This is a genomic window from Marinospirillum celere (assembly GCF_900112235.1).
Lineage (GTDB): Bacteria > Pseudomonadota > Gammaproteobacteria > Pseudomonadales > Halomonadaceae > Marinospirillum > Marinospirillum celere.
Genome location: NZ_FOLH01000001.1, coordinates 742,395 through 856,958, shown reverse-complemented (window position 1 = coordinate 856,958; position 114,564 = coordinate 742,395). Strand labels below are relative to the sequence as shown.

Sequence of the window (114,564 nt, the reverse complement as noted above, 5' to 3'; positions counted from 1 at the left end):
ATGGCGCGTTTCTGCAACATCTGGAAAAGCTACCTGGAACAACCGGCCAGAATGCTGGTCGATTTAAGGTAGAAGGCTTTAGCCAGCATCTCAAGCCAGCCTGTAAGGGCTGGCTTTTATTTGTACTACTGGTGTTTGGAGGGGTTCTATGCACGCTGTAAAAATTGACATTGTCTCGGATATTGCCTGCCCCTGGTGCGCTATAGGTTATGCGCGGCTGGAGGAAGCCATGCAAGAGTTGAAGGAGGCTATGACCTTTGATGTGCAGTGGCATGCTTTTGAATTAAACCCTGATCCAAATGCAGATGGTGAACCGATTCTACAAGCGCTCAGCCGCAAATATGGCCGCTCTGTCGAAGAGATGGAGCAAATTCAAGGTCAAATGCAAGAGATTGCTGAAGGTCTGGGTCTGAATTTTTCAGCACTTCAGCACAGGCATACCCGCAACACCTTTGATTGCCACCGTCTGGTTAAATGGGCGGGCGAACAAGGCAAGCAAACAGCTATGAAGCAAACCCTATTTGAGGCCTATTTTGGAGAAGATGCCGATATCACCAACCCAGATGTACTGGCCGCCCGGGTGGAAGCAATAGGCTTGGATGGTCAGAAGGCCAAAGACCTCTTGGCTTCGGATGACTATGTGCAAGCGGTTCGCGATGAAGAAGCCCGCTGGCAGCAAGCCGGTATCAGCTCTGTACCTGCTTTTGTAATTAATGAACGCTATTTGATTTCCGGTGCCCAGGAATCGCAAGCTCTGGTCAAGGCCTTGCAGGACATTGCCAATGAAGGACCAGAGAGACAGCAACCCAAACCATGACACAACAACCGGACCTGGAAACCGTAAAAGCTGACTACCTGGCCTTTATTCAGGCTGGCCGGGCTTGCATGCTTGCCACCACCAGCCCTGAAGGCTTGCCGGAAGCCAGTTATGCGCCCTGCTTTTACCACCAGGGCAGCTTTTACATCTTTGTCTCTGAACTGGCCAGCCATACCCGCAACCTACTGCAAAACCCCCACGCTAGCCTGCTCTTAACCGAAAGTCAGCCCCGCAACCTTTTTGCCTGCAAACGTGCCACGTTACAAGTGCTAACCCAGCCTCTGGATCGCAATAGCACTCTAACTGAAGACATCCTAAATCAAATGCAGGAACACCTAGGCGACACCTTGGCTCTGCTCAAACAACTCCAAGACTTTCACTTGATCCAACTACAACCCCAAAAAGCCAGCTATGTTACCGGCTTTGGAAAAGCCTTTGAGCTTCAGGGTCAGGATCTTAAAGAAATTGCGCATATCAGACCAGGATGAGTTTGAGCTGACCTCTGCCCTTGCAGCTAAATAAAGAAAATCGGTAAAAAGTCAGTGAAAATGATTGTAAAGGCACAAAATAGCTTGAAAGTGATCAAAAGCAGCTAGTTATTGAAATCCTTTTCCGGCCAGAGTAGTGCGCGTATTTCTTTTAGAAAATAGTTTTGTGCCAAAGCGATAAACGGATCGCTTACTAAGGGGTTACTGAGTATTAGGTGCTCGACGTTAGGGTCACTTAATAGTGAGAGGGCATATGCAGCCTGTGGGTCTGAGCGGATTGTTGCCTGAGTTTGCCCACTTTGATGGCTTTTAATGAGCGTTTCTTCCAGTAGGCGATGAAGGTCGGGGCGGCAGGGTGATACATATAAAAAGGAGGCGAGTGGGTAAAGCATGACCGTCCGTTCGATTAAAACAAATTGATCACCCAGTTGTGCAATTTCCAGCTGTGCCTCTTGCAGGCCACGTTGAAACACCTGAATTCTTTCCGTTTCCAGCATCTTCCAGAGGTTTTCATAAGGAGCCTGAGATACCTGGTAGCCTTCACTAAGCATGATAGCGGTATCAGGCCAGCCCAGCCCTGAACCAATGATCCATTCTTGTGGATGTGTTGCTTGCAGTGTTTGCTGTTGTGTTTTTGTGGTGACGAAGCCCCTTGCGCCGAGCAGGCCCAGGGTTAGTGGAACTTCAACTTGTAGAAGGCGCTCTTCTCGATTGGCGTCGTACCCACTGAAATAGATGTCAAAGGGTGCATCACAGCTTTCTAGCCTCGTTAGAGCGCGTGCCTGGACGAGGTCGCTGGAATCGACCCAGTAGAGGTGTGCATTTTCTGTATGCTGGGCCAAGGCTTTTTCAAGGACTTGTATGAGTAAGTTAAAAGGCGATAAGTCCGTATGTTCCTGGGCGATCTTCAGTTTTTGTGCGTGTGTGGAAAAACTAAGGCATAAGAAAAAACAGACTACGAAGAGCTGGCGGCTTAAGAGTGAGATCATAAGGAATCCTTTTTCCTATTAAAGCTTAGCTTAGTTTTTAATCGATGAGTGATCTTTATGCAAAGTGATGAGAACGGCGTAAAGGCCATTGATGATGTTGTGATTTTTTAGACTGACCAGTCAAAATTTTATGTTAAGCTTTTGGCTTTCTTCTTTCCTTGAGCAGGATGCCGTTCATGTTGCGCTGGTTTGAATCCCGTCTGAATCCTTTTCCCTCTGAAGAGCCTCAGGAGCCACCTTCGTCGCTGCTAGCTTTTTGTTTGTATTTCACGCGAGGCTCTTGGCCTTGGATTGCTATGACCGCTGTGCTGATGGCGAGTGTGGCGTTAATTGAAGTCTGGCTGTTCAGTTTTCTCGGTGATGTGGTGAATTGGCTGTCCGTGCAGGATCGGGAGTCTTTTCTGGCAACAGAAGGCTGGAAACTCTTCGGCATGGCTTTGGTGATTTTGGGTCTGCCGTTGATGGTACTTATGCATTCCCTATTGAGCTTTCAGGTGTTGATGGGTAATTACCCCATGCGTATTCGCTGGATGGTTCACCGCTATCTGTTGAAGCAGTCGCTGGCTTTTTATCAGGACGAGTTTGCCGGGCGTATTGCCACCAAGCTAATGCAGACTTCACTTGCAGTGCGTGAATGTGTCATCAAATTGATTGATGTGCTCAATTATGTCTCGATCTACTTTATTGGTACTTTAATCATTGTTGCGCTGGCTGATCTGCGTTTGATGGCACCCTTGTTGATCTGGTTGGCTGGCTACCTTTTATTGATGCGTTATTTTGTTCCGGTGATGGGGCGTGTGGCTCAGCAGCAGGCCGATGCGCGCTCCATCATGACGGGGCGGGTGGTAGATGCCTATACCAATATCCAGACGGTCAAACTCTTTTCCCATGCCCAGCGTGAATCAACCTATGCACGTGAAGGGATGGATGACTTTTTGGTGACTGTGCACCGGCAGATGCGACTGGTCACCGGATTTAATGCCAGCCTTTATCTGCTCAACTCGCTGCTTTTGCTGGCTGTTGCTGGCCTTTCAATCTGGCTGTGGGTAGGGGAGCTGATCAGTGTGGGTTCTGTGGCTGTCGCCCTCGGCCTAGTGCTGCGTTTGTCAGGCATGTCTCAATGGATTATGTGGGAAGTGGCTTCGCTGTTTGAAAACATTGGCACCGTCAAAGATGGCATCGCTACCATTTCCAAGCCGCAGGTGGTTGACGATGCACCCCAGGCTCAGCCTTTGCAGGTTGAAAAAGGCCAGATTCTTTTTGATCAGATTCGCTTTCATTACGGTAAAGAAGCGGGTGTTATTGAAAACCTGTCCCTGGATATTCAACCGGGTGAAAAGGTTGGCCTGGTGGGCCGCTCAGGTGCGGGTAAGTCTACCCTGGTCAATTTGCTTCTGCGTTTTTATGATCTGGAAGGAGGGCGTATTCTGATAGATGGTCAGAATATTGCTGAGGTGCAGCAGGACAGTCTGCGTGCAGCGATCGGTATGGTCAGTCAGGATACTTCCTTGTTGCACCGTTCTGTCAGAGACAATATCCGCTATGGCAAACCCGGTGCAACGGATGAAGAGGTTTGGCAGGCGGCTCGTCAGGCGCAGGCCGACATCTTTATTCCCGAGCTGGAAGATATCAAGGGGCGCAAAGGTTTGGATGCTCATGTTGGTGAGCGGGGGGTAAAGCTTTCGGGTGGCCAGCGACAGCGGGTTGCCATTGCTCGGGTGATGTTAAAGGATGCCCCCATCCTGATTCTGGATGAGGCGACGTCAGCCCTGGATTCGGAAGTGGAAGCTGCTATTCAGGATAATTTGAATCGTCTGATGCAGGGTAAGACGGTTATTGCCATTGCACATCGTCTTTCTACCATTGCCCAGATGGATCGCCTGGTGGTGATGGATCAAGGTCAGGTGGTGGAAACCGGCACCCACGAACAGCTGTTGGCCAGTGGTGGCCTCTATGCACAGCTTTGGGCGCGTCAATCGGGTGGCTTTCTGGCAGAAGATTAAGATTTATGGAATAAACATCTAGGCACGTTTCTTGCTTCACTTCGTTATTCTGATCTGGAGGGTAGCCTGTAGGCTGTGATGGAGTTACAGCCTGGGGCGAAACCTGACAAGTGGCGACTACTGGTGAAGCTAACTTATATAGTGCTGGTATCATTTTTGATGAGTCTGGAGGAGGTGCGTGAGACATTTTCGGCTCCCCGCTGAATTTCAGTCATGATGCCAGCAACCTGCTCAATTTTGCTGCGGCCTTCTTCCGCTGTGTTTCGGGCCTGAAGAATGATGTCGGTGACCCCCTGTAGCATCTGGCGGTTTTTGCTCACCACGTCTTCGATTTCACTGGTGGAGCTGCTGGTTCGAGCCGCCAGTTGACGCACCTCATCGGCCACCACAGCAAAGCCGCGACCCTGTTCACCAGCGCGCGCTGCCTCGATGGCTGCGTTGAGTGCCAGCAAGTTGGTCTGCTCGGCAATGGCGCGAATGGTGGCGACGATATGCTCTATGTCTGAAGACTGGGTGTTGAGATTTTCGATCAGGTCGGTGGCATGGCTGACCTGATCGGAAATATCGGAAGAGGTTTGTATGGCTTGTTCCAGTGAGTTCATGCCTTCGATGGCAATTTGAGCTGTTTCCTCTGAGGTGGCACTGGCGATTTCTGCCGCTTCGGCAGTAGCCTGACTTTGCTGGATGCGGGCGGTGATATCACTGGCAAATTTTACAATCCGCGTAACCTGGCCGTTTTTGTCTTTAATGGGATTGTAGCTGGCTTCCAGCCACAAGGGTTCACCACGGGCATTGCGGCGCTCAAACAAGCCGGTTTTGAACTGCCCCTGTGCCAGTTGCTGCCAGAAGTCGGGGTTGTCCTGATAAAAGGCTTCAGTGCAGAAGATGCGATGGTGCTGGCCCTGGATGGCCTCGAGCGTGTAGCCAACGGTGTTGAGGAAGTTGGCGTTGGCGTGGAGGATGGTGCCGTCTGGCTCGAACTCAATCACCGCCTGGGAGGCATCCAGCGCATCCAGAATGGCCTGCTGCCGTTGGGTCTTGTGGTGCTGTTCGGTGATGTCAGTAGCGATTTTGAAGATGCGAATCACCCGGCCCTGGTCATCCTTCACCGGAAAGTAGTTGGCTTCCAGCCAGAGGGTTTCACCGTCTGCACGCACCCGTTCGAAGATGCCTGACTGCGCCTGGCCGGCTGCCAGTTGCTCCCAGAACTGCAGATACTCAGGACTTTGTGCCTGGCGCTGGGTGCAGAAGATACGGTGATGCTGGTCCTTAAGGTCACCTTCCGAATAACCCATGGTTTCCAGAAACAGCGAGTTGGCTCTGATAATGCGGCCATCCGGATGAAAGGAGATGGTGGCGTTGTGGTCTTGCAGGGCTCGGATCAGGTGTTGACGATCGGCCAGTTGCTTGCGGGTCTGATCCAGTTTTTTGAGGTTTTTTTTATTTAAAAACAAGAGCTTAATCCTTTTGTCATTCTATCAGTATCACACGCTTGATCAGGTTGTAAGTATATAGGCTTTTGCATGTAAATCGAAAGCAGTATGGTCAATACATGATTTAATTTTTTTGATGCTTCAAACGTGTCTTGCTTTTCTTGATCTGGTAACGCCAGAGCCTCTGTCAGTACTTGCAGCTGCCTCTACTGCTGTTTAGTCAGGCAAGTCGCAAGAGGTGTGCCGAAAGCGCTGCTGAAACACCCAGCCCAGAGTCAGGCCGCGCAGGGCATTGAAGATTAAAAAGGTGGCCCAGAGGCCATGGTTGCCATAATCCTGCAACAGCCACCAGGCGAGCAGATAGCCTCCAAGGGAAATTAACAGGCTATTGCGCATCGCGGCTGTCCAGGTGGCACCGATGAAAACCCCGTCATAAAGATAACACCAGAGGGAAACCGGTAGGATCAGCCACAACCAGGGCAAGTAGGTGGCGGCCAGCAGGCGAATCTCTTCCAGGTCGGTCAGGCGGTGTATCAACCAGTTGCCACCCAGCCAGGTGGCCAGGGTCAGCACCAGAGCAGTAACCACTGAGAGAAACAACCCGGCCTGGTAAACGGCGCGGGCTTCCTGGTGGCTACGGGCAAAGGCATTGCCAAAACGCCCTTCAACCGCCTGGGCAAAGCCATCCAAAAGATAGCTAGAGAGCATCACCAGTTGCATCAGCACCGCATTGGCAGCAAGGACATCATTGCCCTGAGCTGCGCCCTGGCGGGTAAAAAACGCCAGCGCCAGTAACAGTGCCAGGGTGCGGATAAAAAGATCCGAGTTGACCTGAATGAGCTTTTTCAGGGCTGCCGGATCGGGTGCGGGGCGGGTTAAAGGGACTTTTAATGCCTTGCAGGTGATTAGCAGCCAGATGAGTCCGGCAGTGGCTGAGATGACTTCGGCCAGCAGCGTGGCGAGGGCAACGCCCTGACTGGTCATGCCCAGGCCGAGTACAAACCAAAGATCCAGCAGGATATTTATACCGTTACCTAGTATCAGCAGCCAAAGAACAACCCGAGTACGGCCCAAGCCAATAGCAACACCCAGGACAACATACTGCATCAGCACGGCGGGTGCGCTCCACAGCCGAATCGCAACATATTCAGTCGCCAGCTGCTGGGCTTCAGGGCTACCATCCAGCAGGCTGAGCACGCCGGGCAGAAAAGGGCGCAGCAGTTGCAGTGCCAGCCCCAGCAGCAGGGCCAGAGTCAGGCTTTGCACCAGCAGACGCCCCAGCGCCAGGCGGTCTTCACGCCCCCAGGCCTGAGCAACCAGGCCGGTGGTGCCCATGCGCAGAAAACCAAAACCCCAGTAGAGAAAACTAAAAAGCACAGCACCCAGAGCGACTGCCGCCAGATAACGACCATCGGGCAGGTGCCCAAGCACAGCGGTATCCACCAAACCCAAGAGGGGAATAGTGCAGTTGGATAGCAGGATCGGCCAGGCCAGGCGGAACAAAGGCCGGGTTTGTTGGGGAAACTGGGTTTTCAGGTCAAGGATCTCTTCATTGCCAAGTCAGGGGCGGGATTCTATCCAGAAGTAGCCGAATCAGCTACCTTGAGGGGGAAGTCTTCAAAATTTCATCGCAAAGGGGAAGTGAAATGTCCAGTTACAAGATTGCAGTGATTCCCGGTGATGGTATCGGCAAGGAGGTGATTCCCGAGGGTATCCGGGTTTTGGAAGCAGCGGCAGCTTCAGCTGGGGTGAAGTTGAGTTTTACTCATTTTGACTGGTCCTGTGAGACCTATCATCAGACAGGGCGCATGATGCCGGTGGATGGTCTGGAGCAGCTCAGGGGGTTTGACGCGATTTTTCTGGGCGCTGTGGGCTTTCCGGGAGTTCCCGATCATCTTTCGCTCTGGGGCTTGTTACTGCCCATTCGTCGGGCGTTCAATCAGTATGTCAATCTACGCCCGGTGCGGCTGTTTGAAGGTTTGCAATCGCCTTTGGCTAACAAGAAGCCAGGCGATATTGATTTTTATGTGGTGCGCGAAAATGTTGAGGGTGAATACTCTGCCATAGGTGGCATCCAGTACGAAGGCACGGATGAAGAAGTGGTTTTGCAGCAGAGTGTTTTTACCCGCAAGGGAACGGATCGGATTCTTAGATATGCCTTTGAACTGGCCCAGAGCCGGGATAAAAAACATTTGAGTTCAGCCACCAAATCCAATGGTTTGTTTCATTCCATGCCTTATTGGGACAAGCGTTTTGCAGATATGGCTGAAGATTACCCCGAAGTGAAAACAGATCAGTTTCATATTGATATTTTTACTGCCAATCTGGTGCGGATGCCGGAGTATTATGATGTGATTGTTGGCTCCAATCTGTTTGGTGATATCCTTTCTGATCTGGGTCCGGCCTGTACCGGAACCATTGCCATAGCGCCTTCAGCGAATATCAATCCTGAAAAGGAATTTCCTTCGATGTTTGAACCTGTACATGGCTCGGCCCCGGATATTGCCGGTCAGAATATTGCCAACCCTCTGGGAACCGTTTGGGCAGCAGCCATGATGATGCAACACCTGGGTAATCAAACCATGCATGATCAGATTATGGCAGCCATGGAAGCAGTGATTCGTGAAGGCAAGGCCTTGACCCGTGATATGGGTGGTACAGCTTCAACTCAGGAGCTGGGTCAGGCGTTGGTGGATCAGATAGCTTCAGGCTAATTCTGAAGCATTTTTAGCAGATATCTTCAGTTTAAAAGTTAACTATTTTGGGAGAAATTAATGAGTGCATCCTATATACCACCCAGAGTTTGGCGGTGGCAGCCAGGAAATGGCGGTAAATTTGCTAATATCAATCGTCCTGTGGCGGGGGCTACTCATGATAAGGCGTTGCCGCTCGGAGAGCATCCACTTCAACTTTACTCTTTGGCAACTCCCAATGGTGTCAAGGTTACCTTGATGCTGGAAGAACTGCTGGAGCTGGGTGTCAAGGAGGCTGAATATGACGCTTGGTTGATTGATATAAGCGAAGGGGAACAGTTTAGTTCTGGCTTTGTGGAAATTAATCCCAACTCCAAAATACCGGCTTTGGTGGATTACAGTGTGGATCCGCCACAACGCGTATTTGAATCGGGTTCCATTCTCTTTTATCTAGCTGAAAAATATGGTTACTTTCTTCCACAGAAACCTCATGAGCGTACAGAGTGCATGAATTGGGCTTTTTGGCAGATGGGCTCGGCTCCAATGCTAGGCGGTGGTTTTGGGCATTTCTACGCCTACGCACCCGATAAACAGGAATATCCGATTAACCGCTTCACCATGGAAGTAAAACGCCAGCTGGATGTTCTTGATCGTCATCTGGCTAACAATACTTATATGGTTGGCGAGAACTATACCCTGGCCGATATGCTTATTTGGCCTTGGTATGGTGCTCTGGTTATGGGACGTTTGTATGATGCAGCTGAGTTTCTTGAAGCAGACAATTACACCCATGTTCTGCGTTGGGCTCAGGCTATTGATGCTCGGCCTGCTGCTCAACGAGGACGGAAGGTAAACCGCGTTTGGGGTGAGGAAAGCGAACAACTGAAAGAACGCCATAGCTCCGCAGACTTTGAAAACTTGAAGAAGTAATCCGGAGTTGGGCATGTCTGGGTGGCTGCTGTTTTTGCTTCTACTGGTTTTTACAGTACTGGTATCAGTGGTGATGACTACCTGGCGAACCGGTATGTCACCACACCCTAGTCATACGATTGCACGTACCGCTATTTTCAGCGAAGTGAAACGGCTATTGGATGCAAGGCAGCCCCAGTGCCTGATTGACCTGGGTTCAGGCTGGGGCCACCTGGTTATTCCCTTGGCGCGGCAGTTTCCTCAGCATCAAGTGGTGGGGTATGAACTTTCTTTCTTTCCTTGGCTGGTCAGTGTGTTCTTAAAAAAACTGCTGCGCCTTGAAAACCTTGACCTGCATCGCAAGAATTTTCTGAAAGCTGATCTAACCGATGCCAATCTACTCATTTGTTATTTGGTATCTCCAACAATGGAGCAACTATCCAGCAAATTACAGCAATTGGAAAACAAACCTCGCTGGCTGATCAGTCATTTTTTTGCATTGCCAGAGTTTCAGCCAGTTAATCAATTTGAGCTTCCAGATTTGTATCGCTCACCTATTTATGTGTATTGTCTGGAAAAACAATCAAAAGAGTGCAACAACCCATGTTTGAAACCCTGACTCAAATCGGCTTACCCTTGGCTTTGATTTTTATTATGTGGGGGGTCGGTCTAACTCTTTCACCTGTGGACTTTAAGCGGGTCATTCAGCAGCCCCGCGGTTTTTTCCTGGGTGCCTTTGCCCAGCTGGCGCTTTTGCCATTGATTGCGTTGCTGATTATCTACCTCTTTGGTTTAAGAGGCGAAATTGCCATCGGTCTCTTCATTCTCTCTCTGTGCCCAGGTGGCGTGACTTCCAACCTCTATTCGTTTCTGAGCAAGGGTGATGTTGGGCTTTCTGTTTCTCTGACAGCAATGGTTGGCTTCATTACTCCCTTCACGATTCCTTTGTTGGGAGCCTGGTCGATTAACTTTTTCAGTGATGTGGACCCGGAATTTCAGCTGCCTATTTTTAAAACCTGGTTGCAGCTGATGATTATTACCGTCATCCCCGTGTTGATTGGCATGGCGACACGTGCGCGCTGGTCTTATTTTGCCGAGCGTTTTGAGCCTAAAATCAGCTTTTTCTCGGTTTTGGTGCTGGCACTGCTAATTTTTACCATTGCGGTCGACCTGGGTGCTGATCTTTGGCAGTACATTCTAATTTCTGGCCCCGCTGTAGTGGCTTTGAATCTGAGTACCATGTTGCTGGGCTATCTGCTTGGTAAATGGCTGCTGCATCGTGAAGATCAGTCGCGGACGATCAGTATTGAGGTGGGTCTGCAAAATGGCACCCTGGCCTTGCTGGTGACGACCGGTATTCTGCAGAGTTCGGCGATGTCGGTTGCCCCGAGTGTCTATAGCCTACTGATGTTTGCAACGGCAACTTTCTTTACTCTGGCTGTGTTGCATAAAGATAAGCGTCAACAAGCAACGTCTCAGGAAAGCTGATCGATTTGCGCTGTTCTTCAGGAGGGCTTAGTATCCTCACCCTCCTGAAGATCCGAGTAATTCACGATGAGCAGCCTTTTCAGCAAGCCCCGTAAACAGTCCGCAAAATCCAAGAAGGAGCCGCCGCAGCCAAGATATCAGCCAGAGGCTGCGACTAACCCCTTTGCTGAAGACTTTCCCCATGCCTTACAGGTCCTCCGCCTCAGCCATGAAGGGCGGGGTGTTGCCCGCACAAATGAAGGCAAAACTGTGTTTATTGAAGGCGCTTTGCCGGGAGAATGGGTAACTTACAAGGTTCGTAAGACGCTGAGCCGCTACGATGAAGCCGTAATAGACCAACTCCTGCAAGCCTCACCTCAGCGCCAGGAAGCCTTCTGCCCTCACTATGTCAGTTGTGGTGGCTGTCAGCTTCAACATCTGCAGCAGGATGCTCAATTGGCTTTTAAGCAGCAACTGGTTGCGGAATTGCTGGAATACCCGGAAGCAGACATGGCAGCCCCTCTGACAGCCAGCCCCTTTGGGTATCGTCGTAAAGCCCGCTTGGGTATTAAATGGCGAAAGGATGGCCGTTTGCTCTTGGGATTTCGGGAAAAGAATTCCGCATTTGTAACGGCTACACCTGAGTGCAAGGTACTGATGCCAGAGCTGCAGGCACTTTTACCTTTACTCTATGAGTTCTTACCAAAACTGGAAGGCCGCAAACACCTGGGGCACCTTGAATTGATTCAGGGCGATCAGCAGCTGGGTTTGGTTGTTCGTCTGCTAAGGCCTTGGGCACGCATGAGTCCGGTTGATCGGCGTCTTTGGAAAAATTGGGCTGAAAAACAGCAACTGCAATTGGTTTTTCAGGAAGACCAGGGTTGGGTTGTTTTGGATGAAGAAGCGGGTCAACCTGCTTTTAGCTACACCCTTAAAGACTTGGACTTGGAGTTTAGCGTTGGTGATTTTGTTCAGGTTAATCCTGAGATTAATCGTCAGATGGTGGATCAGGCCATGCAATGGCTGGATCTAAAAGGTGATGAACGGGTCTTGGATCTGTTTTGTGGCTTCGGCAATTTCAGCTTGCCTCTGGCTCAAAAAGCAGCCCAAGTCTTGGCAGTGGAAGGCCAACAAGAGCAGGTGGCTAGAGGGGAGCACAATGCTGAAAGAAATCATTTGGCGGCTAAGTTGAATTTCTTGGCAGCAGACTTGAATCAACCGCTTAAACAACAGCCTTTTATTGATCAGCCCTGGGATCTGGTTTTGCTTGATCCACCGCGTGCTGGCGCAGATCACCTTTGCAAAGAAATCCAGCTTTTGGGTGCGAATAAGCTGCTTTATGTTTCCTGTGACCCTAATACCCTGGCCAGAGACACGAAAACCTTGCAAAGTCAGGGCTATCGTTTGAAACACTTGGGAATTATGGATATGTTTCCGCAGACCTCACATGTAGAGACCATGGCGCTATTTATTGCACCAGTGGATGCTTAGCTTTAACATCTGCGCTACTTACTATTCAAAAAATGATCCAACCATGACTGAAAGCCAAGTATTAGAGCTGTTTGAATTATGGAACCAGGCCCTCCAGTCAGGTGATCCCCGTAAAGTTGCTGCCCTCTACGCTCGCGAGCCAGTGTTGTTACCCACCTTGTCGAATAAGGTTTGCCAAAACCGGAAAGATGTTACTGCCTATTTCGAACGCTTTCTAAAAATGCAGCCAGAAGCTCGCCTGGATGTTTCGCATATTCGTATTTTGGATGAAGTAGCCATACATTCAGGGCTCTATAGTTTTTTACTGCATGCAACCGATGAGCAGGTCCAGGTTCGTTTTACCTTTGTATATCAGAAGCTGGAGGGTGAGTGGCAGATTCTTGAGCACCACTCATCACGCATGCCGGAGTAGTCACATTAGCTTTTAAGAAAGACACTTCATGTCCAGGGGAGAATAAAAATAATGCCAGGTGAGATCCATACGCAGCCTATCCAAGAACGGCTTGATTGGTTGATGAACTTGAGTCGCAACCATTCTGACCAGTTTTGTGACCCTGAAAACTATCTGGCCCGTCAGCGTTATATGGCGGAGCACCCGACCCATATTATTGCCCTCAAGTGTATGGATGGACGCTTGCATTTGCCCCATGCTACGCGGACCCCCTTGGGTATTATTCGACCTTTTCGTAATCTGGGCGGCATTTTTGATCTTGGCTGGCCCTATATGGGCGATCTTTTGGAAAGCAGTGTTATGGAAGCGATTAATGCCGGTCGCCGCGTGCTTATCATCATCACTTATCACTACTCCAAGGGTGATAAATCACGGGGGTGTGCTGGCTTTAACTGCAATAAAGAAGCAGCGATGGAGCATGCCCAGGATATACGTAACCAGGTAGAAGCCATTTTTGGTCGGGATCATCAGACGGTTTATCCCCTGGTGTGTGGTTTTGAAACCGATGAAGATGCCCTGATTCTGCACAGTACCCAAGGTGATTTGTTGGATTTGTCTAGTTTAGAGGAGTCTGATTTACCCGGTATTCCTCAAAAACTGCAACAGCTATTGCCAGATATGCCATCCCAGGTACGTCATGATCTTTTACCTCTGGTTGAAGGTAATATTCAACACAGCCAGGAAATGCGTGCGCTACAACGTCACCTGGACATAGAGCATCGGGAATGGATGATTTGTGTTGGGCGGGGTTTTGATTTTTTACATGCTCCCAATGTGGCTTTGATTATCGGGCCTTATAGCCCGGATCTTTCAGACCCGATACTCAAGGCTGCAGGCATTATTCGCAGCAATATGGAACAGGGGCGCATCCCGGATGATGGTTTCTTGCTGCTGTCATCGGCTCCTTACATGGAGCCTGGGCCTGATGCCGCCCGTGCTGAGTTAAAAGCCAGGTTTATGGCTGATTTTGCTGCTCAGGTTATTCAGGAGCAACAGCCGGAATTAGCCAAGAAAATGATTCAACGTACAGCAAGGCTGCATTGGCCCACTCGGCGCTTGGATCTAGTCAGCTAAGTGAGCTGCAGCTTCAGTGGGGGCTAGAGGCGAGGGTTCTGGAATAGCCCAGGGATCACGCATACTGAGTTGCCCGATGCCGGGTAGTTTGACCCCCAAATGCCAGGGGTCGATGCCCAGGTTTAAGCCCAAGAGGTTGACCTCCAGCCCTTCATGAATGCCTGCGGTGACACCCAGATAGCCAAATAAGGAAGCCTGAAAGCCAGTTGCGCGCGGAGAACGATTAAAACCTGCCGTAGCCGGGTAATCCTTACCGATGGCTGTATTGGGCAGCACGACACGCAGTTGCGGTGTTTCTCTGATCAACCAGGCAACAAAGGTATTGCTGTTGGGGCCTGGCCAGGCTTCATAGCGATCTGGATAAGGATAGGTTTGCACCGCATCGAGAATATGGGGAATGGCTGCAGCGGCTTGATCACCGCGCAATTCAGCCAACAATTCAGGCTGGGCGCCATACCAAAAACGATCGGGAAGGTCGGGTAAGGAACGTACCGGCGTGGAATGCCAGCCCATGACTTCATGCACATACCAGGTGTCGGCGCCTTCTTCTTTGGTGGCTATCCAGGTGTGTACTGCAAAATTACCTCGCCAGCCAAAAACACGGGCGGCATACACCTGGACCAGGGCTTCCTCTACCTCTTCCGGCTTGGGAGCTACTCCTGAGCTATCGCGGCTTGCCTGAGACCAATGCGACGTATTCTGTGAGCCTGCACAGGCGACCATGAGCAGGGGACCTAGCAAAAAGACAGTGACAACCAGCAGACTACGTAAAAACCATTTTATACTTGCAAATAAAGGCACAGTGCTTTCCGGGTGGTTTTAGGGTTAGTATTCATCAATAAGAACGAAACCTCTGTTCAAGGTTCAATTTATGAGTGGTCTATGACAGCACCAACGTCTTTGCTGCAGCAGTTCTATATTAATGAAGAGCAGTCCATTTATTTGATGAGTCATGAAGATGCTCGCAAAATTAAGGACTGGATACAACTCTGTGAGGATCAGTTGGCACAACTGGGCTTTACAGGTATCGAATTGGTGGGCAAGGGTGCTTTTGGTTTTGTATTTGGTGGTCGCTCTGAAACCGGCTTGGATTATGTTTTTAAATTCTCTCGCATTAATCTGCCTCGAAAGGTCCAGGACCGTTTGGAAGAAGAAGCCTGGATGCAGGGTCGTGTAATCCATCCCTATATTCCCCGTTTGTATGAATATGCACGTCTGGCCCGTCAATCCGTTTTAGTGATGGAAAGGGCGAAGGGCAAGGATCTGGAAGCCTTGTCACTTCAGTGTGGTCGCCTTGCACCCCGTTTGGTTCTTAAAATTGCTTGGCAGTTGGTGGAAGTGCTGAAAACTCTGAGAAGTTATCAGGAAAATCAGCAGCTGGCACCTATCGTTCATGGTGATATCAAACCTTCCAATTTGGTCTTTGATCCAGAAACCGAAACCATCAAACTGGTGGATTGGGGGTCCAGTGTTTTTGCCCAACTCGATGCCAAAGGCCAGCCAGTCGGAACGAGTGCTCTAGGTTTGGCCAGTCAGGGTGAGGAAACCAATGCGCGTCTGGGTGATGTCTTTTTCATTGGCGAAGAACAGCTCAATGGCCAGTTAAGTTCACCGCGTTTTGATGAACAGGGCATGGCCGCTACCCTTTATGCTTTGGCTTCAGCACAATCCTGTCGCTATGGCTACCAGGCGATCCCTGCAACGGCCTTGGGTTTGCCCCAGGTTTTTGCTGAAACCCTTCAAGCACTTCTGGAAGGCGATCGTGAGGTACGTTATCAGGCAGGTGATCGCCTCTTGTCTCAGGCTCATCACCTAAAGCGCTGGGTTTTGAATGATCTGGAAGAGCCCGAAATGAAGCCAGACCTGCCGGTTTGGGTCAGTGAGGATTTTGAAGATCTGGAAACCGTGGTTTATAGCTCCCGTAAGAGTTTTCTGCGCCAAGAACAGGTGGATTTGACTGCCCTAGTGGGGGTGGATGATGTGGAACTGGATAAATACTATCGCAACTTTATGCACGGCATGGGGGATACGGAAAAAGCCTTTCTGGCAGCAGTTAGTCGTCTAGGGCGCTATCCCTTGCTGGGTGGCTTGGCGATTCACTGGAAGGAGAAAGGGATTCTGGTTGATTCCAGTTTAAAGCTCCATGATCCAGCCCTTAAAAAATCCTTTATTGATTCGGTTAATAATTTGGTCACCTTGGCTCAGGCGATAGATAGACCCAATGCGGTCTTTAAATGCTGTATGTTCGATGCACGCTCCACCCGTCACCTGGAAAGGAAAGACCCTTCCGAGCCCTTTGTTCCCGGTGCTGATTGGCAGCTTCCTTACGAAATTCATCCGGCTCCTGCAGTAGAAGACCCCAGTCGTAGTCACTCCTATTTTGAAGACGGTGATGATCCTGATGAGCTTTTACAGTTGCCAGCAGCCATTTTGGATGAGATTGCCCGTTTGAATACTATCAGGCACACAGGCTTGATTATCTTTGAGGTGCTGCCCAGGCATTTGAAAGTACACAGTTATTATGTGCTTTTGGACGCTGAGCGGGAGGCAGAATTTGTGGGTTGCCTGGAAAGAATCAAGGCGGCTATTCCACAGATTACAGGCCTGGGTGTGTCCGGGTTTATGAAGATGCCCTATAAGAACACGCGCCAGTTGGAGCCCAGGTCACGCCTGCCGGATCATTTTTACCCACTAAAGAAAATGACCAGGCCTCTTAGTGTAATCCCGAAAATACCCAATGACAGGAAGACAAAAATACAGGCCAGCAGCCAATAAAACCCTCTGGCCAGCTTGTTTTTAATTCGTGCCAGTAAACCCAGACTGCTCTGGGCTGGAGGCAGGTTACGAAAGAGGGTCAGAAAACTGTAGGCCAAAAGTGACCAGAGCAGCAACAGCGTGCCGGGTATCAGCAGGTGCTGGTAGCTGGAGACTAGTAGGCTAAAAGTAACGACGGCCAAACCTATAAGTGCTAAGACCAGGCTGGCTGGCCGTAACCAAGCCAGCCGCTGAGTTAAGCGTTCAAGATAGGATAGCAAAGCATCTCCTAGTATTTCTCGGTTCCCACCCAAAGATCAGGCGTAAAACGAACGACCTGATTACGCCCACCATCCTTGGCAGCATACAGGGAAACATCAGCAAATTTAAGTACCTGCCAAAATGCCTGACCATCATTGGGAAAGTCGGCCAGTCCTGCGGAGATGGTTTTGTTGAGAAGTACACTACCAGCATTAAATTGATGGCTTTCCACCGCCTTGCGAATTTTTTCGGCAACCTGAAAGCCAGCCTCGGCATCGGTGTCGAGAAGAATGATCAGGAATTCTTCGCCGCCATAGCGAATGATCAGATCCGATTCTCTAACGTTGGCTTTAAAAATGTTGGCCAGATCGATCAGGATGGTATCACCGACATCATGACCATAGGTGTCATTGACGGTTTTGAAGTAATCCAGGTCTAGCATGATCAGTGTCATCGCGCTTTCGCGCCGCTTGCACTGATTGACCAGCGTATCCGAATATTCTTCAAGGAAACGCCGGTTGCGTAAACCTGTCATAGCATCATTCAAAGTCGATTCACGCAGACTGGCCATCAAGCGTTTGGCTTGAAGTACGGGAGCTGCTTCGCGCAGATAGGATTCAAGTAAGGGACGAGCCGCTTCTGCCTGCTCGACTTCTGCAGGGGTATTTAAAACCAGCTGAACGACACTGCCGACACCCCCTGACTGAATCACAGGCAGGCAAAGGTAGGTCCTGTTGCTTTGGCGTGCTTCTATAGAGAAAGAGCGGCAAATCAGGCTGTTTTCTCTGCCATCAATGGCATGGCCGGTACGCACTGCCCGACAGGCGGTACACTTTTCATTGATATCTGGATTACACCAGTAAGTGGGTGCCTGGGCGATACCATCGACATCCATGGTGTTGATAACTTTCCTATTGTGATCCACTTCATAGATGGAGTAGTTGGGGAAATGAAACACATCCCGGACAACTTCAGAAATCCTTTGAAAAACCTCTTCACTGGTTTCGTCTTCTTCAATGGCTTGCTTAAACTGGGCAACCTTGACCAGTCCTGAAACTGTTTCAGCCGTGTCTGCCAGGAGATCGCCCTTTTGGCGGGGACTGGATTGAACCAGGTGAGCAACATTACGGCGTATTTCTGTCAGTTTACAGACGATGCCGTCAGCAAGACTATTGAAGTGCTGAGCTATAGCACCGATTTCATCATTACTGCGTTGGGTCACACGAACACTGAAATCCCCCTCTTTGGCTTTTTTGACAGCACCTTCAATTTCGTGGGCTGTGGTTACCAAGGGCTGAAGCATCCGGCGTAAGAAGGCTAATGAAATAAGTGCAAAAATGATAACCGCAAGGATGAGCGCCGAGACCGTCATGATTGCTGCTGTGCGCATATGGTCGATGGAGGCGGTTAAGGTCACGGCTCCTAATACTGAACCTTCCGGAACTGCATGGCAGTTCAGGCAATTGACATCACCCTTGCTGGTTGCAACATAAGGAATAGTGGCACGAAACTCAGGTGATAAGCGTCCACCGATCAAGGTATAAACAGGTTCTCCTGTTTGTAGAACCTGGAAGTCAATAGAGTCAGGGTTGGTTTCTATCGCCAGACCGTTGCCAAACTGTTCTTCGACCAAGTTGCCACGAATGACCCTGACTTCATCAAGGCCGTCGACCTGGGCAATGCGCTGCAAAAGAGAGTCTCGTTTGTGCATGGTGCCGTTGAGCATGGATTCAGTCAGCGCCACGCGGATCATTTCTGCAGCTGTTCGTGTATGCTCGGTTGCTGCCCTGATTGAAAAGTCCCGGAAGGAAGCGAGACTGGCCAGAGTGATGACCAGCGTTAGTGTCAACATGACCGATGCTAATGCCAGCAGCGTTTTGGTTTGTAATCGAAGCACGTGAAACTCTTCCTTGTTTTTTATTTGAGATTCAGATGTGAACAAACTTTTACATTATTTGAACATTAAATTAAAGCCTGAGGCCGATATTTTGTAGATAAAGCTTGAGCTGGCTCAGGTTTGTTAACAAAAACATACATATAGGCCTGAGCAGGTTTTTGGCTTATCATCGGTTGATGCAGGCTGATTGCTAGGGGAGAGGAACGGTGCTTGAAAGTGAACGTTGGAAGAAAAGATACGAAGGGCCTGAAAGGCGCAAGGGCAAGGACCCAGTGTTGCATAGTATTTCAGTTTTGGGGGCGGTTTCCTGGATTCTGATGATACCGGTTTTTTTCTTGATTGATCGAGCCCGGCCGGAAGTGGAAACCTTTATTGAACGCTGGCAGGGAATTGTCATCGATCCCAACTGGGATGCCGAAACCTTTCGCTACGCTGTTTTTTTGCTGGTAATCATCATGGTCTTATCGGCAATAGGCTTGTTTTTGAGTAGTCTTCGCAGCAAGCGAAAAACGGATTCCATTCGCTTAAATCTGGTAGTGGTTTTTGGTCTTGCTTTTGTAGGGACGGCCTATTATCTCGGACGTTTTGTGTTCAGCTGATCAGCAGCCACCCTTGAGATGACTGCTGCCCCAGCTTGATTAGACGTTACCGAGCTGCTGTTGGATGAAGGCAAGAATTTCCTCGGCAGGAACCATGCTCGCTTCGCTATCACGGCGACCCTTGTATTCCAGTTCACCATTTTTCAGGCTACGCTCACCAATCACAATCCGGTGGGGGATGCCAATCAATTCCAGATCAGCGAACTTGGAGCCAGGGCGCTCATCACGATCATCCAGCAGCACATCAATGCCTGCTGCCGTCAGTTCCTGATAAAGCTTCTCTGAAGTGTCGCGGACTAGTTCGGACTTGTGCGCATTCATGGGCACCAGCGCGACTTCAAAAGGCGCGATGGCATTCGGCCAGATAATGCCTGCATCGTCATGGTTTTGTTCGATAGCAGAAGCAACGATGCGGGTCACGCCGATGCCGTAGCAGCCCATGATCATGGGTACGGACTTGCCATTTTCATCCAGCACTGTCGCGTTCATGGCTTCGGAATACTTGGTACCCAGCTGGAAAATATGCCCCACTTCGATACCACGCTTAATCAGCAGCTTGCCCTGGCCGTCGGGGCTGGGGTCACCTTCAACAACGTTACGCAGGTCGGCGACTTCGGGCAGGGGTAGGTCTCTTTCCCAGTTGATTCCAAAGTAGTGTTGGCCATCAATGTTGGCACCGGCACCAAAATCACTCATTTTTTCGACCGAGCGATCAATAATACAGGGGATAGGTAGTTTGATCGGTCCCAGTGATCCAGGGCCCGCACCTATGGCCGCCTTGATTTCTTCGTCAGTCGCCATTTCCAGCGGGCTGGCGACCTGTGGCAGATTGCTGGCCTTGATTTCATTGAGTTCATGGTCGCCACGGATAATCAGCGCGATCAGGCCGCCTTCGGCAGCTTTCACCACCAGAGTTTTAACAGTTTTCTCAATCGGCAGGCCAAATTGTTCTACCAACTGGGCAATGGTTTTGGCATCGGGTGTATCCACCAGTCGTAGTTCTTCTTTAGCCTGGCTACGCTCAGTTTCACGCGGTAGAGCTTCAGCTTTTTCGATGTTGGCGGCGTAATCTGAGGTATCGGAAAAAACAATATCGTCTTCGCCGGAATCTGCTAGAACATGGAATTCATGGGAGCCGGTGCCGCCAATAGAGCCGTTGTCCGCAATCACCGGGCGAAAATCCAGGCCCAGGCGGGTAAAGATATTACTGTAGGTGCGATGCATCACCTCATAGGTTTCTACCAGAGACTCCTGGTTGAGGTGGAAGGAGTAAGCGTCTTTCATGATGAATTCACGGGCACGCATGATGCCAAAGCGGGGACGAATTTCATCACGGAACTTGGTCTGGATTTGGTAAAAATTGGCAGGCAGCTGCTTATAAGAGCGCAGTTCTTTGCGAACCAGGTCGGTAATTACCTCTTCGTGGGTGGGGCCAACACAAAAATCCCGGCTGTGGCGGTCCTGTAGGCGCAGCAATTCCTTGCCATATTCATCCCAGCGACCGGACTCCTGCCAGAGTTCAGCCGGTTGTACGCCGGGCATTAGGACTTCCTGAGCACCTGATTTATCCATTTCTTCACGAACAATCCGCTCTACCTTGCGTAGGGTGCGCAATCCCAGAGGTAACCAGGTGTAAAGGCCAGAACCGAGGCTGCGTACCAGGCCCGCTCTCAGCATCAGCTGATGGCTGATAACCTGAGCATCATTGGGAGTTTCTTTTAGGGTGGCAATAAGCAATTGTGAAGCGCGCATGAATGTTCTGTACCTTTGATTTAAGTGTTTTTTACTCTTGAGTAATCTGTGTTAATTGTTTTGTCGGGGAAGCAATAAAGCCAGTTCCTCCAGCATTAATTGGTTGTCCAGGCCTGCAAATAGCTTTTCACTATGCTTTTTGAAGTCTTCCAAGTCTTCATTATCCAGGCGTTCTACACTAGGCAGTTCAACCCGCATGGCATCGACTGGGCGGCCATTGATGTGGAGTTCATAATGCAAATGGGGTCCAGTGCTGCGTCCTGTATTACCGGTTTGGGCAATACGTTGACCTCGCTTTACGCTATCCCCACGATTGACCAGAAAGCGGTGTAAATGCAGGTAGCGGGTGGTATAACCTTGGCCATGGTCGATGACCAGGTAGTTGCCACCAAAAGGGTGCCAGCCGCGTCTAACCACACGGCCATCGGCGGGTGAAACAACAGTGGTTCCTGTTGGGGTGGCAAAGTCAGTACCGTGGTGAGGAGTGACTCGACCAGTAATTGGGTGGCGACGACTCAGGTTAAAGTGAGAGCTGATTCTATACCGCTGCACCAAGGGGATACGGTTGAAGGGTGGAATCAGGCTTTCACCTTCAGGTGTGTAGAAGCGGCCATCACCTTGATGGCGGGCAGCTCGAATTTGCATACGTTGGCCGCTGTAGTCAAAAGCCAATAGACGGGTGGAGTAGGGTGAAGGGTCACCGGTTAACCATTCTTGTTCGATCAGCAGACTGAAGGTATCACCATCCCGGGCGTCACGGCGTAGTGGTAGATGGCGGTCAAGAGCAGCAGCTATAGCGCCTTCCTGTCCTGCAATTTCAGGCATTTCGCGCAAGCTGTTAGATAATACGCCATTTAGGGTGCCTTCCAAACGCAGGAGGCGCACTTCACGTTGAGTTGACAGCTCATTGAAGCTGAAACCCTGTGCTTCACGTTGCCATTCCACGCCTTCAGCACGGTTGCGCCATACCCGCAGGACTAACAACTGGCCATCCCTGCTGGCCAACCATTCAATATGCTGGCCCGGATGAATTCGGTTAAGGTGGCTGGCGCCTTCCTGGTCAAGCAGCTGATAAAGGGTGCCCAGAGGTAGATGCCACTTTTGCTGCCAGAGGTGCGACAAACGGTCGCCCTGCTGTAGAGTATATTGGTCCCAGTCAGGCGGTGGTGACAAGGGTGGAATCAGGGCATTGTGGAAATCGGTTGCTTCCAGTGCCGCCATGACTTCTTGATCAGAGGGGGGTATTTGTTCTTCCTCAGCAGGTGTTCCCAGCCAGTAAAGCAGCAGCAAAGATACCGCCAAGACACTGCCCAGAGTGAGCAAAGGTGCCTTAAGGCTGGGGTAGGTTAAGAGGCGTTTGAGCATTGGCAACCTAAATCATGATCCTGGCGAGGGTGGAAACCTGCAGATAATAAGCAACTCAGCGAGCGGTATACTATAACAAGTCGCTCTTTAGAAGAACAAATTCTTGTTACCAGCGCACTTATTTGGTGCTGAATCGGTTAAAATATTTCTTTTTTTTTGAGATAACCTTGTGAACCTAGAAGTTAAATGGCTAGAAGACTTTGTCGCTTTGGCTGCCACGCGCAGTTTTTCGCAAGCGGCCAAGCGACGTTTTGTCACCCAGCCAGCATTCAGTCGCCGTATCCAGTCCCTGGAAAGGTCAGTTGGCTGTACCCTGGTAGATAGAGGCAAATCCCCCCTCGAATTGACCGCAGATGGCCAGCTGTTTTTGATCACCGCACGTAATGTCGTTGAGCAATTGGGTGAGGCCTTGCGTCATTTGCGAGGCTTGGATCCTGCGGCTATCCAATTGCTGGAATTTACGGTTGCCCACTCCTTGGCGTTTAACTTTTTCCCCCAATGGCTGGATAAATTGCAAAAAGTGGTGGGCGAAATTAATTCCCGTATGACCGCCATGAATGTCGGTGAAGCAACCCATGCTCTTCGGGAAGGCCGTTGCGATTTAATGCTGGCCTACCATGACCCCTTGGGGACCCTGCAGCTGGATCACGCCCACTTTCCTTCTTTGCGTATGGGTGGCACCGAAATGTTGCCTGTATGTGCGCCTGCCGCTACAGGTCGCTCACTCTACTCACTTGATAGCAATCAAGAGCAGGAAGTTCCTCTCTTGGCTTATACTCAGGGTGCCTTTCTGGAAAGATCTTTGCGCCTCCTCTTGCGTCAGAAACCTGTAGGTCTGCAATTCAAGACGGTTTATGAAACGGCCATGGCCGAAGGGCTGAAAGGAATGGCTTTGCAGGGGCGAGGCGTTGCCTGGATACCGCGTCTTAGCGTGGAAAGAGAGTTAGCTGAAGGCAAGCTGGTGATTTGCGGCAGTGAGCAATGGATTATCCCTTTGGAAATACGCCTTTACCGCTGTACGCTGGTGCACAAACCCTTGGTGGAACGCCTTTGGGAGCGCTTGGATAGTGACCAGGCTCAGGCAGAAGTGGCTGTGGGTGCAGAGACCTTGGCGTAAGGGGGCGTCTCTAGGCTATAATGCTGCCCCTTGAAATGGGCTGCTTGCTGCCCTATTTAATATTCTGCTTATTTTAAGCTTTACCTTGAGTTTAACCCTTTGCAGTTGAGGCAAAAAGCCATGCCCATTTACGAATATCAGTGCCAGGCCTGTGGTCACCATTTGGAAATCATGCACAAGATGAGTGAAGAACCCTCGAAAGAGTGTCCTCAGTGCAAGCAACCTGAGTTAAGCCGTCAGATTTCGGCGGCGGGTTTTCGTCTGGCCGGTGGCGGTTGGTATGAAACCGACTTTAAGAGCGGTAGCAAAAAGAATCTGGCCGATTCAGGCGGCTCCTCCTCGAAAAGTGACTCAGGCACTTCGGCTGCCCCGGCAGCCTGAACAGGTCTTAACCTTTTTGCAGGGCCTTGGCCCTGCTTTTTGTTTTTTGAATTTTATCTTCGAACCTCTCGTTAACAGGAATTTTTTCTATGCGCAGCCATTACTGTGGCGACTTGAACACAAGTCATCTGGATCAGGAAGTTGAACTCTGCGGCTGGGTCCACCGCCGCCGTGATCATGGTGGGGTTATTTTCCTGGATCTCAGGGACCGTAATGGTTTGGCTCAGGTAGTGGTTGATCCGGATACTGAAGAAGCCTTTGCTCTGGCCGACCGTGCTCGCAACGAATATGTGCTCAAGATCAAAGGGCGCGTACGTCATCGCCCCGAAGGTACTGTCAACACCAATATGCCAACCGGGGAAATTGAGGTCTTGGCTAAGGAAGTTGAAGTACTGAATAGCGCAGAAACGCCACCTTTCCAGCTTGATGAGCATGGCAAGGTCGGTGAAGAAGTGCGCTTGAAATATCGCTATGTTGACCTGCGTCGTCCAGAAATGGCGGAAAAGCTGCGTTTTCGTTCACGCGTGACCCACCAGATACGCAACTATCTGGAAGACCAGGGTTTTCTGGATATCGAAACCCCGATCCTGACCCGTGCCACCCCCGAAGGGGCCAGGGACTATCTGGTGCCCAGTCGTACCCATCAAAACCACTTTTTTGCCTTGCCTCAATCACCCCAGCTGTTTAAACAGCTGTTAATGGTGTCCGGTTTTGATCGCTACTACCAGATTGCCAAATGCTTCCGTGACGAAGATCTGCGTGCTGACCGTCAGCCTGAATTTACCCAAATCGACCTCGAAGCCTCTTTTGTTAACGAAGATGACATCATGGGCGTGGCTGAAGGTTTGATTCGTAAGATCTTTAAAGAGTCCAAGGATGTTGATCTGGGTGATTTCCCGCGCATGCCTTATTCCGAGGCCATGAACCGCTATGGTTCTGACAAACCCGACCTGCGCATTCCATTGGAGCTGGTGGATGTGGATGATTTGATGCAAGGCGTTGATTTCAAGGTCTTCTCTGGCCCTGCAACGGACCCCAGGGGGCGGGTTGCTGCCCTGAAGGTTAAAGGTGGTGCCGAGCTGTCACGCAAACAAATTGATGACTACACCAAATTTGTTGGTATTTATGGTGCGCGTGGCCTGGCCTGGATTAAGGTTAATGAGAAAGCCAAAGGGCTGGAGGGCTTGCAATCACCCATTGTTAAATTTATGGAAGGCGTGGTTGATGAACTGCTGGCGCGTGTCGGTGCAGAAGATGGCGATATTATCTTCTTTGGTGCTGACAAGACCAAGATTGTTAATGAAGCCCTGGGCGCGCTGCGCTGCAAGCTGGGTGAAGACCTAAACCTCTACACTGCAGACTGGGCACCTCTTTGGGTTGTCGACTTCCCCATGTTTGAAGAAGAGGATGACGGTAGCCTGAGTGCACTGCATCACCCCTTTACGGCACCTCTCTGTAGTCCTGAAGAGTTGAAAGCCAGCCCAGGCGGGCAGCTGTCGCGTGCCTATGACATGGTGCTCAATGGCACTGAGCTGGGTGGTGGTTCCATTCGTATCCATGATCAGAAAATGCAGGAAGCCGTATTTGATGTGCTGGGTATTGATGAAGCGGAACAGCAAGAGAAGTTCGGCTTCCTGCTGGATGCCCTAAAATTTGGTGCGCCCCCGCATGGTGGCCTGGCCTTTGGCCTGGATCGCCTGATGATGCTGATGACCGGTGCCAAATCCATTCGTGAAGTCATTGCCTTCCCGAAAACCCAGTCAGCAGCTTGTGTTATGACCGATGCACCGGGTGAAGTCAGCCAAGCGCAGTTGAAAGAACTCAACCTGCGCTTGCGCGCCAAGCCTCAGGCTGAAGAATAAAAAGTCAGCTCCTTCTAGTGGCTCGCTTCACGGCAAGATTGCCTGCGACCAGCTTTACAGGGATGTAAAGCGCGAGTGTTTATACTCAGGGAGGTATAGTCACTCGAAAAGCAGGCTGTCTTGCAAAAGTGAAGCCCCAGATCGCGGTGGGGCAACCTTGTCGCGAAGCCGACAGACTTCTGGTAAATCAATAGTTAGGTTGGAGAACGTCAATGGCAGGTCATAGTAAATGGGCCAATATCAAGCATCGTAAGGCGGCGCAGGATGCCAAGCGGGGCAAGATTTTTACCAAGTTGATCCGGGAGCTGACCGTGGCTGCCCGGGCCGGTGGTCCTGAGCCAGCTGACAACCCCCGCTTGCGTGCTGCCGTGGACAAGGCTCTGTCCAATAATATGACCAAAGACACCATTGAAAGGGCAATTGCCCGGGGTGCCGGCACTAATGATGCTGATAACATGGAAGAAGTGGTTTATGAGGGTTATGGCCCCGGCGGCGTTGCTGTCTTGGTCGACTGTGTTACGGATAACAAAAACCGTACTGTTTCTGATGTGCGCCATGCGTTTACCAAAACGGGCGGTAATCTGGGCACTTCTGGTTCCGTCGCTTACTTGTTTAACAAGCGTGGCCGCATTAGCTTCAATGCCGATATTGGTGAAGAAGATGTTATGGAGGCGGCGCTGGAAGGCGGGGCTGAAGACTTAGTGACTAACGTCGATGGTGGCCTGGATATCTTTACAGACCCTGCCAACTTCGGTGCCGTCAAGGATGCGTTGGCGGAAGCAGGTTTTGAGCCGGCTTCAGCGGAGGTTTCCATGTTGCCAGATACCTACTCGGAAATCACTGATGTTGAGTTGGCCCAAAAGGTGCTCAAACTGGTTGATATGTTGGAAGACCTGGATGATGTCCAGGAAGTCTACTCCAACGCCGATTTCAGTGATGCTGTAATGGAGCAGCTGAATTGAAAGAGTTAATGAACGAAACGAGCGCCGAGGATACAAGGCAAAATTTCTCGAAGAAGCGGAGTTTACATCGAGTAAATGAGCAATCTGAGAGAAATTTTAACGCAGTAGCATCTAGCGTAGTAGTGAATGATGCTTATTCTGGGTATTGACCCTGGCTCGCGCATCACCGGTTACGGTCTGATCCATGCCGAGGGCAGCCAGATGCACTATCACGCCAGTGGCTGTATTCGCATCCAGGCCGATACTCTGGCTCAGAAACTGGCACAAATCTATGCCGGTATAGCCGAGCTGGTGGTGCAGTATCAGCCTGATCAGGTAGCGATTGAGCAGGTTTTTATGGCCAAAAATGCCGATTCAGCCCTGAAGCTGGGGCAGGCACGGGGTACGGCGATTGTTTGTGTTGCCAATCACGGCCTTGAGCTCAGTGAATACTCCGCCAAGGAGGTCAAGCTGGCCGTGACTGGGCGGGGCGGGGCGGATAAAAGCCAAGTCCAGCATATGGTTAAGTCACTCCTTAAGCTCTCGGCGACTCCCCAGGCCGATGCGGCTGATGCCCTGGCCATAGCCCTTTGCCATGCCTATACCGCCAGTGGTCTGGTTGCCCTTTCTGGTCAGCTAGGTGCCAGTAAAAAAGGCAGTAGCTGGCGGCACTTTGATCCGGCCAGTCTGGCTAAACGAACCAAGCGATCTTCCTGATGAACTTTGATCTTCCCCTGTTTATTTTTTCTTTGGACCTTTTTGGTACCGTGGTCTTTGCGATTGCCGGGGTCTTGGCTGCTGCTAAGCGTCGCCTAGACCTTTTTGGTGTGGTGGTGGTTGGCACAGTCACTGCTATCGGTGGTGGCACCCTGCGGGATTTGATTCTGGGGCGTTTACCGGTGTTCTGGGTGCAGGATACTCTCTATATCACCCTGACTTTTATTACCTCGGTGATTGTCTTTGCCTTGGCCCGCAAGATCCGCTTTCCCCATCGGGCGATTCAGGTAGCCGATGCCATCGGCCTGGCGGTATTCACGGTGATCGGTGCCAATGTTGCCCTTTCGCTGGGACATCCTCCTATGATTGCAGTTGTCACTGGGGTGATGACGGCCGTTTTCGGTGGTATTGTGCGGGATGTACTGACAGCCGTTAAACCGATGATTTTTGAAAAAGAAATCTATGCCACAGCGGTTATGGCTGGGGCCTTTGTTTATGTCAATCTGACATGGTTTCTACCGGATTCCTGGGAAACCTTTAATACTCTGTTGGCGATGGGCGTAGTCTTGGGTTTGCGCCTGGCGGCGATTCACTGGCACCTGCATCTACCGGTGTTTTTAAGTATTGAAGACAAAGACAAGCTTGAAGCTAAGGAAACAAAATGATTGGACGTTTGCAGGGCGTATTGGCCGAAAAGCAGCCTTCCTGGGTGATCCTGGATGTTCAGGGTGTGGGTTATGAGGTGGACTTGCCCTTGTCGGTCTTTGCTGGCCTGCCTGCACTGAATGAACCTCTGACCTTGTGGATTCACCAAGTCATTCGTGAAGATGCCAATCTGCTGTATGGCTTTGCCCGCCTGGAAGATCGGCAATTGTTTCGTGAGCTCATTAAAGTCAGCGGTATTGGTCCCAAGGTGGCTCTAGCTATTCTTTCATCCCTGGAATCCAGACAGCTGTTAACAGTGATTCAGGAAGGTGACTTGCAGTCGCTGACCCGTGTTCCTGGTATCGGCAAGAAAACTGCCGAGCGCCTGCTGGTTGATCTTAAGGATCGCTTGAAAAGCTGGCAGCCTCAGCAGATGGCCAAACTGGAACTGCCCATGGATGCCCAGCAACCCAAAACAGATCACCGTGCTGAAGCTGAAGCAGCGCTTATTGCTTTGGGTTACAAGCCCACCGAGGCCAGTCGCGCCCTTTCAGGTATAGACCCGGAAGGTAAGGATACCCAAGCCCTGATCAAAGCTGCACTGCAAAGTGTTAGCCGCTAATGCAACTGGTTTATGAAGCTAGTGATATTCTGGAAGCCCATATCGTGGCGGGTATGCTGCGTTCGCGCCACCTTGAAGTCTATGTCGATGGTCATTACCTGCACGGTGCTATCGGTGAAATGGCACCAACAGGCTTTGCCCGGGTTTATGTCAGTGAAGAGGATTTTGCTCTGGCCTGGCAACTGGTTGAAGATTACAAAAAAGCTGAATAGCCTGTTTCTCTGTTAGAATGCTCTCCTGAATTTGCCAGCTTACAGGAAGCCCCCTGCCGTGATTGAAAGCGACCGCCTTGTAGTAGCAGAAAGCCTGCCGCAGGAATCCAACCAGGACCATGCCATCCGCCCCAAGCGCCTTGCTGAGTATACCGGTCAGCCCCAGGTGCGCGAGCAGATGGAGATCTTCATCAGTGCTGCGCGGGGTCGTAAAGAAGCCCTGGACCACACCCTGATCTTTGGGCCGCCCGGCCTTGGTAAAACCACTTTGGCGAATATTATTGCCGAAGAAATGGGCGTGCATATTAAAAGCACCTCAGGCCCGGTGATGGAAAAAGCGGGTGACCTGGCGGCCATGCTAACCAACCTGGAAGAAGGGGATGTACTTTTCATTGATGAAATCCATCGCCTGAACCCTGCTGTTGAAGAAGTGCTCTATCCAGCGATGGAAGACTACCAATTGGATATCATGATTGGTGAAGGCCCGGCAGCTCGTTCCATTAAGCTTGATTTACCCCCTTTTACCCTTGTCGGTGCGACAACCCGAGCCGGTTTGTTGACGGCTCCTTTGCGCGATCGTTTTGGCATCGTCCAGCGTCTGGAGTTTTATTCCGTGGCAGATCTGACGGGCATAGTGACTCGTTCAGCCAAGCTTCTAGGCCTGCAAGCCGATCAGGGTGGGGCAGAAGAAATTGCCCGACGCTCCCGGGGAACGCCGCGCATTGCCAACCGTTTGCTGCGCCGGGTCAGGGATTTTGCTGAGGTAAAATCTGATGGCTCGATTACCAAGGAATTGGCTGACTTGGCGTTGAATCTACTGAATGTCGATACTCATGGTCTGGATCATATGGATAGGCGTTTGTTGCTGGCGATGATGGAAAAATTTGCCGGGGGGCCAGTGGGCGTGGAAAGCCTGGCTGCAGCCATTTCCGAATCCCGGGACACCATTGAAGAAGTGCTGGAGCCTTATCTCATTCAGCAGGGCTTTATGATGCGCACAGCGCGCGGGCGGCAGGTCACTCAATTGGCCTGGCTGCACTTTGGTTTAACAGCGCCTGATTAAGTGGAGAATGAAATGTCGTCATTCGGTGACAAGCGCTTTTGCTTGCCTATTCGTGTCTACTATGAAGATACCGACGCAGGTGGTATTGTTTACTACGTTAACTACCTGAAATTCATGGAAAGAGCCAGAACAGAATGGTTGCGCACCTTGGGTTGGGATCAGTCGACTCTGGATGTGCTTTTTGTCGTGCGACGGGTTGAAACTGACTATTTACAACCCGCACGTCTGGATGACTTTTTGGACGTTGATGTGCAACTGGAAAGTGCAAAAGGTGCCAAACTGACTTTTTTACAGCAGGTAAGCCGTGGCGCGGAACTTCTTTGTCAAGCCAGGGTCGACGTAGCCTGTGTTGATCGAAGTCGTTTGAAGCCTTGTCGTTTACCCAAAGACATGATTGCTGCCCTGACCAGAGTAGCCAGTTAAGAATTTTATTGATTGAAGTTTCAAGGAGTCCAAGTTGCAAGAGCTAACTTTCTGGAAAATGGTCTTTCAGGCCAGCTTCTTTATTCAGTTTTTGATGATAGCCCTGCTGGCGGGCTCTATTATTTCCTGGATCTCAATTTTCCAACGTTGGCAGGTATTTCGTGTTGCCAAGGAAGCGCACGATGAGTTCAGAGAGAGGTTCTGGTCCGGCATAGAATTAAACGAACTTTTTAGAGATACCGACCCTTATGAAGTCCAGGGTGCTGAAAGAGTGATCTATTCAGGCTTTAAAACCTTCAATCGCATCCGTCAGAAAACCACGGATCCTGAGCCCATTCTTGAGGGTGTTGAACGCTCCATGCGCATTGCCCTGGCGGAAGAGCAGGATCGCCTGCATTCTGGCCTGCCGCTGTTAGCAACCATCGGCTCGGTGAGCCCGCATATTGGCCTCTTTGGGACTGTCTGGGGCATTATGGAAGCCTTCAAAAGTCTGGCGGGTGTTCAGCAGGCGACCTTTGCAGTGGTAGCTCCAGGTATGGCAGAAGCACTGATGACAACGGCTATGGGCCTATTTGTAGCCATACCTTCGGTGATTGCTTATAACCGCTACATTGCTTCCAGTGAAAGCCTGCTAAATCATTATGAAAACTTTGCCGATGAGTTTTCAGGTATTTTGCACCGCAGCCTGATTACCAAGAAAGCGGATTAGGAAAGCTGAAAATGCGCAAGCAAAGGTTACGTCGCAGCCCTCCAAAGCCGCCAATTTCTGAAGTCAATGTTCTGCCCTACATTGACGTAATGCTGGTGCTTCTGGTTATTTTTATGGTCACCGCACCTATTTTGACTCAAGGGGTCGATGTAGAGCTGCCCGAAGTGACTTCTGAACCCATCCAAACTGATGAACAAAATGAACCCCTGGTCGTGGCTCTGGATGCTGAGGGTAATTATTACCTGGAAAGAGGGGCTGACTCAGATGATGCCCTGACCTTGGAAGAATTGATTGATCAAGTGGCTCGCTTCAAGCGTCAAAATCCCGACTTGCCGGTCTTGGTTCGAGGGGATCGGCGGGTTGCCTATGGTGAGGTGGTGATTTTGATGAGCCGCTTGCAAGGTGCTGGTGTGACCCAGGTTGGTTTGATTTCCAAGCCACCTGAAGATCGCTAGGGAGTTGTTGGTGAAGCCTGCCAATCTGCCATTATCGGTTGTCCTTACTCTGGGTGTGCACCTGTTGGCGGGAGCGCTCCTCTTCTGGCAAGGTGGTCAGATGCGTGACCGCATGCCGGAACCGACGCCTGAGATCATCCGTGCTCAGGTGGTGGCTCAGGACCCTGCAGATGCCCGACGTGCAGCAGAAGCCGCACGCCAGGCTGAAGCCCAGCGCCAACTGCAACAAAGAGAAGCAGAAAGAAGGCGTCAGCAAGAGGCGGAACGTCAGCGCCAGCGAGAGGCAGAAGAGCAACGCCGCCAAAGGGAGCAGGAAGAAGCGAGGCGTAGAGCAGAAGAGCAGCGCCGCCAAGAAGAGCAGGCCCAGCAAGAGGCTGAACGCCAAGCCCAGCAGGAAGCAGAGCGTCAGCGTCAACTGCAGTTGCAACGTCAGCGTGAAGCTGAGCAAAGGGCACGAACTGAAGCTGAGCAACAGCGTCAGCAGGAAGAAGAGATACGTCGTCGTGTCGAAGAAGAGCGAGCAGCTGAGGCTCGACGCCAAAGGGAAGAAGAAGCCAGAATTCGCGAAGAGTCCCAACGGGCGCGTGAAGAAGCCCGTGCAGAGCAGGCTGAAAGAGATGCTCAAGCCATTGCGAATATGGAAGGCGTGATTTTTGATCTGATTGCCAGTCAATGGACCCGGCCACCAGGAACCAGCAGTGACTTGGAGGCTTTGATAAGAATTCGCTTGCTAGGGACTGGTGAACTAGCACCTGATGGTATTAGAGTGGTCGAATCCAGTGGAAACGCGGCTTTTGACCGTTCAGCAATCCAGGCTATTGAAAGGGCAGCCCCCTTTCCCCTGTTGCAGTTGGAGTCTCGGCAAAGAGAAGCTTTCCGAGTTATTGACCTGATCTTTTCACCTGAGGATTTGGCACTGTGATTTTTAAGTTTCTAAAACCTGTGCATTTACTGCTTCTGATCCTGTTATTAGTCAGCCTTCAAGCGCATGCCAATCTGACGATACGGATTACCCAAGGCAGTGATCAAGCGACTCCCATCGCTGTTGTTCCTTTTGCTTGGCAGGGATCAGGGGCTTTACCGGAAGATGTTGGTAGAATTCTGGCCGATAACCTGGAAAGAACAGGGCTGTTTGCTCCTGTTCCCCGAGAGAACCTGGTTAGCTTACCTTCCCGGGGTTCAGAAGTTATTTATCGGGATTGGCGGCTACTCAATGCTAATTATCTGGTAATAGGCTCTATTCAGGAGCAAGATGGTCGCTTAAGGATTGCCTATGAACTCTTTGATGTGATCAGCCAGGAAAGAATACTAGGTGAAACCGTCACTGCCCGACCTGAACAGCTGCGTTCACGAGCCCATTTTATCAGTGACCGTATCTATGAAAAACTGACTGATCAGAAAGGGATTTTTTCCACGCGTCTAGCCTATGTCACTGCCGAACAATTAGATGGACGTGCTGAGTACCGCTATCGTCTGCATATTTCTGATGCTGACGGACAACGCTCTCGCACTATCTTGACTTCACGCGAGCCTATTTTGTCGCCCGACTGGTCGCCGGATGGAAGTAAGCTGGCTTATGTTTCTTTTGAACGGGGTCGGCCTGCAATCTTTATTCAAGAAGTGGCAACTGGTGAACGCTATCAATTAACGAATTTTCGTGGGCTGAATAGTTCACCAGCTTGGTCACCGGATGGTACACGCTTGGCAATGACCCTCTCCCGGGATGGAAGTCCGGAAATCTATATTTACCATTTGGAACAGCGTCGCTTAACTCGGGTGACTCACCATTACGCAATAGATACTGAACCCTCATGGTCGCCCGATGGAAAAAATCTTATCTTTACATCGAGTAGAAGTGGCGGACCCCAGATTTATAAAGTAAATTTGCAATCAGGCCAGATAAAGCGCGTGAGTTTTGAAGGCAACTACAATGCTCGAGCTCGTTACTCACCTGATGGCAGTGAAGTTTTTATGATACATCGGGAAAGTGGAGGTGGACTCTTTAGTGTAGCTGCGCTTAATATGGAAACAGGAAGACTTAGGACCTTGACGACCTCACCTTTAGATGAATCGCCAAGTGTTGCGCCCAACGGTAGTATGGTTGTCTATGCATTGATGCAAGATGACCAGGGTATTCTAGGTGTTGTTTCTACTGATGGCAGAATTCGTTATGAATTACCAGCAGAAAGGGGAGATGTCAGGGAACCGGCCTGGTCACCTTTCCTGAATTAACAGGCTTGAAAATTACCGGTTAAAGTTTCGTACCGAATGGGCTAGACTCATTGGTGGAATAACTAAAATCTTCTTAAAAAATTGGGAGAAGGATATGGATCTGATGAAGTACAGCAAACCTTTCGCTCTGGCAGCAATTCTTGCTTTGGTTGCTGGTTGTGGTGGCGGTGCAGCTACCCAGCCAGGTGATGAGGATGAAGTCACTGCTGATGAAGTACATGTATCTGATGATGCTGAAGCAGCAGCTGCTGGTGATGAAGATGCTGCACGTGCTGAGGCAATGGAAGATGAAGCGGCAGCGCGCGATGCCGTTCAACGTCCTGAAGTAATGACCATTTACTTTGATTTTGATAAGTCCAACATTCGCAGCGAGTTCTATGACGACCTGAATGCGCATGCGGCTTACCTGCAAGCCAATCCAGATGCACGTGTCGTTCTGGAAGGTCACACCGATGAGCGGGGTACTCGTGAGTACAACATGGCTCTAGGTGAGCGTCGTGGTAACTCCGTACAGCGCTATCTGTCTTTGCAGGGCGTAAGCGGTGACCAAATGGAAGTTGTCAGCTACGGTGAAGAGCGTCCAGTGGTTCGTAACGCTCAAACTCGTGAAGACCATGCTAAAAATCGTCGTGTTGAATTTATTTACTGATAACAGGACATCTCTGGCGTGAAAGCAATTTATGACAGCCAAAGTGTCAGAGTAAAAACAGGGGCCATTTATGGCCCCCGTTTTATTTTGGCCAGTGTACTTTTATTTTTGTGCTTAATGAGTGTGCAAGCAGGCGCAGATAACCGCAATACAGCAGTTATTCAGGCGGAACTTTTTATGCAGCTTGAACAATTGCAAGTGGAAGTTCAAAACCTGCGTAATAAGGTTGAACGCCAGGAAAGAGCTCTGTCACAAATGCAGGATGAACAGCGCCGTCGCTATATTGATCTCGATGAGCGCCTACAGGATCACAGTAAGCGCCTGGGTGACTTGGAAAGTCAGGAGTCCAAGCAAGCTAGTGAAAGAGCTGTGGACTCCTCCGCAGTGGACCGACAGCTATCCGAACCTCTTCCCAGTAGTACCAATAATGGTGGTTCAGGTCGTTTGACTGACCGTGAAGCTTACGCTAAGGCTTACCAACTGGTGCCTGAACGAAAATTTGAAGAGGCCATCAAGGCATTTCAGGATTTTATTAGAAATTACCCTGAGTCCCGTTTAGTGGGTAATGGTTATTATTGGATCGGTGAGATCTATATGGCCCAAAACAGGACACGGGATGCTGAAAAAATGTTTGAAGCAGTTGTCCGGCGTTATCAGGACAGTTTTAAAATTGCTGACTCCAAATATAAACTGGGTTTGATCTATTCACGCTATGGCAATGAAGATCAGGCCAAAGAGATGATGCAAAATATCATCAATGAACATCCCCGCGAGCCTGCAGCCGAATTGGCTCGTACTTGGCTGAATCGTTAACACTCTTAGTTGGACTCATGACTTATCATGCAATGTTATTTTGATTATCAGGCTACGAATGACCTGTTGAAAGGCCGCATAGTGTTGGTTACAGGTGCTGGCGATGGTATTGGCCGAGCTGCTGCCTTAGGCTATGCGTCCAAGGGTGCAACGGTTATTTTGCTGGGGCGCACGATTAGTAAACTGGAAAGTGTTTATGATGAGATTGAAGCCTTGGGTGCCCCTGAGCCAGCCATCTACCCTTTGAATTTTGAGGGAGCCAGCTGGCCTGATTACCAGCAGATGGCCGATCGTTTGTATGACGAGTTTGGCCGTTTGGATGGTGTTCTGCACAATGCCGGTATTCTGGGCAAAATTACTCCCTTGCAGGGTTATAGCCCAACACTTTGGCAAGAAGTGATGCAGGTGAACTTTAACGGCCCCACGATGATGCTACAGGCCTTGATTCCCTTATTGCAGGAATCTGAGGATGCTTCAGTCATTCTCACCTCTTCTTCAGTCGGAAGGAAGGGGCGCGCCTTCTGGGGTGCCTATGCCTGCTCAAAATTTGCAGTTGAGGGTTTGGCTCAGGTTATGGCTGAAGAGCTGGAAAATATCAGTAATGTACGCGTCAATACCTTGAATCCTGGTGCCACTCGTACCCAAATGCGCGCCAAAGCCTATCCGGGTGAAAACCCTGCAAGCCTAAGAACACCTGAAGAAATTCTGCCCACCTATTATTATCTGATGGGACCGGACAGCAAGGGAGTGACAGGTCAACAATTTGATGCCCAGCCGCCCAAGGCTTGAGTTAGTAGAAGTAACGATCAGACAGGGAAGTCTGGATTAGTTTGCATTAACTCCTTAAGCAAGCTTTCCAGACGCGGCTCTTTGGGATCCAGTGCTTTGCGAATAGAAATGCTTGCCTTAGCAGATAAATCCAGCGTTTCCTGCTTATGCAAAGGCTTGAGCTCCTGACAAGTCAGCAATTTGACTTGAGGACTTAAGGGTTCATCGGAATTAGTGGCATCAACTACGGCGAGGGCTCCGTTATTGAGCTCAACCAAGCAGCCCGGCGGATAAACTCCCAGGCTTTGAATAAATTTTTCAACCAGACGACTATCAAAATCATGGAAACGCCAGCGATAGAGTTGTCCCAAGGCTGTGGCAGGGCTGAGAGCCTGTCCATAGCTGCGAGTACGGGTTAGGGCCTCATAAACCGATGTAATCGCCACCAGGCGGGCTAGAAAGCCTATATCCCGGCCTTTGAGCTGATCAGGGTAGCCTTCGCCATTAATCCGTTCTTGATGGTGAAGCACTATATCCAAGGTTTGTTCATCAAAAGAACCCTGAGCCAGTAGATATTCATAACCACGACGAGGGTATTGGCGAATCTGTTGTTTTTCCTGCTCAGTTAAAGGCTGGGTCTTGGTGAGCACTTCAGCAGGAACTTCAAGCAGACCCAACGCATGAAGCAAGGCACCCATGCCTAGGGGTAGGAGTTGATCTTGTCGCAGGCCGATATGCTTGGCAAAAACCAGGCTAAGTAAGGCAACATTGACTGATTTGACAACCAGTTCATCTTGATGTTCTCTGAGCAGGGCGAGATAGCCCATGCTTTTGCTGTCATGCAGAACACCTTCCATCAGCTGCTCAAGCACTGGTCGCATACGCTTAGGCTGCAAGGCATTCCCCAGACGTACATCCTTCATAACCCGATCCATTTGCTGGCGCAGGTTGAGGTAGAGTTTACGGCTGGGGTCAAGAGGTTCCAGAGACTTGGGTGGGTCGGCTTTAATATAAACAGAACGAACCTGGGGGAACTCTTTACTAAAAGTTTGGCGGTCCCTGAAAATCAGGGACTGGGTCTCAAAGGGTTCAGCTAGGTTGTCGGTGTCCAGCCTACAGATATGCATTCCGCATTTTAATTGGTCAAGCGAAAGTTTTTGATACTTGGGTTTGGCTGACATCCAGGAGTCCGTTCATTGATTGTGCTTAATAAGATGTTTGTAACTTGTATTTTAACAGAAATTACAAAACATCCTAGTTTTGATACCTGCTGATTCCGTTCTTTAACCTTATAGACTTATTGCCAGAAGCTTTCGGCCTCTTCAGAAGTCAAAATAGCTTCAACCAAAGCCCGGGTAATCGCTTTAAGACGTGCATCGATCTGGCTTTCAGCAACATTGCGTTGGGAGCCACGGCGTACCAGGAGTACTTCACCATCAACTGTGGCTTCCGCTGCAATTTGCAAATTGTAGATTTTCATGCCGGAAATTTCAGTGACAAAGTTCTGTTGTACATCCAGAGTGATGACTTGTGGCGCTTGCTCGGAATACTGAATGCTGTAGCGATTGAAAACGCGCCTGGCTTCGGTAATTAGGGATTGGTTATCGGAGTTTTCCAGGCGCAGTGCAATGCTGCCGTCGCGCCTGGGGACGAGACTGACTTCCAGGCGGCGACGCTCACCCTGGGAGATATAAACTCTTTCCTGCTTGGTATGATAGCCGTCTGCACTGATCTCATAGGTGTAATTACCGGGTGGCAGTAGTTTCATTTCGCCGGCACTTAGAGTTTCACCATCAATACGAATTCGCGCATCACTGGGTGAGGGCTGGAAGGAAATACGGCCAAAATTAAGGTAACGCGTTGCCAGCTGACGTATTTCCTGGGCTTCACTGACGACTTCGCCTGCATCCAGGTCCAAATTGGTGGGCAGGTAGTTGCTAAAAGCCATTAGAAAAGTGGCCTGGTCTTGAATGGCTTCTATTTGCGCGCGGTTAAGGGTGTTCAGGTCGGTTCGGAGTTCCCGCAACAGGTGTTCGACCGTATTGATTACCGCGTTGCGATCCAATTGAGCCTGAATGCGAAAGCTACCATTTTCTTCACGGGGCTCTGAATAGCGAACACCTTGAAAATAAGAGCTGGATTGCACACGGATGCGGTTTTTTAATGAACTGCTGAACTCAATGCCATCATCCCGGGTAATGCTTTCAGTGTCTGATTCCACGGCCGCAATCACGGTTTGAGAGAGCTCCTGAAGAGCGTTTTCTCTGGCTTCTGCCGGAGTTTCACCATAACCGTCTGCAAACAGGAGTTTGCGGGCCTCAGCACTGACGGGCAAAGCCAACAGTAAGAGCATTAAAGCCAGGTACTTAACAAAAACACGCATCCGCTAGTCTCCTATTACTCAATAATAATGCTGTCAGTATCTGAGTCACCGATACGGATGATTAAGAAGGCACCACTGTCCAGCACACGAAAAACTTGGCCAGGGCCGATATAGTTATCTTCCAGCAGTATTAATAGATCCATGGCGTCTCTTGGGCCGTCACAGTTCAAAGTATAATCAAAGCTGGTTGAGCCGGCTGCATTGCGCCTAACTCGATTACAGACATCATTGAAAAGCTGGTGCAGGTTGCGGCTGATATCACCGATTTCCGGACTGGCGTTGACGACCACCTTGAAAGCTTTACCTCTTTGCACTTCACGTTGCCAGGAGCGGGTTAGCTGACCAAGAACTTTATCGGCTGCATCATTGGCTGCTTCACCAGTAAGAGCTGCACCACCAGCAATGGCTCTTTCTGCTGAGTAGCCGCTGGAGGCCCCCAGTTGGCTACCTGTCGCTGTATAGTAGGCAGTTGCATTGACGGTTGATTGGGCCACCCGGTTGCCTGCAACACGTCTTTCAGCGACTTCTGAATCGATAGAAATATAGATGTCACTGCCAGTTTGCAGTGCCAACATGTACATAGGATCAATATTGCCTTCAAGAGCAGCAGCCTGTTGGACGATTTCATCAACTCTTTGGGTTGCATCCAGGACCACTACTTCAAAGCCGCGATCTTGCAGGTATTCAGAAAAGACGCTGGCGGCATGACGATCATTGCCTTCGGGGTTGCGGGCAATCACTGAAATCACCGGGTTGGCGATGGCTTCAGCCAGTTCTCTTGAGTCACTGATAATATTGCGCGCGGCAAGATCTGCTTTCAGATTGGCAATGTTGACACGAAAGGCACGTTCAATGCGATCCTGACCGGCTTCCTGGCGGCGGCTGAGAAGATCCCCTTCATGGGAGATATAACGCATGGCGTTAGCCCAGAATTCTGCTTCATGATCTCTGAAGGCTTCTCGTTGCTCGGCATTGGTCAGTAGGGAATTAGTGCCTCCCATTAGGGCAAACCAAATGGCGGCCTTGCGGGCATCGTCCCTGGCTTCTGCCATGGAGTTGCCTAGCCCCACTGCACGTATCATTACTTCATTGGCAGAATAGGACTCCACCAGAGTGGCCTGTCGAGATAAAGGGGGATCACTGGGCCGGGTCGTTGACTCAGGTGTGCTGGCACAAGCTGAAAGCAGGGCGGCCAAAAATAGGATGGCAAGAAACTTGGTGTTCATTTTCTGCTTCTCTCTTTCAATCGCAATTGTTAGGTTCATTCTGCTTGTTCAGCTGCCTGGGCTTCCAGTCGAGCATCACGCAAAACTTCGCATTCCGTTGACGGTCTGGCCATCATACTGGCAAAAGGGCCAGCAAAACCCAGATGAAAGGCTATGCCAGCTTGGACGCTCAAGCCACCCATCATACTGAGATCTTCAGTCATCGAATCACCATTATCCCATTCATAATCAGTATAGAAGGGTAAATTATAGGCTGCGCCCCCATAGATTTTCAGGTTGGGGTTGATGTAATAACCAATTTCAGCGCGTGGAATCAGGTTGGCTGTTTGTACTTTAAAATCATCTTTAAGACCGCTGGGGCCGCCGGGCTTGGCGTAATTATGCTGCTCATAGCCCAGGTCTGCACCCGCAGATGCATAGAGGCCATAGCCCATATGAAAGCGTTTTTCAGCACCAAAGCGGACGCGGATGGCTCCCTTGCCATCAAGATTGTCAAAATTCCCTTCACCGTTACTGAGTAAACCCAGGCCTAAATCCAAATTGGTCCAGATTTCTGAAAAAGAGCGATTATTCAATAAAAAACCAAGATTGCTGATAAAGCCTAATTCGATAAAGCTGGCATTGCCGGCCCCTGTAGCCTGACCATCAATTTCAAGTTCTGTCATGCTTTGTGTAAAAGCGGTGCGTCCATAAACCCCTGTCCAAGGGTGTTCAACGGCCAAATCAAACTCATCTACCTGGCCTGAGATAAGTTGGGCACGGCTGGCAATGCGTTCTTCTTCGGGAAGGATAAGGCAGGTATTACCGGCAAGACGTACTCTGCCCCAGCCAATCGTGGTCTCTTTACCATCAATTGTACGGTTGAAGGTAAAAGGCTGATCAACGCGTATATCTTCCTGATTGCCCACCTTCAGGCCTATTTCTTCTGGGGTGGCATCAATCACTGGGGTAGCCACCGCAAAGGCACGATTTTCTTTAAGACGTGTACTGAGTGCTATTGTAGAATCCTTAAAGGAGAGCTCAAAAACATCATCAAAAATCTGTTGGGCATGGCGCTCTCTTGGCAGCCAGGCCGTAGTAATACTGGCTGATGCAGACATCTGCTGTGAAAGGCCTTCAAAGAAACCATCAGGTACAGCATCCAGCTCAATTTGAGTCGTAAACTGCTCACCATCAAACGCATAAACCAGCATCCGTGTTTTTAAGGGAGCTGCCAAAGTGGTCTGATAGACGTAATAAGTGCTGCCGTCAAATCGCTTGCGTTCAATCTGACGAATGTTAATTCGGCCTCGTAGTTCGGGGAGATAAAAACCAAACGCATAGCTGGAAGAAATCAAGGCTTCGAGCACTTCAGCAGGCATCCCTGTTTGACGGGCGCGCTCAGTGATAAAGGTGCCGCGCTCACGAGCATTCATTTCCTGATAGCGGGCTTCAGCAGCGGCTCCCAGGATCTCTTCCATTGAAGGGGCAATATGATGATTCAGATGATCAAGCAAATATTCACGGTATTCTGCATAGCTGCGTGTTGCCTGGCTCAGCTCAGGAATGACTTGGCGCACGTCGAGGCCGGAAAAGACCTGAGTTGCTGTTTCAAAGCGTGCTTGGCTGTTTTCAAAAACCAAGCGATCATAACGAGCTGGAATAATAAAGCTCAGATTGTCGGCTAAAATTGCATCAGCATATTCCTGGCTGATGCGAACGGACCAGTTGCCTACGGGGATGGTTGGCCCTTCATGAGGTGTATAAAATACGGGGAAGGTGAAACGGTTTGCTTCCAGCCCCAGGCGTGAAATCCCCATGACGGCCTGACGTTCGCTGGCGGCCACCGTGGCATCTGCAGTGACCAGGCTTTGTCGGGTTTCCGCTGCCAAGTTGCTCGTTAAGCTGCTGCCGACTAGTGCTAAAATCAACATCAGTAGGATACGAGTTGATCGGGGAACTAGGCAAGATGACATGAGTCTCTATTTCCTTATTTGCGATTATTGTTAGTCCAGAAACTGGTCAGTGATCCCAAGTTGAGAAGCGCTCGGGTTTCAGCGCCCGAAATGTTAGCATGGAATACTGGAAGATCCATCAAAAGTCCCAGTTTTTCTCATTCGTTTAAGGTAGAAGCTGGCTTTATGTGAAGGGCGTCACATTTTGATCCAGGGCGTCTTGAATGAGTCGTGTGAAGGCTGTAATTAACTTATCTTAGGTTTCAGGAATTCTTAATGACACAAGCGTTTCAAGTAGTTTCCAACTACCAGCCTGCTGGCGATCAGCCCGTTGCTATTGCCCAGTTGGTCGATGGTTTGGAGCAGGGGTTGGCTGCTCAAACCCTCTTGGGCGTAACCGGTTCCGGTAAAACCTTCACGATGGCCAAGGTCATCGAAGCTGTACAGCGCCCAACTCTGATCATGGCTCATAATAAAACCCTGGCTGCCCAGTTATACGGTGAGTTTAAGCAGTTCTTTCCCAACAACGCTGTCGAATACTTTGTTTCCTATTACGACTACTACCAGCCGGAAGCCTATGTGCCTTCCAGTGATACCTTTATTGAGAAGGATGCATCAATCAATGAGCATATTGAGCAGATGCGCCTTTCCGCGACCAAGGCCCTTTTGGAAAGAGATGATGCCATTATTGTCGCCACGGTTTCATCGATTTATGGCCTGGGTGATCCTTCTGCCTACTTGAAAATGGTAGTCCACCTGGATCGTGGCGAGAAGATGAACCAGCGTCAGCTGCTAAGACGCATGGCTGAATTGCAATACACCCGTAATGATATGGATTTTCGCAGGGCAACCTTTCGGGTGCGGGGTGATGTCATAGATATCTTTCCGGCGGAATCTGAATATGAGGCCGTCAGGGTTGAGCTATTTGATGATGAAATCGAACAAATCAGTCTCTTTGATCCCTTGACGGGTGAAGTTTTGCGTAAGGTGCCACGCTTTACCATCTACCCCAAAACCCACTATGTGACGCCGCGCGAAACCCTTTTGAAAGCCGTTGATCTGATTAAGGATGAGCTGCGCGAACGCCTAGACTACCTGCGTAAAAACGATCGTTTAGTGGAAGCCCAGCGCCTGGAACAGCGGACGCTTTACGATATTGAGATGATGATCGAATTGGGCTACTGCACAGGGATAGAAAACTACTCCCGCTATCTATCCGGTCGTGAGCCAGGTTTGGCGCCTCCGACCTTCTTTGACTACCTGCCCGCACATGCCTTGTTGATGATTGATGAATCCCATGTTTCTGTGCCTCAAATAGGGGCCATGTACAAAGGGGATCGTTCACGTAAAGAAACTCTGGTCGAGTATGGCTTTCGTTTGCCTTCCGCGTTGGATAATCGGCCTCTACGTTTTGAGGAATGGGAAAGTCTGGCTCCCCAGATGATTTTTGTTTCCGCAACACCCGCCAAGTATGAGGAAGAACATGCTGGGCAGGTGGTTGAACAGGTGGTGCGGCCAACCGGTTTGGTTGATCCCTTGATTGAAGTGCGCCCGGCTAAGGACCAGGTTGATGACTTGCTGGGAGAAATCAACCTAGTTACCAGTAAAGGTGAGAGGGTGCTGGTCACTACCTTGACCAAACGCATGGCTGAAGACTTGACGGATTATCTCAGAGAGCATGGCGTGCGTGTCCGCTATCTGCATTCAGATATTGATACCGTTGAGCGGGTAGAAATTATCCGTGATCTACGCTTGGGTGAATTTGATGTGCTGGTTGGGATTAACCTCTTGCGAGAGGGCCTGGATATGCCGGAAGTTTCCCTGGTAGCCATCCTGGATGCCGATAAGGAAGGCTTCTTACGCTCCGAGCGTTCATTAATCCAGACTCTGGGTCGGGCAGCCAGGAATGCTCAGGGCCGGGCGATCTTTTATGCGGACCGGATGACAGGCTCCATGCAAAGAGCCATGGAGGAAACCGAAAGGCGTAGAAACAAGCAAATTGAACACAATAAGAAGATGGGCATAGTGCCCACCACCATTTTCAAATCAGTGGAAGATATTCTTGAGGGTGCCCAAACACCGGGTAAACGCGAAGGTGGCCAGCGCTTGAAGAAGGTTGCCGAGCCTGCAGCGGGCTATGCGGCAGAAAAACCCCGCACACCCGCTGAAATAGATAAGTTGATGGCAACTTTGGAAGAGGAAATGTTCTCAGCTGCCAAAAACCTTGAGTTTGAAAAAGCAGCCAGTATTAGGGATCAGTTGCAGGAGCTTCAGAACCAGCGTATCCAGCTTTAATTCAAGCTGGATGCCTGGCGGCGTTTGCGGGCTTTTTGAATGGCCTCATGAACCTGCATGCCGGTAAAGGGTTTGAGGATATAGCCATCAGCCCCTGTACGTATGGCTTGCTGTACCTCACTAGAGCCACTGATTGCAGTGACCATAATCACTATGATATCCGAGTTAAATGTCTTGATACTGGCCAGAGCATCCAGGCCATTAATTTCCGGCATACTGATATCGAGACAAACGATTTCAGGTTTGTGCTCTTTTACCTTATCAAAAGCTACTTGACCATTGTTTGCTTGGGCGGCTACTTCGTAGCCAAGATCTTTCAAGAGTTCTTTTAAAAGATCTCGAACCATGGGTTCGTCATCAACGACAACGACGCGGCCCTTTACCAGTTTAGTCATAGAGTCTCCGGAGACAAGCAAACATAAACTCGCATATTACCATTCTCTTGAGCTGACTAATAGCGAGCAGATTATTACTTTGGTTGCAGTGACGGGTGGCCTGTTGTAAAGGCAGTCAGGGAAGCAGGTAAGAGAGGATAGGCGAGAAGAGCGCCCGCGCCCTCACCCAGATCAAGATCCAGATCGAGGAGCGGACGAGCCTTAAAAAGCTGTAGCAGCTGACGATGGCCGGGCTCGCTGGATTGATGGCTAAAGACGGCAAAATGCTTGATGCCTGGTTGTAGGCATTCTGCAACCAGGAGAGCGCTGGCTACTACCAACCCATCGATCAGTAGAATGCGACGCTCACTGGCTGCTTGCAGCAGGGCACCCGTCATCATGGCTATTTCCAAGCTACCCAGTGCAGCCAGAACCTCCAGGGGGTTACGGGCCAGACGATGTTTATGCAACACCTGTTTGAGTAGTGCTTGCTGGTCTGGGCCGGCTAGGTCCCGGTTAGTAGCTGAATCCAGGCAGTCTTCCAGAGGAAGTGCGCCTAATTTGCTGAGCAGTAGGCTGGCGGCCGGGTCGTGACCTAGCCCCAGTTTGCCGAGGATCAAAAGATTCCCAGGTGTTTCTCTGACCAGTGCCATACCGGTGAAAATTGCCTGTAGGCATTCTTCTGCATTCATGGCTTGGGTTTTCAGGCTGTTTCTTGTGCCTGACATTACCTTTTTGGATAACAGCTTGGGGTGAGCGGGAAGGTTGGCGGCCAGGCCTGCATCAACCAAGCGTAATTGAATCGCCTGTTGATTAGCTAAAGCCTGCAAGGCTCCTGTTCCCGAAAGAAACTGGTTGACCTGCTGCTGGGTTACTGGCGGAGTATAGGTGACCTTGGTTTTATCAGTCAGGCCTGAATCTGCAGCAAAAACGAGTAGCTGAGGTTCCTTGATTTGAGGTTCTTGGCTGTTAAGAATTAAGCCCAGGTGTAAAGCCAGTTGTTCAAGCTGATTTGAGGAAGCTTTAAGCGAGCCTTGGGTGTCAATTTTGTGTTCAAGCTGGGATTGAAGTTTGGGGTTTTCGAACCTTGGCAGGCTGGGCATTTCCAGGCGATGGCGGGCTGTGAACATGGATTATCCAGTCGAGGTTTGCGGAATAAATACCTTTTGCCCACTGATTGAAGTGGCAATTAGTGGCTGCTGGTAAAGCCTTTCCAGTGCTGGCAATTCTAGCATCTGGTCTTTGGGGCCCCAGCAGGCCTGGCCATCAGGATAAAGCAATAATAGATGAGAGCAAAAGCGGCTGGCCAAATTAAGGTCGTGTAGCGCCATGATCGCACTGCCTCCGGCTTTAACCTTTTCGTTGATCAGCTCCAGCGCGGAAATTTGATGGTGAAGATCCAGGTGATTGGTTGGCTCATCCAAAAGCCACAGGGGTGTTTGCTGAGTCAGTAAACAGGCCAAAGCCAGTCGCTGGCGCTCTCCACCTGAAAGGGTCGTGATACAACGTTCTTCCATGGCAGCTAAATCCATGCGCTCTAAGGCCTGTTGGGCGAGCAGCGAGTCCTCTGGTGTTTCTCTTTGCCAGGCTTTCAGGTGGGGATGACGACTGGTTAGGGTGGTTTCCAGAACGCTGGCTGGAAAACTATCCTCTTGTTGTTGGAAGACTAAAGCCAGCTGACAAGCCCGTTCTCGCGCTGACCAGCTTTCCAAAGCCTGGCCAGCCAAATGAATCTGGCCCTGCTGGGGCTTTTTTAAGCCTGCCAGGGTTAATAAGAGAGTCGTTTTGCCTGAGCCATTGGGGCCTAGAATTCCCCAGGTTTGGCCAGGAAAAACCTGTAGGCTCAGGGGATTACCTGCTTTTCTACCAGGAATTTTAATGACCAGTTGGTCCAATTCCATCCTGGGTGAGGTCTTCATCCTGGCCTCCTGGACAGCAGCCAAAGAAAAGCAGGCACTCCCAGCAAGGCTGTGATAACACCGACAGGAAGCTGTTGAGGAGCCAGAAGGCTTCGAGCCAGGGTATCTGCTAGCACCAGTAGACTACCGCCTGCCAGAGCACAAGCGGGCAACAGCTTTCTTTGATCATAACCAAATAGCAAGCGGAGGGCGTGGGGAACCAGGAGACCGATAAAACCGATACTTCCAGCCACGGTTACCGCGATCGCTGTCATTAAAGCGGCAAGAAGGTAGATCAGTCCCTCGGCGCGAACCACTGCCATTCCCAAACTGGCGGCTTGTTGACTACCTCGGGCCAATACATTCAGGCTGCGCCCCAGAGGTTGTAGAATTAGTAATACCAGCAGCAGAGTTGCCCAGGGTAATGCAAATCCTTGGGCATAGGAAAGATCACCCATCAGCCAGTAGAGCATGCCGGGCAGCTCTCGGGATGGGCTGACTGCAAGCATAAAACTGATTACCGCCCCCCAGCCGGAAGCCACCACAATACCGGTCAACAGCAGGCGCAGTGGGTTCCAGTTGCCGGAAATACGGGCCAAACCAAACACCAATAGGGTGGATGCCAAGGCACCCAAAAAAGCCGAACCTGAAACCCAGGTGGTGCCAACACCTGCAAGCATGGCCAAAAGGGCACCCACGGCGGCGCCGCCAGAGAGCCCCAGCACATAGGGATCGGCTAGGGGGTTACGAAGCAGTAGTTGCATTAAGGCCCCGGCAATGGCCAGTAAGCCGCCTACTGCAAAGGCCGCTAAAACTCTGGGTAAGCGAAGTTCAAGCATCAAGGTATGGTGCAGGGGGTCACCCTGGCCTTTAAAAACGGCCCAGGCAGCCGCTGGCGAAATAGTGACACTGCCCACTAAGAGTCCCAAGGCCAAGGACAGGCAGGCCAAGGGAAGCAACCAGGCAAGCATTCTATAAAAGCCACTAACCATCCTGCGCTGACTCAGTTAATTGCTGACGGGCACTATCAAGGTGCTCACAAATAGCCTGGGTGCCTTCCAGGCTGCGAAGCGTCGGGCGGGTCACCAGGGATGAATCGACAGTAAAAAGATTGCCCAGCTGAACGGCTTGAAGTTGAGAAAAGGCCGTCCATTTCATTAGCCACTCGGGTGGTTGCTGCTGGCTGGGGTCACTACCCCCCATGATCACCTCAGGATTGGCGGCCAAAAGGCTTTCACGATCAATTCGAGGTGTCAGGCTGCTACTGGAGGCATAGATATTTTTACCACCACAAAGCGCTAGCATTTGGCTGATCATATGCTTGCCATTGATTGTCATCAAGGGCTGTTCCCAGATCTGGTAGAAGACTTCAACGGGTTGCTTGTCTGCATATTGACGGGTCAGAGTGCTGATACCCTCATCAAAGGTCCTGGTCACTTCTTCTGCTTGGGATTGATGGCCAGTGAGTTGACCCAGCTGCTGCAATTCCTGAGTAATCTCTTCGAAGGATCGGGCTTCACTATAAAATACCCTAAGTCCCAGGCGTTCCAAGCGTTCTACTTGGTTACGGGGGTTGCCTGAATGCCAGGCTAGAATCAGGTCCGGTTGTAAGGCGATAATTGCTTCTAAATCCAGCTGGTTGTAATTCCCCACGCGAGGCACTTGAAGAGCTGCTTCCGGGTAATCACTGTAGCTGACAGCACCAACCAGCTGATCGCCCGCACCCACTGCAAAGAGGTTTTCGGTTAGATGAGGTGCCAGACTAATAATGCGTTCAGCCGGTTTTTCAAGTTGGATGCTGCGTCCTGCAGCATCCGTTACTTCAAGGGCTGCTGCCTGAGCCTGGCTAAACATCACCAGGATCATTAGCAACAGCCAGTGCAGCCAAGTAAAAGGCATGATTAAAAATCAAACCTTAGGCTGACTTCTGGGTAGAAGCCTGCAGTGTTGTAACCTGAAACCAGCTCATAATCCTTATCCAGGACATTGTCGATCTTGCCATTGATCCGCCAATGCTCGTTAAAGGCATAGTGGCCGCGTAGATTAACGACGGCATAGCCGGGCAGATCTTCGCTGACATCGGGTCTTTCACCCTGGCCTTGAAGGCTGCCGCCCAGGCTCCAGTTTTCACCGAAATAGTCTACATCTAGCTTGCCGTGGTGTTTGGCACGGCGGGTCAGCTGATCACCTGTTTCACGGTTTTCAGGGTCTTGGAGAGTGAAGGCAAGGCCCAGGCGCCAGTTTTCTAAGTGCTTTTGGGCTTCAAGCTCCAGGCCTCGGATACGTGCTTCATTTAAATTTTCGTTGGTGCCACCACTCCAAACAATCAGATTATCAATGGTATTTTGGAAGAAGCTGGCTTTTACCCGAGTACCCTCTTGGTTGTTATAAGCAACCCAGGCTTCATAGTTGAGTGATTCTTCGGGTTTTAAATCCGGGTTGGCTCCCCAGCTTGCCGGTCCATAAAGCTCCTGCAAATTGGGTGCACGATAACCTGTGCTGACACTGGTTCCAATCTGATAGTCAGGTGTGAACTGCCAGGCGATACCCGCATTGCCTGTAGTGTGGCTGCCAAAGAACTCATCATCATCGTAGCGGGCACCCAAGGATAGATTGAAGCTTTCAACAAGCTGGAAGTTACCTTGAGCATAGATACCATAGGCATCACGCTGGTCTTTATCAAAATTACCCGCTTCCAGCAGTTTTTCCTGGCTGGTATCTATACCGAGGGAGGCTGAGTAGTCTTCGTAGTTAAAGCGATGCTCCAGTTGGATGGCATCGCGGCGGGTGTTGATTTCTCCGTTGGCATCACCTTCAAAAAAATCTTCTCTCAGCTCTTCGGTACGGCTTGCGGTAAGCGACATATCCCAGTTGCGACTCAGTGCTGCTTGCCAACGACCCTGGACTGTGGTGAGTTCAAATTCTTGTAGGCAGTCATGAGATGATGCAAAAGTGGTGGTGTTGAAACATCCATCGTATTCACTTTCACCACGACTATGCATCACTTGAAAGCCAAGCTGATGCTGATTACCCAGATCCTGTTCCAAGCCTAAATTAATGTTGTAGTGTCGGTAACCGTCTTTTTCACCACTGGTATCGGCTGTTTGGGCGTTAAAGCCATCGCTGCGTTCCAGATGCAGACCCAGATTTAGGCGGGTTGCCTCATCACCCAGGCGCAGGTCACCATCCAGGGCATAGGTGTTGTAACGACCCAGGCTTTCACGTAGGTGCCCGGCATAGGGGCGATCATGCTCTTTTCTGGTGATGATGTTAATTACGCCACCGAGCGCATCAGCACCCCAGGCGCTGGACTGAGGGCCACGCACTATTTCAATCCGCTCAATTTGTGAAACTGGAATAAATTGCAGGCTGGCACCCCCGGCAGTGGGGTCATTAATCTTCTGACCATCAACAAGAATTAGGGTGTGATTGGAGTTAGTGCCGCGCATAAAAATGCTGGTTGGGCTGAGATTACCACTATTTCTGGCCATCTCGACCCCGGCCTGTCCCTGAAGTAAATCAGCCAGGCTGGATGGCTGCAGGCGGTCAATATCGGCACGGGTAATAACGGTTGTAGCCGCCAGGCTTTGGCTTAAAGGTTGGGAAATCCGTTGGGCCGTCACCACGAGAGGGTCGAGTTGTTGCTGGTCATCAGCCAAAATCAGTGCGGGAAAGCTCAGGCCTAGAGCCAGGGGCAGGTATCTTAAAGGCTTGCTTAAATGTAACTTGTTCACTACTTGTTTCCTCGATCGCATAAAGAGTCGCGATGAGGGAGGACGCGGCTAAGCCCAGTACAGAAGCGGGTCTGCACTGGTTGAATACTTGGCCAGGTGAAGCCCTCCGCATCACCAGGAAGCCTGAGTTCATCAGGCATAGCTTTTCAGGCCGGTCTCCGGGCTTGATGCGGGTGAACTAGGTTCACCAATAAGCTCCGCCTTCCCATGCAAATGCACAGTGGCTTTAGGGAGCAACAACATCCTACCGTTGCGGGGGCAGCTCAGGCTTGGCGGGTGGATACCGGCATACCTGCTTCCCGTTTAACCTGCAAAGCTTCATTTTACAGGCACCTGAAAAGTGTTGGCTATTGTCGTCATTGTTGGCAGCCTGTCAAGGAAAGGGTTAAAGTTCTCTATTTGCCAGGAGCCTCAGATGTCTGAAGATGATCGCAGTCAGCGACATAACCAAAGAATGCAGCGCCAAAAAAAACTGGTTGATGAAAGAATAGCAGAAGCCAGCACCGAAAAAGGGGTGGTGGTGGTCCACACGGGAAATGGCAAGGGTAAGAGTACCGCAGGCTTTGGAATGCTGGCGCGTGCTTTAGGCCATGGTATGCAGGCAGGCGTGGTGCAGTTTATCAAAGGAAGCTTCAGTACTGGCGAAGAGGCTTTCTTTCGCCGTTTTCCTGAAGTTAGCTACCATGTCATGGGTGAAGGCTATACTTGGGATACGCAAAACCTTGAGCAGGATATCGCCACTGCCGGCAAGGCCTGGGACCAGGCCCGACAGTTTTTGGAAGACCCTTCGGTTGATTTGGTTGTTTTGGATGAACTTAATATTGCCTTGAAATTCAAATATATTCCTGTGCAGGAAGTGCTGGATGCTCTGTCCAAGCGCCCGAAAATGCAGCATGTGGTGATTACCGGGCGCGGAGCCTTGCAAGAACTGATTGATGTCGCTGATACGGTTTCAGAGCATCGGGAAATCAAGCATGCCTTTCATGCAGGTATCACTGCCCAAAAGGGTGTGGAGCTTTAAATCCAGCTGTGACTAAGAGAGATGAAGATGCCTCAAAAAAGTGAGTATGACCTGACGCCCTTAACGGATGATCAAAAGCTCGAATTGGCTGAAAAACTGAGCCCTGAAGCGCGTCGTATTCTGCTCAACCAGGGTACGGAGCCACCTTTTTGTGGTGGCCTGCTGGACAACAAAGAAGCAGGCCAGTACCACTGTGCGCTTTGTGATCTGCCGCTATTCAGTTCTGAACACAAGTTTGATTCAGGTACGGGCTGGCCCAGTTTTTATCAGTCTGTTCACCCTGACCATATTCGTTACCTGGAAGATAGGTCAGCGGGTATGCTGCGTACAGAAATCCGCTGTACCCGCTGTGATGGTCATTTGGGCCATGTGTTTGATGATGGTCCTGGCCCCACAGGCCAACGCTATTGCCTAAATTCCCAGGCAATGGAGTTCAAAGCTTTTTAACGCTTCTTTTAACGGGGCATCAGACTAACCTGCCCGAGCTTTTCCAAGGGCTCGGGCCTGCCCAAATGATAGCCCTGTACAAAATCAACACCCAGTTGTTTCAGCACATCCAGGGTGGCAGCATCTTCAACAAATTCTGCAATGGTCTGCAGTTGCAGGATATGACCTATATTGTTGATTGATGCCACTATGGCTTGGTCTAAAGGGTTGTTGGCCAGGTCACGAATGAAAATGCCGTCAATTTTCAAATAGTCGACTTCAAGTTTTTTCAAATAGCCAAAGGAAGACAGGCCGCTGCCAAAGTCATCAAGAGCAAAACGACAACCCAGCTTTTTGAGTTGAGTAATAAAGTCCTTGGCCTTTGATAAATCAGCCATGGCATTGGTCTCAGTAATTTCAAAACAAATGTAATGGGCCGGAATGCGGTGTTTTTCAATATTGCTTTGAATGGCTTCCAAGCAGGCTTGGTTACCAATGGAAGCGCCCGAGAGATTAATGGAGCAGTAAAAAGGCAGGTTGGACTTTTGAAGCTGGTCACCCATCCAGGCCAGGGTATTGCGAATCACCCAGAGGTCAATCTGGGGCATCATATTGAATCTTTCTGCTGAGGGAATAAAGGCCCCTGGCGGAATCATCTGTCCCTCAGGCCCCTGCATCCGCAGCAGAATTTCAAAATGGGTTTGTTCCTGTTTTTCATTTTCATTGAGTGGCTGAATTTTTTGCTGATAAAGCCTGAATTGGTCTTGTTCAAGCGCTTCCTGAATCCTGCTAACCCACTGGACTTGTTGTTGCTCGTATTCAATTTGATTGTTGTCCGGCGCATAAAGGTGAACGCAATTGCGTCCCAGGTTTTTGGCTGCATAACAGGCTGAATCTGCCTGACTTAAGATTTCATCAATATCCTGATGCTGGGCATTTAAGTGGACCAGACCAATACTGACACCTAGCGTAAACACCTGTTGTTCCCAGCTAAAACGAAAGGCATCAACAGCCAGACGGAGCTTTTCGGCAATTTCCAGGCCTTTATTGACCGAGCAGTGTTGCAGAATAATGCCAAATTCATCGCCGCCTAAGCGCGCAAAGGTATCACTTTGTCTAAGCAAAGGCTGAAGCTGCTGGGCGAGCTGCTTCAAAAGGAGGTCTCCAGCCTTGTGCCCGCAGCTGTCATTGACGATTTTGAATCGATCCAAATCCAAATAACAGAGAAGGTGCTCGGCATTGGGCTCTGACGCTTGGAAGTCTTCAACCAGGCTTTGTAAACGGTGTTCAAATTCCCTGCGGTTGATCAGCCCGGTCAAGTTATCGTGAATGGCTTGAAAGTTAAGCTGTTCCTGCAAGCGATTACTGTGAGTAATATCTTGCAGCACCAGTACCCAACCCATGAGCTTGCCCTGATCATCGTGTAATCTGGCTGGGTTCAGCTCGACATCCAAAGCTTTCTGTTGCTTGTTGATGAGCTTTAAGGTTTGTTGAGCTTCTTTCTTGCATACACTTTCAATCGTAATTGGCTTGTCATCTGCAGTCATCAGTTCAAACAGCTTCTGGACAGGGTAACCAAAGGCCTCTTTCGAGGTGCGACCCAGAAGATTGGCCGCTATGGGGTTTACGTAAACTGTGTTCATGCTTTGGTCACAGGTAATCACCCCTTGGGTAATGGCCTCCAGGGTTACCTGTGCCAATTCTGAATGCCGATGGAGCTGTTCTTCCATACGCTTGCGTTCACTGATATCCCGGATCACAGCACTGTATTGAACACCGCCTTCTGTAGGGCTGGCTGCAGTCGTGACTTCTATCGGAAAAGAGTGCCCATCCTGGTGTTGGGCAAGCAGCTCATGAGGGCCTTCGTTTTGACCTGCAGCAAGACGAGGGAGCAGTTGCTCCAGTTTTAAATAGGGGTAAAGGTCCTGGCAAGAAGCATGAAGCAGGTTTTGGGTGGGCTGGCCGGTTAAGCGCCCAGCAGTACTGCCAAAAAGGTGTTCTGCACCCGGATTAACACTGGTAATGATACCTTGTTCAGTAAAAGTGATGACCCCGTCCCTGATATCTCTGACAATCAGTCGGGTACGCGTAATCATACGATTGAGTTTATCCATGACTCGATTGTATTGGCGAGCGATCTGGCCGACTTCCGTAAAGGGTTCAACCGGCATTTTTTGCTGCAAATTGCCGCTTTTTTCCTGCTCACCCATTGCCTGTAGAAGTTCATTTAATTCAGTTTTGGCGCCATGCTCGGATACATTCAAACCGACCGCTTCGCCTTCGGCACTGACTCTCAAGGGAATCCAACGCCTGATCACCATCAGAAAAAGGTAGGCGAGGGTGAAGCTGAAAAGACCGATTGCAATAATTCCCAGTAATTGGATTTGTAGCTGCGCCAAACGATCCAACCCTGTATCCAGGTGATCAAGCTGGCCGAAGATAGCAACAGCCAGGGTGCCCCAGATGCCTGCCGCCAAATGGACCGGAATAGCGGAAATAGCATCATCCAGCTGAAGTTTGATTAGAAGCCTGTCGGCAACAATCATAATCAGGCTGCCTAGAGAACCTATCAGTAAAGCAGCTGGTGTTGAAACCGCATGCACGCCAGCAGTAATGGCGACCAACCCCGCCAGAGTGCCATTGATAGTTAAGGGTGTGACCTGCTGCCCCTTGAGCCAGCTGTTGGCAATAAGCAAAGAAGTAATGCCGCCCGCTGCAGCGGCCATTAAAGTATTGACGATAATGCCAGGAACCTGAGCATTGAACTCCAGTGTACTGCCACCATTGAAGCCCAGCCAACCCAGCAGGAAAAACAACATGCCAAGCATAGCCAAAGGCAGGTTGCTACCTGGTATTTCCTGGGGCTTGCTGTTCAGAAAACGCCCGGTACGTGGCCCGATAACAATAATGGCAGCCAGGGCAACCCAGCCCCCGACACTGTGGACGACGCTACTGCCGGCAAAATCCACAAAACCCAGATTTTCGAGCCAGCCGCCAGCCTCATTAAAAGCGCTACTCCAAGACCAGTGACCAACCCATGGATAGATGAACCCAGCAATCAAAATGGTGAGGACCACATAGGTCACAAAGCGACTGCGTTCAGCAATGGCACCAGAAACAATGGTTGCTGCAGTAGCGCAAAAAGTGAGTTGAAAAAAGAAAAAGCCAGCTTCCCAGAAACTGGTTTGTGAAAAATCAGCAGCCAGCCATTGGGTATCCAGCATCCCTTGATGATGATTGCCAAACATCAAGCCAAAACCCAGCAGCCAATAAAGCGTGACGACAACCAGAAGGTCGAAAGCATTTTTAAGCGCAACATTAATAGCATTCTTGCTTCGGGTTAAACCCGACTCAAGACAAAGAAAGCCACCTTGTATTGCTAAAACCAGAACGGCTGCCATCAACAGCCAGAGCGCATCAATCATTTCCTTTTCATTCATGCTCGCATCCTTATAAGAATAAAATGCAAGCTGATTGATGCAATTTGTATGCCCTTATTAGGTTTTTGATGAACTAACAGCAAGAAAGCGCAATAAGCACGTAAAAGCCACTATTTTTGTGGGATTATTTTTGGTGCATGAAGGAACACCCCACCTCCGCATCGGGCATTAAAGAGGTCAACTCTGGCTCATTATAGTCTCTAGTACGAAAAAAGCAGTAGATAGGCTTGAGTCAGCTGGAAGCTCTTCCAGGTTCTTGGCAGCCGTTAGTCCTCATGTGTTACTGGACCCATCAAGGCAGCTCCCAGAGCAGAAAAATAAGCACCAAATGCCAGGTTGATTCGCCTGCGCTGCTCGCCCTGGGGGTAGAGGCCTGCCTGAGCTTCATCTGAATGGCGGGTGCCTCTGACCAAAAAACTGTTGTTCGGGCCGGTATCTTCCACAAAGGCTTCAAAAGCTCGGGCACAGATTTCTTCCGGGCGGGCATAGTAGAAAACTCCCAGCTGGCTGTCGGCTCTTTTGGAGTTTTCAAACAGGGCACTGGGCTGGTTGCCACTGGCATCCAGTAGAATTTCTCTAAAGCAGGCATACAGCAGACTATTAATCGGGTGGTCAATGCTTGGTTGGTTATTGAGCCAACAGCTGGAGGCAAAAGCCGTTGAGCTTTGAGTCTGAAACGCCTTGTCAGCCAAGTAGTGATCCAGTGCATGAAACCACTCATGGGCCAGGCTGCCCGCACCGGCATTCTTGGCCAGAGCCAGTTGCCTGGAGGCGGGAATGTAATGGGCGGCAACGCCCGGACGTCCGCCAATGCCGTACTGCAGGCCCAGATGGCCGCGAAGCGAGATCAACTCTTCTGGCCCCTGCAAGGTGACCATTAAATCAGCCAGGGCACGATCAAACTGCACGGCGGCACGATCCTTTTCCTCCGGGGTTACCCAGCGTCCGATCTCGATGCTGCGAAAATCATACTGTTTGCGGATCGTCAGAAAGCTGATGAGACTGGACATAGAGGGCCAGGCTTACTTTTTGTGTCCAAAAGAAGGTAGCTCATCATCACTTACGGTTCTACCTTCAACTATTGGAATCGGCTTGGCTCTTTGCTCAAACTTGAATACAGACATCTGTTCGATAAAGCGCCTGGCAGGTTTGCCATCGTCCTCTAAACTGTTAATCCCATTATCAATTACTCCCAGAAAACACTGAATGCCCGCCAGGCCACCAATGCTGACGTCCTCTATTCGATGTTCATAGGCATGCTCAAGATCCTGAGGCTTGACCATAATCCCAGTTTCATGAGTTATGATTTTGGCTAGGTTGTCATAGTCATCGAAGGGGCTGGGCAAACAATCGATTAGTTCCCTAATGAAAAAAGTCATCAGATCGAAAGGATGGTGAGGCCTGGGATCTGAAGTCTTCGCTCGTTTAGGGTGATCTTCGCCTTCTAAAGAGCTTTTTAAGGAATCAAGCAAATCAGGGCCGGTAAGATCCAAAGTCAGCAAGGGTGTTGGAAGCACAGGCAGTATCCTTTTGTGGAATGAGTTAAATCTTGTGTGTAGCCTACATCGTTTGATGGCAAGCCCTTATGTTCGTTGTTCAATCATGCTACCTCACCCTCGGCCCGAACAAAAAAGGTAGAAGCTGGACGTTTAACCAGTATTTCATTCAGATCCAGCGCCTGTTCCACATAGTCCTGCGCCGGTGAAGGAAAACCCGTCGAAACCCGCTCAAGGTAGAGGGGAAGGGGGCTAGAGGGAAAGTGACCGGACTCACCCAGATGGCTGACACGCATTGAAAGTCTCCAAAGATAGCTAATACTGATATTTATACAGTACAGCGAATGAAGAAGTGAAATCAAGCCAGGAAAAACAGCCAGGCCCAACTTGCAGGCTTAGGGCAGGTTTGATAAAAAGAACCCAAGGAACACCCCACCTCCGCAGGATGCGCGTCGAAAATGGCCTCATTCCCTGGGGCGGTAGCGTGAAAACAGTAGTCCCAGGCACGCACACTTTGCCAGACTGTGATGCTCAAAAAGCTACAGATAATTCTCAAAAGGCCAATCTGTTCAATGCTTTATTAATCGAGCTTCTGAAATAGTGAGCAAGGAAAAATGTGAAAGCGTGCATGCGCCTTTTCATCAATCAATAGTTAGCAGGTGTGCAAGAAATAAATATCGTAAAATCATCTCATTAAGAGCTGACACCTCCTTGGAGTGCCTGGAAAATAACGAGGGGGTCTCATGAATAAAAATGTTAGTTTTTACTGACCCAAGGAGATAAATTTGGAACTTGAAGAATTTTTGAGTAGAAACAGAATATCTCAGGATGATTGGGAGAAGGCGGAAATTACCTTCGATGAGCTTTTGAAGATTGATGCTGATTACAGCTCTAAAGTCACACATCTAAACGAATCCGCTGAATTCTTAGCAAAAGTTCTGCAGAAATGTGATCAAGTCCATTCAGTCAGGTGGAGGGTGAAAGAGCCTGAGCACGTATTAGAAAAGATAGTAAGGAAAAAAGCATCTAACAGCCCTAAGTATATCGACGTGTCAGTAGATAATTACGCTGAACTAATAACTGATTTGGTCGGCGTGCGAATTTTACATTTGTTTAAGCATGAATGGCTGGACATCCATCAATATATTCAAACTTGTTGGGTCCCGGTTGAACCGGTTGTGGCTTACGTTCGTGAGGGTGACGAAGGTGCTGTTGTAGAAAGCTATCGTGAAAATGAGTGTGACGTCAAAGTCCATTCAGCAGGTTATAGGTCAATTCATTACATAATATCAACGCAGCCAACATTAAGAAAAGTGATCTCCGAGATACAGGTTAGAACTATATTTGAAGAAGGTTGGAGTGAAATCGATCACAAGGTGCGCTATCCAAACTTTATGGATAATAAATTGGTTTCATATTTTCTTACTATATTTAACAGGATGTCTGGCAGTGCGGATGAAATGGGAACATTCGTCAATGATTTAGTTGCTGATATAAAATGGAAAGAGTTACAGCTTGATCTGAAGAAACAGGAGCAGGAAGGACACCTCCAAAAAATTGAAGATCTTGTACAGGAATTGAGCAAAGAAAAAACTGCGAATAAGACAAAAGAATCAAATCTACAAAAGCTCAAAGATGAAATAGCAAGTGTTAGAAAAAATTCAATACAGATACCAGACGTAATAGATTTTGACGAAATAGAAACAATGAGCTCTTTATCTAGAGAGGCGCTCAAATATTCTGACATTGCGAAACTAAACGTTGCGCAGCTGGAAGCGATAAAAATTCCCGATATATCGAAGTTTTCGTCAGCGTATGATGATATTTTAAAGAGCATAGGCTCCATAAATAAATCAACATTGATTTATGATGATGCATTAAAGAAAATTACTATTAAGAAACCAAAGAAAGACAATACAGATGAAGAATAAAAAACTAACAAATCAAAGCACACGGACGCAGTAAACTGCGCCGGTGTTTGAGGCGTTCAGGCTGTAGAAAAACCTGCTGAGCTTTGCAAAGATGGATTTTTCACTAGAGGACTGAAGGATGTCCAAGTTCAAACACTACGACTACAATCAGGTGTCGATGGTAGTGGTCAACTACCTTTAGAAAATCTAACCTGGCGCCTTTGAATTTGCTCTGCATTACCTGATCTCTGAAAAGCTCGATCTCTCGGCTTTTCACCAGCCTTATAAAAACGACTCAGAAGGCCGTCTGGCATAGTTCTGCATCCTGCACGTGGTTTACTGTTTCTGTGTGCTGGCGGACCTGCTCTATGTCGGTATGACCCGCGCAAGAGAGAAGTTGCTATTAACCGGCAGTTGCAACAATTGGTTTGCTTCTTAAGCTTGTTTCTTCAGAAAAAGCCGAAAATAAAATAAAAGCCGAGGCAGAGTCTAGTGACTGGTTCTTTGCCTGGCAGGATTTTGGGATAAGGAAGGTCTATGGCTCAGAGCTAAAAAAACTTTGGATGGGTAGGTGGGTGGGACAAACAAAAAAGCGCCCCGTAGGGCGCTTGATTGCTGAATTCTTGGTGGAGGGCCAGGGATTCGAACCCTGGGAGGGCTCGCACCCTCGTCGGTTTTCAAGACCGATGCTTTCGACCGCTCAGCCAACCCTCCAACACGGCGCGTATCTTATCAGTTCGCTGTAAACTGTCAATAACTTTCTTAGGTTTTTTTCCTGAAAGTGTCGGCAGCACAAGAGCTTAGGTGTTTTCCCGTAAGGGAAGCAACTGTTGGCCCTGGACAAGCAGGCGGCCAGAATGGACCTTGGCAACCAATCTTGGTAAGGCTGATAGATCGTAGATATCGCCTTCTTCCGGTACCCGGGCATTAATATCCAGTGTTTTAGCCAATTGGCAATGCTCACTTTGGTGACGATATTCACCATGCATGGCGAGAAGATGCTTGGGTTTCAGCCAGGTATAGAGTTGTCGTATTTCATCCTGATAGGGATGTCCTGAGGCATGAATAGGTGCATTGGCTTCGGTGGTGATGTCAATTTTCCGAGTCGTCAGTTGAGCATGAAGGCGGGCCACTGCATCTTCATTGCCTGGAATGGTTTTTGATGAAAAGATAACCTGGTCTTCGGCTTCAAGTTCCAAGTGGGGGTGGCTTCCTGCGGCCAGGCGTGCAAGAGCTGCTCTGGGCTCACCCTGGCTACCTGTGCAAAGAATCATTTGCTCCTGGCGTGGTAAATATCCTAGGTCTCTCGCTGGAATCAGGGTGGGGAAGTCATCCAGGTAATTGAGCTGCCGTCCCAGGCGAATAAATTTTTCCATACTGAAACCCAAGACAACCAGCTGGCGCCCAGTCATTTGTGCAATTTTTCCCAAGCTGCTTAAACGCGCTACATTGCTGGCAAAGCAGGTGACCAGGACTCTGTTGGGCAGCTTTTGAATCACTTGGTAGAGGTTATCTTTGACACTGGCTTCAGATGCACTATGGCCGGGGTTGGGGGCATTGGTGGAGTCACCGATTACCAGATCGAGGCCTTGTTGACCTATTTCCTGAAGACGAGCTACAGCTGTTTTATGGCCAACCAGGGGTTCGGCATCCAGCTTCCAGTCGCCTGTATGGTAGAGGGTGCGACCGGCAGCCTGTAAATAAATGCCATGAGCTTCAGGTATTGAATGAGTAACAGGAATCCATTCGGCTTTGAAAGGCCCAAAGCTATAAGTCACTAGTGGGCGTATTGTTTGCAAAGAAGGTTGGTGATTTGAGGATTCCAGCTTTTTTTCAATCAGCGCTCTGGAAAAAGGGCTGGCATAAATCGGGCAATTGAGCTTTTTGCTAAGCCAGGGTAGGGCCCCTATATGATCCTCATGGGCATGCGTAATAAGCAGAGCCTGAATATTTATACCGTTATCTTCAAGTGCTTTCAGATCAGGAACAACCGTTTGTGTTTCACCGCCCGGTGTTGCACGGAAGCCCTGGCCGCAATCAACAGCCAACCAGTAGCCTTGACTGCCGTAAATATAAAGATTGGCTCCAATTTCTCCTGCGCCGCCTAAAGCTAAGAAGAAAGGGCCTTCTTGTTGATCAATGAGTTGTCGACTCGGTTTTCGCACAGGCCATCCTGTTAACTTGGGTTCAAGGAAAATAAGTTGCCTAGCCTAGCTGAAGCCTTGCAACAAGGAAACCGAATAAGACTTGACAAAACTACTGTATAAAAAACTATACTGTATAAAGATCATATCATTTGTCGAGGTCGCTATGAGCATTCAGCAGGCAGGTTCTTCCAGAAGAAACAAATGGGTTGCCTTGGTTGATGGCACCAACTTTTTTGTCAGTTGCGAAAGGGCTTTCTCTCCACGGCTGCATGGCCGGCCTGTTGGTGTCATGTCAAACAATGATGGCTGCATTATTGCCCGTAGTGACGAACTTAAAGCCCTGGGTGTGCCCATGGGGGCCCCGGTCCACAAGATCCAGCATTTGATACGTCGTCATCGCATCGCGCTTTTAAGCTCTAATTTCACGCTCTACGCTGACATGAATCGTCGGCTTAACGATATTCTTTCTTGTTTTTCAGATCGAGTAGAACCCTATTCAGTGGATGAGTCCTTTGTAGAGCTTTCTGGTTTTTTTACCGATGGACTGTTGGAGCAAGGGCGTCAAATTGAGCAGGCTATAGCCCAGCAAGCGCATCTTCCAGTAGGCGTAGGCATTGCTCAGACGCGAACTCTAGCCAAGCTGGCGAATAGTCAGGCAAAACTGAAGCGGCAAGGCCCTAAAGTCAGCGTTTTGGATGCCGATGCAGATTCAACCTGTCAGTTACTGGAAGCAACGCCTGTTGAAGAAGTTTGGGGAGTAGGTAAGCGTTTGGCGGAGCGTTTGAGACGCTTAGGCATCGATAACGCCTGGCAGCTAAGAGAGGCTCCAGAAGCTATGCTTCGCAAGCGTTTTTCAGTAACCCTGGCCCGGATTCAAATGGAGCTGAAAGGTCAGCCTTGCCATGATGGCAGTGGCAAAGAAACCGCTAAGAAGCAGTTGCGCGTTTCGCGCAGTTTTGGAAGGGCCTCAGATAATCAGCAGGAAGTTCTGGATGCCCTTAGGCATCATGTTCAGCGAGCTGCCGAGAAGTTACGTGAACAGAAAAGCCTGGTTAAAACTTTTAGTATTTTTCTGAGAACCAATCCTTTTCGCAGTGACCGTCCACAGCATAGCGATACCTTGCTCTATCAGTTTGATCAGCCGACGGCAGATACCACCGAAATGCTTGAAGCCGCAAGGAAGTTGTTGCGGCGTTTGTGGCGAGAGGGTTATCACTACCACAAAGCGGGAGTGCTTTTGATGGAGCTGGTTGATGCTTCGCCTGCTCAACTATCCGTTTTGGAAACCTCTGAGACGCAAAACCAGCGCCTGAAAAGAGAGCGCCTGATGCAGGTGATGGATAGAGTTAACCTAAGCCAGGGAAGAGGCAGTGTGACCTTGGGTGTTGGGATGAAAGAGGCGGGTTGGAAAGCTAGGCAGGAGAAGCGTTCTCCTGCCTATACGACTTCCTGGCAGGAATTGCCAAAAGTCGTGGCCAGGTGACTTATTTGATGATCTGAGTTGTTTTTGATCCTGGCTTGAGGGTTGGATCTGGTTTTGCTGTTCCAGCTACTGGGTTGCTTGCTGCTTCTGCAGTTGCTACAGGAACAGCAGGACGGCTACTGCCAGCCATACAGAAGCCACCGGCTGTGGCTACATAGGAAGGTCTGGACATAGTCTTTTCCTCGAATCGCTTGGAAGACGCGTAATTGTTACGCATGAGAATAAAAAATTACTAAGGCTTGACCACCTTAACGATAAATTATGTTAATGAAAAGAATTTTTTTGTGCGATGCACAAAAAGTCTAATGCAACCCTGGTCAAGTTAATTGTTGAATTTTGGTCTTGCCTGGTGTGCCCTGCCTTAGCAGCTCTTCAAGCTCACTTAGTAAGGGCTTGAAGTCATCCTGGAGGGTATAGGGCGGGTTAATGACTAGCATGCCGCTGCCTGACATTCCAAAGCCGCTGGTATCTGGTAGAGGGCAGTGTTCAATTCTTAAGATATTGGGAAGCTTTTGAGCCAGCTGATTGATCCAGCGCTCAGTATCCTGGCGGCTAATAACAGGATACCAAATGGCATAGATGCCGGTAGCAAAGCGTTTATGGGCCGCTTCTAGTGCTTTAATGACCTGTGCGTAGTCTTCTTTCTTCTCGTAGGAGGGGTCCATGAGAATGAGGCCTCGTCTCTCTTTTAGAGGAACGCTGGCTTTCAGCAGGGTAAAGGCATCCTCCTGGAAAAGCTTGCAGCGTCGGTCGTTTTGCATGACGGCTTTCAGAGATTCGTGATCTTTGGAGTGAAGCTCGTTCAGTAGTAAACGATCGGTTGACCGCAGTAAAAGGCTGGCTATTTTGGGTGACCCTGGGTAGTAACGGGTTGTTGGGGTCGTGTTGAGTTGGCTAATCAGTTCCCTGTACTGAACTAGTAGGGGATGTTTAAGTTGTTGATCGTTTAAACGCCAAATACCTTCTTCTGCTTCTGCCGTTTTACTGGCATGGGTGGATTTGAGGTCATAAAAACCTGCACCGGCATGGGTATCCAGATAGCAATAAGGCTTGTCTTTTTTGTTGAGGTATTCCAGCAGGTAGATGAGAGTCAGGTGTTTGAGAAGGTCGGCAAAATTGCCTGCATGGTAGCTGTGACGGTAACTGAGCATGTTTTTGGGTCAACTTGGGAAAGAGGCGAGTTTAACATAAAAAAAGCCTCGGCTGGATGCCGAGGCTTTTTTGAATAAGCGAGTTGGAATAATGCTGCGGGAATGCTTAAACCCAGCCTTCTTGCCTGGCGTGAGCTTCCATTTCGGTATAACCACCAATGTGCTGCTTATCAATAAAAATTTGAGGCACGGTAGTTACAGGCTTGCCGATCGTTTTTTCCATGTCTGCTTTGGTAATGCCTTCTTCCTGGATGTCTACATAGCGATAGGTCGCGCCCTGAGATGTTTCCAGTTTTTCTGCCAGGTCTTTGGCGCGGACACAGAAGGGGCAGCCGGGGCGCCCAAAAATAACAATGTGCATTCTTAGCCTCTTTCAGGAATGGGTTTTAATACAACTAGTTTCCTTCAAATGCGGCAAGATTTCCAATCTAAAAAAACTAAATTAGCCATTGTGTCCGGCTATCTAAATAAAAGGTTGGTTTTTTAGAGCCAGAAAGCGAAACGCCCCGCCGAAGCGGGGCGTAGACATAAGTCTTCTCAACGAGGTTGAGATTCTAGCCTGTTGAGCTGACTTCCTTGCCTAATGCTCAAACTCTATATTAGGGATTTAGGCGAGCGTCTCCTAGGTGCAGTTGCTGACTAGGCTTGTAATAGATTGCATACAAAACCCTTAATTTTATTAGGGTAAAGCCGGTAGTGCCTGCATCCAATCAAAAGAATCCTGTTGGCCTGCTGGATATTCAGCAGCCATCCAGCCTTGGTAGTGGACTTTGGCTAAAGCTTCCCAGATTGCAATCCAGTCAAGATTTCCTGTTCCTGGATGACTGCGTCCCGGTGAATCAGCAAACTGTACATGAGCCAGCTGATTGGCATTTTCTAATATCAGTTGAGCAGGGTTATCACCCATGCGCGCGGCATGATAGATGTCCAGTTGGAGGCCGAAATGGTCTTGTTTGACCCTTGCTGCCAAGTCTTGCCAGTCTTTAACTCGGGGCAGTAGGTAGCCTGGTTGATCCAGATTATTGATGGGTTCGCAGGTTACCTTGAGAGGGTGGGGTTTGAGTTGCTGACACACATACACAAGATTCTCAGTCAGTTGGGTTAAGCAGTCTTCTTGGCTATAGCCTTCTGGTTTACGCCCGGCAAGTAGGTTGATCACTTGGGGTTTCAGAGCTTCTATGTAGGGCAGGCTGGTTTCAAAAGCTTGCTGAAATTCAGTTACTTTTCCAGGGTGACAGGCTAAACCAGTACCACCCTGCATAAAATCACCCGCCGGAAGGTTGAAAAGAATTAACGGCATCTGGGATGCGTGTAGAGCCTTTTGCCAGGTTTCTGGAGATTCGGTATAAGGGAATTGCACCTCAACACCTTGAAAGCCTAGTTTGCGTGCAACTGCAATTCGTTCCAGTAAAGGAAGATCCTGAAACATCAGGGTGATATTGGCAGCGAGTGAGCTCATGGTTTTTCCTGTCGATAAAGGTCAACAAGGGTCGCTGGGTCTTCCTCCAAGCGTCCACGGGCTGCTTGCATCCGCATCAACTGGGCCGCAAGACTGCTCATAGGAGTGGATTGATTTTCTTCCTTGGCAAGATCGGCAGCCAACTGCAAGTCCTTGAGCAGGGTTTTAACCGTCCATTTAGGGTTGCTGAATTCGCTGACCGCCATTCTGGGTGCCAGGATTTGTAAAGGCAGGGAGTCAGCAAAGCCACCCGCAAAGGCTTTAGGGAGCTGTTCTGCTTCAATACCGGCTGCTTCGGCTAGGGCAAGCATTTCTGCGATGACGAGAGCGTTGCAGCTGACCAGCATTTGATTACCAATTTTGGCAACCTGGCCACTTCCTGTTTCACCAACACGGGTGACTTGACGGGCCAGAGGTGCAAAAAAAGGTTCAAGGCGTTCTATCGTGGCCTGGTTGCCACCGCACATAATGGCTAGCTGGCCCTGTTCAGCGCCGGGCACGCCACCTGAAACGGGGGCATCCACCCATTCGGCACCTTTGAGTGCCACCTGTTCAGCAAAGCGGCGTGTGGCTTTGGGTGAGATACTTGAAAAATCCACGATGACTTGACCTTTTTCAAGTCCTGCGAGCAGGCCTTCCGGTTGGTTGAGCAAGGCTTCAACACTGTCAGTATCGGTCACACAAAGGCCAATAACCTGGCTGGTACGAACCAACTCCGCAGGGCTGGGTTGTAACTGGGCGCCGGCAGCAAGGAGAGCATCGGCTTTGCTGGCGGTACGGTTCCAGACATTTAATGTAAATCCATGGCTTAAAAGACGTTGGCACATCGGGGCTCCCATCAGCCCCAGGCCAATAAAACCGATTCTTTCCAGGGTTTCAGTCATGCTTACTTTCCTTAAATATAAAGGCGTTTAACACGGGGGAGTAGGCCCGTTAGAAGTGTATAGCTAATGGTATCGCAGTGGTTTGCAACTTCATTGACATCAATTTGAGGGCCCCAAAGCTCGACTTCATCACCCGGTTGGGGATTATCCAGGTTGCCCAGGTCAACAGTCATCATGTCCATAGACACCCGGCCAGCAAGTTGACATACCTGACCTCGAACACCAACTGGCGTGCCATCAACCGCTTGGCGAGGGTAGCCATCACCATAACCGCAGGCAACGACACCGATTTGAGTGGGCTTCTTGGCAACAAAGCGCCCTCCATAACCCACCTTTTCCCCAGCAGCTATTTGTCGAACACTGATCAGGCGGCTTTTTAGCGTCATGACCGTTTGGAGCTGATCGCCCAGTGGATGTCCGGGTTTTAGAGGAGAGGCGCCATAAAGCATAATTCCCGGCCTTAACCAGCCTTCACAAGCTGAGGGCCAGCCGAGGGTTGCGGGGGAGTTGGCGAGGCTGACAGGAGTGCCCAGTTGGTTTTTTAAGCGAAAAAGAGTGCTGAGTTGCTGTTGGGTGAAAGGGTTGTTGAGATCATCTGCGCAAGCCAAATGACTGGTGAGAATAATTTCTTTCACCCAGGGCTGCTGTTTCAGAAGGGTGTGAACTTGCACGGCTTGGTCGGGAGCAAAGCCCAGGCGATGCATCCCTGTGTCCACTTTCAGCCAAATCTGCAAGGGATTAATCTGATCCTGGTTATCCTGCTTGAAAAACAACGACAAAGCATCCACCTGCCAAGATGAATGAATAACCAGGGGATAGCCCCGTTGATGAATCAATGGGAGTTCATCTGCTGAGAAAAAGCCTTCTAGCAATACGATAGGCTGCTTGATTCCAGCAGCAACCAGGGTTTCTGCTTCTTCAATTGCAGCCACAGCAAAGGCAGGGGCCATATCTTCCAGAGCTTTGGCGACTTGAATGGCACCATGCCCATAGGCATCTGCTTTAATAACGGCAAGCGCTTGATCCCTTGCAGATTGCTGGCAGGCCAGCTGATAATTGTGGCGTAGGGCTTTGAGGTTGATTTCAGCGACCAAGGGTCGAGCCATAGTTGCCTCCTGGCAAGCATTCTTATTGATAAGGCTTTCTTATGTTAATGTCAGCAATCATTGGGCACCGAGGTGCCAGGGGGTTGGCCCCTGAAAACACCCTGCAATCCATCGAGCTGGCCGCTGAACTGGGGGTTCGTTGGGTAGAACTGGATGTCATGCTGACACGTGACCAGGTTCCTATTTTGTTTCATGATGCCTGGTTGAACAAGTTGAGTAATGGCCGGGGCCAGATCGAAAAACTGGATTTTAATGCACTGGGCAAGATTCGTGTACTCTCGCCAAGAAAAGTGAAGGGTGGAACCAGTCAACCTTTGGCGACCCTGGCATCGGCCCTGGAGCGGATTCAACAGTTAGGGCTGGGGTTGAATCTGGAAATCAAACCCACCAGCCCGGACAAGGATTTATTGACGCTGCAATTGGCTGTTCGAGAGCTAAAAAACTTTCCAGGCCTACCGCTTTTGATCTCCAGCTTCAGCATGGATGTGCTCTATGAAGCCCAGCGCTTGCTGCCACAAATTCCTCGTGGTTGCCTCTGGGAAAAACTGCCTAAAAACTGGCTACAAAAAGCCAAAGACCTGGAAGCCGCTTCAGTCCACCTCAGCACCTCTTGGTTAAGGCGTAGTCAAATTGAAGAAGTGCGTGCTCAAGGTCGTGAAGTTTATATTTATACCGTTAACTCCAAAAGGCAGAGCGAAAAATACTTTGCCTGGGGCGCAACAGGAATTTTTACCGACTACCCCGAGCGCTTCCAGCCCTTTATCCAGGATCGCAGGCGGACCCCTTTTGGTGAACCTGTCTAATTAGTTGCTTTGATCAGCTTCAAGCAGTAGTGCTTTTAACGGCTCATGAATGGCGGGGGTGGTAATGACCCAGTCACGTGTATCCAAATAAAAGCTTAAAGCACTGCTATAGAGGTGGCTCAGTTGAGCGCCCGCTTCTTCAGCAATCAAAACTGCTGCTGCAAAGTCCCACAAGCTCAGGCTTTCATAATAGCCATCCAGAGAGCCATCAGCGACATGGCAAATATCCAAAGCGGCCGATCCACAACGGCGTAAATCCTGGCACTTGGGTAGAACTCTTTCCAACCGACGAATTAAGGGTGCCAATTGGGTTTTGTCATAGGGAAAGCCGGTTGCAATCAGGGCTGGCCTTAATTCTTGAAGGCCACTAACACTGATAGGTTGATTGTTTTTCATGGCTCCTTGGCCCCGTAAAGCAACAAAGGTTTCTTTCAGAAAAGGGCTGTGTACTACGCCGAGCTGGGGCACTCCATAGGCGTACAAGCCAATCGAAATAGCAACATGGGGTTGGCCGTGTGCAAAATTGACGGTGCCATCGATGGGGTCAAGAATCCATAAAGCCGCCGCCTGTTCAGCAGTCGCACTTTCGGTATTTCCTTCTTCACTGAGAATTTGATCATCAGGGAAGGCTGCCTTGAGGCGAGTCACCAGCCAGGTATCTATTTCCTCGTCAGTAGAGGTGACCAGCTCCTGGTGAGCCTTGTAATTACTTTTAAACCGCCCGCTATTTCTGGCTTGCATGAGCATTTGCCCTGCCTGGAGAGCAAGTTTTTCAGCAATTTTGAGACGATTTTGCAAATCTGTGACGGGAATCGTGGTTTTCAAGGTAGGCTCTCGGTTGACTTGATGATGGATAAGGGTAGCATTTCCTAAGTATCCATATGAAGGGTAAAGGGATGGACGGAAAGCTGACAACAACTTGGAGCTGGCTCTTGGGCTGCTCACTGATTCTTAGCGGGTTTTGGCTGAGTGGTTTTTACTTTTTAACCGGAGTGTCCTTGGCCTTGATTGGCTTTCTTTGGTGGCCACCGAGCCGACAGTTTCTGATTAAACGCTTAAAGCTTCCGCCCGTTTTCTTACTGCATGTTGCCTTAACTGTTTGTTTATTGGTGATTGCACTTTTTGCATTTATAGGTCGTTATACCGTTATCTTAGAAGAGCGTGCTTTAGAACAAGGCTATCCCAGCCTGGAAGCCTGGCAAGATGCCCAACGCCAGCAAAATAATTGAAAGACCAGAGCCCAAATACCAATGCTTATTGATAATAACCAAGAGCTCTACCCCCTCGAAGAGGAGGAACTAGAGCTGGGTATGGAATTGCCCTGGACGGTGTACACAGAAGCAGGGCAGCTGCTCATGCGCGAAGGCTCTCAGGTGGATAACCAGCGCAAACTGGATAATCTGTTAAGCAAAGGCTATCGGCACAGAGAAAAGAAAGCCTCGGATGCTTCCGGTGAAACAGCGCCTGATCCAACGGAGCCTCAGCCGGTTCTCTTTGATCAGGCGACCAACCCTTTTAGTGAGCTGGATGAGCTGGGCTATCAGTTAAAGCAGCTTTTTGAGTTGATTGAAGAAGACAAAGCCCGACCGGGCCAGGTTGAAAAACGTTGCTATGCCCTGGCAACCCAGGTTCAAGGGCTGATTGAACTCAATGCGGATGCCGTTCTGGGTGCGGTTCATATGAGCAGCGAGCATCCTTACATTATTCAACACCCTCTGCATGTCACCATCATTGCCGCTCTCGTTGCCAAAACGCTCAAGGTACCTCAACCCATTCAGCTTTCCATGTTGGCTGCTTCTTTAACACAGAACATTGGCATGAATGCTTACCAAATGCGTCTGCACGCCCAAAAAGAGCCCTTGAGTAAACAGCAACGCGCCCAGGTAGAAGAGCATCCTTTGGAAGGGGTGAAGCTGTTGAGTAAAGCCGGTGTAATGGATCGCCTTTGGCTGCAGATTGTTTACCAACATCATGAAAAAACGGATGGCAAGGGCTATCCGAAAGGACTCAAGGGCGTAAAAATCCGTCCGGAAGCCCGGATTCTGGCATTGGGCGATGTTTATGCTGCCTTGGTAACAGGTCGTCCTTACCGCCCTGGTTTAAGCGCTCAGCAAAGCTTGAGGTCGATTTTTTTGGCAAGGGGCAAACAGTTTGACCCCAAGTTGAGCCAGGTTTTTTTGAGTGAACTGGGCCTTTACCCACCGGGAGCCAGTGTCCGCCTGCGTAATGGCGAAGTGGCTATCGTCATTGAAAGAACCAAGGATACACGGGCGCCAAAAGTAACCAGCTTTATGGATAGTCATGGTCAGCTCTTTATGCGTATGCAGCAAAGAGATACCAGTGAATTTTCTTACAATGTGGTCGCTGGTGTTAACCCCCAAAGTCTACCTCGATTGAACCCAACATTGTTATGGGGTATCAAACTACGGCGTGTCAATTAACTGCTAGCCTGATTGAATGGAGAAACAAGCAATGCAAAACAAAAAGTGGCTGCCTCTGGGGGCTGCGCTTATCTTAACCTTGGGTTTGAGTTTGCCCATGCATGCGGGCAGCTTATCTGAAGATGTTGATTTGCGAATCGAAACCTTTGACGAAATTGACCGTCTTTTCAAAGCACTACGCTTTAAAGTGGTTAATATGCGAAGTGAAGATCATAAGGGTGCCATGGAGTATTCTGATCAACTGATTCGACATGCCTACCGTTTGCCGGGTCTCTTTGAAGAGCCCTCGCCAAGAGAGCAGTTTCCGCAAAGCCGGGCGCGTCCTCAGATCTGGGACAGAAAAGATCGCTATGACTTTTTGCTGAATCAATTCACCGATAACCTTGAAGAAATTCACGAATTGCTTGAACAAGAACGGCTGACTGATGCCGGACGTCTGATCGATCGCACTGCTCAGAGTTGCAGGCAGTGTCATAATACTTTTCGTTATCGTTAATAGAGTAGAAAATCCATCCATTGTTTAAAATAATGAGAGAGCTGAATGCCAAAATATGATTTTGAATTGCTGGTCATAGGTGCCGGCTCAGGCGGTGTCCGTGCTGCCCGTATGGCTGCGGGTAGAGGTGTTAAGGTTGGTATTATTGAAGACCGCTATTGGGGTGGAACCTGTGTTAATGTCGGCTGTGTTCCCAAAAAGCTTTACTCCTATGCCGCTCATTTTTCTGAAGATTTTGCAGATGCAGCTGGCTATGGTTGGCAATTGGAGAAGCCTGTTTTTAACTGGCCAACCTTGAGAGACAACCAGAAAAAAGAAATTCTTCGCCTTAATGGTGTTTATAACCGTCTGCTTGAAGGTAGTGGTGTGCAGCGTATTGAGGGTCGCGGCAAAATCCTTTCCAAACATGAAGTTCAAGTGGGTGAAGCAACCTACACGGCTGAGCGTCTCTTGATAGCAACAGGTTCCTGGCCTTATATCCCTGATTTTCCTGGTTCTGAACTTTGCCTGACTTCTAATGAAGTCTTTAATCTTCCCGAATTTCCCAAGCGCTTCCTGGTTTATGGAGGCGGCTATATTGCTGTGGAGTTTGCTTCTATTTTCAAAGGCCTTGGCGCTGAAACGGCTTTGGTCTACCGAGGCGACAAGGTGCTTCGTGGCTTTGATGAAGAAGTTCGCAGTTTTGTTCAGGAAGAAATGCAACAACATGGAATTAACTTCCTGGTTGGTCGTGAAATTTTACGGATAGATCGCCACCTCAATGCTTTGCAGGTTTCCCTCAATGATGGGCGAACACTGGAAGTGGATGCCGTACTTTGCGCGACAGGACGCCGGGGCAATGTCCAGGGGCTAGGCTTGGAAAAGGTAGGTATCCAGCCTAATGCGGCAGGGGAAATCCCAGTTGATGAAAGCTTTACTACCCAGGTTCCGAATATCTTTGCGCTGGGTGATGTCACCGGCGGTCCTCAACTGACACCAGTTGCTTTAGCAGAAGCCATGACCTTGGTTCATAATCTCTATAGCGGGGAAGAAAAGCGTAAGTTGGACTATTCTGATATAGCCACTGCCGTTTTCTGTCACCCCAATATAGGTACGGTTGGGCTGAGTGAAGAAGAAGCAAGGCAGAGGTTTGAAAAGGTGCGTATTTATACGACCAGCTTCAAACCTATGCGCAATACCTTGGCAGGCAATCCCAGCCGTTCTTTAATGAAGCTGGTTGTTGATGATCAAAGTGACCAGGTTGTTGGTTGCCATGTCGTTGGGCCCGATGCCGGTGAACTGATTCAAGGCATTGCAATTGCCGTTAAAGCCGGGCTGACCAAAGCAGATTTTGACGCCACTATAGGTATTCATCCTACTTCGGCTGAGGAGCTGGTTACCCTGCGCAGCATTACTCGCCATTAGGATTTTTTACCCCTTAACCATAATTTAAAGTTATCGTTAAGGCTGTTTTTGATAACCCTAAATTTGATTTTTGGTGCTTAGCTCAGTAAACTAAGCACCATCTTGGACAGAGACCGATAACTCAATGGATACAAATACGCCAATTATACGTAAGCCCGTCGTTGACGATGGCTACCCGATACATCAGCTCATCAAGAGCTGCCCCCCTCTGGATTTAAACTCTGCTTACCTTTATTTACTGCAAGCCACTCACTTTGCAGAAACCTGTGTGGTTGCTGAATTCAAGGGTAAGGTATGCGGTTTTCTTTCTGGCTATATCAAACCTGGTGCTCCTGACACCTTCTTTTTGTGGCAGGTTGCAGTGGGTGATGAACTGCGTGGACAGGGTATGGCGCGCCAACTGATGGATGCCGTACTTGCTGGTGATGCCTGTAAACAAGTGCGCTTTCTGGAAACCACTATTACTCCGGATAACCAGGCCTCTTGGGGGCTGTTTCGTGCTTTTGCACGTGACCGCAAAGCTGAGCTAAATAACCAGGTCATGTTTACCAGTGAGCAGCTGGGAGGCGACCATGAGCCAGAAATGCTGGTTCAAATAGGGCCTTTTACTCCAGCCGGTTAATTTTTTCTTGAGCTGACACTTAACATTTTTCAAAACGACAGGTGACTAACCATGAGCAACAACCAAGTGAATTCTGAATCACTGGAACGTCTTGAATCGGAAGTGCGTACCTATAGTCGCTCTTTTCCTACCGTATTCACCCGCGCCCGTGGTGCCAAGCTGTACGATGAAAATGATCGTGAATACATAGATTTTCTGGCGGGTGCAGGTACTCTCAACTACGGTCACAATAACCCAAAGTTGAAAAAAGTACTGGTTGATTATCTGACAGATGATGGCATCACCCATGGTCTGGATATGTGGACTTCCGCCAAGCGTGAATTCCTGGAAACCCTCGAAGAAGTTATTTTCAAACCACGGGGTTTGGACTACAAGGTTCAATTCTGTGGCCCCACAGGTACTAATGCGATAGAGGCTGCCTTGCGGATTGCCCGGAATGTGACTGGCCGCACTAATATCGTTTCTTTTACCAATGCTTTCCATGGTGTAACGCTGGGCGCTCTGGCAACCACGGCTAACAGTAAGTTCCGCCATGCTGCTGCGGTACCTACGCAGGGTGTATCTTTCATGCCCTACTGCGGCTATATGGAAGGGGATTCTTCCAGTCTTGAGTTTCTTGAGAAAACCTTGACGGACAGCTCCAGTGGTGTGGATTATCCTGCAGCTATCCTGCTGGAAACGGTTCAAGGTGAAGGTGGGATCAATGTTGCTTCCACAAAATGGCTGCAAGGCATTGAAGCTATTTGTAAGAAGCACGATATTCTACTGATTGTTGATGATATCCAGTCTGGCTGCGGTCGTACCGGTGCCTACTTCAGTTTTGAAGAAGCGGGCCTGAAACCTGATATCGTTACTACTTCTAAATCCCTGTCAGGCTATGGTCTGCCCTTTGCTGCTGTCTTTATGCGTCGTGACCTTGATCAGTGGAAGCCTGGCGAATATAACGGTACCTTCCGTGGTAATAATCTGGCTTTTGTTACTTCCACAGCAGCCATGCGCGAGTACTGGACAAATGACAGCCTGGCAAAAGATGTGCAGCGTAAGGGTAAAATTGTTGAGCATCGCTTTAAGCAGATGGCCCGCATGTGTCACGAAGCAGGCATTGAAGGTGCTGAAGAGCGTGGTCGTGGTTTAATGCGTGGCCTGGATGTGGTTGACGGTGATATGGCCGATCATATCGTTGCCGGCTGTTTTGAGCAGGGTCTGGTGATTGAAACCTGTGGCCATTCCGGACAGGTTGTCAAATGCCTGTGTTCACTGCTGATCACTGATGATGAATTGAATCAGGGCTTGGATATCGTTGAGAAAGTTCTAAAACAAGAGCTGGCCAAAAAAGCCTGAGGAGTTGTGCGATGATCGTACGTAATCTTGAAGAAGCCCGCAAAACCGACCGCTTTGTAGTGGCCGAAAATGGTAACTGGGACAGCACCCGCTTGGTGTTGGCCGACGATAATATGAACCACTCTTTTCATATTACGCGTATCTATGAAGGTACCGAGACGCCCATTCACTACAAGCATCACCTGGAAACAGTCTATTGCATTGAGGGTGAGGGTGAAGTGGAAACAGTTGCCGATGGTAAAATCTGGCCTATCAAGCCAGGTGATGTCTATGTACTGGACAAACATGATCAGCATCTGCTGCGTGCCAGCAAAACCATGACACTGGCTTGTGTTTTCTATCCGGCTATTACGGGTACGGAGAAGCATCGTGAAGATGGTTCTTATGCCCCCGCTGATGAAACCTAAGCTGAGTTGTTCAGTAAAAAGCCACTCCTTGGAGTGGCTTTTTTTATCTTTAGGGATGGGGTCTTAGTCATCCAGTTGGGTGTGGCCACCCTGGCTGTTAAACAACAAAATCTGATTCCTGCCAGTTCGCTTGGCCGAATACATGGCCTTATCAGCAGCATCAAGAAGGGAATCAGGGTCTGCAAAGATTTCCGCTGGGTTCTTGCCATGAGGTGCATGGATAGCGATACCCATGGATGCAGAAATATAGATATCTTCCTTGTTATGGCTGAGTAGTGGTGTTGAGGCCAAGTACTCTTGAAGGCGGCGTGCGAATTCAAGGGCTCCTTCCTGAGCATGACCAGGCATGAGTGCAACGAACTCTTCACCTCCATAACGACCGGCAAGGTTACCACTGCCAAGCTCCTGTTCAAGCGCTGCGGCAAAGGCTTTGAGCGCCGAATCACCCACCGCATGGCCGTGTTGATCATTCAGGATTTTAAAATAATCCAGGTCAATGAAGACTACCGCCAGACAAGAGCCGGTTTTAGCGGTAGCGTGAAAGTATTTATCAAGCTTCTGCTCGGTATATTGGCGATTATAGATTTGCGTGAGAGGATCGCGTTTCAGCTGTTCTTGCAGGCGAGCTGAGTTTTTTTTCAGCTGTTCAATTTCACTTTGCTGTTCAGCCAGTTTTTGCATCATGCGCAGATTGCGCTCTACTAACAGGTGTTTGGCATCCTGCAGAAGATTGAAGGTATCGATTTTATTAGGCGCTTGAATATCAAATAGACGGCTAATATTAGGTAGTTGATCCTGAAGCCTTAACAGTAAATGAGAAAAGCCCTGCTCATCCATCTTTAGGTAGTCCTGAGCTGCCTGGTACGCCAAGGTCATGGACATTTCCTTGTTACCGGATAACCAGGGGTCAGCAAGCAGTCCGGAAAGGGCGAGGACTCTGACATTCAGGTTATCTTCAGGAACCTCCTTGGGCAGTCGGTGGCTGTCTGCAATCATGTCTGTGTATTTATCAGGCAAGCCCCAGGTTTGTCCCAGCCAGGCGCCTATAGCTGCGTGGTTGGAGGTGTATTCTCTTTCTTCAAAAGAAGTTAGCTGTCGGTGGGAGCGGGCACTGTGAAAAATAACCCCATAGATGTCTGGATCCAGTTCATTCAGAGCCAGCATGCCGATATCCTGTAGAAGTGCCGCTAAATAAACACTTTCCACTTCAAAGCTGAGCCCGGTTAGTTTATAAATTTCACGAACAGCTAGCCCGCTAATCAGCGAACGTTTCCAGAAGTAATCCAGATCCATCCCATTTTTAGCACCCCTGTGCATGGCCAAGCCAAAACTCAGGGATAAAGAAAGAGCACCTTCAACCCCAATACGGTTAATTGCTTGTTGGAGCCCAGAAATGTCCTTGCCGCCATAGATAGCAGAATTAGCTGTTGCCAGAATCTTGGCGCTGATGGAAGGGTCTTGCGAGAGGAGTTCAGCGAGCTCTTTGCTGCCTGTATTAGGCAGGCGTGCCAGCTCGATCACCTCGACAACTACAGCGGGTAAGGAGGGTAGAGTTTTACACTGGTTAAGTTTGTCCTTCAGTGGTGCTGGGATCACCGCTTGAACTCCTGCAGAAATTGATAACCGGGTTTATTCTGGGCCTACACTATACCCCAGACAGGCTATCCTTTTATAGTTTTTGCAGCGCTTCAAGGTGTCGATGAACAGAGCGGGCGAGGGCATTTAAGTCATAACCACCTTCAAGGACTGAAACCAAGTGGCCCTCTGTATAGGTGTCGGCTAAATCCATCAGTAATTGGGTTACCCAGTAGTAGTCATCATCTTCTAGATTCAGCTCACCCATGGGGTCTTCACGGTGGGCATCAAAACCAGCAGAAATCAAAATCAGTTGTGGTCGGAAATTTTGTATAGCCGGCAGCCAGCTCTGTTCAATAGCTTTACGAAACCCCTTGCTAGCAGTATGCGCTTCAAGTGGGGTGTTGATGATATTTTCTCCCTGATGGTCAGCATAACGCCAAGGATAAAAAGGGTGTTGAAAGCTGGAGCAGACTAGAACACGGGGGTCATTGCGAAAGATATCGACTGTGCCATTGCCATGATGAACATCGAAATCAACGATAGCCACTCGCTCCAAACCATGGTGCTCTAAAGCATGTAAAGCACCCAGGGCAACATTGTTGTAAAAACAAAAGCCCATGCTTTCTACTCTTTCTGCATGGTGCCCTGGTGGGCGGACGGCACAAAAAACATTATCAGCTTGGTTTTTGAAAATTTGATCAACGCCACGAATGACGGCACCTGCCGCTAGTGAGGCTGCTTCCAGTGAACGGGGTGCCAACAGGGTTTCTTCTTCTAGAGGTGTAAAACCCTCGCTAGGTTGACTAAGCTGGAGTGAACGCACATGGGCTTTGGGATGGGCCCGATAGAGCTGTTCTTCAGTAACAGGGCGCGCCTTGTATTGAATCAATTGATTCATAAGCCCACTGAGTTTTAGTTGGTCGATAATGGCATTCAGGCGCAAAGGGTTCTCTGGGTGCCAGGGCCCCATATCATGCAACGAACAATCCTGATGAGTGATGAAAGATGTAATCATGTCAGAGCCACCCTTTGTTTTTATACAGTTTAAACTTGCGGCTGTTTAATGGATACTGGGCAAACGTCGTAATCTTTGCAAGTGTTTGTCGGTCTTTTGGTTTTTGCTAAGGAGAGGGTCATGAGTACGCGCTTTTTAAAGTATTTTTTTGAACCCAACACCCTGGCGGTCATCGGTGCTTCAGAAAAAAACTTCAGTTTAGGTGGGCAGGTGGTTGCCAATCTGAAGGATGCCGGTTTTCCAGGAAGAGTTTGGGTGGTTAATCCTAAAAAATATCAGCAGGTTCATGGTTGCGACGTTTATCGTTCCATTCAAAAATTACCTGAAATTCCCGATTTGGCCGTTGTTTGTACACCAGCTGCTGCTGCTCCGGGGGTGGTCGAAGAGCTGGGCCGTTTTGGGGTTAAAGCAGCCTTGGTGCTGACTTCCAATCAGGGTCACCGGCAGACCAATTATAAGCAAAAGCTTCTTGAAGCCGCTCAATCCTCAGCCATTCGGGTTATGGGACCGGAATGTATGGGGATTTTGGTACCTGGTCGTAAATTAAATGCCAGCTATGCCCCGCAAAATATTAAAGCTGGCAAGGTGGCCTATATTGGCCAATCCGGGATGCTGGGTAATGCCATTATCGATTGGGCCAATGGCCGAGGCATAGGCTTCTCACATTTGATCACTCTAGGTGATAGTGTCGATGTGCGTTTGGCCGATGTTATTGATTACATTAATCGCTTTTCAAATGCTCAGGCGATTTTACTGCATTTGGAGCATGTGCCTGATTCCAGACATTTTATGACGGCAGTTCGTGAAGCTTCCCGTAATAAACTGGTACTGGCCATTAAGTCAGGCCGTACACCCGAAGCCCAGGGTGATCCTTTGTTGATTACTCCAGGCATTCCTAATCGTGATCCGGTTTACAATGCGGCTTTTTCACGAGCCGGTGTGGTTCGTGTTGATAATAGTGAAGAGCTTTTTGATGCTTTGGAAACTCTGACCCGGATGCGCCCGGTGCGTGGAGATCGTCTAGCGATTGTCAGTAACGGTCTGGGTCCCAGTATGCTTGCTGTAGATAGGCTAATTCACCAGGGAGGGCGCTTAGCTGAACTGAGTGATGAAACCCGTCAGAAGCTACGAGAATGGTTGCCAAGTGATGATTACCGTATTAACCCATTAGATATTGGAGGAGGTGCAACTCCTCAGCAGTTTGTAGATGCTATTCAACTGGTTTCCGCTGATCCTGGAGTTGATGCTGTATTGGTAGTGCATGCACCCACCCGCCTGGCTCCAAGTGAAGCTACTGCTTTGGCAGTTATTGCAAACCGGAAAAACTATAAGCGTAATCTGCTGACCAGTTGGATGGGACTGGACCATGCATTTCCTGCCCGCCATGAGTTTAATCTGGCAGGTATTCCTACCTACCTGTCACCTGAAAAAGCCGTCCAGGCATTTATGCATCTGGTGAACTATCAGCGCAACCAAAGGCTGTTACAGGAAACGCCGCCAAGCCTGCCTTTTGAAACCTCTAAGCAAGCACGTCAGCGGGCCAGGAATCTAGTCGCTGAAATTTCAGCCAGTGGGCGGGATCACCTGAACCACCAGGAAACCAATGAGCTTTTGAAAGCCTATGGGATAGAGATGGCTGAAACCTACTATCCGCAAACACCCGATGAAGCTGCCTCTATGGCAGCCTCCCTGAGTGGCAGTAAGGCACTGAAAATCAACCATGCTAACAATTGCTACCCTTTTGTTTATCGTAAACATCCTCACAAGCTTTCAGCAGGCTTGTTACAGGATTTGGAAACACCTGAGGATGTGCGTCTAGGTGCAGAGCGTTTAGAAGCTAAGCGTGCTGAGAAATTTCCGAAAAGCCCTTTTTACTCTTATGTGTTGCAAGCTATGCAGCGTGGCAAGCATTCCATGCAGCTGAACCTGGGTTTTACCCGAGACGCTGTTTTTGGCCCGGTTATTTTGTTTGGTATTGGTGGCTATAAGGTCAATATTCTCTTTGATCGCCAAATTGCCTTGCCACCTTTGAACATGACTCTGGCCAGAGATCTGGTTGGTCGTACGCATGCAGGGCGTTTGATTATGGAGCACAGTAATCGTGCGGAAGAAGACCTGGATCGTATTTGTCAGTTGTTGGTTAAGCTTTCTCAGCTGTGTTCTGATTTACCCTTGATCAAGGGTTTGGAAATCAATCCGCTTCTGCTTAACCGCAATGAACTGCTGGCTATTGATGTACAGTGTGATCTTGGAGAGCCAGCCTACCATGCAATTATGCCTTATCCAGAAGACTTGCGGACCGAGGTTGCACTCAAAGATGGCCGAGTGATTGAAGTACGTCCAATTCGAGGCGAAGACTCGGTTGCACTACTGAGTTTTCATAGCCGTTTATCTGAAGAAAGTATCCGCTTCCGCTATTTCCATAACAAAGCAGATTTAACCAAGCGGGATTTATCACTCTTAACCCAGATCAATTATGACCGCCAAATGGCTTTTATTGCTGAAGAAACCCTTGAAGACGGTAGTAAAGAAATTTTAGGTGTATCCAGAATCTGGACAGATGCCGACAATATACGTACCGAGTTTTCGGTCATTATTCGAGATGATTTGCAGGGCTTGGGGCTGGGTTCACTGCTGATGAATAAACTCATCAGTTATAGCAAAAGTGTGGGAACGCTGGAAATGGTGGGTAAAATTATGGTTGAGAATCACCCCATGCGTGGATTGATGAAGCACCTGGGTTTTAAGTGTACTTATAATCTTGAAGAGCAGGTTATAGACGCTGTCTTACCACTGAATGAACCAACCAGTGATTGGCAGCGCCATAGGTTACAGAACCCTGTTTTTTAAGTTCCTGAAGGGTCAGGGAGCCAGCCTTTCCATGATCCATTCGCCGTCTTCATACCTAAACCGAATACGGTCATGGAGTCGGCTGGGTTGCCCTTGCCAAAACTCAATGCTGGTAGGCCTGAGTTGATAGCCACCCCAGTGAGGAGGACGGGGTAGGGCGTCTATGCCCTGGTATTGTTCTTCCAAAATAGCTTGACGCTCTTCCATGACTTCACGATTTTCAATGATCTGACTTTGTTCAGAAACCCAGGCCCCTAATTGACTGTCACGGGGGCGGCTGCTGTAGTAGGCATCAGATTCCTGTTCAGAAAGCTTTTGTACCTGGCCTTCAATCCTCACTTGGCGTTCCAGGTTTTCCCACCAGAACAGCAAGCTGCATTTGGGGTTATGGGCCAGTTCGCTGCCCTTGTCGCTTTCATAGTTGGTATAGAAAACCCAGCCTTTTTCTTTTGAGAAACCTTTCAATAATAGGGTTCTTGCTTTCGGTTGTCCGCTGGTATCAACAGTAGCCAGGGTCATGGCATTAGGGTCCAGGGTTTCACTTTGCATGGCATCTGAAAGCCACTGGGTAAAAAGTGCAAAAGGACAGTCACCGGCTTTCTGCTCTGTGAGAGGTTCCTTGGCATAGTTGCGACGCATGGCAGCCAAATCACGGTTCATCTTGTATTCCTCTTGGTGTAAAGTGAGCAACCTGACTTTAATTAGGAGTAGCTCATTAATGAATGATCAGCAAGATGCCCAGAATATCAAAGTCTGGGATTGGTCGATAAGGGTATTTCACTGGTCTTTGCCCTTGGTCATTTTTGCGCTTTGGTATACGCGACTTGATACCGAAAACCATATGCTTTTCGCGCAGCTACTTATGGTTTTGCTGTTTTATAGAATCATCTGGGGTTTTATAGGAACACCCTATGCGCGGTTTCGGCATTTTTTACCTCGTCCAAAAGCAGTATGGCAGTATTTAACTGCTTTTTTTTCCAAAAATAAGCCGCTTTACCTCAGTCATAATCCACTGGGTGGGCTCATGGTACTGGTACTTTTGGGTGCATTGGGGTTTCAACTGATGACAGGACTGTTTATTGATGACTTTCTTTTCCCGGGGCCCCTTTATGATCAAGTCTCCCGTTCCACTTCAGGGTGGATGACGGACTGGCATCACATCTTTTTTGATTATCTGCTGGCTTTGATCGCCTTACACCTCTTGGCGATACTCGTCTACAAGCTGAGAGGGGAAGGCTTGGTAAAAGCCATGCTGACAGGCCAAAAAAAGCCAGCGAAGAAGCCAGCTGACCTTTTGCAACAAGAGCCGCTTCGCTTTCCCTGGCTGCGTTTTCTGGTTGCTCTGACTCTGGCTGTTCTACCGGTCATCTGGCTTTTTTACTGGTTCTGAGCGGAGTTTTCCTGTCGTCAAATAATTAAGGAGGCCGAAGCCTCCTTAATAAGGCTTAGCGGGCACGATAATCATCGTGACAACTGCGACAACTTTGAACCAGAGCACCAACAGCAGAGCGTGCCTTGGAAGAATCAAAGTCTGATTGAGAAGAAGCTTCAATCAGGTCTTCCAGGGCTGTACGAAAATTTCCGCCCTTGCTTTGAAAGTCTTCCATATTGTTCCAGGCTCGATCACGCATACGAGTGTTGCCAACGCCACGAGTTTCAGGGAAGTAGGTTTCAGGCAGTAGCTGGGCGGTCTGGGCAATAGTGCGGGCACGCTGATTGATTTCTTCACCATCAAAATCCAGGTCGCCACGCACCATGCCACCCATAACGCTGGCTTGTGCGCTAATGACCTGATAAAGAGCCTGGCGGTATTTGACGGCATCTTCGGGATCAAAATAATCAGCCTGTACGGAAGTTGCTGTTAAAAGTCCTGCTGCTACTGCAATAATTGCTTTTTTAAACATCTTTGACTCTCCTATCATCAGTGTTTGCTTATACAGGCTGAACTCTACAACAAAAACCTGACCTCGGCAAAATACTCCTAAAAAAATCAAATTCTTGGCCGATGTGAAGATGGAAGCTGGCTACTTAAGCTTATAAAACGATAACTGTTATTGCTTTTTCTCAGAGGTCTGGGTAAGTTGCAATGCAAAAGCCTGGGTTTGGAGGCTGTGAAAAAGCTTCAGGACTGCTATCATACATGGGTCTGTGCCTGCCCATCGGTATGCCAACTCTTTGATTAATGCTGCATTCATTAAGGATCGCAATATGGATCTTGCTACACTACTTGGCCTGGTCTTAGGTTTTACGCTTATTGTTCTGGCTATCATCACGGCTGCCGACATAGGCCTTTTCTTTAACCTGCCAGGTATTCTGTTGGTTATGGGGGGCACCTTCTCCGCAGCCTTGATCAAATTCAGAGTTCAGAGCTACCTGGTTGGTATCAAAGAAGGCTTTGCCACTGCTTTTTTTGAGCGTAATGACAACCCCCGCGAAATTATTGCCCTGGCTAACCGCTTATCACGCATTGCGCGTCGTAATGGCCTCTTGGGTCTTGAGGATGAGCCTATTGACAACCCCTTCTTTCAGAAAGGGGTGCAGATGTGTGTGGATGGTAGTGCCCCAGAATTTATTCAGGAAGTTCTGCAAAAAGAAATGCTCCTAACCATAGATCGTAAGTCGATTGGTGAAAGAGTCTTCAGAGCCTTTGGTGATCTTTGTCCGGCTTTTGGTATGTTGGGTACGCTGGTCGGTCTGGTTGCGATGTTGAATAACCTGGATGATCCCACCGCCTTGGGTCCAGGTATGGCGATAGCCCTGTTAACGACTTTTTATGGATCCTTAATGGCCCAGTTGGTTTTCCTGCCTATTGCCGACAAACTGGCACTCAAGGGTGAAGAGTTAAGCAACAACATGGAGCTGATTATTGATTCGGTGATGGGGATCTACAACGGTATGAACCCTCAAGTACTGGACGAGCTGCTGGAAACCTATTTGCCTGAGTACCAGCGTGGTACTGTCAACATGAATGAAGAAGTCGAGTAGGCCCGGGGATACTGACCACTCATGATGAAGCAGAAGCGTAAAAAAAAGGAAAGTAAAGATGCACCAGTCCCGAAATGGATGGTGACTTTTGCAGACATGATGACGCTGCTGCTGGTGTTTTTCGTGTTGATCCTGTCGTTTTCTACCATGGAGCAAGAGCGTTTTCGCGCCATTTCCATGGCTTTGCAGGATGCTTTCGGCTTTCAGATGATGAACCCCTTGAACCTGATTCCGGTTGATAATCCACCACGTACTGAAAACATTATTGAACCCATTCGGCCTGAACCTCCAACGACTGAAAACACCGGGGCTGAAAATCAGCTGGACACCCTGGGTAACCGCCTTCAAACCAACTTCACTGATGAAATTGAGCGCGGACTGTTAATCGTTGAGCATGATGAAGACCATATTATTATTCGCTTCCCGGATGATGCAGCTTTTGGTTCCGCCAGTGACTGGCTGGAGCCGCAAATGGTGCCTATTATTCAGCGTGTCGGTGATTTGATTTCTGAATTTGAAATGTATGTCATTGTGGGTGGACATACTGACAACGTGCCCATACATACAGACCGCTATCGGTCTAATTGGGAGCTTTCCTCAGCCAGGGCGACCTCAGTAGCCCATGAGCTGACCTGGATGAGTAACCTCAATGAAGAGTACCTCTATGTTGTGGGTAATGGTGATGCCAGGCCTTTGGATACTAATGCCACACCTGAAGGGCGTTCCCGTAACCGGCGCGTTGAGATTCTACTGATGGAAAGAGATATCACTGAAGAGCGGGAAGTGTTCCAGGGGATTCAGCAGATTCCGACCTACCGCTAACAAAAAGTAATTAACGTCATGAGCGCAGGTCAGGGCAGAATCATCACCAAGCGCAATAGTTAATTTAAACTTTTAATTGCTGCCAGCGTCTCTGCTGCCATATCCAGGCAAAGACGCTGGAGTTGATGATTCGATAGCCGAGCTGAGCATACCAGATGCCCAGTAAGCCCGCTTCCCAATAGATACCAACTAACCAGGCTGCAGGTAAAAAAACCAGCCATTGCATGGAAAGGCTAATTTGCATAACCAGGCGCTGGGCACCGGCACCCTGGAGGGCTTGATTGAAGACAATAGCAGCAGCGTCCAGGGTAATCATAATGCCGGTTAGCATCAGCGGAATTCTGCCCAGTTCTATCAGGTGAGCTTCATGCAGGAAAATTCCCAAGATAGCTTCAGGGAAGAAAATCATGGGAAGAGCAAGGCAGCCCAGCAATACTGAAGCCAAGCGCATAACCTCCCAGCCCCAGCGGTGGGCTTCATCCTTTTGTTCATCACCCAGGCTGCTACCTACCAAAGACATGGCGGCCATACCCAGCCCCACTCCCGGTAAAATCATCAGTAGCGATAAGTGCACCAGAACATGGCCAACGGCCACGCTGGAGGTGCTGATTTGCCCTAAAAACCAAAAAAGAACGGCATAGCTGACCGCAAACAAAAACTGCTGTACAGAATTAGGTGCAGCCAAACGCAGAGTGCGCCAAAGCAGATTTAAAGAGGTGGGTTGAAAAACAAAGCCACTGGGACAGGCTGTTTGCCAGGTCATCCAGCCCCAAACCAGAGCACCTAGGGTTACGGAGATACTGGTACCTAGAGCTGCTCCCACAGCGCCTAGTGGCGGCACACCCAGGCCGCCATGAATCAGCCAGATACTTAAGATGATATTCAGCGTATGAGTAAAGAGGATGATTTTTAGGTAGATGCCGGGCTTGTGAATGCCTTGCCAATAACCCCGAAAGCAAAGCGTTAAGGCAATGGGTAACAAAGCCAGGCTGCGCCAACTGAAATAATCACTGGCAACTTCGCGCACGGCTTGATCCTGATTAATCAGACCAACAATTTGCAAGGAAAACTGCCAAGCCAACCAGGTGAGGGGCAAAGTGATGATTAATGCCAAAAGGATAGCGGCATTCAGGGGAAGTGCGCGCGTTGAATATTCACGCGCACCATGACGGCGAGCAACCTGGGATTGTACCCCAGAGGCCAGCCCCATAATTAACGCGGTGAGCATGAAGATGGCGTAACCACCGACACCCACACCCGCCAGCACTGTCTCGCCAAGGCTGCCGACTAGAGCTGCATCAACCAAATTCAGCAGGCTTTGGCTCAGCATCCCGCCCATAATGGGCAGGGCGAGGGTCAGAATTTTGCGGGTACGGTCAATTTCAAGCATCAAAGAAGCCTAGCGGTCTGGGTCATAGCCAAGTACTGGCATCAACCAGCGCTCCAACTCTTTAACCGACATTTGTTTGCTTTTCGCGGCGGCTTCGACCTGATCCTTGGTGATTTTGCCCAGATTGAAGTATTTGCTCTGTGGATGGGCAAAATACCAACCCGAGACTGCAGCAGTTGGATACATGGCAAAGCTTTCGGTCAATTCCAGGCTGGTGTGCTGAGTTGCATCCAGCAGCTCAAAGAGTTGTTCTTTTTCAGTATGATCAGGGCAGGCCGGATAACCTGGAGCAGGGCGAATGCCTTGATAGGCCTCTTTAATCAACTGGGTGTTATCCAGTTGCTCATCGGCAGCGTAGCCCCAGAATTCTTTCCGGACCCGTTCATGCATGCGCTCAGCAAAGGCTTCCGCCATACGGTCGGCCAGGGCTTTAACCATGATAGCGCGGTAGTCATCATTTTGCGCTTCGTACTCTTTAGCCAGCTCCTCAGCGCCGATACCCGCAGTGACTGCAAAACCGCCAATCCAATCCGGAATCCCTGAATCCTTGGGTGCAACAAAGTCAGCCAGGGATTTACAGTAGCCATTTTTGTCCGGGGTTTGTTGGCGTAGGTGGGTCAGGCGCTTAATGATCTGAGTGCGGCTTTCATCAGCATAGACTTCCAGAGCATCCTGATCCACAGCGTTGGCAGGCCAGAGCCCAATGACACCGCGGGCCTTGAGTTTTTTACCTGCAACCAACTCCTTGAGCATTTCCTGGGCATCAGCAAAGAGCTTTTTGGCTTCTTCACCGACAATCTTGTCTTCAAAAATCGCGGGGTACTTGCCGACTAGATTCCAGCTGATAAAGAAGGGTGTCCAGTCAATTCGCTCGATCAATTCTTCCAGTGGGTAGTCATCAAAGGCTTTGACGCCGGTAAAGTGAGGTTTAACAGGGGCTTCTGCCTGGAAATCCACTGGCAGTTTATGCTCAACCGCTTGAGCGTAATCATAGGTGGCCGCTTTGGTTTTGCGCTTACTCTGACGTTCGCGCACCGCATCATAGTCTTCCTTGGTTTTGGCCATAAAGCCGGGCTTTAACTCTTTGGATAGCAGGTTGCTGGCCACGCCTACCGCACGGGAGGCATCGCTGACATAGACCACGGCTTCATCGTACTGGGGGTCGATTTTAACTGCAGTATGGGCCTTGGAAGTGGTTGCCCCGCCAATCATCAGGGGAATGTCAAAGCCCTGGCGTTGCATTTCCTTGGCGACATTAACCATTTCATCCAGCGATGGGGTGATCAAACCGGACAGGCCAATGATATCGACCTTTTCTTCCCGCGCGACCTTGAGGATCTTGTCGGCAGGCACCATCACGCCCAGATCAACCACTTCATAGTTGTTGCATTGAAGAACGACGCCTACGATGTTTTTGCCGATATCATGGACATCGCCTTTCACCGTGGCCATCAGGATTTTGCCCTTGGTCTGCACCTCACCTGATTTTTCCGCTTCGATATAAGGAATCAGGATGGCCACGGCCTGTTTCATGACTCGAGCGGATTTGACGACTTGAGGCAGGAACATCTTGCCCTCACCAAAGAGGTCACCGACGATATTCATGCCATCCATCAGTGGCCCTTCAATGACATGAATGGGGCGCTCAGCCGCCTGGCGTGCTTCTTCGATATCTTCATCAATAAAGGCGGTAATGCCTTTCACCAGCGAGTGGGCAATTCTTTTGTTAACCGGCAGGCTGCGCCATTCCAGATCTTCTTTCTTTTCCGCAGCCTTGCCATCGCCCCGGTATTTTTCAGCCAGATCCAGCAGCCGCTCAGTGCCATCATCGCGGCGATTAAGAACCACATCTTCCACGGCTTCACGTAGTTCGGCAGGCAAGTCATCATAGACAGCCAGCTGACCAGCATTGACGATACCCATGGTCATACCGGCCTTGATGGCATGGTAGAGAAATACCGAGTGAATGGCTTCACGTACCGGATTGTTACCCCGGAAGGAGAAGGAAACATTGGATACGCCACCAGAAATCAGGGCATGGGGCAGGTTCTTGTGAATCCACTCGGTGGCCTGAATAAAATCAACACCATAGTTGTTGTGTTCTTCAATCCCGGTGGCAATGGCAAAAATATTGGGGTCAAAGATGATGTCTTCAGCGGGAAAGCCGATTTCATCAACCAGCAAACGATAGGCGCGTTCACAAATTTCAATTTTGCGCTCAAAAGTATCCGCCTGGCCTTCTTCATCAAAGGCCATGACGATAATTGCGGCGCCATAGCGCATGCACAGGCGTGCTTGCTCACGAAAGGCTTCCTCGCCTTCTTTCATGGAGAGAGAGTTGACAATGGGCTTGCCCTGCACGCACTTAAGACCTGCTTCCAGAATCGGCCATTTGGAAGAATCCAGCATGATGGGCACACGGGAGATATCCGGCTCTCCGGCAATCAGGTTCAAAAAGCGCACCATGGCACCTTCGGAGTCCAGCATCCCCTCATCCATATTGATATCAATGATCTGGGCACCGTTTTCCACCTGCTCCAGCGCTACTTCCAGAGCGGTGGTGTAATCCTCTTCCAAAATCAGGCGCTTGAAACGGGCTGAACCGGTGACATTGGTTCTTTCCCCGACATTTACAAACAGCGAATCGGAACGGATATTGAAGGGTTCCAGGCCGGACAGGCGACAGGCTTTCGGAATTTCCGGAATTTTGCGCGGTGGGCAGTCGGCTACAGCATCTGCCACGGCACGAATATGCTCTGGTGTGGAACCACAGCAGCCACCGATGATATTCATCAGACCGGATTGGGCAAATTCACGCAATATGGCTGCCATTTCTTCCGGGCTTTGATCATATTCACCAAACTCATTGGGTAAACCCGCATTGGGGTGAGCGGAAACATGGGTGTCGGCAATCCGGGAAAGTTCTTCGATATAGGGGCGCAGGTCTTCAGCGCCCAGGGCACAATTCAGACCAATGGACAGGGGCTTGGCATGGCGCAGGCTGTTCCAGAAGGCTTCGGTGGTCTGGCCAGACAGGGTGCGCCCGGAGGCATCAGTAATGGTGCCGGAGATCATAATCGGCAGTTCATAACCCTGGCGGTAGAAAACCTCCTGTACAGCAAAAACCGCTGCCTTGGCATTCAGGGTATCAAAAATAGTTTCCAGCAGAATCAGATCAGCACCGCCACGAATCAAGGCTTCGGTGGCTTCAATATAGTTCTCGACCAAGCCATCAAAGCTAATATTGCGATAGCCAGGATCATTTACATCCGGTGAGATGGAAGCCGTGCGACTGGTAGGCCCCACCACCCCAGCAACAAAGCGTGGCCTGTCGGGTGTTGAGTAGGCATCAGCAGCTTCCCGCGCAACTCGGGCACCGGCTTCATTCAGTTCAACCGTCAGTTCCTGCATGTCATAGTCGGCTTGAGACAAGCGAGTCGAGTTGAAGGTATTGGTTTCAATAATGTCAGCACCCGCAGCCAGGTACTGACCATGCAGATCACGAATCAGGTCTGGCTGAGTCAACACCAGTAGATCATTGTTACCCTTCAGGTCCTGGTGCCAATCAGCAAAGCGTTCACCGCGGTACTCTTCTTCAGTCAGTTTTTGATTCTGGATCAGGGTACCCATACCGCCATCCAGGATAACCAGGCGTTCTTGCAAAGCTTGATAGAGAGTGTCCAGACGAGCGAGGGCAGGGGTGTTCATGGGGGTGTGCAACTCCGACAGAAAAATTTGCGCCATTCTAGCAAAAACAACACCTTCAGGTGAGAGAAAAAGACCGACAAAAAGACTAGGGTATTGTCCTGAGCGCTGAGTTTGACTAAGATGCAGATATCTATCCTGTATTTAGAGTGAGTGAATAGTTATATGAGCGATGTAGAAGCCCCCAGCAAGCCTCTGGAAATCACTGAATCTGCTGAAAACTACTTGGCAGAGCTTTTGGCGAAACAAGAAGTTGCAGATATGGGCGTTAGAGTTTTCATCACTCAACCCGGCACGCCTTATGCCGAGACCTGTCTGGCCTATTGCCGACCAGGCGAAGAAGAAGCAACGGATCAGCTGGTTGAGCTGGAAAAAATTAAAGTTTTCCTGGAAAAAAACAGCGTTCCTTTTCTGGATGAAGCCGTGGTTGACTTCAACCCGGATCGTATGGGTGGACAGCTGACCATCAAGGCACCCAATGCCAAGATGCCCAAGGTTAGCAAAGACAGTCCTTTAGGTGATCAAATCAACTACATTCTTTATAGTGACATCAATCCAGGTTTGGCTGCTCACGGCGGTGAAATCAAATTGATTGAGCTAACCGATGATAATGTTGCTGTGCTTCAGTTTGGTGGTGGGTGTCAGGGTTGTTCAGCTGTTGATTTAACACTGAAAGATGGCGTGGAAAGAACACTGCTGGAGCGTTTGCCGGAATTAAAAGGCATTCGTGACGTGACTGACCATACGGTCAAGGAAAACGCCTACTACAAATAATCTGTTTATCTCTTTGACAGGGTTAAGTTTTCTGCCTAAATTTAGGAAGGTAGTCGATGTTGCTAGGCAACGTAGACTATTTTAATTAAAAGAAAAACCATTCAGGAGAGTAGAGGATGTCAAGGCTAAAAGTGACCCTGGCAGCGGCAGCTGTCACAGCAGGACTGGGACTGGCTTCTTTCAGCGGTACAGCCGTTGCGAATCAAAGCTTTATTACTATAGGTACAGGTGGTGTTACCGGGGTTTACTATCCTACCGGTGGCGCCATTTGTCGTTTAGTGAACCGTAACCGCAGTGATCATGGTATTCGTTGCTCAGTAGAAAGTACTGGGGGTTCAGCTTATAACGTGAATACTATCCGAGCTGGTGAGCTGGATTTTGGTGTGGTGCAGTCCGATGTCCAGTTTAACTCTTACCATGGTGAAGCTCAGTTCAGTGATGCAGGCCCTTATGAAGAGCTGAGAGCTGTTTTCTCTATCCATCCTGAAGCCTTTACCGTTGTTGCCCGTGCGGATGCCAATGCCAAAGAGTTTGATGATCTTGAAGGCAAGCGTGTTAATGTCGGCAACCCAGGCTCAGGTCAGCGATCGACTGTTGAGCAAATGCAGCGCCTGCGTGGTCAGAGCATGAGTATTTATTCTCAGGCATCAGATCTGCGCGCCGCTGAAATGTCTTCTGCTCTCTGTGATAACCGCATCGATGCAATGATTTATGTGGTTGGTCACCCCAGCGGTGCTATCAAGGAAGCTACTAGTAGTTGCGATAGCCGTTTGGTGAATGTTCGCGGTGACTACGTTGATCAGATGCTGGAGCGTTACCCCTATTATCGCCGGGCAACCATTCCTGGTGGTGAGTACACCGGTAACCCGAATGATGTGGAAACCTTTGGTGTGGCAGCGACTCTTGTTACCACAATTAATACACCTGAAGAGCAGGTATATCAGCTAGTTAAGGCCGTTTTTGATAATTTTGAGACCTTCACCCGCCTACACCCTGCTTTTTCGGCTCTAAGCAAAGAAGACATGGTCTCTGCTGGCCTTTCTGCACCTTTGCATCCAGGTGCTGAGCGCTATTACCGTGAAGCCGGTTTGCTAGAATAATTGCTTTTTCCTGTAAGGGAAAAAGTCTAACGATCGCTAAAACCCATGCCAGCTAATCAATTTGATTTAGCTGGCATTTTTATGTTGGTAGAGGAAAATATTCATGACTGATCAACAGGGAAAATCCATCAGTATTGATGAGGACAAGGAAACCAAACGCCTGTTGGAAACAGAAAGTGGTTCACGCTACCCATCAGGTCTTTCGGGTAAATTGATCCTTCTTGTTGCTCTAAGCTGGTCGCTTTTCCAGCTTTGGTATGCCTCTCCTTTGTCACTTATGAGTTCTTCCTTTGCCAGGCCCATTCACTTGGCTTTTGCCATTTTCCTGGCTTTTCTGGTTTATCCCGCATTCAAACGTTCACCGCAAAGCCGTATTCCTTGGCATGACTGGTTGTTTGCAATTGGCGGCGCGCTTTCAGCACTTTATCTGGTCTGGGCCTATGATGCTTTGTCTACTCGCCCAGGCATTCCTATTACTACGGATTTAGTGTTTGCCGGTGTCGGCATGCTGCTGTTGCTGGAAGCTACGCGTAGAGCCTTAGGTCCGCCCCTCATGGTGGTCGCCGGTGTTTTCCTGATTTACACCTATTTTGGCCCTTATTTCCCAGAAGTCATTTCGCACCGGGGTGCCAGTCTCGAACGCCTTCTCTCACATCAGTGGTTAACTTCAGAAGGGGTGTTTGGCGTTGCCATCGGTGTTTCGGCAAGTTTCGTTTTCCTGTTCGTACTCTTTGGTGCCTTGCTGGAAAGGGCGGGGGCCGGTAACTATTTTATCAAGGTAGCCTTTTCTATGCTCGGCCACATGCGTGGCGGACCCGCCAAGGCAGCCGTGGTTGCCTCGGGGATGTCGGGGATTATTTCCGGTTCTTCCATAGCTAATGTGGTGACCACAGGTACTTTTACGATTCCGCTGATGAAGCGGGTAGGCTTTCCGGCAACCAAAGCCGGTGCTGTAGAAGTAGCTTCTTCTACCAATGGTCAGCTAACACCTCCAATTATGGGTGCTGCTGCCTTTCTGATGGTGGAATATGTTGGCATTCCTTACCTGGATGTTATTAAACACGCTATTTTGCCTGCCCTGATTTCTTATATTGCTTTGATTTATATCGTCCACCTGGAAGCCTGTAAAGCCAATATGCTAGGTCTTCCCAGGCGCTATAAGCCAACTTTGGCCCAGAGTTTGACCAGCTTTATTGGCACTATCCTGGGGCTTTGCATCTTGACACTGGTGGTTTATTACAGCATTGGCTGGTTAAAAATTGTTTTTGGTGATTGGGCTCTGGCCATAGTTCTCTCGCTGACCCTTATCGCTTACATTGCTTTGGTGGCCTATTCTTGCCGCTTCCCTGAGCTGAAACTGGACGACTCTAGTGCAGCGATTACAGAGTTACCTGAAGTAGGACCCACTGTTAAATCGGGTCTTTATTTTTTACTACCCGTAGTTGTGCTCGTATGGTGTTTGGCTGTAGAGCGCTTCTCACCTGGCATGGCAGCTTTTTGGGCGACTATCTTCATGATTTTCATTGTAGTCACCCAGAAGCCTCTGCAAACCTTTTTTCGCAAAAAGCGCGGCGAGCATTCAGATAAAAATTACTTCACAGCAGTTCGAGAAGGCTTTGAAGATCTTTTTCATGGCTTGGTCAAGGGTGCCCAGAATATGATCGGTATCGGTGTAGCAACTGCTGCTGCGGGTATTGTCGTAGGCACAGTCACGCTGACCGGTATAGGTCTGGTAATGACCGATTTTGTTGAGTTTATTTCTGGCGGCAGCTTGATGTTGATTCTGATCTTTACTGCTTTAATCAGCCTGATACTGGGGCTGGGCCTGCCAACTACCGCCAACTATATCGTGGTTTCAACTTTGATGGCGCCAGTGGTGGTTGAATTGGGTGCTCAAAACGGTCTTTTGGTACCACTCATCGCTGTGCACTTGTTTGTTTTCTATTTTGGGATACTGGCTGACGATACGCCGCCAGTGGGTTTGGCTGCCTACGCTGCTGCTGCAGTTGCCAAAGCAGATCCTATCAAAACCGGTGTGCAAGGCTTTGCCTATGACATCCGCACAGCTATTCTGCCCTTTATGTTTATCTTTAATACCAACTTACTGTTGATTGATATCCATAATATTTTCCACTTTGTCACGGTTGTCTTTGGAGCCACTGTGGCGATACTGGTTTTTGCTGCGGCAACCCAGCATTGGTGGTTAACCCGCAATCGGGTCTGGGAAACTTTGGCGATGTTACTGATTGCCTTTACCCTTTTCCGGCCCGGCTTTTGGTGGGACATGGTTTATCCACCCATTGAAAAACTTCCGGCAAGTCAAATTGTTGAAGCGGCTGAACAGATTCCTGAAAACCGGGGTTTAAGGGTTTGGGTCTCGGGTGAAAGCCTGGATGGCCGAGAGGTTAGCAAGGTGGTGCTTTTGCCTTTGGGTGAAGCTGCACCTGGTAACCAGCGCCTTGAAGAAGCGGGCTTAATACTCTCTATCTTTGATGATCAAGTGGAAGTCGATATGGTGACTTGGGGTTCTCCTGCGGAAAGTTTAGGCATAGATTTTGGTTGGGAAATTACCGCCATTGAACGTGAGCTTGACCGGCCTGCCAAGGAGTGGATGCTATTGCCGCCACTATTCTTGCTGGGTCTGATTGCCTGGTTGCAGGTTAAGCGCATTCAGCGCCAAGGTGGTTCGCATCCACGAAAGGATCAGGAGGTTAACCATGTTTAAACGAATCCTGTTGCCCGTGGATATTAGCGAAGGCAAAGAGTCGTTAAAAGCTATAGAAGCGGCTGTTGAATTGGCTGCCAGCCATCAGGCTGTATTGCACTTATTAACTGTACTGCCTGGGTTTGGCTCACCGGTCGTCGCCAGCTATTTTCCCCGTCAGGATATGGATAAGGCACTGGCTGCTATCTATCAGCAGTTACATGACCTAGTTGAACCTCATATTCTTGAAGGCCTGGAAGTCAAATTAAGGGCTGTGGAAGGCAAGCCTTACAAGCAGATCCTTAAAGAAGCTAAGCGTATTCATGCCGATCTGATCGTCATCCCCAGCCACGGACCCAAGGCTGTAGAACGCTTCTTTCTGGGCTCCACAGCTGCCCGCGTGGTGGAAAGGGCAGAAGTCTCAGTTATGGTGATACGTCAGTAGCCAGGTTTAAGTCATGATCAAAGGGGAGGTGTGCCTCTCCTTTGCTTGCTTTAAGCTCTCTTCAAGTTGTTGGAGCTGTTGGTTCTTTTCTTCGAGCTTCTGTCGAAGCCCACGTTCTTCACGCTGAAGGACTTCCAGTCTTTCCTGTGTGTTGGCTTTTTCACGGGCTAGTTCCTGCCTTTCCTGTTGTATAAGTGCTAACTGCTCTTGGTGTTGTTGGTTGCGCTGTGAAAGCTGAGCGTAGCTTTGTTCAAGTTCTTTCCGTGCGTTTTCTTGGTGCTGGTTTTCAGCCAACAGTCGCTTTTCTTGTTGCTGCCATTGCTGGCGTTCCCGTTGGTATTCTTCCTGAAGGTCTCGGGTCTGCTGGCGGGCCAAGTCCACTTCCTGTAACCAGCGCTGCTGGTTGGCTTCATTGCGCTCTTGCTCCTGCTTCAGCACTTTTTGGTGCTCTCTTTCCATATCTTTAAGTGCTTGTTGGTGTTCTTCCTGGCGTTGAGCCAGGAGGTGTTTACTGGCTGCCAGTTCTTTTTCTTGTTGCTGTTGCTCCGCTAGGGCTTTTTCCAGCTCCTGAGCGCGTTGATTTAATTGTTCTTCCAGGCGACTGATTTGGCCGGCCTGTTGGCGGCTTTCTTGTAGTAGCTGATTGTTCTTTTGGTCCAGCAACAGGTTTTTTTCCTCGCTCAGCTGAGCTTGTTCCAGAGCCTGGTGCTTTTCAGCCAAGGCTTTGCGTACCTCGCCATCCGCTTCCTCTTGGTACTTAACCAACTTGATATCGGCCTGTTCGCAGGCGGCTTCCCAAAGCTTTTGCGTTAAAGCCAGGAGTTCATCGGGTAGCTCCTGGGCGTCCTGTTGAAGTGCGCTGGCTTCACGTTGGTTGTCACGCCAGCTTCTGAGATGTTCGCTCAGCGTTGTAAAGCTACCCGTACCCAGATACTCACGAATGCGCTGAACGGTTGGGTTTTCTCCCTGACGTTGCAGGTGATGAATAGCTGCAACGACTTCTTGGTATTCGACACCTTTTCTAGCCATCTTGAGTCTCCTGGATTTCGTAGCATCTTATTTTGTAGAGCTGAGCAGGGGGTCTGCCACCAATTGCTCTGAAGTAACATTGGATAGATATTATTACGTATTACGTAAAATGTAAAATTCGATACGAAATAATTATTATATTCATGATAACCCTAATTATCATGAATGCTGGTATGGGTCAAAAATTACAGATAAAATGGCTGAAACCCAGGCTTTAGGATGTGCCCGAAAATGCCCAGTTATCCAGATACCACTCAAGAACAGCCCGTTTTGCCTCTGGCACCACTGGAGCGCTTGCCCGAACTGCCGGATGAACTCAACGGCCGTTTTGGTGAAAATCGGCCGCCAGCAACCCAGATTTGTCAGATCAATGCACGAACTGATCTGGAGGCTGTTCAATCCTGGTTGGTGGAATACCAAAACCAGCCACAAACCTTTCGTACCTATCGCAAAGAAGCGGAAAGGCTGTTGCTTTGGTGTTGGCTGGAAAAAGGCAAAGCTTTTTCCAGCCTGAATCGTCAGGACCTGGCGGATTACCAACAGTTTTTGAAGGACCCCCAGCCAGCGGCACGCTGGTGTGGCCATGGCCGGGCACCTCGTCATAGTCCCCAGTGGCGGCCTTTTCAGGGTGGCTTGAATCTAACCAGCCAACAGCATGCCTTGCGCATACTGCGCGGCCTTTTTCAGTATTTGCATGCTGCGGGTTACCTGGCTGGTAATCCGCTGGCCTTGATACGTCAAAAAGAAATCCGTCAGGACGGACGCCAGATCAGAGAAAGGCATTTGGATCATGAAACCTGGGAAGCACTGGTCGACTATCTTCAACACCAGCCGGTGGATAGCCCCAAACGTCAAAAGCAGCTGGAACGTTGGCGCTTATTGCTGGCCTTTCTGTACCTGCTGGCTCCAAGGGTTCATGAAGTGGCTCAGGCGCGTATGAATGATTTTTTCCAGCGTCGGGGCAATTGGTGGTGGGCCGTTGAGGGCAAAGGGCAGAAGTATGCAGAAATTCCGGTCAGTGAAGCACTGATTGCTGCTTTGAAGCGTTATCGTGAGTTTTTGGATCTACCTCCCCTGCCCTCTGGCGAGGATGATAGCCCTGTAGTACGTGATCTCAAGGGCAACAAAGGCATTAGTGCCAATATGATTTACCGCACCATGAAAGACTTAACCGATGAAGCTAGTCGTGCCTTCGCCACCAGCAACCCGGAAATCGCCGAGCGCCTGGCAAAGACCAGTACTCACTGGTTTCGGCACACTTCGATTACCCACCAGGCTGATGCTGGGGTGGAGTTACGCTTTCTTGCCCGCAATGCCCGTCATGCCAGCCTGGCGACCACCCGCATTTATATGCATGAAGAAGAGGAAGCCTGGCAGGAACAAAATCGCAAGCAGGATTGGCAGGCTCCTTGGGCAGAGGAATAGCCAGTGATAGCCTAAAATCTGCTAAACTGGGCGGCTTTAAAGCTACCAGGATTCACAATGCTGGGACAATTACTGATTACCGGGCTGGTCATTGGAGTTTTTTACATCTGGTGGCGGCACCAACAACGTATCAAGCAGGTAAATGAAGACCGCCAGGTCACTTCACGCTCAAGAGCTTCCGCTTTGCCAGCGTCCAGTCAAAAGCCACCGGTTCCGGTAAAGGCCCTGGTGATTGCTCTGGTCACGGCGGCTCTCTTGGCCAGTGGCGGCTATGCCATCTATGACTGGCGCGATAAACACACCCTGTTAGAAGTGACTCTGGTGAATCCGGCGAGTGACAGCCGGGAAACCTACAAGGTTTATAAAAAAGACCTGGATGAAAACCGCTTTACCACCCGGGATGGCCAGCAAATTCGCATTGCCAGCAGTGAGCGTCTGGAAGTCAGACGTGTCGATGATAACTGAATTTTAGGAGCCAGAGATTCGTGAGTGCACAAGAAGCCCAGCAGGAGCTGTTGGAAGAGTTTGAGATGTTTGATAACTGGATGGATCGCTACCAGTACATCATTGATTTGGGTAAGGCCCTGCCTGCTTTTCCTGATGAGTGGAAAACAGCCGAATATATAATTGAAGGCTGCCAGTCTCAGGTTTGGATACGGCCTGACATTCGTGATGGTCGCATTCATCTGGATGCAATTAGTGACGCGGCTATCGTTTCCGGACTGATCGCGATTCTGTTGCGTATCTACAGTGATCGGACTTCAGAAGAAATCCTTAATACACCACCAGAATTTCTGAAAGAGCTGGGTCTGGACAAGCATTTGAGCCCAACCCGAAGCAATGGTCTGCATGCCATGCTGGAAAGAATTTTTGCGCTCGCCAAAGCCCAATAATCTGGGCTAAGCTGCATTAAAGACATAAAGAAGGAGAAGGATGATGAGCTATGAAGCCAATGGCAGCAGTTTAAGCAAACGGGAAATGATCGCTGCAATGATTATGCAGGGCTTGGCAAGCACTGCTGAAAAGAACTTCATTCATGATGCCAGCGCGGATGTGATGGCCGATAGTGCGGTTCGTTCTGCCGATATCCTGTTGAAAAAGCTGCAAGAAATTCCTGAAGAGCGTTAAAAGCTCGGGCTTTAACTACAGCCACATTTGCGTGCTTTTTTTTCGGGTACCAAGTCTATTCCACCCGGATGCATAGGGTGGCACTTCCCTACTCTCTTAAGAGTCAGCCAAAGCCCTTTAATAGGGCCGTGTACCTGAAGAGCCTCTACCGCATAGCTGGAGCAGGTTGGGTAAAAGCGACAGCTAGGTGGCTTTAAGGGGCTGATAAAATACTGATAAAAGCGGACTAGCCCAATAAAAAGGCACTTAAGCACCCAGCCCAAAAGGCGGGGTACTAAGAGCAGCCAGTTAATCAAAATTTCTTTACGGCTCATGGTTTCGTGTTTTTAGCTGTTATTTATAGAGGGATGCAGGATCAAGCATAGGCTCTTTGACGACTTCCATACGCTCACCGTTCAAATCGAAGTAAAAACAACTGCGTCGACCCGTGTGGCAAGCAGGCCCTTGTTGATCAACCAGAAGAAGCAAGGCGTCGCCATCACAGTCTACACGCACTTCCTTCAACCACTGTACCTGCCCTGAGCTTTCACCCTTCCGCCAGAGTTGCTGGCGAGACCGCGACCAATAGCACGCTCTCCCCTCTTTTAAGGTAATCTCCAGGGATTCACGATTCATCCAGGCCAGCATAAGCACCTCACCGGTATCAACTTGCTGGGCCACTGCTGTGATTAAGCCCTGATCATTGAAGGCCAGCTGATCCAAGGCTTCTGCCAAGGGCTTTTGTGTACCGGTTGCGGCGCTTTCCAGCTCTTTCCAAAAAGGATTGTTTGAAGCCATTAATCTATTCTCAATTTCATGGGAACAAGGCACTACTTGCCCCCTAACTAATTTATTACGACAGTAGCTGCAGTGCCTGAATTCCGGACCGTCTGCCGCAGGGAGAGCGGCAGTCGAGCCTACAGGGAAGTATTTACGGCGTGTCTGGATTCAGGTGCAGCAGCTACTCTTGCACAATTGCGCAACTGAAGCCTGCAATCAGCGATTAAAAGTCAGGCGCTGCCCAAATACCTCGTCATTTAACTGGCCATTTTCATAGGCAAGCTGGCCGTTAACCAGGGTTGCGATGATTTTGCTCTTGAAGGTATGGCCTTCAAAAGGTGACCAGCCACACTTGTAAAGCAGGCTTTCCTTATCCACCAAAGACTGGCCTTTCAGGTCGACCAGTACCAGATCGGCAAAGTAGCCTTCACGGATGTAACCCCGATCTTTGACCTGATAGCGTTCGGCTGGGTTATGGCAAGCTTTCTGGACGACAGTTTCCAGAGAAAGGCGGCCAGCATGGTAGTGATCGATTAAGCTGGGCAGCGCATGCTGTACCAGAGGCAGGCCTGCAGGTGCCTTGAAGTAGGTGCCCTGCTTTTCTTCCCAGGTGTGAGGTGCATGGTCAGTAGCGATAATATCAATACGACCTTCTTTCACGGCTTCCAGAATAGCATCCCGGTCAGCTTTGCGTTTAACGGCGGGGTTGCATTTGATTTGGGCGCCCAGGCGTGGGTAGTCTTCTTCACTGAACCAGAGGTGGTGAACACAGGCCTCAGCAGTAATCTGCTTTCCTTGCATGTCACCCGGTTCAAAGAGTTCTAGCTCCTTAGCTGTGGTGATATGCAAAACATGCAGGCGTGTGTCGTGCTTTTTGGCCAGTTCTACCGCATAGGAAGAAGATTTCCAGCAGGCGGCTTCTGAACGGATGGCTGGATGTTCAGTAAAAGGCACTTCCTCGCCATATTGATCTTTTGCTGCTTCCTCATTGGCGTGGATCATGGGTGTATCTTCGCAATGGGTTGCAACTAGAATCGGTGCCGACGCAAAAATAGCTTCCAAAATTTCAGGCTTGTCGACCAACATATTGCCAGTAGAAGCGCCCATGAAAACCTTGATACCACAAGCAGCCTGGGGATCGAGGTTTTTGATTTCTTCAAGGTTGTCGTTACTGGCACCCAAATAAAATGCAAAGTTCGCCCGCGAACGCCCGGTAGCCCGTGTGTACTTGTCTTCCAAGGCTTGAGCATTGATGGTCAAAGGGTTCACATTGGGCATTTCCATATAGGTGGTAATGCCACCGGCGACGGCTGCTGCTGATTCAGTGGCAATATCACCTTTATGCGTCAGACCTGGTTCACGAAAATGGACTTGATCGTCAATCATACCCGGCAGCAGGTGAAAGCCGGCTGCATCAATAACCTTGTGGGCGGGCTCACTGGTCAGGTCGGATCCAATTTTAACGATCCGTTGATCTTTAATCGCGACATCTGCTTGTTGAAGACGCCCTTCATTAACCAGGGTGGCTTGGGTGATCAGGAGGTCATGCATGCTGGTGTTACTCCACTAAATGAATGGCTTTATTGCTGACAAGTATGGCAGATACCGTGAACTTCAATTGTTTTTCTGTGCACTTTAAAGCCTTGGCGTTTAGCTGCTGTCTCCAGCTGAGAGTCCAGATCTTCTTCATGGAGCTCTTGCACCCGGCCGCAGGTTTTACAGATCAGGAGCTGGTAAGCCTGAGCATGTTCAGGGCAAGTGCAGCTGACATAGGCGTTCAGGGACTCAATACGGTGAATTAATCCATTGCTAAGCAAAAAGTCGATTGCTCGATAAATAGTGGGTGGGCGCGCAGAAGGGTTTTCGGCAGTTAAGGCATCCAGAAGATCGTAAGCCTTGGCGCCACCAGGGCTGTCAACAATCAGTTCAAGAACACGTCTACGAGTTGGGGTTAATCGCAGGCCTTTGCGAAGACAAAGCTCATCAGCCTCAGCCATTAGGTGTTCGGCTTGCTGGCTCATTGGTTTTCTCTTTTGTTAGCTAAGTAATTTTGTTGGTATTTTATTCTACGTGGTGAACCTTATCCATACAAATATCGGTGCTGGCCAGTTCTGTAGAGAAAAGCTGCTGGGCTGCCGCAACTCGGTCTTCACTGGGCTGTTCGGGGCCTTTAATTCGTTGTGACCAGAGATCCAGCTGTTTCAGGCGTGGAGCCAGCCCCACCCCATTGGCCAGTTGAATGGCCAACCCTGGCCGGGCATTCAATTCCAAAAGCAGCGCACCCTGGTTGGCATCAAGGACCAGGTCCGCTCCCAGATAACCCAAGCCCGTCATATCATAGCAGCGGCTGGCTAAAAGTAGCATAGAGCGCCAATCCCCGATTTCCAATTCATTCAGCGCCTGCCCGGTATCCGGGTGGAAGCTGACAGGACGGTCAAACTGAACTGCATTGGTTGCTTTTCCGGTCGCTAAATCAATGCCTACACCTATAGCACCCTGGTGTAGATTTGCTTTGCCATCTGAAGCATGAGTCGACAAACGCATCATGGCCATAGCGGGATAACCCCGATAAACCACAATCCGGATATCTGGCACCCCTTCAAACGTATAGTTTTCAAAAGTGGGATCACTTTCGATCAGGGATTCGATAATCGCCACATCCGGGTTGCCGCCCAGACTATAAAGCCCTGAAATCAGGTTGGAAAGATGCCTTTCCAGGTGTTGTCTGGAGACCCATTTGCCTGATGCCTTGCGGTAGCGGCCATCACGGGCTTCCTGGATAACCAGGATACCCTTGCCACCACTACCTTTGGCGGGTTTGATTGCAAAGCCTTTTCCAGAAGGCAGGTAACGTTCAAAGTTTTTGACTTCGATTTGGCTGCGCAAAACCGCGAGGAGTTTTGGCGTAGCCAGCTGATAGTCCTCCGCAAGCAGTTTGGTTTGAAGCTTATCATCGACCAAGGGAAAGAGCCGCCGGGGATTATATTGGCCGATACAGCTAAGATTCCGTTCATTCATGCCCAGAACGCCTTTACGGCGCAACTCACCAGGCGAAGCAAACCATTTTGAGAGGCTAGCCAGCATTATTTTGATCCTGCTTTTCTTGCGCGACTAAGGGTTTAAAGCGCCAAAGCTCAAGGAGTCGATAACCGGTATAGCTGCCAACGATCAGGATCATGGCCATAACCACCAGCTGTAATCCTGGGAAGTTAAATAGCCAATAGCGAACCCAGAGTTGATCCATCACTAAAAAAGCTGCAATGGCGGTAATCAGGCTGCCGGCACCCTGAACAAAGACCTCTTTGGCCCCTTCTTCTTCCCAGAGAATCGACATTCTTTCAATGGTCCAGGCCAGGATGATCATGGGGAAAAGCGTGACCTGCATGCCTTCGCTAATGCCAGCATGAAAGGAAACAACCGACATAAGAGCGATTAAACCAATAACACAAACTATCACCGCAGCAACTCGAGCAACCAGTAGCAGGTTGAGATAGGCCAAAAGCTGTCGAAGGATCAAGCCGGCGGCGACAATAATTAAAAAGGTGGTGACACCCGGTAAAAGAGACATTTCCAGAAATGCCAGGGCAATCAGCACCGGCATAAAGGTGCCTGAGGTTTTCAGGCCAACAAAGACACGCAAGGCAACAACGACTAAGGCACCCAGTGGTAAGAGCATTAGAGTACGGAAAACAGCTTGTTCGGCAAGAGGTAGACTGTGAATAGATAGATTTAACAGCGCATCCCCTATAGCAAGGGCATGCACACTGCCACTGGCAGGTTCCTGGCTGGATAGCATCGAGAAGCGGACTTGAGAATCCTGACCGCCCATCACTTCCAGAATAGGGCCTGCAGCCTGCTGCCAAAGCAGATAATTCTGTGCTGGCTCTTCCAAGGCTTGCACTGGATCATAAAGGCGCCACTCTTCATCCTGAAAAACCTGGACCAGAGGCTGAAGCCTTTGATTGCGTCTACCATCTTCCAGGCGGAGACCATAAAGAATACGGGCTGGTACTTCAGCTTCATTCAACAAGCGTACCAGAGCCTCACTGCCCGACAGTTCATTGAGTAACAGACCAGCATTTTCGTTACTGGCATCACTTAAGCGCCGAGTTAGAGACTGGGCCAGACTGAAGTTGTTGGCTGATTCCTGCCAGGAGCGTCTTAATAGCTGGGCTGCAGCCGTTTCCAAAGGACCTTCCCAGGATTGGCTGCGTACGTCAGGTGGTTGACCCACAGCAGGCAGGTGCCTTTTTGGATCAACCTGAAACTGAGTGCGATAATAGAGCCACTGCACCCCTTCAGCTTCACGAATACTCCACTCCAGGCGGCGAAATTCTTCTTCAACAAAGTTAACGCCATAACCAGGAGAAGCTGTGTGCTCAGACTGGAGTAAAAAACCGGGCTGGCTTTGTGGCAGGGCTAAAATAACCTCTACTTCCTCTCCTTGAGCCTGCAGCTCTACGCGTGCCTCAATATCCCAGTATTCGACTTGGCTGCCGGGTAATAAAGGCACTTCATGGACGAGGTGTCGCCAAGAGGTGTGAAGTAACCCCAGGCTAATGAGTAGCAAGGCCGTCCAGAGTAGCGTTGATCGGGGTGCTTTCATGATGAGGAGTCATCCTCATTGTTGTCGTTATCTTCATCCGCTGAATCAGAGGACTCATCAGCAGCATTTACCACACCGTTAGAGGTTAGCTCAGGTTTGGGCTGAACATAGGTTGCGGCAACATCAATCAAGGCAATATCCATAATAAAACGCCGTCCCAGCAAGGCCGGGTGACTCATATCACCACGATCGGTCAGCGTGAACTCGGTATCTTGAACGATTGAACCCAGACGCATGCGAATTTTCACGACAGGCCTTTCTTCTGATCCGGATGCTTGTCGAATAGTGACCTTACGGGTCAGGGGCGCTTCAATTTCGACATCCTGAATTTGTTCATCTGAATCTTCATATTGGGTGGTGAAGCGTATCCAGGTATCACCGTCACGCTCAAACTCACGAATATTAATGGCGTGTAAAGAGGAAGTGTTGGCTCCCGAGTCAACCCGGGAAGATAAAATCAAATCATGGTCTGGAAAGGCAATCCACTCATAACGCCCAAAAATCAACTGACCATCACTGCTGACTACCTCACTAATCGGATTGTTGTTGAAGCCGGGCTCGCTGGAGGGTTCAGTACCAGTGAGTTGATGGCTCAGTTCTTCGATTTGGAAAGTATGCTGACGATGAAAACGACGATTTTCTTCAAGCATTTCTGTCAGTTCGCGACGTGTTGCTGCAAGTTCAGACTCCAGAGCACTAATCAGGGTGTTTTGTAGCTCTATGAAATCATCGGAAAGCCGGTTTTGACTGGCTTCAGGTTGCGCCTCTATTAGTTGCTGTAGCTCTTCTCTTTGCTGGTTTAGCGCAGTATCCAGGTACTCTTGATTCACACGATCTTGAGGCGCTAGAGTTTCACAGCCACTTAAAAGGATTGCCGGGACTATTAGAAAACCTAAAAAGCAGAAGCGTAGACGTGGGTTCATGTATTTTGCTGTCATTTTTGGGTTTGAATGCACAAGGCTAGGCGTATCTGCTTGATAAATGAAGTGTCGCAGCTTGGCTACAGCTTATTTTGTTTTATTTTTCAATAACTCAGGTGAAACTTCTTCGTTTTGCAAGATGCCCTTAAAGTTGACGTCCAGATCCCTGCCTGCAGCCAAAGCTTTAAGTGTTTTGGAATGAAATTCCCGACGATAGAGCACCAGAACGACCCCTGTTGTTGCCAGAATAAAGGCCACAGGATGCAGAAACCAAGCTAACAGGGCCAGTCCAAAATAGTAAGCACGCAAGCCATAATTAAACTGATTGGCTGCTAAATCTATGACATTGGCTGCCTGAATGGCATACATCTTCCTGGACCCAGGTGTCGTGTCTTTTTCACCGGGATCAGGCGCACTGCCGATCAGAATGGCACAAAAATTATACTGGCGCATGGACCAGGTGAAGGTGAAAAAAGCATAGATAAACAGGGTGATGAGCAGCAGCAATTTAAGCTCCAGCCCCAAGCGACTGGGTTCGGCAGCAGACAATGGCAGGTCAGACAAAACCAGTAGCGCCCTTTCCGTTGTTCCCATTAAACCAAAGAGAGCAGCCAAAATCAGCAGCGCACTGGAAGCAAAGAAAGCGCCATTGCGTTCCAGGTGAGTCATAATGGTCGCATCAGCAATGCGGGCTTCGCGGTTGAGCAGGCGCGTCATCCAGTCGTAGCGGTAGCCATGCATCACCCCAGCCAGGCAGCGTTTGCTACGCTGGCGGCGACGCGAGTATTCATAGTACCAAGCCCAGCAAAGGGTAAACCACCCTAAGGCTAGCCAGTCCAGTAGTGAAAAGGCTGCCGACATTTCTGTGCTCACTTCAAATACCCCTAATTTAAAAAGTGCTTTTATTCAGTTTGCTCACCAGAGCCTGGTAATATTTGGTACACTGACACTTCCTAAAAGCAAGCTATAGATCAAGATGAGGGTTCCTTGTCAGTGAAAACCAGTGTGTCCGATCCTTCTAACTGGAATGATAAGCGTCGGCAAATCATTCATGCCGCTTCTGACGCTTTTCTAGAGAAAGGTTACAAGAATGCGAGCATGGAAGCCATTGCCAATGAAGCCAGTGTCGCCAAACAGACCTTATATAACTATTTTGGTAACAAGGATGCCCTCTTCATTGAGGTGGTGAAGCTACTTTGTAATTGTGAAAACGAACACTTGCGTTCTGAAGACATCAACAACACCCCTGTTGAAGAAGTCTTTCAAGCCTATGCGCAAGGGTTGTTGGCAGATTTGGTGTCTTCAGAAAATACAGCCCTTTTTCGGATGATGATTGCTGAAGCCATGCATTTTCCAAATCTGGGCAAGATGTTTTTTGAAGCAGGTATGGAAAGGGATAGACACCTGCTTGCTAATTTCCTGGAGCGCCTGCATCAGTCTGGCCGCCTGCAGATTGATGATATTGAACAGGCCACTCTCTTTATCCAGGGTGCTTTCAATGCCTATTTCCGCCCTCGCTATGTCATGACTGGGGAGATCCCCAGCCGTGACACCTTGCAGAAATATATCGATTACTGCATTCAGAAGGTTTTGTTACTCTATCGACCTTAAAGAAGCCGTCCCCAGAGGTCATGTTCATCTGCTTCCGTGACCTCTACTTGAACGCGCTGGCCAGGCTGTAAGCCGGTTTCCCCTAACAAGAAGAGTTGGCCATCAATTTCTGGTGCGTCAGCTTGGGTTCTTGCCGCAGCGCCATCATCGCCCACTTCATCAATCAGCACTTCCAGGCGTTTGCCGATTTTCTGCTGCTGTTTGGCGGCACTGATTTGTGCCTGCTTCTCCATAAAGCGGGCAAGGCGCTCTTCCTTCACCTCTTCGGGTAGAGCTCCAGGAAGCTGATTGGCGGAAGCACCATCAACGGGTGAGTAGGTAAAGCACCCCACCCGGTCCAACTGGGCTTCATCTAAGAAATCCAAGAGATAGTTGAAATGCTCTTCAGTTTCTCCAGGGAAGCCAACAATAAAGGTTGAGCGCAGCGTAATGTCAGGGCAAATTTCCCGCCAGCCCTGAATCCGCTCCAGAGTTTTCTCGCTGGCCGCAGGGCGTTTCATGCTTTTCAGCACATCCGGGTGTGCATGCTGAAAAGGAATATCCAGATAAGGCAGAATTTTGCCTTCAGCCATCAAGGGGATGATGTCGTTAACGTGCGGATAAGGATAAACATAATGCAGGCGCACCCAAGCACCTAGCTGACCCAACTCTTCACAAAGTTCCTTCATGCGGGTTTTAACCGGACGTCCCTGATGAAATCCAGTGCGATATTTCAGATCAACACCGTAGGCGCTGGTATCCTGTGAAACCACCAGTAGCTCCTGCACTCCGGCATTGACTAGGCGCTCAGCCTCACCAAGTACTTCGCCAATAGGCCGAGAAACCAAATCACCCCGCAACGAAGGAATGATGCAAAAGCTGCAACGGTGGTTACATCCTTCAGAAATTTTAAGGTAAGAGTAATGCCTGGGAGTCAGCTTAATGCCTTGTGGTGGCAGAAGGTCAATATAGGGGTTGTGGTTGACTGCTGGCGGCAGGTGCTGATGGACAGCCTGAACTACCTGCTCATACTGCTGAGGCCCGGTTACAGCCAGCACCTGAGGATGAAGAGCACGAATGTTCTCTTCATCCACGCCCATGCAGCCTGTGACGATGACTTTGCCGTTTTCATCCAGTGCTTCGCCTATCGCTTCCAAAGACTCCGCTTTGGCAGCATCAATAAAACCACAGGTGTTAACAACGACCAGGTCAGCATCCTGGTAAGAATTGACCAGATCATAACCCTCGCCACGAAGCTGGGTTAGAATGCGTTCTGAGTCCACCAGGGCCTTGGGACATCCGAGGCTGACAAAACCAACGCGTGGAGCTAAGGGGACAGAAGTAGAGCTTGAGGACATGAAAAAGGTTACACTATGCAGGGTTTAAAAAGCGTATTTTAACCCTTCAACCCTTCTGGGTCACCCACTTCCTGATTGAGCTGAGCTGATGTTTGCCCGTAAGCCTCTCATACTGCTTCTTATACTCCTGCTGTTTTTTACGGTCAGCTTGCTTTTGATCTTCAATAATAAGCAGGTAAACCCTACTGTAAGCTCAACGCCTGTTAAACTGGCGCTAGTTTGGGTGCCCAATCCACAATTTGCTGGCTTTTTTCTAGCCGAAGAACTGGGCTTTTATGAGCAGGCAGGATTAACAGTTGAGTTTCTACCCTATCAAACAGAAACCTCAGTACATCAATTACTTAGCAAGGGAGCCGCAGATTTTGGAATCGATAGTCCCGATCAGGTATTAATTGCAAGAGGCCAGGGCGACCCTCTCTTAGCTTTGGCTGCTATTTTTCGGATCAGCCCCATTGCTTTTGCAAGCCATGCAGAACTTCAGGTTAAGCATCCGCACGATCTTGAGGGCTTGAGAGTTGGCACCCTGCCAGATGGCACAGCCACACTTATGGATGCCCTTCTTGCTCATAACGGGCTTCCCCTGGATGCCATTGAACGGGTTCCCATGAGTTATGAGCTGGATGCTTTTCTTGAAGGCGAGCTAGACGTCATTCCGGTTTATACGCTGGATGAACCCTTCTTGCTGGATCAAAAAGGTGTTGATTATCAGCTGCTTCTACCCCAGAACCATGGCGTTGATAGCTACGGTGATACCGTGATTGCAACTGAATCTTTTGCTGAGCAGCACCCACAAAGAGTAGAAGCCTTTATCAATGCCAGCTTGAAAGGCTGGCGCTTTATGATAGAGCATCCTGACCAGGCTCTAGAGCTTATTCAGCCCTATATGCATGAGCTTTATCAAGATCCTGAGCACCAACACTACTTGATGCAGCAGGCTGCTCCACTGATTCACTCAGGGCTAGGCCCCTTGGGGTGGATGGAAACCAATCACTGGCAACGCCTCTATGATGCCTTACAGCGCCAAGGGTTAATTGAGCAACCCTTTGATGCTCGGCAGGTTTTTACCAATCAGTTTTTGGACATCAATAATTGATGACTGCTAAGTATTTAAAAAAACTCGGTCCAGGTTATCTTTTACTCGGTGTTTGGGTTGCTGCCTTTCTGATTTGTTTGCCGCTTTTTATCTTTCACTTTATTGAACGGGAAAAGCTGGCTTTTGAGCACCTGGAAACCCTGGCTCAACACAAAACAAATGAGCTGGAAAGCTGGATGACCCGGATCGACGTTGATCTGTTGCGTTTAGCGCAATTACCGAATATCAATGCCCAGTATCAACAACTGGACCCCTTGAAGCCTGAATTACTGGACGAGTCCCTGGAAAGCTACTTAAGCCCTTTTGGGCATTTTATTGAGATCTTTTTGCTTAACTCAGCGGGCGATGTGATCTACTCCACTGACTCGGAGCAGGTGGGTAAAAACAAAGCATCTCGCCCCTACTTTATTCAGGGTATACATGCGCCTTTCATCCAAAACACTTACCATTCAGTGACTTTGCAGTCTGCGGCCATGACCCTGGCGCGCCCTTTACATGTAATGGATGGTGATCAAGTAAATCGTCATAAAATTGGGGTTATTGCCGCCAGAGTTAACCTGGATCATCTTCATAAATTGATGGCTTCAGTAACTCAAGAAAAAAACCACGGAGCGAGAAGCTATTTGATTAATCAGTATCATTTCTTCATTACTCCGCCTCAAGCAGATGCCAAGAATGACTATGTCTACCCACGAGCAACCCACAGCCAAGGAGCCAGGAAGTGTTTGCTGGATAAGCCTTTTCAGGATGTCTACCTGGATCACCGGCTTGAAAAGGTCATGGGTATAGGTCATTGGCTACCCAATTATCAACTGTGTCTTTTAGTTGAGCAGGACTACACCAGCCGTTTTTACCTACTGGCCCAGCAATTGTTGTGGTTGGTGGCGCTACTGCTTCCAATATCACTGGTTACCTGGTTGCTGTCCTCACGCATGCTGTTTTCTAGGGAGGCTCCCGAAGTAGATAAACAACAATTGGACAGTCGCTTTCTAAGCCTGCTGGGCCATGAAATACGCACACCGCTAAATGGCATTATTGGCATGCTCTCTTTGCTTCAGGAAAGCCGTTTGAACCCTGAACAGCGCCAACAAGCCAAGGTTGCTGATGCCTCGGCTCAACAACTTTTGAATTTGTTGAACCATATGATTTCACGTGCACGCCAGGGGCAAGATAGAGTGGCGCAAGATTTTCAATGGGAACAGATTACTCAACCGCTGGAGCTTTTACTGCGTAGTTTTACTCCGGCAGCCGAGCAGAAAGGCCTTAAGCTGGAACTGGAGAAAGACTTCAAGCTAGAACAGCTGGAAATAAAAACCCACCTCACTCAGCTCTTGCAAATAGTCAGTAATTTGCTTGAAAATGCAATCAAGTTTACTGAACAGGGCTCTATTTGCCTGTATATGACCAGTGTCCAGCTGAGTGGTAAACGACGCCTGATCAGAATTCAAGTCAAGGACACTGGCCCTGGGATCCCACTTGAAGATCAGCAGCGTATTTTTGATCCCTTTGAGCGCCTGGAACCCTTGCCCAACCTGCCGGTTACCAGCTTGGGGCTGGGTTTGGCCATCTGTAAGGAACTGGCAGAACACCTTAGTGGTGAGCTTCAGCTGGTTTCAACACCCGGTGAAGGCAGCCTGTTTAGTTTTGAATTCATAGCCTATGCACGAAAAGCAATGTCCAGTGCACATCAAAATCAATAATTTTGCTATGCTGTCGGCCTGCAGATTACTGCTACTGAGGTGAGCAAGTGATACGAGTACTCATAGTTGATGACCATGTTTTGGTCAGAACGGGTATTGAAAGAATCCTGGCGGATGCTGAAGGCATTGAAGTTATCGGTCAGGCAGTTGATGGTGAAGAGGCCATCAGCCTAACCCGTGAACTGGAACCGGATATTGTACTCATGGACGTGAAAATGCCTGGTATTGGTGGTGTTGAAGCGACACGAAAAATTTGCCGAGCCCACCCCAAAAGCATGGTCATTGGGTTGACGGCCAGTGGTGATGACACCTTTGTGCAGCGCTTGTTGCAAGCCGGAGCCAAGGGCTACTTGACCAAGGGCTCCAGCTACGAAGAGGTTGTCAGAGCTATCAAACTGGTGGCTTCAGGGCAGCATTATGTGGATCCAACCGTTGCCAGCGGTCTTCTGGTGCGCGACCCTAACAACACCCATAACAGCAACCCTTTCTCACAGTTATCCGACAGGGAAATGCAGGTGGCGATGATGATTGTCAACTGCCAGAAGGTGCAGGAAATAGCCGACAGCCTTTTTGTCAGTCCCAGAACCGTCAATACCTATCGGTATCGAATTTTTGAAAAGCTGGACGTTCGCAATGATGTTGAGTTGACCCATCTGGCCTTGAGACACAAGCTTGTTGATGTGACGGATTAATGAATCGCCTGAACCCATGAGCCATTTTGATAGCAAAAGTTTTCTGCAGCAGGTTACCCGTGCGCCGGGGATCTACCAGATGTATGCGGAAGACGGCAAAATTCTCTATGTGGGTAAAGCGCGAAACCTAAAAAACCGCCTGGCGAGCTACTTCCGTAGCAGCAATTTACCTATCAAAACGCAGGCTCTGGTTAGCCGTATTGCTCATATTGAAGTAACGGTTACCCGCACTGAAATTGAAGCCTTGCTGCTTGAACAGAATTTAATCAAGGCTTTGAAGCCGCCTTTCAATATTCTGCTGCGTGATGACAAGTCCTACCCCTTTCTGCACTTGAGTGATCATCCCTGGCCTGCGTTGGGTATTAAAAGAGCCAGGCATCAACGTGGACCCGGTGAGTGGTTTGGCCCCTACCCTAGTGCTAATAGCGTTAGAGACACCTTGCAACTTCTCTACAAGGTTTTTCAGCTACGTCAGTGCGATGACACTACGTTTAGTAATCGCAGTCGTCCCTGTCTTCAATATCAAATTAAACGCTGCTCAGCGCCCTGCACCGGCGAAATTTCTGCCGAAGCCTATGCTGAAGACCTGAAGCATGCCCGTCTATTAATCGAAGGCAAAAGTCATCAGGTTACTGATTTATTGGCTGAAAAGATGGAGCAGGCCGCAGCGGCCCTGGATTTTGAGAAAGCCGCCCACTATCGGGATCAAATTCAACAGCTGCGCCAATTACAAGTTCAGCAGGATGTGGATACCGGAGTTGGCGATGTTGATGTCTTTGCCTTAGTGGCCTCTGAAGGGCGCACCAGTATCAGTTTGCTTCAAGTGCGCCAGGGGCGTTTAATCGGGACGCGTCATTTCAACTTCGAAAATCCACTTGATGCCAGCGATGAATCAACTCTAACGTCCTTTGTGGCTCAGTATTTTCTGACCCGCACTTCCTTGCCGCCTGCGCCTGAAATTTTACTGAGCCATGAGCTGGAAGAGCCTGAGCTTCTCCAGGCTGCCCTGGTAGAAAAGTTTGGCTTCAAACCCCGCTTGGCTCACCGGGTTCGAACCCAAAGAGCCCGCTGGCTGGAACTGGCAATGACCAATGCTGAGCAACAGTTGACGAGTCATCGCAATAAAGAAGATCAACAGTTAAAACGCATTCAGGATCTTGAAAAGCTCTTGAACCTGGACAAGCCCATTCAGCGTTTGGAATGCTTTGATATCAGCCACAGCCATGGTGAGGCAACGGTCGCCTCCTGCGTGGTTTTTGATGAAAAGGGGCCGCGCAAACAGGATTATCGCCGCTTCAATATTGAAGGAGTGGTTGCTGGTGATGACTATGCCGCAATGAACCAGGCCTTAAAACGCCGCTATCAACGTATTAAAAAGGGTGAAGTACCCTTGCCGGATGTACTCATCGTTGATGGGGGCAAAGGCCAGCTGAATGCAGCAAGAAGCCTCCTCGAAGAACTCGATATTACCGGGCTACAACTGATTGGTGTGGCCAAGGGCACCAGTCGCAAAGCCGGACTGGAAACCCTATTTATAGAAACACCGGATCAGGCGATCAATTTACCGGGCTATCGCCCTGCTCTGCATTTGATTCAACATCTTAGAGATGAGTCCCACCGCTTTGCCATTACCGGCCATCGTCAAAGACGCGATAAGGCCCGTAAAACCTCCTTTCTTGAAGATATCAAAGGCGTTGGTGCCAAACGCCGCCAGGCTCTGTTACGCCACTTTGGCGGACGCAAGGCCATTGCTGAAGCTTCAATCGAGGCCCTGTGCCAGGTTGAAGGGATAAATCGTGCCCTTGCTGAAGAAATTCATGCTACCCTGCATCCGAATTGAAACTAGCCTGGAAGAAGCCGTCAGATGAATTTCCCGACTTTCTTAACACTCCTGCGTATTTTAGTGATTCCCTTGTTGGTCGTTATCTATTATCTGCCCTGGGAAAGCAAATACTTGGTTTGTGCCCTGCTCTTTGGAGCGGCAGCGTTAACAGACTGGCTGGATGGCTATCTCGCAAGACGCTGGGATCAGATGACACCCTTTGGAGCCTTTCTAGACCCGGTCGCGGACAAACTGATGGTTGCCGTGGCCTTGGTCGTTCTGATTGAAGCCCACGCTACCTGGGTAATGACCTTGCCCGCACTGGTTATTATTGGCCGGGAAATTGTCATTTCCGCTCTCCGGGAGTGGATGGCTGAAGTGGGTAAAAGTGCCAGCGTCGCGGTTAGCTGGGTTGGTAAGGTCAAAACCACCTTCCAAATGCTTTCCATCTTTTTGCTGCTGCTGGCGCCCCCTGGTGAATCCATTGCCTGGCTCGGTTTGGCTTTCCTTTTTGTGGCAGCACTTTTGACTCTTAGCTCCATGTATATGTATTTGAAAGCAGCACGCCCCCATCTATTGCCCCATAAACAGGAAAACAGCTAAGTTGTTGCAACTAAAGTAAAAAAACTGGGTGGTTATTGGAAAAAGGGATTGACAGGAAACAAATACCCCCTATAATGTGCCCCCAGTTGCGCGGGAATAGCTCAGTGGTAGAGCACAACCTTGCCAAGGTTGGGGTCGCGAGTTCGAATCTCGTTTCCCGCTCCAAGCAACTTAGAGGCTGGGTGGCAGAGTGGTTATGCAGCGGATTGCAAATCCGTGGACGCCGGTTCGATTCCGACCCCAGCCTCCATTTTCATTTCAAAGTAGCACTCACCGAAGTTGATCTTCCAGCCCGGATGGTGGAATTGGTAGACACAAGGGATTTAAAATCCCTCGGCCTTATGGCTGTGCCGGTTCAAGTCCGGCTCCGGGCACCAAGCAAATTAAACATTTACGAACCCTCCTGTCCTATCTAGTATTTAGACTCCTAATTTTTTCAAAATGATGAAAGAAGACCTAATCGCTTCAAATTAAACGAGAATGATGGGAGTCAACTTGCCCTTATCCAAAACAGCCGATTTTTCTGAAATTCAGCAACTCATCTATGAAATTAAGATTTGGGGAGCCGCTGGTGATGAAATCAGTTGGCAGCTGTTAAAGGCAGCGCCCTTGCCTCAGTGTTATTTCAGTCGCATCCCACTGCTGCTTGATAAAATGGATGAAAAGGTGTGCCTAGACCTCTATTACAAGCCGAGCATTCTTGAAGGGCTTCCTCCTGCTTTTACGGCTTCTTTGGTAATGGGTGGCACTAGAATTCTGGCAGTGGACTCCGGCTTGGCAGCAATGCATTTGAATAAAGTCGGCCAGGGCGAAGAGTTTTATGCTCAGAGTTTCGCCCATCCCCACCTGCATCGTGCAACAGAAACTGCGTTGCAGGGTTATGCGGAACCCCTTCCTGCCAGTGATATTGAAGACCTCTGGGAAGATTTTTTGCTTTTGGCCAATATTCTTGAAGCCCCGCCACTTAACTTTCCTGATGCTCAGCAAGGGAGGCTGCCGCTATGACTCCTGATCAAGTACAAAGCTTGCTACAGCTTGATTGCAAGGAATTGGGTGAAGGCCTGTTATTTGTGCAGTCGCCTTTGACCCTGGCTTTTGACGGCAATCATCTGGGAGCCTACCTTCAGGATTTAGGCTCTGGCCGTTACCGCCTGTCTGATAATGCAGAAACCCTATTTACTGCTATGGCCGCCGGTATGGCAATTACCAGTAAAAGACGAAAACAACTTAAAGTAGGTCTTCAGGTTCCTCCAGTCGAGCTTTCCAGTCAGGGTGAGCTGTTTTGCGTTACTGATGAGGAAGCTCTTTCCTTTGTTCTGGCTCGCTTTTTTGAGAGCCAAACTCAGTTGAGCTGCCTTCTTGCTGAATGGCTTCCGATATCCGTTCAAGAACCACTGGAAACCTGATTTTTATACAGCTATCATTGGTGCTGTATATTTAAACAGCTTTCAGGTGAGCCATGGATGTTGAAGAAATCTTTGCTTCGCTGAAAAGCGAAGCCCCGGAAAAAGCAGCGCCCAAAGCCAGGACAAGTGGCTTTCCCAGCCCGGCTGAAGACTTTGCAGGTCAGACACTTTCACTGGACAAGCATCTGGTTCGACGTCCTGCAGCCACCTATTTTTGTCGTGTTGCCGGCGATGCCATGCAAGCAGCCGGTATTCATGATGGCGACCTGCTCGTTGTCGATTCTTCTTTGACGCCACAGCATGAACAGGTCGTGGTTGCTCTGCTCTTTGGGGATCTTGTTGTGCGCAGGCTGCATAAGTCGCCAACAGCAGCCTGGTTGGTTGCCGAGTCACCGGCCGGAGGCTATCCACCCGTAGAGATTACCCAACTGGATGCTGCCGAGCTTTTCTGGGGGGTAGTGACCTGGGTGCTGCATCAGCCTTGAGCCCAGCTTTTATAAAACTGCTGGGCAGTGCGTCCACTGTAAGAGGCGCGCATACGAGCAAACATTCGAGCTTCCTGGAAAAGAGCCTCCCGGTCACCCTGATAATCAGGAAAATAACTGGCTACCAACTCTAGGTAATCATCCAGATTGCCCTGATAAAAGGAAAGGCTTAACCCAAAGCGATCCGCCAGTGAAATTCGCTCTTCCACACTATCGCTCAGATGCAGCTCTCCCCTTTCACCCACAGTCGCCTGCTGGTTGTCCTGCATATACTCGGGGACCAGATGGCGGCGGTTACTGGTGGCATAAACACAAATATTGGCTGGTGGCGGCTCCAAAGAGCCTTCCATAATAGTTTTTAAACCTTTATAGCCACTTTCCCCGGATTCAAAGCTTAGGTCGTCGCAGAAAATAATAAATCGATAGGCCAGGGTTTCCAGCTGATCGCACGCTTCGGGCAACCAGCTGAGACTCTCTCTGGGAAACTCAATAATTCTTAAGCCCTGATCATGATAAGCAGGCAAAAGTGAGCGTATCAGGCTGCTTTTACCTGTGCCCCGACTGCCCCACAAGAGGGCATGATTACAAGGTTTTCCAGCAAGAAAGCGCTCCGTATTGACCAGTAACTGCTGTTTTTGGTGGTCGAT

111 protein-coding genes, 4 tRNA genes and 1 riboswitch (2 of these 116 running past the window's edge) are annotated in these 114,564 nt (G+C 49.5%); of the genes, 67 read left to right on the top strand and 48 right to left on the bottom strand.

The genetic code is table 11. The annotated features are described in order from the left end of the window. The 3 genes from BM185_RS04060 to BM185_RS04050 all read left to right on the top strand — a co-directional run. Positions 1–72, top strand: partial view of a 2-oxo acid dehydrogenase subunit E2 gene (locus tag BM185_RS04060; protein ID WP_091959588.1) — the 3' end only. Its footprint begins 1,167 nt before the window's first position; the window shows 72 of its 1,239 coding nt (coding positions 1,168–1,239); its start codon lies off the left edge, out of view; its stop codon occupies positions 70–72. 76 nt (positions 73–148) lie between these two features. Then, complete coding sequence (locus BM185_RS04055; protein WP_091959585.1) at positions 149–817, top strand: DsbA family oxidoreductase; 669 nt, start codon at positions 149–151, stop codon at positions 815–817. After that, the gene (locus BM185_RS04050; protein WP_091959582.1) at positions 814–1,305 is read left to right on the top strand and encodes a HugZ family pyridoxamine 5'-phosphate oxidase; all 492 of its coding nucleotides are present in this window, start codon (positions 814–816) and stop codon (positions 1,303–1,305) included. Before BM185_RS04055 ends, BM185_RS04050 begins: the two co-directional genes overlap by 4 nt. A gap of 104 nt (positions 1,306–1,409) precedes the next feature. On the opposite strand, the gene BM185_RS04045 is transcribed toward BM185_RS04050, so the two are convergent. Continuing rightward, complete coding sequence (locus BM185_RS04045; RefSeq protein ID WP_091959579.1) at positions 1,410–2,294, bottom strand: hypothetical protein; 885 nt, start codon at positions 2,292–2,294, stop codon at positions 1,410–1,412. A 176-nt stretch (positions 2,295–2,470) separates the two neighbouring features. Between BM185_RS04045 and BM185_RS04040 the strand changes: the two genes are divergently transcribed. Then, on the top strand, positions 2,471–4,297 hold the full coding sequence (locus BM185_RS04040; protein ID WP_091959576.1) for an ABC transporter ATP-binding protein: 1,827 nt from the start codon (positions 2,471–2,473) through the stop codon (positions 4,295–4,297). Between the two features lie 134 nt (positions 4,298–4,431). On the opposite strand, the gene BM185_RS14925 is transcribed toward BM185_RS04040, so the two are convergent. Both BM185_RS14925 and BM185_RS04030 read right to left on the bottom strand, forming a co-directional pair. After that, positions 4,432–5,751, bottom strand: a complete 1,320-nt coding sequence (locus BM185_RS14925; RefSeq protein WP_218149369.1) for a methyl-accepting chemotaxis protein — start codon at positions 5,749–5,751, stop codon at positions 4,432–4,434. Between the two features lie 195 nt (positions 5,752–5,946). Beyond that, complete coding sequence (locus BM185_RS04030; RefSeq protein WP_091959572.1) at positions 5,947–7,233, bottom strand: MATE family efflux transporter; 1,287 nt, start codon at positions 7,231–7,233, stop codon at positions 5,947–5,949. Between the two features lie 143 nt (positions 7,234–7,376). Here BM185_RS04030 and BM185_RS04025 point away from each other — a divergent pair, with 143 nt between their 5' ends. The 7 genes from BM185_RS04025 (at position 7,377) to BM185_RS03995 (ending at position 13,815) form a co-directional block, all read left to right on the top strand. Beyond that, positions 7,377–8,444 carry a tartrate dehydrogenase gene (locus tag BM185_RS04025; protein WP_091959570.1) on the top strand — a complete coding sequence of 356 codons (1,068 nt, stop codon included), beginning with the start codon at positions 7,377–7,379 and terminating at the stop codon, positions 8,442–8,444. 60 nt (positions 8,445–8,504) lie between these two features. Beyond that, the gene (gene yghU, locus BM185_RS04020; RefSeq protein WP_091959567.1) at positions 8,505–9,353 is read left to right on the top strand and encodes a glutathione-dependent disulfide-bond oxidoreductase; all 849 of its coding nucleotides are present in this window, start codon (positions 8,505–8,507) and stop codon (positions 9,351–9,353) included. Between the two features lie 13 nt (positions 9,354–9,366). Further along, positions 9,367–9,951, top strand: a complete 585-nt coding sequence (locus BM185_RS04015) for a class I SAM-dependent methyltransferase (RefSeq protein WP_091959564.1) — start codon at positions 9,367–9,369, stop codon at positions 9,949–9,951. Next, complete coding sequence (locus tag BM185_RS04010) at positions 9,936–10,820, top strand: bile acid:sodium symporter family protein (protein ID WP_091959561.1); 885 nt, start codon at positions 9,936–9,938, stop codon at positions 10,818–10,820. The genes BM185_RS04015 and BM185_RS04010 overlap by 16 nt, the downstream gene beginning before the upstream one ends. 66 nt (positions 10,821–10,886) lie before the next feature. Beyond that, positions 10,887–12,290 (top strand): 23S rRNA (uracil(1939)-C(5))-methyltransferase RlmD, encoded by a 1,404-nt coding sequence (rlmD, locus tag BM185_RS04005; RefSeq protein ID WP_091959558.1) that lies wholly within the window; start codon positions 10,887–10,889, stop codon positions 12,288–12,290. A 43-nt stretch (positions 12,291–12,333) separates the two neighbouring features. Next, positions 12,334–12,702: an SgcJ/EcaC family oxidoreductase gene (locus BM185_RS04000; protein ID WP_091959936.1), complete on the top strand. Its 369-nt coding sequence runs from the start codon at positions 12,334–12,336 to the stop codon at positions 12,700–12,702. A 51-nt stretch (positions 12,703–12,753) separates the two neighbouring features. Continuing rightward, positions 12,754–13,815, top strand: coding sequence for a carboxysome shell carbonic anhydrase domain-containg protein (locus BM185_RS03995; protein WP_091959555.1), 1,062 nt, complete (start codon positions 12,754–12,756; stop codon positions 13,813–13,815). On the opposite strand, the gene BM185_RS03990 is transcribed toward BM185_RS03995, so the two are convergent. Continuing rightward, positions 13,804–14,538, bottom strand: a complete 735-nt coding sequence (locus tag BM185_RS03990) for a DUF3750 domain-containing protein (protein WP_091959933.1) — start codon at positions 14,536–14,538, stop codon at positions 13,804–13,806. The genes BM185_RS03995 and BM185_RS03990 overlap by 12 nt on opposite strands. Before the next feature lie 159 nt (positions 14,539–14,697). On the opposite strand from BM185_RS03990, the gene BM185_RS03985 reads away from it, so the two are divergent. Continuing rightward, positions 14,698–16,590: a protein kinase domain-containing protein gene (locus BM185_RS03985; protein ID WP_091959552.1), complete on the top strand. Its 1,893-nt coding sequence runs from the start codon at positions 14,698–14,700 to the stop codon at positions 16,588–16,590. Here the strand turns inward: BM185_RS03985 and BM185_RS03980 are convergent. Together BM185_RS03980 and BM185_RS03975 are read right to left on the bottom strand one after the other, a co-directional pair. After that, positions 16,500–16,850 (bottom strand): hypothetical protein, encoded by a 351-nt coding sequence (locus BM185_RS03980; protein WP_091959549.1) that lies wholly within the window; start codon positions 16,848–16,850, stop codon positions 16,500–16,502. The genes BM185_RS03985 and BM185_RS03980 overlap by 91 nt on opposite strands. 8 nt (positions 16,851–16,858) lie before the next feature. Further along, positions 16,859–18,727 (bottom strand): diguanylate cyclase, encoded by a 1,869-nt coding sequence (locus tag BM185_RS03975; protein ID WP_091959546.1) that lies wholly within the window; start codon positions 18,725–18,727, stop codon positions 16,859–16,861. A 206-nt stretch (positions 18,728–18,933) separates the two neighbouring features. Between BM185_RS03975 and BM185_RS03970 the strand changes: the two genes are divergently transcribed. Further along, positions 18,934–19,326 carry a hypothetical protein gene (locus BM185_RS03970; RefSeq protein ID WP_091959543.1) on the top strand — a complete coding sequence of 131 codons (393 nt, stop codon included), beginning with the start codon at positions 18,934–18,936 and terminating at the stop codon, positions 19,324–19,326. A gap of 39 nt (positions 19,327–19,365) precedes the next feature. Here BM185_RS03970 and BM185_RS03965 read toward each other — a convergent pair whose 3' ends face one another. Together BM185_RS03965 and BM185_RS03960 are read right to left on the bottom strand one after the other, a co-directional pair. Beyond that, complete coding sequence (locus BM185_RS03965; RefSeq protein WP_091959540.1) at positions 19,366–21,078, bottom strand: proline--tRNA ligase; 1,713 nt, start codon at positions 21,076–21,078, stop codon at positions 19,366–19,368. Between the two features lie 51 nt (positions 21,079–21,129). Further along, positions 21,130–22,443, bottom strand: a complete 1,314-nt coding sequence (locus tag BM185_RS03960; protein WP_091959538.1) for a peptidoglycan DD-metalloendopeptidase family protein — start codon at positions 22,441–22,443, stop codon at positions 21,130–21,132. 169 nt (positions 22,444–22,612) lie between these two features. Between BM185_RS03960 and BM185_RS03955 the strand changes: the two genes are divergently transcribed. The 17 genes from BM185_RS03955 to BM185_RS03875 all read left to right on the top strand — a co-directional run bounded on the left by BM185_RS03955 (position 22,613) and on the right by BM185_RS03875 (position 36,073). Beyond that, on the top strand, positions 22,613–23,560 hold the full coding sequence (locus BM185_RS03955) for a LysR substrate-binding domain-containing protein (RefSeq protein ID WP_091959535.1): 948 nt from the start codon (positions 22,613–22,615) through the stop codon (positions 23,558–23,560). A gap of 120 nt (positions 23,561–23,680) precedes the next feature. Beyond that, a complete protein-coding gene (locus BM185_RS03950) occupies positions 23,681–23,941 on the top strand; it encodes an FmdB family zinc ribbon protein (protein WP_091959532.1) in 261 nt (86 codons plus the stop codon). Between the two features lie 89 nt (positions 23,942–24,030). Next, positions 24,031–25,803 carry an aspartate--tRNA ligase gene (gene aspS, locus BM185_RS03945; RefSeq protein WP_091959529.1) on the top strand — a complete coding sequence of 591 codons (1,773 nt, stop codon included), beginning with the start codon at positions 24,031–24,033 and terminating at the stop codon, positions 25,801–25,803. 212 nt (positions 25,804–26,015) lie between these two features. Beyond that, positions 26,016–26,765, top strand: coding sequence for a YebC/PmpR family DNA-binding transcriptional regulator (locus BM185_RS03940; RefSeq protein ID WP_091959526.1), 750 nt, complete (start codon positions 26,016–26,018; stop codon positions 26,763–26,765). 129 nt (positions 26,766–26,894) lie between these two features. Further along, a complete protein-coding gene (gene ruvC / locus BM185_RS03935) occupies positions 26,895–27,461 on the top strand; it encodes a crossover junction endodeoxyribonuclease RuvC (RefSeq protein ID WP_218149384.1) in 567 nt (188 codons plus the stop codon). Continuing rightward, a complete protein-coding gene (locus BM185_RS03930; protein WP_091959520.1) occupies positions 27,461–28,126 on the top strand; it encodes a trimeric intracellular cation channel family protein in 666 nt (221 codons plus the stop codon). The genes ruvC and BM185_RS03930 overlap by 1 nt, the downstream gene beginning before the upstream one ends. Next, complete coding sequence (ruvA, locus tag BM185_RS03925; RefSeq protein ID WP_091959517.1) at positions 28,123–28,728, top strand: Holliday junction branch migration protein RuvA; 606 nt, start codon at positions 28,123–28,125, stop codon at positions 28,726–28,728. The genes BM185_RS03930 and ruvA overlap by 4 nt, the downstream gene beginning before the upstream one ends. Then, the gene (locus BM185_RS03920; RefSeq protein WP_091959515.1) at positions 28,728–28,940 is read left to right on the top strand and encodes a putative signal transducing protein; all 213 of its coding nucleotides are present in this window, start codon (positions 28,728–28,730) and stop codon (positions 28,938–28,940) included. The genes ruvA and BM185_RS03920 overlap by 1 nt, the downstream gene beginning before the upstream one ends. 58 nt (positions 28,941–28,998) lie before the next feature. Further along, on the top strand, positions 28,999–30,003 hold the full coding sequence (gene ruvB / locus BM185_RS03915) for a Holliday junction branch migration DNA helicase RuvB (protein ID WP_091959512.1): 1,005 nt from the start codon (positions 28,999–29,001) through the stop codon (positions 30,001–30,003). Positions 30,004–30,015: 12 nt separating this feature from the next. Further along, positions 30,016–30,426: a tol-pal system-associated acyl-CoA thioesterase gene (gene ybgC / locus BM185_RS03910; protein ID WP_091959509.1), complete on the top strand. Its 411-nt coding sequence runs from the start codon at positions 30,016–30,018 to the stop codon at positions 30,424–30,426. Positions 30,427–30,460: 34 nt separating this feature from the next. After that, complete coding sequence (gene tolQ, locus BM185_RS03905) at positions 30,461–31,135, top strand: protein TolQ (protein ID WP_245751676.1); 675 nt, start codon at positions 30,461–30,463, stop codon at positions 31,133–31,135. A gap of 11 nt (positions 31,136–31,146) precedes the next feature. Continuing rightward, positions 31,147–31,590, top strand: coding sequence for a protein TolR (gene tolR / locus BM185_RS03900; RefSeq protein WP_091959506.1), 444 nt, complete (start codon positions 31,147–31,149; stop codon positions 31,588–31,590). A gap of 10 nt (positions 31,591–31,600) precedes the next feature. Then, the gene (tolA, locus tag BM185_RS03895) at positions 31,601–32,512 is read left to right on the top strand and encodes a cell envelope integrity protein TolA (RefSeq protein WP_091959503.1); all 912 of its coding nucleotides are present in this window, start codon (positions 31,601–31,603) and stop codon (positions 32,510–32,512) included. Next, positions 32,509–33,822 carry a Tol-Pal system beta propeller repeat protein TolB gene (gene tolB, locus BM185_RS03890; protein WP_245751675.1) on the top strand — a complete coding sequence of 438 codons (1,314 nt, stop codon included), beginning with the start codon at positions 32,509–32,511 and terminating at the stop codon, positions 33,820–33,822. The genes tolA and tolB overlap by 4 nt, the downstream gene beginning before the upstream one ends. Before the next feature lie 94 nt (positions 33,823–33,916). Beyond that, the gene (gene pal, locus BM185_RS03885) at positions 33,917–34,471 is read left to right on the top strand and encodes a peptidoglycan-associated lipoprotein Pal (RefSeq protein ID WP_245751673.1); all 555 of its coding nucleotides are present in this window, start codon (positions 33,917–33,919) and stop codon (positions 34,469–34,471) included. An 18-nt stretch (positions 34,472–34,489) separates the two neighbouring features. Next, a complete protein-coding gene (ybgF, locus tag BM185_RS03880; RefSeq protein WP_091959500.1) occupies positions 34,490–35,284 on the top strand; it encodes a tol-pal system protein YbgF in 795 nt (264 codons plus the stop codon). A 27-nt stretch (positions 35,285–35,311) separates the two neighbouring features. Beyond that, positions 35,312–36,073, top strand: coding sequence for a YciK family oxidoreductase (locus BM185_RS03875; protein WP_091959498.1), 762 nt, complete (start codon positions 35,312–35,314; stop codon positions 36,071–36,073). Between the two features lie 17 nt (positions 36,074–36,090). Here the strand turns inward: BM185_RS03875 and BM185_RS03870 are convergent, their stop codons facing one another. From BM185_RS03870 to BM185_RS03855, 4 genes are all read right to left on the bottom strand, one after another. Next, entirely contained in the window at positions 36,091–37,179 is a 1,089-nt protein-coding gene (locus tag BM185_RS03870; RefSeq protein ID WP_177203466.1) for an HD-GYP domain-containing protein, read from the bottom strand. 170 nt (positions 37,180–37,349) lie between these two features. Then, a complete protein-coding gene (locus BM185_RS03865) occupies positions 37,350–38,435 on the bottom strand; it encodes a PEGA domain-containing protein (RefSeq protein ID WP_091959492.1) in 1,086 nt (361 codons plus the stop codon). Positions 38,436–38,449: 14 nt separating this feature from the next. Next, positions 38,450–39,661 carry a DUF6175 family protein gene (locus BM185_RS03860; RefSeq protein ID WP_143089476.1) on the bottom strand — a complete coding sequence of 404 codons (1,212 nt, stop codon included), beginning with the start codon at positions 39,659–39,661 and terminating at the stop codon, positions 38,450–38,452. Between the two features lie 35 nt (positions 39,662–39,696). Then, a complete protein-coding gene (locus BM185_RS03855; protein WP_091959487.1) occupies positions 39,697–41,616 on the bottom strand; it encodes a hypothetical protein in 1,920 nt (639 codons plus the stop codon). Between the two features lie 255 nt (positions 41,617–41,871). Here BM185_RS03855 and uvrB point away from each other — a divergent pair, with 255 nt between their 5' ends. After that, the gene (gene uvrB, locus BM185_RS03850) at positions 41,872–43,890 is read left to right on the top strand and encodes an excinuclease ABC subunit UvrB (protein WP_091959484.1); all 2,019 of its coding nucleotides are present in this window, start codon (positions 41,872–41,874) and stop codon (positions 43,888–43,890) included. Here uvrB and BM185_RS03845 read toward each other — a convergent pair. The 6 genes from BM185_RS03845 to BM185_RS03820 form a co-directional block, all read right to left on the bottom strand. Next, positions 43,887–44,285 (bottom strand): response regulator, encoded by a 399-nt coding sequence (locus tag BM185_RS03845; RefSeq protein ID WP_091959481.1) that lies wholly within the window; start codon positions 44,283–44,285, stop codon positions 43,887–43,889. The genes uvrB and BM185_RS03845 overlap by 4 nt on opposite strands. A gap of 74 nt (positions 44,286–44,359) precedes the next feature. Next, positions 44,360–45,394 (bottom strand): nicotinate-nucleotide--dimethylbenzimidazole phosphoribosyltransferase, encoded by a 1,035-nt coding sequence (locus BM185_RS03840; protein WP_091959478.1) that lies wholly within the window; start codon positions 45,392–45,394, stop codon positions 44,360–44,362. 3 nt (positions 45,395–45,397) lie between these two features. Continuing rightward, positions 45,398–46,183 carry an ABC transporter ATP-binding protein gene (locus BM185_RS03835; protein ID WP_218149368.1) on the bottom strand — a complete coding sequence of 262 codons (786 nt, stop codon included), beginning with the start codon at positions 46,181–46,183 and terminating at the stop codon, positions 45,398–45,400. Further along, positions 46,180–47,133 (bottom strand): FecCD family ABC transporter permease, encoded by a 954-nt coding sequence (locus BM185_RS03830; RefSeq protein WP_245751671.1) that lies wholly within the window; start codon positions 47,131–47,133, stop codon positions 46,180–46,182. The genes BM185_RS03835 and BM185_RS03830 overlap by 4 nt, the downstream gene beginning before the upstream one ends. Before the next feature lie 13 nt (positions 47,134–47,146). After that, positions 47,147–48,061: a cobalamin-binding protein gene (locus BM185_RS03825; RefSeq protein WP_091959472.1), complete on the bottom strand. Its 915-nt coding sequence runs from the start codon at positions 48,059–48,061 to the stop codon at positions 47,147–47,149. A gap of 2 nt (positions 48,062–48,063) precedes the next feature. Further along, entirely contained in the window at positions 48,064–49,896 is a 1,833-nt protein-coding gene (locus BM185_RS03820) for a TonB-dependent receptor domain-containing protein (RefSeq protein ID WP_177203465.1), read from the bottom strand. Between the two features lie 132 nt (positions 49,897–50,028). Next, a riboswitch (cobalamin riboswitch) is annotated at positions 50,029–50,248 on the bottom strand. A 63-nt stretch (positions 50,249–50,311) separates the two neighbouring features. On the opposite strand from BM185_RS03820, the gene cobO reads away from it, so the two are divergent. Beyond that, positions 50,312–50,917: a cob(I)yrinic acid a,c-diamide adenosyltransferase gene (gene cobO / locus BM185_RS03815; RefSeq protein ID WP_091959466.1), complete on the top strand. Its 606-nt coding sequence runs from the start codon at positions 50,312–50,314 to the stop codon at positions 50,915–50,917. 27 nt (positions 50,918–50,944) lie between these two features. Further along, positions 50,945–51,364: a peptide-methionine (R)-S-oxide reductase MsrB gene (msrB, locus tag BM185_RS03810; RefSeq protein ID WP_091959463.1), complete on the top strand. Its 420-nt coding sequence runs from the start codon at positions 50,945–50,947 to the stop codon at positions 51,362–51,364. 8 nt (positions 51,365–51,372) lie between these two features. On the opposite strand, the gene amt is transcribed toward msrB, so the two are convergent. The 4 genes from amt to BM185_RS03790 all read right to left on the bottom strand — a co-directional run bounded on the left by amt (position 51,373) and on the right by BM185_RS03790 (position 56,575). Beyond that, positions 51,373–54,783, bottom strand: a complete 3,411-nt coding sequence (gene amt / locus BM185_RS03805) for an ammonium transporter (protein ID WP_091959460.1) — start codon at positions 54,781–54,783, stop codon at positions 51,373–51,375. 266 nt (positions 54,784–55,049) lie between these two features. Beyond that, complete coding sequence (locus BM185_RS03800) at positions 55,050–55,793, bottom strand: CLCA_X family protein (RefSeq protein ID WP_091959457.1); 744 nt, start codon at positions 55,791–55,793, stop codon at positions 55,050–55,052. Between the two features lie 12 nt (positions 55,794–55,805). Beyond that, positions 55,806–56,300, bottom strand: coding sequence for a hypothetical protein (locus BM185_RS03795; RefSeq protein WP_091959454.1), 495 nt, complete (start codon positions 56,298–56,300; stop codon positions 55,806–55,808). Between the two features lie 83 nt (positions 56,301–56,383). Beyond that, entirely contained in the window at positions 56,384–56,575 is a 192-nt protein-coding gene (locus tag BM185_RS03790) for a S24/S26 family peptidase (RefSeq protein WP_425434189.1), read from the bottom strand. A gap of 489 nt (positions 56,576–57,064) precedes the next feature. Here BM185_RS03790 and BM185_RS03785 point away from each other — a divergent pair, with 489 nt between their 5' ends. After that, positions 57,065–58,210, top strand: coding sequence for a RelA/SpoT domain-containing protein (locus BM185_RS03785; protein ID WP_177203464.1), 1,146 nt, complete (start codon positions 57,065–57,067; stop codon positions 58,208–58,210). Between the two features lie 603 nt (positions 58,211–58,813). Here the strand turns inward: BM185_RS03785 and BM185_RS03780 are convergent. Both BM185_RS03780 and BM185_RS03775 read right to left on the bottom strand, forming a co-directional pair. Then, positions 58,814–58,903 (bottom strand) — tRNA-Ser (locus tag BM185_RS03780). 86 nt (positions 58,904–58,989) lie between these two features. After that, positions 58,990–60,354, bottom strand: a complete 1,365-nt coding sequence (locus tag BM185_RS03775; protein WP_091959448.1) for a ribonuclease J — start codon at positions 60,352–60,354, stop codon at positions 58,990–58,992. Positions 60,355–60,499: 145 nt separating this feature from the next. On the opposite strand from BM185_RS03775, the gene BM185_RS03770 reads away from it, so the two are divergent. After that, a complete protein-coding gene (locus BM185_RS03770; RefSeq protein WP_091959445.1) occupies positions 60,500–61,819 on the top strand; it encodes a Y-family DNA polymerase in 1,320 nt (439 codons plus the stop codon). A gap of 1 nt (position 61,820) precedes the next feature. Here the strand turns inward: BM185_RS03770 and BM185_RS14650 are convergent, their stop codons facing one another. From BM185_RS14650 to alr, 6 genes are all read right to left on the bottom strand, one after another. After that, positions 61,821–61,991: a hypothetical protein gene (locus BM185_RS14650; protein ID WP_177203463.1), complete on the bottom strand. Its 171-nt coding sequence runs from the start codon at positions 61,989–61,991 to the stop codon at positions 61,821–61,823. A gap of 145 nt (positions 61,992–62,136) precedes the next feature. Then, a complete protein-coding gene (locus BM185_RS03765) occupies positions 62,137–62,970 on the bottom strand; it encodes a 23S rRNA (adenine(2030)-N(6))-methyltransferase RlmJ (RefSeq protein ID WP_091959442.1) in 834 nt (277 codons plus the stop codon). Between the two features lie 106 nt (positions 62,971–63,076). Further along, positions 63,077–63,331, bottom strand: coding sequence for a GrxA family glutaredoxin (locus tag BM185_RS03760; protein ID WP_091959440.1), 255 nt, complete (start codon positions 63,329–63,331; stop codon positions 63,077–63,079). Positions 63,332–63,649: 318 nt separating this feature from the next. Then, positions 63,650–64,429 (bottom strand): hydroxypyruvate isomerase family protein, encoded by a 780-nt coding sequence (locus BM185_RS03755; RefSeq protein ID WP_091959438.1) that lies wholly within the window; start codon positions 64,427–64,429, stop codon positions 63,650–63,652. Then, complete coding sequence (locus tag BM185_RS03750; protein ID WP_091959434.1) at positions 64,426–65,313, bottom strand: NAD(P)-dependent oxidoreductase; 888 nt, start codon at positions 65,311–65,313, stop codon at positions 64,426–64,428. The genes BM185_RS03755 and BM185_RS03750 overlap by 4 nt, the downstream gene beginning before the upstream one ends. Positions 65,314–65,324: 11 nt before the next feature. Further along, positions 65,325–66,419, bottom strand: coding sequence for an alanine racemase (gene alr, locus BM185_RS03745; protein ID WP_091959431.1), 1,095 nt, complete (start codon positions 66,417–66,419; stop codon positions 65,325–65,327). A 47-nt stretch (positions 66,420–66,466) separates the two neighbouring features. Between alr and BM185_RS03740 the strand changes: the two genes are divergently transcribed. Beyond that, positions 66,467–67,222 (top strand): glycerophosphodiester phosphodiesterase family protein, encoded by a 756-nt coding sequence (locus BM185_RS03740; RefSeq protein ID WP_177203462.1) that lies wholly within the window; start codon positions 66,467–66,469, stop codon positions 67,220–67,222. Here BM185_RS03740 and BM185_RS03735 read toward each other — a convergent pair whose 3' ends face one another. After that, a complete protein-coding gene (locus tag BM185_RS03735) occupies positions 67,223–68,047 on the bottom strand; it encodes an inositol monophosphatase family protein (protein WP_245751669.1) in 825 nt (274 codons plus the stop codon). Between the two features lie 71 nt (positions 68,048–68,118). Between BM185_RS03735 and BM185_RS03730 the strand changes: the two genes are divergently transcribed. The 7 genes from BM185_RS03730 (at position 68,119) to BM185_RS03700 (ending at position 73,933) form a co-directional block, all read left to right on the top strand. Further along, positions 68,119–68,451, top strand: coding sequence for a hypothetical protein (locus tag BM185_RS03730; RefSeq protein ID WP_091959426.1), 333 nt, complete (start codon positions 68,119–68,121; stop codon positions 68,449–68,451). Positions 68,452–68,472: 21 nt separating this feature from the next. Continuing rightward, a complete protein-coding gene (locus BM185_RS03725) occupies positions 68,473–69,663 on the top strand; it encodes an HD-GYP domain-containing protein (RefSeq protein ID WP_091959422.1) in 1,191 nt (396 codons plus the stop codon). Positions 69,664–69,694: 31 nt separating this feature from the next. Continuing rightward, a complete protein-coding gene (locus tag BM185_RS03720) occupies positions 69,695–70,159 on the top strand; it encodes a cytochrome c (RefSeq protein ID WP_177203461.1) in 465 nt (154 codons plus the stop codon). Between the two features lie 45 nt (positions 70,160–70,204). After that, a complete protein-coding gene (gene gorA / locus BM185_RS03715; RefSeq protein ID WP_091959416.1) occupies positions 70,205–71,563 on the top strand; it encodes a glutathione-disulfide reductase in 1,359 nt (452 codons plus the stop codon). A gap of 124 nt (positions 71,564–71,687) precedes the next feature. After that, entirely contained in the window at positions 71,688–72,185 is a 498-nt protein-coding gene (gene ectA, locus BM185_RS03710) for a diaminobutyrate acetyltransferase (protein ID WP_091959413.1), read from the top strand. 66 nt (positions 72,186–72,251) lie between these two features. Further along, positions 72,252–73,526, top strand: coding sequence for a diaminobutyrate--2-oxoglutarate transaminase (gene ectB, locus BM185_RS03705; protein ID WP_091959917.1), 1,275 nt, complete (start codon positions 72,252–72,254; stop codon positions 73,524–73,526). An 11-nt stretch (positions 73,527–73,537) separates the two neighbouring features. After that, positions 73,538–73,933: an ectoine synthase gene (locus BM185_RS03700; protein WP_091959409.1), complete on the top strand. Its 396-nt coding sequence runs from the start codon at positions 73,538–73,540 to the stop codon at positions 73,931–73,933. 63 nt (positions 73,934–73,996) lie between these two features. Here BM185_RS03700 and BM185_RS03695 read toward each other — a convergent pair whose 3' ends face one another. Together BM185_RS03695 and BM185_RS03690 are read right to left on the bottom strand one after the other, a co-directional pair. Continuing rightward, the gene (locus BM185_RS03695) at positions 73,997–75,529 is read right to left on the bottom strand and encodes a sensor domain-containing diguanylate cyclase (protein WP_091959406.1); all 1,533 of its coding nucleotides are present in this window, start codon (positions 75,527–75,529) and stop codon (positions 73,997–73,999) included. Between the two features lie 73 nt (positions 75,530–75,602). Then, complete coding sequence (locus BM185_RS03690; protein WP_091959403.1) at positions 75,603–76,526, bottom strand: histone deacetylase family protein; 924 nt, start codon at positions 76,524–76,526, stop codon at positions 75,603–75,605. 120 nt (positions 76,527–76,646) lie between these two features. Between BM185_RS03690 and BM185_RS03685 the strand changes: the two genes are divergently transcribed. Continuing rightward, on the top strand, positions 76,647–79,376 hold the full coding sequence (locus BM185_RS03685) for a bifunctional acetate--CoA ligase family protein/GNAT family N-acetyltransferase (protein ID WP_091959400.1): 2,730 nt from the start codon (positions 76,647–76,649) through the stop codon (positions 79,374–79,376). 12 nt (positions 79,377–79,388) lie between these two features. Here BM185_RS03685 and pdxH read toward each other — a convergent pair whose 3' ends face one another. Continuing rightward, complete coding sequence (gene pdxH, locus BM185_RS03680; RefSeq protein WP_091959397.1) at positions 79,389–80,036, bottom strand: pyridoxamine 5'-phosphate oxidase; 648 nt, start codon at positions 80,034–80,036, stop codon at positions 79,389–79,391. A 58-nt stretch (positions 80,037–80,094) separates the two neighbouring features. Here pdxH and BM185_RS03675 point away from each other — a divergent pair, with 58 nt between their 5' ends. After that, positions 80,095–80,766, top strand: a complete 672-nt coding sequence (locus BM185_RS03675; RefSeq protein ID WP_091959395.1) for a cytochrome b/b6 domain-containing protein — start codon at positions 80,095–80,097, stop codon at positions 80,764–80,766. Between the two features lie 55 nt (positions 80,767–80,821). On the opposite strand, the gene BM185_RS03670 is transcribed toward BM185_RS03675, so the two are convergent. Next, entirely contained in the window at positions 80,822–81,280 is a 459-nt protein-coding gene (locus BM185_RS03670; protein WP_091959392.1) for a c-type cytochrome, read from the bottom strand. A 304-nt stretch (positions 81,281–81,584) separates the two neighbouring features. On the opposite strand from BM185_RS03670, the gene BM185_RS03665 reads away from it, so the two are divergent. Continuing rightward, complete coding sequence (locus BM185_RS03665) at positions 81,585–82,361, top strand: MotA/TolQ/ExbB proton channel family protein (protein ID WP_091959389.1); 777 nt, start codon at positions 81,585–81,587, stop codon at positions 82,359–82,361. 21 nt (positions 82,362–82,382) lie between these two features. Then, positions 82,383–83,183: a flagellar motor protein MotB gene (locus BM185_RS03660; protein WP_091959386.1), complete on the top strand. Its 801-nt coding sequence runs from the start codon at positions 82,383–82,385 to the stop codon at positions 83,181–83,183. A 64-nt stretch (positions 83,184–83,247) separates the two neighbouring features. On the opposite strand, the gene BM185_RS03655 is transcribed toward BM185_RS03660, so the two are convergent. Together BM185_RS03655 and metH are read right to left on the bottom strand one after the other, a co-directional pair. Beyond that, complete coding sequence (locus tag BM185_RS03655; RefSeq protein ID WP_091959383.1) at positions 83,248–84,573, bottom strand: MATE family efflux transporter; 1,326 nt, start codon at positions 84,571–84,573, stop codon at positions 83,248–83,250. Between the two features lie 9 nt (positions 84,574–84,582). After that, positions 84,583–88,281 (bottom strand): methionine synthase, encoded by a 3,699-nt coding sequence (metH, locus tag BM185_RS03650; RefSeq protein ID WP_091959914.1) that lies wholly within the window; start codon positions 88,279–88,281, stop codon positions 84,583–84,585. A gap of 162 nt (positions 88,282–88,443) precedes the next feature. Here metH and nfuA point away from each other — a divergent pair, with 162 nt between their 5' ends. The 4 genes from nfuA to BM185_RS03630 all read left to right on the top strand — a co-directional run bounded on the left by nfuA (position 88,444) and on the right by BM185_RS03630 (position 93,301). Next, the gene (nfuA, locus tag BM185_RS03645) at positions 88,444–89,052 is read left to right on the top strand and encodes a Fe-S biogenesis protein NfuA (protein WP_091959380.1); all 609 of its coding nucleotides are present in this window, start codon (positions 88,444–88,446) and stop codon (positions 89,050–89,052) included. A 116-nt stretch (positions 89,053–89,168) separates the two neighbouring features. After that, positions 89,169–90,152, top strand: a complete 984-nt coding sequence (locus BM185_RS03640; protein WP_091959377.1) for a TAXI family TRAP transporter solute-binding subunit — start codon at positions 89,169–89,171, stop codon at positions 90,150–90,152. Positions 90,153–90,255: 103 nt separating this feature from the next. Next, positions 90,256–92,877 carry a TRAP transporter permease gene (locus BM185_RS03635; protein ID WP_091959375.1) on the top strand — a complete coding sequence of 874 codons (2,622 nt, stop codon included), beginning with the start codon at positions 90,256–90,258 and terminating at the stop codon, positions 92,875–92,877. Continuing rightward, positions 92,870–93,301 carry a universal stress protein gene (locus BM185_RS03630; protein WP_091959372.1) on the top strand — a complete coding sequence of 144 codons (432 nt, stop codon included), beginning with the start codon at positions 92,870–92,872 and terminating at the stop codon, positions 93,299–93,301. Before BM185_RS03635 ends, BM185_RS03630 begins: the two co-directional genes overlap by 8 nt. Before the next feature lie 6 nt (positions 93,302–93,307). On the opposite strand, the gene BM185_RS03625 is transcribed toward BM185_RS03630, so the two are convergent. After that, on the bottom strand, positions 93,308–94,330 hold the full coding sequence (locus BM185_RS03625; RefSeq protein ID WP_091959370.1) for a DNA-binding protein: 1,023 nt from the start codon (positions 94,328–94,330) through the stop codon (positions 93,308–93,310). 231 nt (positions 94,331–94,561) lie between these two features. Here BM185_RS03625 and BM185_RS03620 point away from each other — a divergent pair, with 231 nt between their 5' ends. Genes BM185_RS03620 through BM185_RS03605 form a run of 4 tightly spaced genes read left to right on the top strand, consistent with a single transcriptional unit; the run spans position 94,562 to position 96,883 of the window. Then, a complete protein-coding gene (locus BM185_RS03620) occupies positions 94,562–95,755 on the top strand; it encodes a tyrosine-type recombinase/integrase (RefSeq protein ID WP_091959367.1) in 1,194 nt (397 codons plus the stop codon). A 57-nt stretch (positions 95,756–95,812) separates the two neighbouring features. Then, positions 95,813–96,220: a hypothetical protein gene (locus tag BM185_RS03615; RefSeq protein WP_091959364.1), complete on the top strand. Its 408-nt coding sequence runs from the start codon at positions 95,813–95,815 to the stop codon at positions 96,218–96,220. 20 nt (positions 96,221–96,240) lie between these two features. Beyond that, a complete protein-coding gene (locus tag BM185_RS03610; RefSeq protein WP_245751667.1) occupies positions 96,241–96,648 on the top strand; it encodes a SufE family protein in 408 nt (135 codons plus the stop codon). Between the two features lie 40 nt (positions 96,649–96,688). Further along, positions 96,689–96,883 carry a hypothetical protein gene (locus BM185_RS03605; RefSeq protein WP_143089475.1) on the top strand — a complete coding sequence of 65 codons (195 nt, stop codon included), beginning with the start codon at positions 96,689–96,691 and terminating at the stop codon, positions 96,881–96,883. Positions 96,884–96,894: 11 nt separating this feature from the next. Here BM185_RS03605 and yidD read toward each other — a convergent pair whose 3' ends face one another. From yidD to BM185_RS03565, 8 genes are all read right to left on the bottom strand, one after another. Then, positions 96,895–97,197, bottom strand: coding sequence for a membrane protein insertion efficiency factor YidD (yidD, locus tag BM185_RS03600; protein ID WP_091959356.1), 303 nt, complete (start codon positions 97,195–97,197; stop codon positions 96,895–96,897). A 19-nt stretch (positions 97,198–97,216) separates the two neighbouring features. Then, positions 97,217–97,660, bottom strand: a complete 444-nt coding sequence (gene hisI, locus BM185_RS03595) for a phosphoribosyl-AMP cyclohydrolase (protein ID WP_091959353.1) — start codon at positions 97,658–97,660, stop codon at positions 97,217–97,219. 198 nt (positions 97,661–97,858) lie between these two features. Further along, the gene (locus tag BM185_RS03590; RefSeq protein ID WP_091959350.1) at positions 97,859–99,193 is read right to left on the bottom strand and encodes a dihydroorotase; all 1,335 of its coding nucleotides are present in this window, start codon (positions 99,191–99,193) and stop codon (positions 97,859–97,861) included. A 29-nt stretch (positions 99,194–99,222) separates the two neighbouring features. Then, positions 99,223–99,663, bottom strand: a complete 441-nt coding sequence (locus BM185_RS03585; protein WP_091959347.1) for a transcriptional repressor — start codon at positions 99,661–99,663, stop codon at positions 99,223–99,225. Positions 99,664–99,703: 40 nt separating this feature from the next. Beyond that, the gene (locus BM185_RS03580; RefSeq protein ID WP_091959345.1) at positions 99,704–100,726 is read right to left on the bottom strand and encodes an alpha-L-glutamate ligase-like protein; all 1,023 of its coding nucleotides are present in this window, start codon (positions 100,724–100,726) and stop codon (positions 99,704–99,706) included. Continuing rightward, a complete protein-coding gene (locus tag BM185_RS03575) occupies positions 100,716–102,248 on the bottom strand; it encodes an inactive transglutaminase family protein (protein ID WP_091959342.1) in 1,533 nt (510 codons plus the stop codon). The genes BM185_RS03580 and BM185_RS03575 overlap by 11 nt, the downstream gene beginning before the upstream one ends. Next, on the bottom strand, positions 102,245–103,171 hold the full coding sequence (locus BM185_RS03570) for a putative ATP-dependent zinc protease (protein WP_177203460.1): 927 nt from the start codon (positions 103,169–103,171) through the stop codon (positions 102,245–102,247). The genes BM185_RS03575 and BM185_RS03570 overlap by 4 nt, the downstream gene beginning before the upstream one ends. An 84-nt stretch (positions 103,172–103,255) precedes the next feature. Beyond that, positions 103,256–104,041 (bottom strand): DUF599 domain-containing protein, encoded by a 786-nt coding sequence (locus BM185_RS03565; RefSeq protein ID WP_245751665.1) that lies wholly within the window; start codon positions 104,039–104,041, stop codon positions 103,256–103,258. 120 nt (positions 104,042–104,161) lie between these two features. Between BM185_RS03565 and BM185_RS03560 the strand changes: the two genes are divergently transcribed. Beyond that, the gene (locus tag BM185_RS03560) at positions 104,162–104,779 is read left to right on the top strand and encodes a TetR/AcrR family transcriptional regulator (RefSeq protein WP_245751691.1); all 618 of its coding nucleotides are present in this window, start codon (positions 104,162–104,164) and stop codon (positions 104,777–104,779) included. Here BM185_RS03560 and rimO read toward each other — a convergent pair. After that, positions 104,776–106,116: a 30S ribosomal protein S12 methylthiotransferase RimO gene (rimO, locus tag BM185_RS03555; protein ID WP_091959331.1), complete on the bottom strand. Its 1,341-nt coding sequence runs from the start codon at positions 106,114–106,116 to the stop codon at positions 104,776–104,778. The genes BM185_RS03560 and rimO overlap by 4 nt on opposite strands. A gap of 223 nt (positions 106,117–106,339) precedes the next feature. Between rimO and BM185_RS03550 the strand changes: the two genes are divergently transcribed. The 11 genes from BM185_RS03550 to BM185_RS03500 all read left to right on the top strand — a co-directional run bounded on the left by BM185_RS03550 (position 106,340) and on the right by BM185_RS03500 (position 113,917). Next, positions 106,340–107,209 (top strand): ABC transporter substrate-binding protein, encoded by an 870-nt coding sequence (locus BM185_RS03550; RefSeq protein ID WP_177203458.1) that lies wholly within the window; start codon positions 106,340–106,342, stop codon positions 107,207–107,209. Then, positions 107,209–108,909 carry a sensor histidine kinase gene (locus BM185_RS03545; RefSeq protein WP_091959321.1) on the top strand — a complete coding sequence of 567 codons (1,701 nt, stop codon included), beginning with the start codon at positions 107,209–107,211 and terminating at the stop codon, positions 108,907–108,909. The genes BM185_RS03550 and BM185_RS03545 overlap by 1 nt, the downstream gene beginning before the upstream one ends. Positions 108,910–108,956: 47 nt before the next feature. After that, positions 108,957–109,601 carry a response regulator gene (locus tag BM185_RS03540; protein WP_091959318.1) on the top strand — a complete coding sequence of 215 codons (645 nt, stop codon included), beginning with the start codon at positions 108,957–108,959 and terminating at the stop codon, positions 109,599–109,601. A 16-nt stretch (positions 109,602–109,617) separates the two neighbouring features. Continuing rightward, positions 109,618–111,441 (top strand): excinuclease ABC subunit UvrC, encoded by a 1,824-nt coding sequence (uvrC, locus tag BM185_RS03535; protein WP_091959315.1) that lies wholly within the window; start codon positions 109,618–109,620, stop codon positions 111,439–111,441. 24 nt (positions 111,442–111,465) lie between these two features. Continuing rightward, on the top strand, positions 111,466–112,026 hold the full coding sequence (gene pgsA, locus BM185_RS03530) for a CDP-diacylglycerol--glycerol-3-phosphate 3-phosphatidyltransferase (RefSeq protein WP_091959312.1): 561 nt from the start codon (positions 111,466–111,468) through the stop codon (positions 112,024–112,026). 90 nt (positions 112,027–112,116) lie between these two features. Further along, positions 112,117–112,191 (top strand) — tRNA-Gly (locus BM185_RS03525). 11 nt (positions 112,192–112,202) lie between these two features. Beyond that, positions 112,203–112,276: transfer RNA gene (locus BM185_RS03520), tRNA-Cys, on the top strand. A 40-nt stretch (positions 112,277–112,316) separates the two neighbouring features. Next, a tRNA-Leu gene (locus tag BM185_RS03515) sits at positions 112,317–112,403 on the top strand. A 118-nt stretch (positions 112,404–112,521) separates the two neighbouring features. After that, a complete protein-coding gene (locus tag BM185_RS03510; RefSeq protein ID WP_143089474.1) occupies positions 112,522–113,031 on the top strand; it encodes a hypothetical protein in 510 nt (169 codons plus the stop codon). Then, a complete protein-coding gene (locus BM185_RS03505; RefSeq protein WP_091959307.1) occupies positions 113,028–113,432 on the top strand; it encodes a DUF1828 domain-containing protein in 405 nt (134 codons plus the stop codon). Before BM185_RS03510 ends, BM185_RS03505 begins: the two co-directional genes overlap by 4 nt. A gap of 53 nt (positions 113,433–113,485) precedes the next feature. Then, complete coding sequence (locus tag BM185_RS03500; RefSeq protein ID WP_091959304.1) at positions 113,486–113,917, top strand: LexA family protein; 432 nt, start codon at positions 113,486–113,488, stop codon at positions 113,915–113,917. Here BM185_RS03500 and BM185_RS03495 read toward each other — a convergent pair. After that, positions 113,908–114,564, bottom strand: the 3' portion of a protein-coding gene (locus BM185_RS03495; RefSeq protein ID WP_091959301.1) for an ATP-binding protein. 117 nt of this gene lie beyond the right edge of the window; only the last 657 of its 774 coding nucleotides appear in the window; its start codon lies beyond the right edge, outside the window — the gene reads right to left on this strand; its stop codon occupies positions 113,908–113,910. The genes BM185_RS03500 and BM185_RS03495 overlap by 10 nt on opposite strands.

Coding starts and splice junctions, on each gene's coding strand:
- BM185_RS04055 (WP_091959585.1), top strand. CDS start 149: ATGCACGCTGTAAAAATTGACATTGTCTCGGATATTGCCTGCCCCTGG.
- BM185_RS04050 (WP_091959582.1), top strand. CDS start 814: ATGACACAACAACCGGACCTGGAAACCGTAAAAGCTGACTACCTGGCC.
- BM185_RS04045 (WP_091959579.1), bottom strand. CDS start 2,294: ATGATCTCACTCTTAAGCCGCCAGCTCTTCGTAGTCTGTTTTTTCTTA.
- BM185_RS04040 (WP_091959576.1), top strand. CDS start 2,471: ATGTTGCGCTGGTTTGAATCCCGTCTGAATCCTTTTCCCTCTGAAGAG.
- BM185_RS04025 (WP_091959570.1), top strand. CDS start 7,377: ATGTCCAGTTACAAGATTGCAGTGATTCCCGGTGATGGTATCGGCAAG.
- yghU (WP_091959567.1), top strand. CDS start 8,505: ATGAGTGCATCCTATATACCACCCAGAGTTTGGCGGTGGCAGCCAGGA.
- BM185_RS04015 (WP_091959564.1), top strand. CDS start 9,367: ATGTCTGGGTGGCTGCTGTTTTTGCTTCTACTGGTTTTTACAGTACTG.
- BM185_RS04010 (WP_091959561.1), top strand. CDS start 9,936: ATGTTTGAAACCCTGACTCAAATCGGCTTACCCTTGGCTTTGATTTTT.
- rlmD (WP_091959558.1), top strand. CDS start 10,887: ATGAGCAGCCTTTTCAGCAAGCCCCGTAAACAGTCCGCAAAATCCAAG.
- BM185_RS04000 (WP_091959936.1), top strand. CDS start 12,334: ATGACTGAAAGCCAAGTATTAGAGCTGTTTGAATTATGGAACCAGGCC.
- BM185_RS03995 (WP_091959555.1), top strand. CDS start 12,754: ATGCCAGGTGAGATCCATACGCAGCCTATCCAAGAACGGCTTGATTGG.
- BM185_RS03990 (WP_091959933.1), bottom strand. CDS start 14,538: ATGGTCGCCTGTGCAGGCTCACAGAATACGTCGCATTGGTCTCAGGCA.
- BM185_RS03985 (WP_091959552.1), top strand. CDS start 14,698: ATGACAGCACCAACGTCTTTGCTGCAGCAGTTCTATATTAATGAAGAG.
- BM185_RS03965 (WP_091959540.1), bottom strand. CDS start 21,078: ATGCGCGCTTCACAATTGCTTATTGCCACCCTAAAAGAAACTCCCAAT.
- BM185_RS03960 (WP_091959538.1), bottom strand. CDS start 22,443: ATGCTCAAACGCCTCTTAACCTACCCCAGCCTTAAGGCACCTTTGCTC.
- BM185_RS03950 (WP_091959532.1), top strand. CDS start 23,681: ATGCCCATTTACGAATATCAGTGCCAGGCCTGTGGTCACCATTTGGAA.
- aspS (WP_091959529.1), top strand. CDS start 24,031: ATGCGCAGCCATTACTGTGGCGACTTGAACACAAGTCATCTGGATCAG.
- BM185_RS03940 (WP_091959526.1), top strand. CDS start 26,016: ATGGCAGGTCATAGTAAATGGGCCAATATCAAGCATCGTAAGGCGGCG.
- ruvC (WP_218149384.1), top strand. CDS start 26,895: ATGCTTATTCTGGGTATTGACCCTGGCTCGCGCATCACCGGTTACGGT.
- BM185_RS03930 (WP_091959520.1), top strand. CDS start 27,461: ATGAACTTTGATCTTCCCCTGTTTATTTTTTCTTTGGACCTTTTTGGT.
- ruvA (WP_091959517.1), top strand. CDS start 28,123: ATGATTGGACGTTTGCAGGGCGTATTGGCCGAAAAGCAGCCTTCCTGG.
- BM185_RS03920 (WP_091959515.1), top strand. CDS start 28,728: ATGCAACTGGTTTATGAAGCTAGTGATATTCTGGAAGCCCATATCGTG.
- ybgC (WP_091959509.1), top strand. CDS start 30,016: ATGTCGTCATTCGGTGACAAGCGCTTTTGCTTGCCTATTCGTGTCTAC.
- tolR (WP_091959506.1), top strand. CDS start 31,147: ATGCGCAAGCAAAGGTTACGTCGCAGCCCTCCAAAGCCGCCAATTTCT.
- pal (WP_245751673.1), top strand. CDS start 33,917: ATGGATCTGATGAAGTACAGCAAACCTTTCGCTCTGGCAGCAATTCTT.
- BM185_RS03875 (WP_091959498.1), top strand. CDS start 35,312: ATGCAATGTTATTTTGATTATCAGGCTACGAATGACCTGTTGAAAGGC.
- BM185_RS03870 (WP_177203466.1), bottom strand. CDS start 37,179: ATGCATATCTGTAGGCTGGACACCGACAACCTAGCTGAACCCTTTGAG.
- BM185_RS03865 (WP_091959492.1), bottom strand. CDS start 38,435: ATGCGTGTTTTTGTTAAGTACCTGGCTTTAATGCTCTTACTGTTGGCT.
- BM185_RS03860 (WP_143089476.1), bottom strand. CDS start 39,661: ATGAACACCAAGTTTCTTGCCATCCTATTTTTGGCCGCCCTGCTTTCA.
- BM185_RS03855 (WP_091959487.1), bottom strand. CDS start 41,616: ATGTCATCTTGCCTAGTTCCCCGATCAACTCGTATCCTACTGATGTTG.
- uvrB (WP_091959484.1), top strand. CDS start 41,872: ATGACACAAGCGTTTCAAGTAGTTTCCAACTACCAGCCTGCTGGCGAT.
- BM185_RS03845 (WP_091959481.1), bottom strand. CDS start 44,285: ATGACTAAACTGGTAAAGGGCCGCGTCGTTGTCGTTGATGACGAACCC.
- BM185_RS03840 (WP_091959478.1), bottom strand. CDS start 45,394: ATGTTCACAGCCCGCCATCGCCTGGAAATGCCCAGCCTGCCAAGGTTC.
- BM185_RS03835 (WP_218149368.1), bottom strand. CDS start 46,183: ATGAAGACCTCACCCAGGATGGAATTGGACCAACTGGTCATTAAAATT.
- BM185_RS03830 (WP_245751671.1), bottom strand. CDS start 47,133: ATGCTTGCCTGGTTGCTTCCCTTGGCCTGCCTGTCCTTGGCCTTGGGA.
- BM185_RS03825 (WP_091959472.1), bottom strand. CDS start 48,061: ATGCCTTTTACTTGGCTGCACTGGCTGTTGCTAATGATCCTGGTGATG.
- cobO (WP_091959466.1), top strand. CDS start 50,312: ATGTCTGAAGATGATCGCAGTCAGCGACATAACCAAAGAATGCAGCGC.
- msrB (WP_091959463.1), top strand. CDS start 50,945: ATGCCTCAAAAAAGTGAGTATGACCTGACGCCCTTAACGGATGATCAA.
- amt (WP_091959460.1), bottom strand. CDS start 54,783: ATGAATGAAAAGGAAATGATTGATGCGCTCTGGCTGTTGATGGCAGCC.
- BM185_RS03800 (WP_091959457.1), bottom strand. CDS start 55,793: ATGTCCAGTCTCATCAGCTTTCTGACGATCCGCAAACAGTATGATTTT.
- BM185_RS03790 (WP_425434189.1), bottom strand. CDS start 56,575: ATGCGTGTCAGCCATCTGGGTGAGTCCGGTCACTTTCCCTCTAGCCCC.
- BM185_RS03770 (WP_091959445.1), top strand. CDS start 60,500: ATGAGCATTCAGCAGGCAGGTTCTTCCAGAAGAAACAAATGGGTTGCC.
- BM185_RS14650 (WP_177203463.1), bottom strand. CDS start 61,991: ATGTCCAGACCTTCCTATGTAGCCACAGCCGGTGGCTTCTGTATGGCT.
- BM185_RS03765 (WP_091959442.1), bottom strand. CDS start 62,970: ATGCTCAGTTACCGTCACAGCTACCATGCAGGCAATTTTGCCGACCTT.
- BM185_RS03760 (WP_091959440.1), bottom strand. CDS start 63,331: ATGCACATTGTTATTTTTGGGCGCCCCGGCTGCCCCTTCTGTGTCCGC.
- BM185_RS03755 (WP_091959438.1), bottom strand. CDS start 64,429: ATGAGCTCACTCGCTGCCAATATCACCCTGATGTTTCAGGATCTTCCT.
- BM185_RS03750 (WP_091959434.1), bottom strand. CDS start 65,313: ATGACTGAAACCCTGGAAAGAATCGGTTTTATTGGCCTGGGGCTGATG.
- alr (WP_091959431.1), bottom strand. CDS start 66,419: ATGGCTCGACCCTTGGTCGCTGAAATCAACCTCAAAGCCCTACGCCAC.
- BM185_RS03740 (WP_177203462.1), top strand. CDS start 66,467: ATGTCAGCAATCATTGGGCACCGAGGTGCCAGGGGGTTGGCCCCTGAA.
- BM185_RS03730 (WP_091959426.1), top strand. CDS start 68,119: ATGGACGGAAAGCTGACAACAACTTGGAGCTGGCTCTTGGGCTGCTCA.
- BM185_RS03725 (WP_091959422.1), top strand. CDS start 68,473: ATGCTTATTGATAATAACCAAGAGCTCTACCCCCTCGAAGAGGAGGAA.
- BM185_RS03720 (WP_177203461.1), top strand. CDS start 69,695: ATGCAAAACAAAAAGTGGCTGCCTCTGGGGGCTGCGCTTATCTTAACC.
- gorA (WP_091959416.1), top strand. CDS start 70,205: ATGCCAAAATATGATTTTGAATTGCTGGTCATAGGTGCCGGCTCAGGC.
- ectA (WP_091959413.1), top strand. CDS start 71,688: ATGGATACAAATACGCCAATTATACGTAAGCCCGTCGTTGACGATGGC.
- BM185_RS03700 (WP_091959409.1), top strand. CDS start 73,538: ATGATCGTACGTAATCTTGAAGAAGCCCGCAAAACCGACCGCTTTGTA.
- BM185_RS03690 (WP_091959403.1), bottom strand. CDS start 76,526: ATGATTACATCTTTCATCACTCATCAGGATTGTTCGTTGCATGATATG.
- BM185_RS03685 (WP_091959400.1), top strand. CDS start 76,647: ATGAGTACGCGCTTTTTAAAGTATTTTTTTGAACCCAACACCCTGGCG.
- pdxH (WP_091959397.1), bottom strand. CDS start 80,036: ATGAACCGTGATTTGGCTGCCATGCGTCGCAACTATGCCAAGGAACCT.
- BM185_RS03675 (WP_091959395.1), top strand. CDS start 80,095: ATGAATGATCAGCAAGATGCCCAGAATATCAAAGTCTGGGATTGGTCG.
- BM185_RS03670 (WP_091959392.1), bottom strand. CDS start 81,280: ATGTTTAAAAAAGCAATTATTGCAGTAGCAGCAGGACTTTTAACAGCA.
- BM185_RS03665 (WP_091959389.1), top strand. CDS start 81,585: ATGGATCTTGCTACACTACTTGGCCTGGTCTTAGGTTTTACGCTTATT.
- BM185_RS03660 (WP_091959386.1), top strand. CDS start 82,383: ATGATGAAGCAGAAGCGTAAAAAAAAGGAAAGTAAAGATGCACCAGTC.
- BM185_RS03655 (WP_091959383.1), bottom strand. CDS start 84,573: ATGCTTGAAATTGACCGTACCCGCAAAATTCTGACCCTCGCCCTGCCC.
- metH (WP_091959914.1), bottom strand. CDS start 88,281: ATGAACACCCCTGCCCTCGCTCGTCTGGACACTCTCTATCAAGCTTTG.
- nfuA (WP_091959380.1), top strand. CDS start 88,444: ATGAGCGATGTAGAAGCCCCCAGCAAGCCTCTGGAAATCACTGAATCT.
- BM185_RS03640 (WP_091959377.1), top strand. CDS start 89,169: ATGTCAAGGCTAAAAGTGACCCTGGCAGCGGCAGCTGTCACAGCAGGA.
- BM185_RS03635 (WP_091959375.1), top strand. CDS start 90,256: ATGACTGATCAACAGGGAAAATCCATCAGTATTGATGAGGACAAGGAA.
- BM185_RS03630 (WP_091959372.1), top strand. CDS start 92,870: ATGTTTAAACGAATCCTGTTGCCCGTGGATATTAGCGAAGGCAAAGAG.
- BM185_RS03625 (WP_091959370.1), bottom strand. CDS start 94,330: ATGGCTAGAAAAGGTGTCGAATACCAAGAAGTCGTTGCAGCTATTCAT.
- BM185_RS03620 (WP_091959367.1), top strand. CDS start 94,562: ATGCCCAGTTATCCAGATACCACTCAAGAACAGCCCGTTTTGCCTCTG.
- BM185_RS03615 (WP_091959364.1), top strand. CDS start 95,813: ATGCTGGGACAATTACTGATTACCGGGCTGGTCATTGGAGTTTTTTAC.
- BM185_RS03605 (WP_143089475.1), top strand. CDS start 96,689: ATGATGAGCTATGAAGCCAATGGCAGCAGTTTAAGCAAACGGGAAATG.
- yidD (WP_091959356.1), bottom strand. CDS start 97,197: ATGAGCCGTAAAGAAATTTTGATTAACTGGCTGCTCTTAGTACCCCGC.
- hisI (WP_091959353.1), bottom strand. CDS start 97,660: ATGGCTTCAAACAATCCTTTTTGGAAAGAGCTGGAAAGCGCCGCAACC.
- BM185_RS03590 (WP_091959350.1), bottom strand. CDS start 99,193: ATGCATGACCTCCTGATCACCCAAGCCACCCTGGTTAATGAAGGGCGT.
- BM185_RS03585 (WP_091959347.1), bottom strand. CDS start 99,663: ATGAGCCAGCAAGCCGAACACCTAATGGCTGAGGCTGATGAGCTTTGT.
- BM185_RS03580 (WP_091959345.1), bottom strand. CDS start 100,726: ATGCTGGCTAGCCTCTCAAAATGGTTTGCTTCGCCTGGTGAGTTGCGC.
- BM185_RS03575 (WP_091959342.1), bottom strand. CDS start 102,248: ATGAAAGCACCCCGATCAACGCTACTCTGGACGGCCTTGCTACTCATT.
- BM185_RS03570 (WP_177203460.1), bottom strand. CDS start 103,171: ATGAACCCACGTCTACGCTTCTGCTTTTTAGGTTTTCTAATAGTCCCG.
- rimO (WP_091959331.1), bottom strand. CDS start 106,116: ATGTCCTCAAGCTCTACTTCTGTCCCCTTAGCTCCACGCGTTGGTTTT.
- BM185_RS03545 (WP_091959321.1), top strand. CDS start 107,209: ATGACTGCTAAGTATTTAAAAAAACTCGGTCCAGGTTATCTTTTACTC.
- uvrC (WP_091959315.1), top strand. CDS start 109,618: ATGAGCCATTTTGATAGCAAAAGTTTTCTGCAGCAGGTTACCCGTGCG.
- pgsA (WP_091959312.1), top strand. CDS start 111,466: ATGAATTTCCCGACTTTCTTAACACTCCTGCGTATTTTAGTGATTCCC.
- BM185_RS03505 (WP_091959307.1), top strand. CDS start 113,028: ATGACTCCTGATCAAGTACAAAGCTTGCTACAGCTTGATTGCAAGGAA.
- BM185_RS03500 (WP_091959304.1), top strand. CDS start 113,486: ATGGATGTTGAAGAAATCTTTGCTTCGCTGAAAAGCGAAGCCCCGGAA.